At 68.0% G+C, this 114,492-nt stretch carries 106 protein-coding genes, 2 tRNA genes and 14 pseudogenes (1 of these 122 only partly in view); 78 read left to right on the forward strand and 44 right to left on the reverse strand.

Annotated features, from left to right (window positions below; genetic code table 11):
• The first annotated feature begins 869 nt into the window (after positions 1-869).
• From OG254_RS00005 to OG254_RS00105, 21 genes are all read left to right on the forward strand, one after another.
• A complete protein-coding gene (locus OG254_RS00005) occupies positions 870-1,241 on the forward strand; it encodes a hypothetical protein (RefSeq protein ID WP_405576085.1) in 372 nt (123 codons plus the stop codon).
• A 67-nt stretch (positions 1,242-1,308) separates the two neighbouring features.
• Positions 1,309-1,860, forward strand: a complete 552-nt coding sequence (locus OG254_RS00010; protein ID WP_405576088.1) for a hypothetical protein — start codon at positions 1,309-1,311, stop codon at positions 1,858-1,860.
• Between the two features lie 123 nt (positions 1,861-1,983).
• A complete protein-coding gene (locus OG254_RS00015; RefSeq protein ID WP_405576090.1) occupies positions 1,984-3,162 on the forward strand; it encodes a DUF932 domain-containing protein in 1,179 nt (392 codons plus the stop codon).
• 252 nt (positions 3,163-3,414) lie between these two features.
• On the forward strand, positions 3,415-3,903 hold the full coding sequence (locus OG254_RS00020; RefSeq protein WP_405576093.1) for a hypothetical protein: 489 nt from the start codon (positions 3,415-3,417) through the stop codon (positions 3,901-3,903).
• Positions 3,896-4,342 (forward strand): hypothetical protein, encoded by a 447-nt coding sequence (locus tag OG254_RS00025; RefSeq protein WP_405576096.1) that lies wholly within the window; start codon positions 3,896-3,898, stop codon positions 4,340-4,342. Before OG254_RS00020 ends, OG254_RS00025 begins: the two co-directional genes overlap by 8 nt.
• Positions 4,339-4,548, forward strand: coding sequence for a hypothetical protein (locus OG254_RS00030; protein ID WP_405576099.1), 210 nt, complete (start codon positions 4,339-4,341; stop codon positions 4,546-4,548). Before OG254_RS00025 ends, OG254_RS00030 begins: the two co-directional genes overlap by 4 nt.
• Positions 4,549-4,588: 40 nt before the next feature.
• On the forward strand, positions 4,589-5,542 hold the full coding sequence (locus OG254_RS00035) for a hypothetical protein (RefSeq protein WP_405576102.1): 954 nt from the start codon (positions 4,589-4,591) through the stop codon (positions 5,540-5,542).
• A 218-nt stretch (positions 5,543-5,760) separates the two neighbouring features.
• Complete coding sequence (locus OG254_RS00040; RefSeq protein ID WP_405576105.1) at positions 5,761-6,135, forward strand: hypothetical protein; 375 nt, start codon at positions 5,761-5,763, stop codon at positions 6,133-6,135.
• 88 nt (positions 6,136-6,223) lie between these two features.
• On the forward strand, positions 6,224-6,424 hold the full coding sequence (locus OG254_RS00045) for a hypothetical protein (protein ID WP_405576108.1): 201 nt from the start codon (positions 6,224-6,226) through the stop codon (positions 6,422-6,424).
• A gap of 10 nt (positions 6,425-6,434) precedes the next feature.
• Positions 6,435-7,106 carry a hypothetical protein gene (locus tag OG254_RS00050; protein WP_405576111.1) on the forward strand — a complete coding sequence of 224 codons (672 nt, stop codon included), beginning with the start codon at positions 6,435-6,437 and terminating at the stop codon, positions 7,104-7,106.
• Between the two features lie 113 nt (positions 7,107-7,219).
• Positions 7,220-7,294, forward strand: a tRNA-Ile gene (locus OG254_RS00055).
• A gap of 32 nt (positions 7,295-7,326) precedes the next feature.
• A complete protein-coding gene (locus tag OG254_RS00060; RefSeq protein WP_405576114.1) occupies positions 7,327-7,758 on the forward strand; it encodes a hypothetical protein in 432 nt (143 codons plus the stop codon).
• A 37-nt stretch (positions 7,759-7,795) separates the two neighbouring features.
• Positions 7,796-7,864, forward strand: a tRNA-OTHER gene (locus tag OG254_RS00065).
• A 91-nt stretch (positions 7,865-7,955) separates the two neighbouring features.
• Entirely contained in the window at positions 7,956-8,255 is a 300-nt protein-coding gene (locus OG254_RS00070; protein ID WP_405576117.1) for a hypothetical protein, read from the forward strand.
• Between the two features lie 235 nt (positions 8,256-8,490).
• Positions 8,491-9,324: a hypothetical protein gene (locus tag OG254_RS00075; protein WP_405594749.1), complete on the forward strand. Its 834-nt coding sequence runs from the start codon at positions 8,491-8,493 to the stop codon at positions 9,322-9,324.
• 163 nt (positions 9,325-9,487) lie between these two features.
• Positions 9,488-10,204 carry a hypothetical protein gene (locus tag OG254_RS00080; protein ID WP_405576120.1) on the forward strand — a complete coding sequence of 239 codons (717 nt, stop codon included), beginning with the start codon at positions 9,488-9,490 and terminating at the stop codon, positions 10,202-10,204.
• 564 nt (positions 10,205-10,768) lie between these two features.
• Positions 10,769-11,008, forward strand: a complete 240-nt coding sequence (locus OG254_RS00085; RefSeq protein ID WP_405576123.1) for a hypothetical protein — start codon at positions 10,769-10,771, stop codon at positions 11,006-11,008.
• Between the two features lie 46 nt (positions 11,009-11,054).
• Entirely contained in the window at positions 11,055-11,765 is a 711-nt protein-coding gene (locus OG254_RS00090; RefSeq protein ID WP_405576126.1) for a hypothetical protein, read from the forward strand.
• Between the two features lie 143 nt (positions 11,766-11,908).
• The gene (locus OG254_RS00095; protein ID WP_405576129.1) at positions 11,909-12,400 is read left to right on the forward strand and encodes a hypothetical protein; all 492 of its coding nucleotides are present in this window, start codon (positions 11,909-11,911) and stop codon (positions 12,398-12,400) included.
• Between the two features lie 53 nt (positions 12,401-12,453).
• Complete coding sequence (locus OG254_RS00100; RefSeq protein WP_405576132.1) at positions 12,454-12,948, forward strand: hypothetical protein; 495 nt, start codon at positions 12,454-12,456, stop codon at positions 12,946-12,948.
• 220 nt (positions 12,949-13,168) lie between these two features.
• Positions 13,169-13,369 (forward strand): hypothetical protein, encoded by a 201-nt coding sequence (locus tag OG254_RS00105; RefSeq protein ID WP_405576135.1) that lies wholly within the window; start codon positions 13,169-13,171, stop codon positions 13,367-13,369.
• 243 nt (positions 13,370-13,612) lie between these two features.
• Here the strand turns inward: OG254_RS00105 and OG254_RS00110 are convergent, their stop codons facing one another.
• Positions 13,613-13,942 (reverse strand): Mu transposase domain-containing protein, encoded by a 330-nt coding sequence (locus OG254_RS00110; RefSeq protein WP_405594751.1) that lies wholly within the window; start codon positions 13,940-13,942, stop codon positions 13,613-13,615.
• Between the two features lie 182 nt (positions 13,943-14,124).
• Here OG254_RS00110 and istB (OG254_RS00115) point away from each other — a divergent pair.
• Positions 14,125-14,872, forward strand: a pseudogene (istB, locus tag OG254_RS00115) (IS21-like element helper ATPase IstB).
• A 15-nt stretch (positions 14,873-14,887) separates the two neighbouring features.
• Here the strand turns inward: istB (OG254_RS00115) and OG254_RS00120 are convergent.
• The 13 genes from OG254_RS00120 to OG254_RS00180 all read right to left on the reverse strand — a co-directional run bounded on the left by OG254_RS00120 (position 14,888) and on the right by OG254_RS00180 (position 25,313).
• On the reverse strand, positions 14,888-15,361 hold the full coding sequence (locus OG254_RS00120) for a hypothetical protein (RefSeq protein WP_405576138.1): 474 nt from the start codon (positions 15,359-15,361) through the stop codon (positions 14,888-14,890).
• Between the two features lie 518 nt (positions 15,362-15,879).
• Positions 15,880-16,461: a transposase gene (locus tag OG254_RS00125; RefSeq protein WP_405576141.1), complete on the reverse strand. Its 582-nt coding sequence runs from the start codon at positions 16,459-16,461 to the stop codon at positions 15,880-15,882.
• A gap of 335 nt (positions 16,462-16,796) precedes the next feature.
• Positions 16,797-17,603 carry a class I SAM-dependent methyltransferase gene (locus tag OG254_RS00130; RefSeq protein ID WP_405576143.1) on the reverse strand — a complete coding sequence of 269 codons (807 nt, stop codon included), beginning with the start codon at positions 17,601-17,603 and terminating at the stop codon, positions 16,797-16,799.
• A gap of 82 nt (positions 17,604-17,685) precedes the next feature.
• A complete protein-coding gene (locus tag OG254_RS00135) occupies positions 17,686-18,519 on the reverse strand; it encodes a class II aldolase/adducin family protein (RefSeq protein WP_405576146.1) in 834 nt (277 codons plus the stop codon).
• Between the two features lie 29 nt (positions 18,520-18,548).
• Positions 18,549-19,664 (reverse strand): aromatic prenyltransferase, encoded by a 1,116-nt coding sequence (locus tag OG254_RS00140; RefSeq protein WP_405576149.1) that lies wholly within the window; start codon positions 19,662-19,664, stop codon positions 18,549-18,551.
• Between the two features lie 555 nt (positions 19,665-20,219).
• A complete protein-coding gene (locus tag OG254_RS00145; RefSeq protein WP_405594753.1) occupies positions 20,220-20,756 on the reverse strand; it encodes a transposase family protein in 537 nt (178 codons plus the stop codon).
• Entirely contained in the window at positions 20,654-20,920 is a 267-nt protein-coding gene (locus OG254_RS00150; protein WP_405576152.1) for a transposase family protein, read from the reverse strand. The genes OG254_RS00145 and OG254_RS00150 overlap by 103 nt, the downstream gene beginning before the upstream one ends.
• A 924-nt stretch (positions 20,921-21,844) precedes the next feature.
• A complete protein-coding gene (locus tag OG254_RS00155; protein ID WP_405576154.1) occupies positions 21,845-21,991 on the reverse strand; it encodes a hypothetical protein in 147 nt (48 codons plus the stop codon).
• A 42-nt stretch (positions 21,992-22,033) separates the two neighbouring features.
• Positions 22,034-22,882, reverse strand: a complete 849-nt coding sequence (locus tag OG254_RS00160) for a hypothetical protein (protein WP_405576156.1) — start codon at positions 22,880-22,882, stop codon at positions 22,034-22,036.
• Positions 22,870-23,343 (reverse strand): LuxR C-terminal-related transcriptional regulator, encoded by a 474-nt coding sequence (locus OG254_RS00165; RefSeq protein ID WP_405576158.1) that lies wholly within the window; start codon positions 23,341-23,343, stop codon positions 22,870-22,872. The genes OG254_RS00160 and OG254_RS00165 overlap by 13 nt, the downstream gene beginning before the upstream one ends.
• Positions 23,344-23,644: 301 nt before the next feature.
• Complete coding sequence (locus OG254_RS00170; protein ID WP_405576160.1) at positions 23,645-24,043, reverse strand: DUF6415 family natural product biosynthesis protein; 399 nt, start codon at positions 24,041-24,043, stop codon at positions 23,645-23,647.
• A complete protein-coding gene (locus tag OG254_RS00175) occupies positions 24,043-24,372 on the reverse strand; it encodes an ATP-binding protein (protein ID WP_405576162.1) in 330 nt (109 codons plus the stop codon). Before OG254_RS00175 ends, OG254_RS00170 begins: the two co-directional genes overlap by 1 nt.
• 140 nt (positions 24,373-24,512) lie before the next feature.
• Positions 24,513-25,313, reverse strand: a complete 801-nt coding sequence (locus tag OG254_RS00180) for a TauD/TfdA family dioxygenase (protein WP_405576164.1) — start codon at positions 25,311-25,313, stop codon at positions 24,513-24,515.
• 174 nt (positions 25,314-25,487) lie between these two features.
• On the opposite strand from OG254_RS00180, the gene OG254_RS00185 reads away from it, so the two are divergent.
• From OG254_RS00185 to OG254_RS00195, 3 genes are all read left to right on the forward strand, one after another.
• The gene (locus OG254_RS00185; RefSeq protein WP_405576166.1) at positions 25,488-25,907 is read left to right on the forward strand and encodes an NUDIX domain-containing protein; all 420 of its coding nucleotides are present in this window, start codon (positions 25,488-25,490) and stop codon (positions 25,905-25,907) included.
• Between the two features lie 6 nt (positions 25,908-25,913).
• The gene (locus OG254_RS00190; protein ID WP_405576168.1) at positions 25,914-27,077 is read left to right on the forward strand and encodes a helix-turn-helix domain-containing protein; all 1,164 of its coding nucleotides are present in this window, start codon (positions 25,914-25,916) and stop codon (positions 27,075-27,077) included.
• A 191-nt stretch (positions 27,078-27,268) separates the two neighbouring features.
• Positions 27,269-28,510, forward strand: a complete 1,242-nt coding sequence (locus tag OG254_RS00195) for a helix-turn-helix transcriptional regulator (protein ID WP_405576170.1) — start codon at positions 27,269-27,271, stop codon at positions 28,508-28,510.
• Between the two features lie 74 nt (positions 28,511-28,584).
• On the opposite strand, the gene cutA is transcribed toward OG254_RS00195, so the two are convergent.
• Complete coding sequence (gene cutA / locus OG254_RS00200) at positions 28,585-28,911, reverse strand: divalent-cation tolerance protein CutA (protein WP_405576172.1); 327 nt, start codon at positions 28,909-28,911, stop codon at positions 28,585-28,587.
• A gap of 218 nt (positions 28,912-29,129) precedes the next feature.
• Between cutA and OG254_RS00205 the strand changes: the two genes are divergently transcribed.
• From OG254_RS00205 to OG254_RS00220, 4 genes are all read left to right on the forward strand, one after another.
• A complete protein-coding gene (locus tag OG254_RS00205) occupies positions 29,130-29,252 on the forward strand; it encodes a hypothetical protein (protein ID WP_405576174.1) in 123 nt (40 codons plus the stop codon).
• 123 nt (positions 29,253-29,375) lie between these two features.
• The gene (locus tag OG254_RS00210; protein ID WP_405576176.1) at positions 29,376-30,092 is read left to right on the forward strand and encodes a hypothetical protein; all 717 of its coding nucleotides are present in this window, start codon (positions 29,376-29,378) and stop codon (positions 30,090-30,092) included.
• Between the two features lie 350 nt (positions 30,093-30,442).
• Positions 30,443-31,357 carry a replication-relaxation family protein gene (locus OG254_RS00215; RefSeq protein ID WP_405576178.1) on the forward strand — a complete coding sequence of 305 codons (915 nt, stop codon included), beginning with the start codon at positions 30,443-30,445 and terminating at the stop codon, positions 31,355-31,357.
• Between the two features lie 325 nt (positions 31,358-31,682).
• On the forward strand, positions 31,683-32,462 hold the full coding sequence (locus OG254_RS00220) for a hypothetical protein (RefSeq protein WP_405576180.1): 780 nt from the start codon (positions 31,683-31,685) through the stop codon (positions 32,460-32,462).
• A gap of 65 nt (positions 32,463-32,527) precedes the next feature.
• On the opposite strand, the gene OG254_RS00225 is transcribed toward OG254_RS00220, so the two are convergent.
• From OG254_RS00225 to OG254_RS00235, 3 genes are all read right to left on the reverse strand, one after another.
• Positions 32,528-32,884 carry a hypothetical protein gene (locus tag OG254_RS00225; protein WP_405576182.1) on the reverse strand — a complete coding sequence of 119 codons (357 nt, stop codon included), beginning with the start codon at positions 32,882-32,884 and terminating at the stop codon, positions 32,528-32,530.
• 181 nt (positions 32,885-33,065) lie between these two features.
• On the reverse strand, positions 33,066-34,517 hold the full coding sequence (locus tag OG254_RS00230; RefSeq protein WP_405576184.1) for a hypothetical protein: 1,452 nt from the start codon (positions 34,515-34,517) through the stop codon (positions 33,066-33,068).
• Positions 34,514-35,953 (reverse strand): hypothetical protein, encoded by a 1,440-nt coding sequence (locus OG254_RS00235; protein WP_405576186.1) that lies wholly within the window; start codon positions 35,951-35,953, stop codon positions 34,514-34,516. The genes OG254_RS00230 and OG254_RS00235 overlap by 4 nt, the downstream gene beginning before the upstream one ends.
• A gap of 476 nt (positions 35,954-36,429) precedes the next feature.
• Here OG254_RS00235 and OG254_RS00240 point away from each other — a divergent pair, with 476 nt between their 5' ends.
• The 11 genes and pseudogenes from OG254_RS00240 to OG254_RS00290 all read left to right on the forward strand — a co-directional run bounded on the left by OG254_RS00240 (position 36,430) and on the right by OG254_RS00290 (position 50,459).
• Positions 36,430-36,651, forward strand: a complete 222-nt coding sequence (locus tag OG254_RS00240) for a hypothetical protein (RefSeq protein ID WP_405576188.1) — start codon at positions 36,430-36,432, stop codon at positions 36,649-36,651.
• 520 nt (positions 36,652-37,171) lie between these two features.
• Complete coding sequence (locus tag OG254_RS00245; protein ID WP_405576190.1) at positions 37,172-38,098, forward strand: conjugal transfer protein; 927 nt, start codon at positions 37,172-37,174, stop codon at positions 38,096-38,098.
• 5 nt (positions 38,099-38,103) lie between these two features.
• Positions 38,104-38,436, forward strand: coding sequence for a hypothetical protein (locus OG254_RS00250; protein WP_405576192.1), 333 nt, complete (start codon positions 38,104-38,106; stop codon positions 38,434-38,436).
• The gene (locus OG254_RS00255; protein WP_405576194.1) at positions 38,433-39,017 is read left to right on the forward strand and encodes a hypothetical protein; all 585 of its coding nucleotides are present in this window, start codon (positions 38,433-38,435) and stop codon (positions 39,015-39,017) included. Before OG254_RS00250 ends, OG254_RS00255 begins: the two co-directional genes overlap by 4 nt.
• Positions 39,014-41,704: an ATP-binding protein gene (locus OG254_RS00260; protein WP_405576196.1), complete on the forward strand. Its 2,691-nt coding sequence runs from the start codon at positions 39,014-39,016 to the stop codon at positions 41,702-41,704. Before OG254_RS00255 ends, OG254_RS00260 begins: the two co-directional genes overlap by 4 nt.
• Positions 41,704-42,057 (forward strand): hypothetical protein, encoded by a 354-nt coding sequence (locus OG254_RS00265; protein WP_405576198.1) that lies wholly within the window; start codon positions 41,704-41,706, stop codon positions 42,055-42,057. The genes OG254_RS00260 and OG254_RS00265 overlap by 1 nt, the downstream gene beginning before the upstream one ends.
• Before the next feature lies 1 nt (position 42,058).
• Positions 42,059-44,797 (forward strand): hypothetical protein, encoded by a 2,739-nt coding sequence (locus tag OG254_RS00270; RefSeq protein ID WP_405576200.1) that lies wholly within the window; start codon positions 42,059-42,061, stop codon positions 44,795-44,797.
• Between the two features lie 38 nt (positions 44,798-44,835).
• A complete protein-coding gene (locus OG254_RS00275; protein ID WP_405576202.1) occupies positions 44,836-45,945 on the forward strand; it encodes a C40 family peptidase in 1,110 nt (369 codons plus the stop codon).
• Positions 45,946-46,337: 392 nt separating this feature from the next.
• Complete coding sequence (locus tag OG254_RS00280; RefSeq protein ID WP_405576204.1) at positions 46,338-46,940, forward strand: hypothetical protein; 603 nt, start codon at positions 46,338-46,340, stop codon at positions 46,938-46,940.
• On the forward strand, positions 46,916-49,555 hold the full coding sequence (locus tag OG254_RS00285; RefSeq protein ID WP_405576207.1) for an ATP/GTP-binding protein: 2,640 nt from the start codon (positions 46,916-46,918) through the stop codon (positions 49,553-49,555). The genes OG254_RS00280 and OG254_RS00285 overlap by 25 nt, the downstream gene beginning before the upstream one ends.
• A pseudogene (locus tag OG254_RS00290) lies at positions 49,555-50,459 on the forward strand (replication-relaxation family protein). Before OG254_RS00285 ends, OG254_RS00290 begins: the two are co-directional and overlap by 1 nt.
• A 35-nt stretch (positions 50,460-50,494) precedes the next feature.
• On the opposite strand, the gene OG254_RS00295 reads toward OG254_RS00290, so the two are convergent.
• Complete coding sequence (locus tag OG254_RS00295) at positions 50,495-51,841, reverse strand: hypothetical protein (RefSeq protein WP_405576209.1); 1,347 nt, start codon at positions 51,839-51,841, stop codon at positions 50,495-50,497.
• 204 nt (positions 51,842-52,045) lie between these two features.
• Between OG254_RS00295 and OG254_RS00300 the strand changes: the two genes are divergently transcribed.
• The 5 genes from OG254_RS00300 (at position 52,046) to OG254_RS00320 (ending at position 55,993) form a co-directional block, all read left to right on the forward strand.
• Positions 52,046-52,483, forward strand: coding sequence for an ATP-binding protein (locus OG254_RS00300; protein ID WP_405576211.1), 438 nt, complete (start codon positions 52,046-52,048; stop codon positions 52,481-52,483).
• Complete coding sequence (locus OG254_RS00305) at positions 52,480-52,647, forward strand: hypothetical protein (RefSeq protein ID WP_405576213.1); 168 nt, start codon at positions 52,480-52,482, stop codon at positions 52,645-52,647. The genes OG254_RS00300 and OG254_RS00305 overlap by 4 nt, the downstream gene beginning before the upstream one ends.
• Before the next feature lie 138 nt (positions 52,648-52,785).
• Positions 52,786-53,970, forward strand: coding sequence for a phosphotransferase (locus OG254_RS00310; RefSeq protein WP_405576215.1), 1,185 nt, complete (start codon positions 52,786-52,788; stop codon positions 53,968-53,970).
• Positions 53,967-54,872, forward strand: coding sequence for a lactate/malate family dehydrogenase (locus tag OG254_RS00315; protein ID WP_405576217.1), 906 nt, complete (start codon positions 53,967-53,969; stop codon positions 54,870-54,872). The genes OG254_RS00310 and OG254_RS00315 overlap by 4 nt, the downstream gene beginning before the upstream one ends.
• A complete protein-coding gene (locus OG254_RS00320) occupies positions 54,863-55,993 on the forward strand; it encodes a hypothetical protein (RefSeq protein WP_405576219.1) in 1,131 nt (376 codons plus the stop codon). Before OG254_RS00315 ends, OG254_RS00320 begins: the two co-directional genes overlap by 10 nt.
• A 659-nt stretch (positions 55,994-56,652) precedes the next feature.
• On the opposite strand, the gene OG254_RS00325 is transcribed toward OG254_RS00320, so the two are convergent.
• The gene (locus tag OG254_RS00325; protein WP_069934205.1) at positions 56,653-56,856 is read right to left on the reverse strand and encodes a cold-shock protein; all 204 of its coding nucleotides are present in this window, start codon (positions 56,854-56,856) and stop codon (positions 56,653-56,655) included.
• 612 nt (positions 56,857-57,468) lie between these two features.
• Here OG254_RS00325 and OG254_RS00330 point away from each other — a divergent pair.
• The 9 genes from OG254_RS00330 (at position 57,469) to OG254_RS00370 (ending at position 64,638) form a co-directional block, all read left to right on the forward strand.
• Positions 57,469-58,182, forward strand: coding sequence for a hypothetical protein (locus OG254_RS00330; RefSeq protein WP_405576221.1), 714 nt, complete (start codon positions 57,469-57,471; stop codon positions 58,180-58,182).
• Between the two features lie 311 nt (positions 58,183-58,493).
• Positions 58,494-59,057: an ATP/GTP-binding protein gene (locus tag OG254_RS00335; RefSeq protein ID WP_405576223.1), complete on the forward strand. Its 564-nt coding sequence runs from the start codon at positions 58,494-58,496 to the stop codon at positions 59,055-59,057.
• Positions 59,058-59,159: 102 nt separating this feature from the next.
• A complete protein-coding gene (locus OG254_RS00340) occupies positions 59,160-59,777 on the forward strand; it encodes an SAF domain-containing protein (protein WP_405576225.1) in 618 nt (205 codons plus the stop codon).
• A complete protein-coding gene (locus OG254_RS00345) occupies positions 59,777-60,574 on the forward strand; it encodes a hypothetical protein (RefSeq protein ID WP_405576227.1) in 798 nt (265 codons plus the stop codon). Before OG254_RS00340 ends, OG254_RS00345 begins: the two co-directional genes overlap by 1 nt.
• 3 nt (positions 60,575-60,577) lie before the next feature.
• Positions 60,578-62,083 carry a CpaF family protein gene (locus tag OG254_RS00350; protein ID WP_405576229.1) on the forward strand — a complete coding sequence of 502 codons (1,506 nt, stop codon included), beginning with the start codon at positions 60,578-60,580 and terminating at the stop codon, positions 62,081-62,083.
• A complete protein-coding gene (locus tag OG254_RS00355; RefSeq protein WP_405576231.1) occupies positions 62,080-63,021 on the forward strand; it encodes a type II secretion system F family protein in 942 nt (313 codons plus the stop codon). The genes OG254_RS00350 and OG254_RS00355 overlap by 4 nt, the downstream gene beginning before the upstream one ends.
• On the forward strand, positions 63,018-63,902 hold the full coding sequence (locus OG254_RS00360; protein WP_405576233.1) for a type II secretion system F family protein: 885 nt from the start codon (positions 63,018-63,020) through the stop codon (positions 63,900-63,902). The genes OG254_RS00355 and OG254_RS00360 overlap by 4 nt, the downstream gene beginning before the upstream one ends.
• A gap of 41 nt (positions 63,903-63,943) precedes the next feature.
• Positions 63,944-64,159 carry a hypothetical protein gene (locus OG254_RS00365; protein WP_405576235.1) on the forward strand — a complete coding sequence of 72 codons (216 nt, stop codon included), beginning with the start codon at positions 63,944-63,946 and terminating at the stop codon, positions 64,157-64,159.
• The gene (locus OG254_RS00370; protein WP_405576237.1) at positions 64,159-64,638 is read left to right on the forward strand and encodes a TadE/TadG family type IV pilus assembly protein; all 480 of its coding nucleotides are present in this window, start codon (positions 64,159-64,161) and stop codon (positions 64,636-64,638) included. Before OG254_RS00365 ends, OG254_RS00370 begins: the two co-directional genes overlap by 1 nt.
• Before the next feature lie 50 nt (positions 64,639-64,688).
• Here OG254_RS00370 and OG254_RS00375 read toward each other — a convergent pair whose 3' ends face one another.
• Genes OG254_RS00375 through OG254_RS00385 form a run of 3 tightly spaced genes read right to left on the reverse strand, consistent with a single transcriptional unit; the run spans position 64,689 to position 67,784 of the window.
• Positions 64,689-66,389, reverse strand: coding sequence for a hypothetical protein (locus OG254_RS00375; RefSeq protein ID WP_405576239.1), 1,701 nt, complete (start codon positions 66,387-66,389; stop codon positions 64,689-64,691).
• Entirely contained in the window at positions 66,386-66,694 is a 309-nt protein-coding gene (locus tag OG254_RS00380; RefSeq protein WP_405576241.1) for a helix-turn-helix domain-containing protein, read from the reverse strand. The genes OG254_RS00375 and OG254_RS00380 overlap by 4 nt, the downstream gene beginning before the upstream one ends.
• Positions 66,695-66,698: 4 nt before the next feature.
• Positions 66,699-67,784 carry a tyrosine-type recombinase/integrase gene (locus OG254_RS00385; protein WP_405576243.1) on the reverse strand — a complete coding sequence of 362 codons (1,086 nt, stop codon included), beginning with the start codon at positions 67,782-67,784 and terminating at the stop codon, positions 66,699-66,701.
• A gap of 224 nt (positions 67,785-68,008) precedes the next feature.
• Here OG254_RS00385 and OG254_RS00390 point away from each other — a divergent pair, with 224 nt between their 5' ends.
• From OG254_RS00390 to OG254_RS00410, 5 genes are all read left to right on the forward strand, one after another.
• Positions 68,009-68,410, forward strand: a complete 402-nt coding sequence (locus tag OG254_RS00390; protein ID WP_405576245.1) for a TadE/TadG family type IV pilus assembly protein — start codon at positions 68,009-68,011, stop codon at positions 68,408-68,410.
• On the forward strand, positions 68,410-68,862 hold the full coding sequence (locus OG254_RS00395) for a pilus assembly protein TadG-related protein (protein ID WP_405576247.1): 453 nt from the start codon (positions 68,410-68,412) through the stop codon (positions 68,860-68,862). Before OG254_RS00390 ends, OG254_RS00395 begins: the two co-directional genes overlap by 1 nt.
• Positions 68,862-72,299, forward strand: coding sequence for a hypothetical protein (locus OG254_RS00400; RefSeq protein WP_405576249.1), 3,438 nt, complete (start codon positions 68,862-68,864; stop codon positions 72,297-72,299). Before OG254_RS00395 ends, OG254_RS00400 begins: the two co-directional genes overlap by 1 nt.
• A gap of 158 nt (positions 72,300-72,457) precedes the next feature.
• Entirely contained in the window at positions 72,458-73,210 is a 753-nt protein-coding gene (locus tag OG254_RS00405) for a TnsA-like heteromeric transposase endonuclease subunit (protein WP_405576251.1), read from the forward strand.
• Complete coding sequence (locus tag OG254_RS00410; protein ID WP_405576253.1) at positions 73,207-73,836, forward strand: hypothetical protein; 630 nt, start codon at positions 73,207-73,209, stop codon at positions 73,834-73,836. The genes OG254_RS00405 and OG254_RS00410 overlap by 4 nt, the downstream gene beginning before the upstream one ends.
• Before the next feature lie 733 nt (positions 73,837-74,569).
• Here the strand turns inward: OG254_RS00410 and OG254_RS00415 are convergent.
• A complete protein-coding gene (locus tag OG254_RS00415) occupies positions 74,570-74,863 on the reverse strand; it encodes a hypothetical protein (protein WP_405576255.1) in 294 nt (97 codons plus the stop codon).
• Between OG254_RS00415 and OG254_RS00420 the strand changes: the two genes are divergently transcribed.
• The gene (locus OG254_RS00420; protein WP_405576257.1) at positions 74,862-75,293 is read left to right on the forward strand and encodes a transposase family protein; all 432 of its coding nucleotides are present in this window, start codon (positions 74,862-74,864) and stop codon (positions 75,291-75,293) included. The genes OG254_RS00415 and OG254_RS00420 overlap by 2 nt on opposite strands.
• 281 nt (positions 75,294-75,574) lie before the next feature.
• Here the strand turns inward: OG254_RS00420 and OG254_RS00425 are convergent, their stop codons facing one another.
• The 6 genes from OG254_RS00425 to OG254_RS00450 form a co-directional block, all read right to left on the reverse strand.
• A complete protein-coding gene (locus OG254_RS00425) occupies positions 75,575-75,910 on the reverse strand; it encodes a hypothetical protein (RefSeq protein WP_405576259.1) in 336 nt (111 codons plus the stop codon).
• Positions 75,907-76,188, reverse strand: a complete 282-nt coding sequence (locus OG254_RS00430; RefSeq protein ID WP_405576261.1) for a hypothetical protein — start codon at positions 76,186-76,188, stop codon at positions 75,907-75,909. The genes OG254_RS00425 and OG254_RS00430 overlap by 4 nt, the downstream gene beginning before the upstream one ends.
• 26 nt (positions 76,189-76,214) lie before the next feature.
• The gene (locus tag OG254_RS00435) at positions 76,215-76,472 is read right to left on the reverse strand and encodes a hypothetical protein (RefSeq protein WP_405576263.1); all 258 of its coding nucleotides are present in this window, start codon (positions 76,470-76,472) and stop codon (positions 76,215-76,217) included.
• Between the two features lie 691 nt (positions 76,473-77,163).
• Positions 77,164-80,163, reverse strand: a complete 3,000-nt coding sequence (locus OG254_RS00440) for a DUF499 domain-containing protein (RefSeq protein WP_405576265.1) — start codon at positions 80,161-80,163, stop codon at positions 77,164-77,166.
• Between the two features lie 55 nt (positions 80,164-80,218).
• Positions 80,219-82,969: a DUF1156 domain-containing protein gene (locus tag OG254_RS00445; RefSeq protein WP_405576267.1), complete on the reverse strand. Its 2,751-nt coding sequence runs from the start codon at positions 82,967-82,969 to the stop codon at positions 80,219-80,221.
• Positions 82,966-86,007: a helicase-related protein gene (locus OG254_RS00450; protein ID WP_405576269.1), complete on the reverse strand. Its 3,042-nt coding sequence runs from the start codon at positions 86,005-86,007 to the stop codon at positions 82,966-82,968. Before OG254_RS00450 ends, OG254_RS00445 begins: the two co-directional genes overlap by 4 nt.
• 947 nt (positions 86,008-86,954) lie before the next feature.
• Here OG254_RS00450 and OG254_RS00455 point away from each other — a divergent pair.
• The 5 genes and pseudogenes from OG254_RS00455 to OG254_RS00475 all read left to right on the forward strand — a co-directional run.
• Positions 86,955-87,266 carry a hypothetical protein gene (locus OG254_RS00455; RefSeq protein ID WP_405576271.1) on the forward strand — a complete coding sequence of 104 codons (312 nt, stop codon included), beginning with the start codon at positions 86,955-86,957 and terminating at the stop codon, positions 87,264-87,266.
• The gene (locus OG254_RS00460; RefSeq protein ID WP_405576273.1) at positions 87,226-87,630 is read left to right on the forward strand and encodes a transposase family protein; all 405 of its coding nucleotides are present in this window, start codon (positions 87,226-87,228) and stop codon (positions 87,628-87,630) included. The genes OG254_RS00455 and OG254_RS00460 overlap by 41 nt, the downstream gene beginning before the upstream one ends.
• Positions 87,631-87,731: 101 nt before the next feature.
• Positions 87,732-88,412 (forward strand): annotated as a pseudogene (locus OG254_RS00465) (transposase); the annotation flags it as partial.
• 232 nt (positions 88,413-88,644) lie between these two features.
• Positions 88,645-89,886: an IS110 family transposase gene (locus OG254_RS00470; protein ID WP_405576275.1), complete on the forward strand. Its 1,242-nt coding sequence runs from the start codon at positions 88,645-88,647 to the stop codon at positions 89,884-89,886.
• A gap of 66 nt (positions 89,887-89,952) precedes the next feature.
• Positions 89,953-90,042, forward strand: a pseudogene (locus OG254_RS00475) (IS5/IS1182 family transposase); the annotation flags it as partial.
• A gap of 89 nt (positions 90,043-90,131) precedes the next feature.
• Here OG254_RS00475 and OG254_RS00480 read toward each other — a convergent pair.
• Positions 90,132-90,902 carry a transposase family protein gene (locus OG254_RS00480; protein ID WP_405576277.1) on the reverse strand — a complete coding sequence of 257 codons (771 nt, stop codon included), beginning with the start codon at positions 90,900-90,902 and terminating at the stop codon, positions 90,132-90,134.
• A gap of 79 nt (positions 90,903-90,981) precedes the next feature.
• Here OG254_RS00480 and OG254_RS00485 point away from each other — a divergent pair, with 79 nt between their 5' ends.
• From OG254_RS00485 to OG254_RS00495, 3 genes and pseudogenes are all read left to right on the forward strand, one after another.
• Complete coding sequence (locus OG254_RS00485) at positions 90,982-91,176, forward strand: winged helix-turn-helix domain-containing protein (protein WP_405594756.1); 195 nt, start codon at positions 90,982-90,984, stop codon at positions 91,174-91,176.
• Complete coding sequence (locus OG254_RS00490; RefSeq protein ID WP_405595660.1) at positions 91,086-91,361, forward strand: hypothetical protein; 276 nt, start codon at positions 91,086-91,088, stop codon at positions 91,359-91,361. Before OG254_RS00485 ends, OG254_RS00490 begins: the two co-directional genes overlap by 91 nt.
• Positions 91,362-91,418: 57 nt before the next feature.
• Positions 91,419-91,517 (forward strand): annotated as a pseudogene (locus OG254_RS00495) (DDE endonuclease); the annotation flags it as partial.
• Positions 91,518-92,054: 537 nt separating this feature from the next.
• On the opposite strand, the gene istB (OG254_RS00500) reads toward OG254_RS00495, so the two are convergent.
• Together istB (OG254_RS00500) and istA are read right to left on the reverse strand one after the other, a co-directional pair.
• The gene (gene istB, locus OG254_RS00500) at positions 92,055-92,828 is read right to left on the reverse strand and encodes an IS21-like element helper ATPase IstB (RefSeq protein ID WP_405576279.1); all 774 of its coding nucleotides are present in this window, start codon (positions 92,826-92,828) and stop codon (positions 92,055-92,057) included.
• The gene (gene istA / locus OG254_RS00505; RefSeq protein ID WP_405576281.1) at positions 92,825-94,246 is read right to left on the reverse strand and encodes an IS21 family transposase; all 1,422 of its coding nucleotides are present in this window, start codon (positions 94,244-94,246) and stop codon (positions 92,825-92,827) included. The genes istB (OG254_RS00500) and istA overlap by 4 nt, the downstream gene beginning before the upstream one ends.
• 139 nt (positions 94,247-94,385) lie before the next feature.
• On the opposite strand from istA, the gene OG254_RS00510 reads away from it, so the two are divergent.
• Positions 94,386-94,613, forward strand: coding sequence for a hypothetical protein (locus OG254_RS00510; protein ID WP_405576283.1), 228 nt, complete (start codon positions 94,386-94,388; stop codon positions 94,611-94,613).
• A 79-nt stretch (positions 94,614-94,692) separates the two neighbouring features.
• On the opposite strand, the pseudogene OG254_RS00515 reads toward OG254_RS00510, so the two are convergent.
• A pseudogene (locus OG254_RS00515) lies at positions 94,693-95,509 on the reverse strand (IS5 family transposase).
• 749 nt (positions 95,510-96,258) lie between these two features.
• Between OG254_RS00515 and OG254_RS00520 the strand changes: the two are divergent.
• The 6 genes and pseudogenes from OG254_RS00520 to OG254_RS00545 all read left to right on the forward strand — a co-directional run.
• Positions 96,259-97,872 (forward strand): 2-isopropylmalate synthase, encoded by a 1,614-nt coding sequence (locus OG254_RS00520; protein WP_405594758.1) that lies wholly within the window; start codon positions 96,259-96,261, stop codon positions 97,870-97,872.
• Complete coding sequence (gene leuC / locus OG254_RS00525) at positions 97,869-99,326, forward strand: 3-isopropylmalate dehydratase large subunit (RefSeq protein ID WP_405576285.1); 1,458 nt, start codon at positions 97,869-97,871, stop codon at positions 99,324-99,326. Before OG254_RS00520 ends, leuC begins: the two co-directional genes overlap by 4 nt.
• A 7-nt stretch (positions 99,327-99,333) precedes the next feature.
• Positions 99,334-100,065, forward strand: a complete 732-nt coding sequence (gene leuD / locus OG254_RS00530) for a 3-isopropylmalate dehydratase small subunit (RefSeq protein ID WP_405576287.1) — start codon at positions 99,334-99,336, stop codon at positions 100,063-100,065.
• A gap of 646 nt (positions 100,066-100,711) precedes the next feature.
• Positions 100,712-100,969 (forward strand): annotated as a pseudogene (locus OG254_RS00535) (hypothetical protein); the annotation flags it as partial.
• Positions 100,970-101,038: 69 nt separating this feature from the next.
• Entirely contained in the window at positions 101,039-102,511 is a 1,473-nt protein-coding gene (locus tag OG254_RS00540) for an acyl-CoA synthetase (protein WP_405576289.1), read from the forward strand.
• Positions 102,508-102,687 (forward strand): annotated as a pseudogene (locus tag OG254_RS00545) (acetyl-CoA carboxylase); the annotation flags it as partial. The gene OG254_RS00540 and the pseudogene OG254_RS00545, both read left to right, overlap by 4 nt.
• 2 nt (positions 102,688-102,689) lie before the next feature.
• Here the strand turns inward: OG254_RS00545 and OG254_RS00550 are convergent.
• The 8 genes and pseudogenes from OG254_RS00550 to OG254_RS00585 all read right to left on the reverse strand — a co-directional run.
• Positions 102,690-103,006 (reverse strand): annotated as a pseudogene (locus OG254_RS00550) (transposase); the annotation flags it as partial.
• A gap of 28 nt (positions 103,007-103,034) precedes the next feature.
• Positions 103,035-104,018, reverse strand: a complete 984-nt coding sequence (locus tag OG254_RS00555; RefSeq protein ID WP_405576291.1) for an acyl-CoA desaturase — start codon at positions 104,016-104,018, stop codon at positions 103,035-103,037.
• Positions 104,019-105,559: 1,541 nt separating this feature from the next.
• Positions 105,560-106,192, reverse strand: a complete 633-nt coding sequence (locus tag OG254_RS00560; RefSeq protein WP_405576293.1) for a hypothetical protein — start codon at positions 106,190-106,192, stop codon at positions 105,560-105,562.
• The gene (locus tag OG254_RS00565; RefSeq protein WP_405576295.1) at positions 106,189-106,977 is read right to left on the reverse strand and encodes an SAM-dependent methyltransferase; all 789 of its coding nucleotides are present in this window, start codon (positions 106,975-106,977) and stop codon (positions 106,189-106,191) included. Before OG254_RS00565 ends, OG254_RS00560 begins: the two co-directional genes overlap by 4 nt.
• A complete protein-coding gene (locus OG254_RS00570; protein WP_405576297.1) occupies positions 106,964-107,905 on the reverse strand; it encodes a hypothetical protein in 942 nt (313 codons plus the stop codon). The genes OG254_RS00565 and OG254_RS00570 overlap by 14 nt, the downstream gene beginning before the upstream one ends.
• A complete protein-coding gene (locus tag OG254_RS00575) occupies positions 107,898-109,205 on the reverse strand; it encodes an FAD-dependent oxidoreductase (RefSeq protein WP_405576299.1) in 1,308 nt (435 codons plus the stop codon). Before OG254_RS00575 ends, OG254_RS00570 begins: the two co-directional genes overlap by 8 nt.
• Positions 109,206-109,470: 265 nt before the next feature.
• Positions 109,471-109,926, reverse strand: a pseudogene (locus OG254_RS00580) (transposase); the annotation flags it as partial.
• 412 nt (positions 109,927-110,338) lie between these two features.
• Positions 110,339-110,515 (reverse strand): annotated as a pseudogene (locus tag OG254_RS00585) (transposase); the annotation flags it as partial.
• Positions 110,516-110,649: 134 nt separating this feature from the next.
• On the opposite strand from OG254_RS00585, the pseudogene OG254_RS00590 reads away from it, so the two are divergent.
• Positions 110,650-110,964 (forward strand): annotated as a pseudogene (locus tag OG254_RS00590) (transposase); the annotation flags it as partial.
• 965 nt (positions 110,965-111,929) lie between these two features.
• Positions 111,930-112,139 (forward strand): transposase, encoded by a 210-nt coding sequence (locus OG254_RS00595; protein ID WP_405576301.1) that lies wholly within the window; start codon positions 111,930-111,932, stop codon positions 112,137-112,139.
• On the opposite strand, the pseudogene OG254_RS00600 reads toward OG254_RS00595, so the two are convergent.
• Positions 112,099-113,354 (reverse strand): annotated as a pseudogene (locus tag OG254_RS00600) (transposase). The gene OG254_RS00595 and the pseudogene OG254_RS00600 overlap by 41 nt on opposite strands.
• A gap of 238 nt (positions 113,355-113,592) precedes the next feature.
• Between OG254_RS00600 and OG254_RS00605 the strand changes: the two are divergent.
• Positions 113,593-113,723 (forward strand): annotated as a pseudogene (locus tag OG254_RS00605) (cold-shock protein); the annotation flags it as partial.
• Between the two features lie 399 nt (positions 113,724-114,122).
• Here the strand turns inward: OG254_RS00605 and OG254_RS00610 are convergent.
• A protein-coding gene (locus OG254_RS00610; protein WP_405576303.1) for a GNAT family N-acetyltransferase crosses the window boundary here: on the reverse strand, positions 114,123-114,492 show its end. The gene runs 467 nt beyond the window's last position; the window shows 370 of its 837 coding nt (coding positions 468-837); the start codon falls outside the window, past its right edge — the gene reads right to left on this strand; it ends in the stop codon at positions 114,123-114,125.

The following is a 114,492-nucleotide window of genomic DNA, read 5'->3' on the forward strand; positions in this document are numbered from 1 at the left end:
CCGGCAGCCGAATACTCGCTTCGCTCGTTTCGCGCGTCCCCGCGCGAATTGCCCGCCTCCGGCGGGGCGTTGGGAAATTGGCCTCCGGCCATTTCCCAACGTGCGTGCCTCCGGCACGGAAAAGATGGGTATGGGGCGTGCCTCCGGCACGGAAAGAAGGGTGGGGTGTTTTGTTGTGGGGTTGGGGTGTTGGGGTTTGAGTTGAGGGATCGTCATATCCCTTTGTGTAGGGCTGGTTTTAGGAGGAATCTCCGATTCCCTTAAAACCGGGGGTATTTGATTGGTATTTGGTAGAAGAAAGTAAAGCATGGAATAGCGGGGGTACCCAACCAAGGCCCCTCCGGGGCCAGGTTGCCTGTGTGGAGGGGTGGAGGGTTGGGGCTGCCTCCGGCAGAAGGAGATGGACGAGGTACCGGCTCGACCCCACTACCCCGGACACCCCGCGTCCGGCCCCACCCGGCCCCACCCGGCCCCACCCGGCCCCACCCGGCCCCGTCCGGCCACCAAGGCGCGCGGAGGCCCCAGGCCGACGCGCAAGACAGGGACAACCCCGCCCCGATCCCCGACGCCGCCGCACCGACCACACCCACACCCTCCCTCTTCTTCTACTTGGGCAGGGAGCAGCGGCCGCAGAGGGGATGTCAGCAGGCGTACCAGGCTTGATTGTTGGGGTGACCAGCGGCGACACCGAGCACCGGAATCGAGCCCCGCAACACCCAGCGGAACCTCTACCGCAACACCATGGCGCAACATCCAGCGCAACCCGTAGCGCAACAGGGGTTCCAATCGACCGGGTTAGACACTATTATTTGAAGTCCTGAGGGAGGCGACCCTCAGGAACCGCAAGGGACCAACCAAAGGGGAAAGACATGGAACTCCAGATCTCGGACGGGATCGTGCGCCAAGTACGCGGTGCGGACGCGCCCATGACCGCTCTTGCAATCCAAGCCCGCACGATCGCAAACTTCCTGCCCCTACTGTGCAGGCGAGCAGGTGCCAGGATCGTGCACAACTCCGACCGGAGTTACACCGGAATTCGGTTCGAGACCAAGGCCGTCGGACCGGTCGTCCTGGAAATGCCGATGGGTGAGGAGCCTTACCGTCTGGTTCAAGAATTCATCGACCCGGACAAGGCGGGGCGCATGGAGGTTGAATTGCGGCGATTCCCTCAGACCTACCAGCCCCAAGGAATCGCGCACATCACAGCCGATTTCCTCCGGGCGAGCGGCTTCCTGAAGTAGTCCGCACGGGGGCACCCGTGCAGGGTGCCCCCGTCTCACCCGGAATTCCCCGAGAGAGAGGAAGGTCATGGAGAACACACGGATTGCCGAGCAGGACGAGAGGGCCGGAGCCCCGCTCACGGACTCCGAGCAGGAGCAGGCCGAGCACGCGCTACGGGAGTTGGCGTGCAGCGAGAGGGACCCGGGCGCGCTGCGGGTGTCGCCCGATCAGCTGGCTAGGGTCCGTCCGTTCTTCGAGCTGGGTTGGGCTGTAGGTGTGCGGACCGGTCACACCGGCCCGGCCATGGCCGACGTGCCGGTTGACCCGGAGACGGTCGACGCCGCGTTCGCCGCCGTGCTGTCCGAGCGCGTGGCGGACCAACTCGCGGTCCAGGTGGCGCGGACGTTGGTTCCGTGGCAGTCCGGCCCGGTCCTGTGGCAAAAGGTCCTGTATCACGGCAGCCTGACGCAGGCTCACGGCCGCTACTGGGTGCAGGCGATCCACGCGCACGCCGAACCGTTCGGTTCAGCCCCCACGCTGCGCTACGACCTGTGCAAGATGCGCGGGGGTGTGCCCGAGACGGTGGTCAGGAACGTGCGGCGACAGAGCCTGACACCGGTACGCGAGTACCGCGCCTAAGGCTAAGTGTGCAGGTCAGGGGTGGGTTCACTCATTCCTAAGAAACACTAGTATTGGAGTTGTTCGGGGGTGGTGGCTCCGCCCCCGAACCCGCAGAGACCAACAGCGAAGGGGAAACACCGCATGACTCAGCAGTTCACCGAGCGCGCTACGAACGTAGCCCCCACCGGTGCCCGCAACGCCGACCTGTCCGACCTGGTCCGCATCCTGGAGGACGGACAGCGCCGCAAGCTGGACGTCATCGCCCCCGCGTCCGCGCTGCGGATGCGTGAGGGAAACGTTCACGTCGAAGGCGTCGAGTCGCAGATCACGGAAGACGGTGTGACGGACGTCGACGGCATCTATCGGCCGACCGCCGTTGCCGACGAGGGGATCTCGGACAAGCTCCGCATCCCGCTGGCCTACCTGCGCCGTATGCGCGCGGAAAACGTCCCGCTGCTGGACGAGAACGTCAACGCGTGGCTGCGTGAGGAGCCGGGGCGCCGGTTCATGCTCCGCGCGTTCCGGGGCGAGAACGCGCCCGGCACGACGCCCGGCGAGGGCGTGGCCCGCGCGTGGCTGTCCGACAGCTACAAGCTGATGGACAACCTTGACATGCTGCTGGCCGCCCTGGACGGAGTGCAGCAGTCCGGCCACCCGACCCGCGTCACGGGGTGCGACCTCACCGACCGGCGCATGTATGTGCGCGTCGAGTCCGAAGCGGTCGCGATCCAGGCCCGCAGCCTGCTGCGCGGCTACCGCTCCCCGTTCGACGGCCGCAGCGGTGACGAACTCCCGATGATCTCCGCCGGTTTCGTCATCAGCAACAGCGAAGTCGGTTGCGGGGCGTACACCATCACCCCGCGCGCGGTCATCCAGGTCTGCCGCAACGGTCTGACCATGACCAAGGACGTCATGCGCGCCGTTCACCTCGGGGGCAAGCAGGACGAGGGTGTTGTGTCCTGGTCCGGCCAGACCCAGCGCAAGACGCTGGAGCTGATCACCTCCAAGACCAGCGACGCCGTGCGCACCTTCCTGTCACAGGAGTACGTCGAGGCGAAGGTGTACGAGATGGAGGCCGCCGCCGGGAAGACGCTGGAGGAGCCGACGAAGGCGATCGAGCACGTCACCAAGTCGCTCAGCATCGGCACCGAGGCGAAGGACATGATCCTTGCCCACTTCATCCGGGGTGGCCAGATGACCGCCGGGGGCGTGATGCAGGCCGTTACGTCCACCGCGCAGACGCTCACCGACGCCGACCAGGCCGCCGCCCTCGAAGCGCTCGCGGTTCCCGCCCTCACGGCCGCCGCCGCGCACGGCTGACAGACCCCCGTGCGGGCTGGGCAACTCCCCCAGCCCGCACGGGCCCGACCCTCCCAGCGCGGAGCGCGCGCCCCAGCCCCTCAGGGAGCGCGGAGCGCGGAGCGCGCCCGCCCCGCCCTTGCCGCGTAGCGGCAGCGCGACGCGTCGGCGGAGCAGACCGCGCGCCCAGAAGACACCCACTGCGCCCAGGAGGGCAGTGCGGCCGGCCTCCGGCGCCCACCGCCCACCGCCCCCTTCCCGCAAGGAGCCCTCATGTCTGCACGCCCGGAGCTCACCCACCCCGGAGACGACGCCATCGCAGCCGCCATGAGCCGCACCCTGACCGCCCTCACCGCCGTGTTCCAGGCACTCGGAGACGGCGAACACACGCTCAACCTCGTGGCCGAGCGGACCGACGACGCGTTCCTCACGGGTCGAACCGATCTCTCCATCGGCACCGAGCCGATCCGCCTCGCCGTACTGGACGAAGACGAGTTCTGCGCCCTGCGCGCCCTGCTGGTGTTCGCACTGGAGGGCAGCACCATGCGCAGCGCCGTCCTGGTCGCCACCACGGCCGCCGAGCCCAACCCCCGCGCGTGCGGCTGGACCGTGCACGACGGGTGGCTTCACCCCATGGACGCAGCCGACCTCCAGCTCGCCGTCATCCCACGCCGGGACGTCCCCGCCGTCCTGCGCAAGGTCTACCCCGCCCCCGTACTCCCCCAGCTCCCCGACACCGACGAGGAGAACCCGCATGCCTGAGCCCGAGCTTCCACGGCCCGATGCCACGGCGTACGCCATGGGCCGCGCCCTGCACGCGCTGAACGCATTGCTCCCGTCCCTCGGCGAGGGGAACCACGAGCTCAACATCACGGCCGACCACACGAACGGCGCGGAACTGACCGCCGACCTCACCGTGTCCGCCGAACCGGGTTCGTTGCGCGTGACCGACTCCGACAAGGAGTACGCGAAGTTCTTCGTGCTGCTGACGTTCGCCCTGGAGCACAGCACCGTCCATGACGCCGTCCTGATCGCCACGACCGCCGACGATCCACCGCGCGCGTGCGGCTGGGAGGTCCGGGCCGGATGGCTGCACCCCATGGACACGGCCGTACTCCAGGACGCCGCCGCCGATGACGCCGCGCCCCACCGGGTCCACGCCGCCCCCGTCCTGCATCGCCCCCTGGGAGAGCACTCATGAGCGTCAAGCCCGCCACTACGCCGGATGGCTACTGCACCAACACCGCCCCGGTCCCCGGCACCATCCGCGCCGTCAACGCCAAGAACACCGGACCGAAGTACTTCCACCTGCACGGCCGCAGCTACGCCGGATGCCCGTGCGGCCGCACCTCGATCGGTGTCACCGAACGGGACAACCTTCGCCGCCACAAGCCGCCCCAGGAGTAGCCCCCACAGACGCCGTCCACGCCCCTCCCCGGTACGGGGCGTGGACGGCCGCCCGGCCAGCGCGCCACTGGCCGACTGCCGCCCCGACGCCCGCACCCTCCCCTTCGGCGAGCGCGGCGCGGCAGGCCCCCAGCCCACCCAGTCGAGCACCGAGGAGCCCCAGCCCATGACCAGCCCGAGCCTGACCATCGACACGCCCGCCGGCCCCGTGCGCGCCACCGCCGGCCCCCGCGACGCCGACGCCGTCGTGTTCGAGCTGGGCGGGGCGATGCACGGCAGCGTGCACGTCACCGGCACCACCCACCCCCACCACTGGGACCAGTTCACCGGCGTCCGCGCCTGTCTCGGCCCCGTGAACGCCTTCGAGACCACCGCCCCCGACGATGCCCTCCCGCGGCTCGCCCGCAGCCGCACCGGCTACCGCGGCAGCCTGACCCTCTACCGCGACAACACCGACCGCCCCGAGGTCTCGGTGCACCCGATCCTGTCCGCCGCGGATCACCCGCCGTCGGAGAAGACGGAAGCCGTACTCACCGCCGTCCTGCGCGGGTGTGCCGAGCACGTCGAACAGCGCGCCGACCTGCCCGCGATCCTGGAGACCTCCCGGCAGCGCGACACCCCCGGCCTGCTGCGCTTCCTCACCTGGTCTGCCTCCCACCACCAGGCCGAAGCCGCCCGCTACGAGCGGGAGGCCCACGACGCCCACCCCGCGCGGCGAACCGCCGTATCCGCCTGGTGGACCATCGCACGGTGGTACACCACGTGCCCGCACCCGGTCCTGTTGCTGATGCTGGCCGATCTCCCCTACTCGGTGTTGCCCAACTCCCTGGCCCGCACCGTCGACGTCAAGCAGTGGTGGGCCCCCTACTGCGTCGATGCGGCCGCCGAAGAGCGCGAGCGCGCCAGCCGCGCCCAGAGTGAGGCCGACTCCCTGCGTGCTCAGCAGCGCAGGCGCCCGCGCGGCCTCCGTCCGGCCCTGGTCGGCGCCTCCTGACGCTCGGACGAATGCGCAGGTCAGGGGAGGGGTTCACACCACCCCAGTAGACACTATTATCAGTAGTGCGAGAGGGGGCGACACAGACCGTCCCGCCCCCTCTCGCACCCCGGGCCACGCGCTTCCTGTACCGCTACCGCAGGCCCGAAGCGTCCGGGTACTCCTGACGCACCGCCCCTCACCCACCGCCCCGCCCGCCCGACGAGGGAGTTGATCTGATGATGCGTTGGCTGATGAGCCTCGGTGAGCGCACCCGCCCCGACGCGCCGACCTATGCCGAGGACCCCGCCCCCGACCAGGCGCGCGCCCTGGCCCTGGTCGACGACTTCGCCCACCTCTTCACCGTCCTGAAGGAGTGGCGGCACGAGTACGGCGAGGAGCTGACCGCCTGGGCCGTGCAGGTGGAGGCCGACGACGTCGAGAACCTCCCCGCAGAACTCATCGAGCAGTGGAAATGGGAGGGCGCCCCGGTCCGCATCGACATCGAGCGGGGCGGCTACGTGCGGGTGTCCGACTACCGCGACGTTTCAGTGCGCCCGGGCATCAGTGCCCGCACCGCCGCCGGCCTCCCGCTGTGGACCACCGCCCCCTGACCCCACAGGCCGCGTGCACCGCCCCGCGCCACCAGAGCCCCGACATGTCCGCCCGGGCCCCGGCCGACCGCATCCGAGAGCTCCCCGCGTGAGCGGCCAGCTGCGCCCTTGGCGTCCGGAGGACTTCGACGACCGGTGCGAGACGTGCGGCGCACCCGCAGGCCAGCTGTGCCGGACGTGGTGCGACACCGGCTACACCGCCGACGACGCACGCCGTGACGCCGAGCTCCGCGACCAGAGCGCGAGGAACCCCGCGCCGAGCACACCCAGCAGCCAGCCGAAGGAGTGAACAGACCGCCATGACACGCGAGTTGACCACACAGGAGCAGGTGGACGCGTTCGCCGCCGAGGTGGCACGGGAGTTGGGTACGCACTGCCGGACAGCCGAACTCACCGGCTACGGGCTCGGTTTGGGACGGCTCATCATCGACGGCGACGGCCGCGCCCTGCGCTTGCGCCAACCCGACGACCGCCGCCCGGACCGTCTGAAGATCTACGCCACACCGCCGGACGAGACCAGGATCACCGCACCGTCGATCGGGGTCACGGCCAGCACCGCGCGTCACGTGGCACGCGAGATCACCCGGCGGCTGCTTCCGATGCACGCCGAGGCCGCGCGGGCCGCCGAACTCGCCGCCCGTCAGCAGGCGGAGGAGAGCGGCCGCCGCGCCGTCGCCGAGGCCGTGGCCGGCGCACTGCCCGGCGCCCGCATCGAGGAGCAGTACCGGCACACCCGGATCATCTGGCAGCACGACACCCGGCCGCCCGGGGAGCGCGGCTCCGTCCCGGTCGACAGTGTGTGCGCAGTTGTCGGAGCTTCCGGGAAGTCTGTGCAGGTCGAAGCATCCGGCCGCCCCAGCACTGTGATCTCTATGCTGGCCGCACTCGCCCAGGCGTCACAGGAGCGAAAAGAGCAGGTCAGGGGTGGGTTCCCACACCCTCCTCGCACTACTAATAATAGTGTCTTTTAGGGCGCCTGCACGCACTGACCAACAGACGGCGACTGGGGCAACTCCTCGGGCCCGGCCGCCAACCAGCGCCGCGCCCGCTCGGCCGGGGCGCGGCCCACACAACCGAATACCGAGGTGCTGTAGCTCAGCTGGCCAGAGCGCGGATCTTATAAGTCCTGAGGCCGTGGGTTCGAATCCCACCAGCACCACGCCAACACCGTTGCCCACAATTGGAGTTGCAATGACCGACGCCATGGCCACCCCACACCCCGCGACCCCCGCCGAGGTGGCATCTGCCGTGCTGGACGCGATCGAGACCCGGCCCGACGCCTTCAACATGGACCACTGGGCACTTCTGCCCGACATGATCAGCCTGGCCCCCAAGAAGGCTCCCGCGTGCGGCTCCCAGTTGTGCGCGGCCGGATGGACGGCGCACCTGACCGGCTGGACGCTCGTCGAGTTGCCGTACGACCAGCAGACAGAGGTCATCGCCCTGGACGAAGACGGCGACGAGTACGACACGCTCGTCAGCGTCTACGCGGAGCGAGGCAACGAGCGCCGCATGATCGGTGACGTTGCCGCCCAAGCCCTCGGCCTGAGGCACAGCGAGACGTTCTGGTACGCCGAGGCACCCATCGCGTTGAAGCGGCTTCGCGAGATTGCCGGGCGCTGACCCACCATCATCCGGCCGCCGTTCCGGCGGCCCCCAAGCCTGCGTAGCTCAGCGGTAGAGCGGCCCCACTTGAGGGTGGACAGGGGTTCAAATCCCCTCGCAGGCACGGCACCTGCCCGACGGCCGGACGCGCGACCCGCACCATTGCGCACCACTCGCTCTCCGCCGCTGGTCCCGACCGCCCACCGGAGGCCAAGATGGACGACACCGTCAGCATCCCGGCCGACGTCACCCGCGCGTTCACCGACGCCTGGGGCACCACCGTCATCACGTCCGACGTCGCCACCAGCCTCGGCTGCACCGAAGTCAACACTCTCGCCGACCTGCTCCGTGCCTTCAATGCCGAGCAGGCCGCCGACGAATGGATCGACGCCCACGCCGAAGAGGACGAGCCGAACGACGCCCACTTTCAGGGGACCGTGCCCGCAGACGCCTCGCTCGCCGCCGACGGGATGCGCTGGAGCCCCGCCCCCGCCGACACCCAGGACGAACGATGACCTGGACGGACCGCCCAGCGAAATCGCAGGTCAGGGGAGGGTTCCCACTCACACTACAGACACGAGCAGTTCCCTTCAGCCCGCCCACGAGGAAGGCGCGCACGTGACCCACACCCCTCAGCCCTCCAAGTGCAGCCAGGGCGAGCCCCACGCTGCTCGATCGTGCGCGGGAGACACGGCGCGCACCGACCACCAGACCGCGCACCACGTCCCGCGCCTCGAAGTCGCCGGCACCATCGGCCTGCTCACCGACGAGCACGACTTCCGCGCCATGCGGCACTACCGCACCTTCGCCTTCGCCGACTTCGCGACCTACCTGGCAGCGGTCGAAGACCTCCTCAGGAGCCGCGCGTCCCAGGGTGCCCACACCACGGTCACCCTCTTCGACCCCGAGGAGTACGCCGACTTCTGCACCGAAACCGGTCTCGCCGCGGACAGCCCGTCCAGCCGCGCCCGCTTCACCGCCGAACTCACCACCACGGGCCCGACCCTCCCGTACGACGGCCAGCCCCTGGCCGACCTGATCCCGACCCTGGTCGACGAAGCCGTCCGCCAGGCCACTTGGGAGTACGCCTCCACACTTCTGGCCCGGCTCGGCGCCTGCACCTGCTGCGGCCAGGACATCGGCCAAACAGCCTTCACCCGGGCCTCGGGTCTGCTGGCCCGCATCCTCGACACGGCCCGACCTGGCCACCGACACCTCGTCTGCAGTGTCTCGACCGCACCCGAAACCCTGGTCGCCGTCCTGCACGCAGATACGGACCCGGACGGCGCGAGCCAGCTCGACGAGGCCGAGGCCCTCGAATTCACCACGGTCCTGGCCCTCGGCCTGGCAACCCAGCGCCCCGGCGGACTCGTCATACGGACCACCACCCCGAGCACCCCAGACCAGGTCTACGGCTGGCGGCTGCGAGCGGGAGACCCCGAACCCCTCACCGCCGGAGAGGTCTTCGACGCCTACTGCACCGACACCGACTCCGGCGACCCGATCCCCCCAGAGTCGGGAGTCGAATACTGCGTGCCGCCGAACCTCGGGCCGAACGCCACGCCGTCGGCCCACCAGCACTGAAAGGCCCCAGGCACACCATAAACCAGCAGGTCAGGTGGGGGTTCACGCAAACCCATCTGACACTATTATTGATAGTGAACCCGGGCCGGCACCGTACCGGCATCCCGCCCGCCGGGGCGACGGCCCGCCCCCTTCCCTCGAATCCACTTCTCAGGAGCTTGCCGTGCAAGGGACCCCGACGCCGGTCATCGACTGGTGCAGCAACAAGGCCTACCAGTGCCCGCGTTGCCGCCACGACACGGTCGCGAGCCCCTCCCGCTGGGAGGTATACACCTGCTGCAACTGCGCGACCCGTTTCACCCGCTTCCCCCGCCTACAGCGCTTCCTGCGTCACGTCGGCGTCACCTGCGAGTTCTGCACCGAGCGCCACCCTGTCCTCGTCGACGGCGAGCCCTTCGGGTTCCTGCGCCGCCGCGACAACGGCGTCGGGACGTACACGGAGCATCAGTTCGAGGCGTGGCTGTACGACACGGACGAGTTCACCGACCACCGCGACCGTGTGCGCTACCTCAGCACGCGCGCGAGCCGTGCGGAGGCCATGGCCGACCTCGCCCGCTGGCGCAGCATGTTCGGCCCCGTCGAGGACGACCTCAGCCCCGTCATCGCCGTGGTCGCCGTGGTCGCCGTGGTCGCCGACGAGCAGTTCAACAAGTACGGACCGGACGTAACCGGGGATCAGCGCGACGCGTTGCTCGACGGCACTCTTGAGGTCTACGGCGTCGGCACCCTGCGCGCCTTTGCCCCGCCGCATCCGCGGCGCGGGCAGTTCTACGCCGACACCGCCTCCTTCACCTGGGGCCTGATCGCCCCGTCCGGCCTGGAGGGCATCTACACCAGCGCGGCACCGAAGTCCCTGGCCGTGCACGCCCCGCAGATCTGACCTGCCGGGCGCGGACTCGCCCGACTCCCCGTTTGCACAGGTCAGGGGTGGGTTCACCCACTCGCATTTAACACTATTATTGATAGTGAACGGGGACCGTTCCCCATTCATCACATAGCGGCCCCTTCCCTTCCTCCCTTCCAGCCCCAGGAGTTGCCATGCTTCGAACGCTGCGCCGCGCCCTGCGACCGGCACGCATTCGTATCCCCGCCCGCCGGTTCCCCGCCGGGATCGCGGCGCTGCCGCCCACCGCGCGCGAAGCACTCGGCACCGACGTCACTGCCGGAGAGGCCATCGCCTACAACCGCGTCCGTGTCGCCACCGCGACCGCAGTCGCGCTCTACCGCAGCGGATACACGCTGCCGATGTCTGACGACGACCTGGACGACGCCGTGCTCGCCCTGGACTTCCGCTACTCGGTCCCGAGCGCGCAGACCCGCGCGTCCATCCGCGCCTCCTCGCCGTCCTGGAAGCCGACTACACCGTCTCCGTCACCCGCTGACCCCCCGTCCGCCCTGTCCGTGGGCCGCCCCGACCAGGGCGGCCCACACGGAAGGAGGCCCGGTGTTCCTCGTCGTACCCGACCCAGCTCACGGACTCGTTGCCGCCCCGCAGTCCTCCGACGACCTCACACCCCTCACCAAAGAGTCCCTTGCCGCCCAGGGGTTCGCCTGGAACAGCGAGATCGAGGCGTACACCCGCCAGGCCGACCACGGCCCCGCAGCCGTGGACGCCACCGCCGGCATGCTGCGCGAGCTGGGCCACTACGTCTTCTCCGCCCACAAGCCGCTGCCCAGGAGCTGACCGCCACGCAGCCGGCCGCCGCCCCACAACCCTGCCCCTTGCGCAGATGGAGTTCCGTCATGCCTCGACGCGCACCCAGCCGCAGCGGCACGCCCGGTACGCCGCCGCCGAGCACGAGGGACGCCACCAGGTCGTGGACCAGCTCCACGGATACGCGCTCAGCAGCCACCCCACCGCCACGGCCGCCGAGGACTCGGTACGCGAGCTGACCGCCAACCCGACTGCCGCGATCGAAGCCATCGAGGAACTCGACGACGCCCAGAGGGGCACGGCCGCCACCGAGCGCCGGATCCTGCGCCGGTACGGGTACAGCTGGGGCCTGCGCCAGGACGAAATGCATTCCCTGCGCGGGGAGTTCGGCCACGGCCGTCTGGAGACACTGATCTCCGGCGGCCATCTGGCCATGGTATTCAGCCCGGCAGGTCAGCCGTACTACACCACGCCCGAGCAGTACGCCCAGCTGTCGCCCCGCTGGATACGCGACGGCGACGAGTCGTTCCCGGCCGCCGACGTCGCCCGCCTCGAACGCTCCCGCCCCGCTCTGGAGTTGCTGCCCGCGCGCAGGCGCTACGAGCCGTGCGAGCTGCACGGGATCACGCTGTGGCGGTGCCTGATCTGCGGGCCGCGTGAGCGCTTCGAGTGCCAGTGGGGCGAGTGCACCGCCAACCGCGTCACGGCCTACTGCGAGCGCTGCGTGCGCATGGACCCCCGGCTCACCTTCCCGCTACCGCCCCGCCGAGAGCACGACTGGCCCTAAAACCGCAGGTCAGGGGGCGGGTTCACTTCATCTCAAGCGACACTATTATTGATGTTGTTGGTCCTGCGGAACACCCCGTACGGCGGGGCCGCCGCCCCGCCGTACGGGCCCCCTCACTGCCACGCCACGGAAGGACACCGGCGATGAAACACGAGGAACTGGCCGCGCTGCTGGCCGAGCCGACCACGCCCCTGATGCACGCCGCGCTCCGCGGCCTTCCGCCCGAAACCCTGGAGACTCTGGCCACCGTCGCCGACCAGGCCGCAGAACATGGATGGCGACAGGTGATCGTCGACCGGGTCCGGGCCTTCGTCGACGAGCAGCCGGGCGACGGACCGCAGGCCGTGGCCGCGTACTTCACGACGACGGAGCAGCGGACGGGCGGCGGGATGTCCGTGGGCTGGAGCCCGTTCATCGCGGCTCTTGCGCCCTCCGAGGAGATGCCAGACCTCAGGCACACCGAGACCACGGCGCGCATGGTTCCGGTCGGCGAAGCGGCCATGGCCGAGGAGGACTTCGCGGACCCAAGGCTGACCGAGGCGCTCCAGCGGCTCGCGGCACTTGACCCGCCCGCACACGCGGACCTCCTGCGCGTCCACCTGCCGACCTCCCGCGTCACCCGCGTGAAGCCCTGACCGCCCAGGCCTGTGGGCGCCCCGGCACAGGGGCGCCCGCTCGGAGGTGCACCGTGCCCGTTCCGATCCTCTGCCACGTCTGCCACAGCGGCCGCTACAAGCCCGAGAGCCCGGGCGCCTACCGCTGCCGTTCCTGCGGCAGCCCGGCGACGGAGTCGACGTTCCCCGTCCAGAGCGACGAACGGCTCGTCGTGCTCGCGGGCGTACTCCAGATCCTCACCGTTCCGGACGGCCACCAGGTGATCACCCCCGACCGGCGCTGCCACGCCCCGCACCTGGGAGCCAGCCTGAGCCTCACGCTGCGGGTCAACCGGACACACCCGGTGTTCCGGCAGGCCGAGGACGTCGGCACCGCCGAGGACCTGCTGTCGGTCCTGGACGCCGACGAGCGGGGCCCCTGGGTGCTGTCTCCCGCTCAACTGGGGGTCCTCACCCGGGCCATGGACGTCCGCAACGCGCTGCTGCCGTCGACGGCCCGGCAGTACCCGGACTTCGACGCCGAGATCCGGGCCGCCCACACGCGCAGCCGGCGCCCGCGCTCCACGTGAGCGCCGCGCCTCCCCGACCGCCTCCACCGCACCCGTCGGGCCGGGCCGGCACGCGCCGCCCGCGCTCCGAACCGGCCCCTGGGCCAGGGAGGTTGAACCATGTCCGTGTCCCATTCCGTGTACGCCGTTTTACGGCGTTGTGGTCTCGCCGCAAGAGTTGGTAGAAGCGCTGGACACCCAGGGCCACCGCCCTGCCAGCGGGAACCCTGCCGACGTACGCGTGGAACTGTTCACGGTCGGCGACGACGAGCACGCCATTCTCGGAACAGGCTACGAGGAGTTCGGACCCAACACGTACCGGGCAGCGCCCTCCCTTCCGGTCAACGCCCAGTGGGACGGCGCCTTGCTTGAGTACGTGAGGGCTCTGGGGCTGACGATCCTGTCCGGTCCGTGCTGGCTCGTCGTGCACGACCTGAGCTGAGGCCGGGGGCTGTCGGCCGCGTACCGCCGCACGGAGCACCACAGCCCTTTATGAGCCGCATTTGTGCAGGTCAGATGGCATCTAGCCCTCACCCCAGAACACACTATTATTACATGTGAAGGAGAGGGCGACACCCACCAGCGCGACCGCGTCCGCTGTCAGCGCCCCGGCCCGCATGCGCGACCGCGAGGCCGGCGACCACATGCTCGTGGCTCAAGTGCCGGGCCAGCAGCAGCACCTGGATCAGGGCCTTTGTGCCTTCCTTGCCCCGCCGTGGGCCGTGCGGGCCGCATCCCACCAGTCGTCATGGACCGGCGTGAACCGGCCGGCCGCGCGAGCCTGTTCCAGAGCTGTTGCCCCGGGGAAGGCGCCCGGCTTGCGGACCAGGGCCTCCAGATAGTGATCGAGGACCAGGCGAGAGCCGCCCTGAGTGCTCAGTCTTTCGTGCCGGGCCACCTCCCGGCCGTCGTCGAAGACCACCAGTTCGGAGGCGTGCAGCAGCACTCGGAGAGTCTTGCCGATCAGCCGGACCGGCACCGAGTAGCGGTTGCCGACGGCGACGTGCCGGACCAGCCGATGCCCTCACCACCGCCAGAGCCCGGAGCGGTCGGGCCGCCACGGGCCACCGTCACCTTTCTCGCCGACTGGCGGCTGTCCCACCTGCCGCCCGACACCCGGCCGCTGCCGTCGGTTGCCGCCTATGACCAGCTGCTGCGGCGGCGCGGCGGGAGTGTTCCGAGTGAGGGAGAAGCGACATGAACGCCAAACGCAACCGCGGGCTGACCGAGGAAGCCGCGACCACCGCCATCGACCAGGCATGCCGGATGCTCCGGCTGCCCACCATCCGCGGCCAGTTCCCCGATCTCGCCGAGGCGGCGTCCCAGGAACAGATGTCCTACCGGGGCTTCCTGGCGGAGCTGCTGCTGGCCGAGTGCGACGACCGGGCCGCCGACGCTCGGAGCGGCGCATCAAGGCCGCCGGGTTCCCGCGCGAGAAGTCACTGCGGGCCTTCGACTACGACGCGAATCCCAACATCGACGCTGCGACCATCAACACCCTCGCCACCTGCGAATGGATCCGCAAGGGCCACCCGCTCTGCCTGATCGGCGACTCGGGCACGGGCAAGTCCCATCTGCTCATCGCGCTGGGGACCGAGGCGGCGATGAAGGGATACCAGGTGAAGTACGTCCTGGCGACCAAGCTGGTCAACGAGCTGGTCGAGGCCGCCGACGAGAAGCAGCTTGCCAAGACCATCGCCCGCTACGGACGCGTCGATCTTTTATGCATTGATGAACTCGGCTACATGGAACTCGACCGCCGGGGCCTGAACTCCTCTTCCAGGTTCTGACGGAGCGTGAGGAAAAGAATTCTGTGGCCACCGATCCCAGGCTCTGCGCAGCCATCGTCGACCGCATCACCTTCGGCGGCAACATCATCGAGACCGGCACCGACTCCTACCGCCTCGCCCAGACCAAAGCCCAGGCCGGACGATCCATCGGGTGACCACGTCCACTCGAACTACCGGAGTGGTCCGCGCTCATCAATGAACACGGTGGGTGCGGACAAGAACACATCGGCATTCACCGGGCCGTATGCGATGTTGAACGTGTCCAGCCAGTACGTCCAGCCCCGAATCCCCAGTGCACTGCTGAATCGATAGTTGAGCTGCCAGCGGACCCATTGGCCAGGGACGAGCCGGACACCCGGTGGCCGCCGCTTCCGAGGCTGCAGGGCAAACAGCGGCTGCACTCGGGGAAATACCCGCAGCCGCTCATCTGCTTCACGGAGCTGGACATCGACCTCGCTCAGGGCTTCCCGGCTGTCATACGGCTCGAAGCCGTCGCGCTCATGCATCCGGATCACATGCGCGAGAGGAGCCGCCTCATGCGGGAGTGCGAAGCCGACCGGGGCCGCGTTCCTTCGAGCCGCAGCGTCCCCGCCCCGCGATTCCTTCGTCCAGGTCGTCCGGATCCACTGGACGGTGATCTCCACAGCCGTTGCCCCTACCGCCTTGTCGAGGAGTCCACTCTACGGCCCTGCCTCCTCCATGCCGGCACGAGCACTCGCACGCGTGAACGACTTCAGTTCCCGCCGATATCGATCTTCTCCAACGGTGATGTGACTCCCGAAGACGGCGATAAACGCCTCCCGGAGAAGGTGACACAGCCACACCCACAACACGCGCTCCGTCGTGGACGGTCGGCGACCCACGACGGAGCGGGCCATTATTGTCTCTCCGAGGGCAAGAGCAATGATGTCTGATGCCGTCACCCGCCCCAATCGGACACGCTGACGCGTCGCCTGGTGTCGCAGTTTTGAAGGCATCTGACCTAGGCAGACGGGGCTGCTCATGTGGACCACTGGTGTTGGGTCGTTGCTCGGTGGGTGCTGATCGAGCCGATCTTTGCCGCTAGTGATCCGCCACCGTCGACTTCAGACCATCGCTGTCCTGCGTGTTTACGGCCGAAGCGCTGGCGGCCAGGGACAGTCTGTTCGCGTGAAAATACTGGTCACAGCCACTCGTTGATGGCTGCGACCAGCACGGTTGCTTCGTAGCGGACAGCGAGCTTGTCGTACCTCGTGGCCACAGATTTGTGGCGTTTCAGCCGGTTGATCCCGCACTCCACGGCTTGGCGTTCCTTATAGTCGTCCTTGTCGAACTTCGGTGGACGTCCACCGTGGGAACCGAGTCTCCTGCGGTTGCTGACCTGGTCTGCCTTCTCCGGGATGGTGCACCGGATCCCCCGTCTACGGAGGTAGGCCCGGTTCGAACGGGAGCCGTAGGCCTTGTCGGCGCGGACCCGGTCCGGCTTGCTACGTGGCCGGCCCGGACCCGTGCACGGCACACGGATGCGTTCGAGAACCGGTTGGAACTGCGGACTGTCATGCCAGTGACCAGCGGTGATCACCAGCGAGAGAGGCTTTGCCCCTGCTCGACCGCCAAGTGCAGCTTGGTGGTCAGCCCACCGCGCGACCGCCCGAGGCCGTGGTCGTCCGACTCGATGGAGACACCACCGGGAGGCTCCTTCTGTAGAGCCCATTTTACGGGCTCCGGCAGCGTGCTGGTGGGCGCGGGCGACGGTGGCGTCCACGCTGACATCCCAGGTGAGCAGGCCTTTCGCGTCAGCTTCGGCTTGCTATTGCACGAAGATGCGCTGCCAGGTGCCGTCGCGCTGCCAGCGCCGGAACAGGTCGTAGGACCGGCCCCACGGCGCCCGTACCGCGACGGAACATCCCGCCAGGGGCCCCAGTCCGGGTCCGCCACCGTATGCCGTCAATCAACTGCCGCCTTTCCACGTCCGCGGACGCCCCGGCTTCTTGCCCACCGGCCGCAACGGCTCCAGACGGGCCCACTGGCCGTTCGTCAGATCACCACGTCCCACAAAGCATGACGGTTCACGACCAAGATCCACTTTCACAACAGACCCTAGTGGGCGGTGGTGGATCGTCGGCCCCAGCAGGAGATAAAGAGCCAGGCGATGTCCCGGAAGCCTGGTCGCTGCATCAGATGGAGACCACCGTCGACCTCTGATTCGGTCAGAAGGCCCTGATCGATCAGAGCGGGGGCAGCCTGGTTGAAGCAAGAACGCCAGAAGTCGTCCTCGGGATCTCCGTTCCCGCACACTGCCGTCCGTACAGTCATACGCACCTCTGTGAGGCCGCAGTCGATCATGGTGGCGGCGATCCGGTTGGCCCATGTGTGATCAGTCCCCTGGGTGCGAGCGAGAAGGCGCTCACACCCGTGGAGCAGGGAGGCGAACTCCGGATGTGGGGAGGCGCCGAGGGGCAGGTAGGTGGGGTCCTCGATGACCAGCCAGCCGCCGGGGGTCAGCCATGTACACAGCCTGGCGGTGATCTGCTCGGGCTGAGGCAAGTGTGTGAGGAGGGCCCGGGCATGTACGAGGTCGTAGGCGGCGCGCGGAAAGCCTTCCCGGACCAGGTCGTGTTGGTACACCGTCACAGGTGACGGCCACGTGCGTGTAGTGAGGAAGCCGGTGTCAATATCGGTGGCCACGATGTGTCCGCCCGGCCGGTGCTGGGTGAGCCAGGCGGCGATCGAACCGTCGCCTGCCCCTAGTTCGAGGCAGCGAGCCCGTTTCGGCAGTGTGAGATGTTCGATGATGTGCTGGGTGGTGGGGTCGCAAACTTCCGCAAGCAGGCGCAGACGCTCTCGTTCCCCCACTCGCCGGTGGCTGAGGAGACCGTGTGCGTAGCCTGGCTTTTCCGTGTTCACCCGCGCCTTCTCCTTCTTGTTCGGGTGCGGCCCGCCGAACCGGAGGCCTGTGCCCGGCCCGGCTGACATCCTGTTGACCGCCCTACCCGGAGAGGGCGGGCGATTGCACTCGCATTGCAGGGGACCCGGGCGCGAGGTCCGGATTGCGGGCCAAAGCGACATCGTGCAAGGGCTGGTAGGAATTCCAGCCCAATAGGTGCGAACCGAGTTGCTTGCCTGTGAGGCGTGCCACGTCCGCGGGGATCGGTTCGGGCTTGCCTGCCGCGTCCGCCAGGAGTTGGACGTGGCAGCAGGTGTCCAGCAGCGTGAACCACCAGGCCGCTGCATCAAGGGTTTCACCGACGGTGACCAGGCCATGGTTCTTCAGCAGTATCGCCTTGTGTCCACCGAGTTGCTTGGCGATCCGCCGACCGTCGTCCTTGGCGAGCACCAACCCGGTGTAGTCGTCGAAGACTTCGTGGTCCTCGAAGAACGGGCACGCATCTTGCGTCAGCGGTGGCAGTCTTCGCGCAAAGGCGGAGAAGGCGCGCCCGTACACCGTGTGCAGATGGATCACTGCCTGTACGTCGGGGCGGGCTTTGTGGATCTCGGCGTGAATGTTGAACGCTGCGACGTTCACACGACGGTCGCCCTCCACTGTCTCGGCGCTGTCGCCGTCCACACGGATCAGGTCAGCAGGCGTGACCAAGGAGAAGGCTCTGGCCAGGGGGTTGGCCCAGTAGGTGCCGGAGTGTTCGGGGTCGGCCACGGTGATCAGTCCGGCCAGGCCGTCCTGGTCGAAACCAAGGCGGGCGAAGTGGCGCAGCGCGACAGCCTGGCGATGCTTGAGGTAGGTGCGGTGGTCGGAGTGATTGTCGAAGACTGGAGGACGGCGGAAATAGCCGTCGCCGGGCATGTTTGCCAGAGCCTGACTCATCGGGAGCCTCCTGAGGTCGATGCCGCGTGCTAGTGGACGGCACGCAGGTCGTGGTCACGGCCTTCGTCACCGTGGAAGAAGCAGTTCCACTGGCCCAAGACTTGGGCCATGTTTCCGGTGTAGCTGCGCTCGGCCTTGATGTAGTCGCCGCTGCGGCCAAACGACCAGCCGATGACGTTGCACTCGTCCTCGTCGTAACTGGGCGCGGACTTGAAGAACGTCGCGATGCGATCTGGGATTCGCGGCATCGCGTTCTTGGGGATCTTCAGTGCATAGAAGCAGACGCGCTCGACAGCGCCGGTCCGAAGATCGAGGGAAACGGCGACGCAGTAGTCCTCGGGCACGTACGAGAGGACCTCGGACACCAGATCGCCGGTGGGCGGCACGCCTCCAGCCAGGGCGTGGATGTGAGCGAACTGAGAGGTGTCTAGGGGCCCTTTACCTCGAAAATATATGTTTGCGCTGTGATGGCGCCAGTCGACTGCGGCGAACCGGATGTGCTTCAGGTTCAGAGCGAGGAAGTCCTTCAACCGTCCCTGCACAGCGGCGGTGAGGGAAGGGACGGTGAGAATGTCCTCGGCCGGCCGCAGGCCGCCGAAGTATAGCCAGGTCTTGGCCAGCCCCGAACCGGCGTCAAAGTCACCAGACTGCACCGGCGTTCCACCATACAGATTGCTCCAGGCGCCCACGACGGTCACCATCGGGTTTGCAGCGTCCAGCAATCCTGCGTCGATGGCGTGGCGCACAGTATCCGTCTTAACGCGGGAAAAGAACCGATACGCCAAATCGTCGCCGGGCCTACTGGTAGTCTTCCACAATGTGGCGCCCTGGGAGAACTCGTCACGGAAGGTATCGAGAACGGTGTCGGTGATTTGGGGGGCGACCGGCGCACCGATCGCCGCGGCGGTGGTGCGCACATCGGCGCGGAATCGTTCGCGGTCAAATGATTGCCGGGCAGGATAAAGGGGCATAATGTCTCCTGCTTCAAGAGCAGATAGCTCCAGAGCGGATCCTGGTGGGGTGGACATATGGGCATGTTTCGCGGTTGCTGCGCGGGCGAAGAATTGACTCGCGAAACTTGCGTCAACGTCGAGGGAATTGATGCTGATTCCCCTCGATTGGGAACCGCACGTCGAGAACATCATCAGGAAATCCCAGTCGTTCGATCAGTAATCAACGATCAGAACCGCCTCCAAAGCGTCCAGGAGGTGAGCGCGTCCCGAACGAGACCAGAAAGACGGTGACTCAAGTGCGCTCGGTGCCGTGCGGTGCACTTTGTTCGTGTTGGGCTCCGGATTGTCGAGCCGTCAGGCGGTGAGTCGACGCGCCACCCCCAGCCCACCGGAGGATCTGGACCGACAGCGGCACCAGTGCGTCCAGCACGCGCTGAGATCATGCCCACAGGGCTCCTGTGGAGAGTCGTTCCATCGGGAAGGTGCCAGCAGCCGATCCCGATCGTCGCGACGGAGAGCGGCTCGGTGATTCGGTTGGCAGTACTCATAGATCAATTCAGTCACTAAACGGAGCCAAGCGCCCGGACGGGAACCCTATGGGGGACCCTCCTCGGAACGTCTGCATACCTCAACTCAACCACACGTATCTGGACATTTTAGGCGCAGATCCTTGCCTATATTTACCGTCGGCACCGTCGGAATGGCGCACACGGTGACGCACACATGGAGGCCTATTCACGAGGGTGATCACCAGCCCTTTTTGTAGAAGCTGAGGGCGGTGACGGCCTCGATGATGAGGGGGAAGCGGTTGAGGGGCCCGCGGTAGCGGGTGGCGAGGATCTTCCAGTCCTTGAGGTGAGCGATGGCGCGTTCGACGGCGGCGCGGAGCTTGCCAATGCTCTTGTTGAACACCTTGTCCGCGGCGGGTCGTTCCTGGCCGGGCGGTTTGCGGCGGGCGGTCAGCAGGCCGGAGCCGACGTAGCCCAGGTCACCCATGCCCTCCCGGTCGGCGAAGCGGGACTGACGCCAGGCGTACATGTCATGCCGGGAGCCTGGAACCGGAGTGGAGACCGCGAGCAGGTCCCCGGCAAGGGTGGCGGCGACCTGCAGGTTGAAGCCGATGTCACGGTGCTTGCCGGAGTACATTGTGGTACCCTCGCTCGCCCAGTCCCACGTCGGTATCAGCGTGCCATCGACCAGTACGATCGGCCGGCCGACGCCTTGGCCGGATCGGGGACGTGGGCTGCGAGGGTCTTCTTTACCACGGGCAGCAGCGTGGTCCAGCGGCGGGAAACGGTGGACTGGCTGATACCGAACAACTCCGCGGCCGCTTGCTGGATCGGGTTCTGCCGCAGTAGATACAGCACCAGGACGACCGACTTGTACAGGCCCAGCGCCCGCAACTGCTCCGTCCGCGGTCCCGCGTGCGCCCGGAACTCTATGTGCACGCGGGCCACCAGCCCGGTCAGTTGCTCCCCATCGAGCCCTGTCGTAACGTTCCAGCCTAACGGCCCTGCCCCGGTAGAGATCTGACGTCATCGCAAACGCCAGGATACCGAGCAGGGCCGCCCTGCTGATCAAGAAAATCGGACCGTGAATAACCCTCATGGATAATTATTTGAATACTTCGAGCCTCTCGGGCTGTTGAATTCAGACAGTTCATGGGGCTATGGACGTGTCACCAACGGATGCACAGGAAAAGAATCGTGAAACGGAGTGGTTTATGCATTCCCGTTGCACCAAAATGTCGTGGCCGCGATAGGCTGCGCAGAATTCGCGTGATATCGGCGATGAGAGTCCATCTCGGAAGCGGAGTCGATCCGATCGCATTGAGAGTGGAGGGCAGCGAGCGGATTCCCGAAATCAGTGCGCGCACCCGGATAGCTTTGGCAGGTTGGTGCTTTACACCTGCTGAAGGTGCACCCGACCCTCGCTCGGCGGCAGTCTGGAGGCGCCCGAGTTCCTCTAGAGTTCGCGTCTCCCGTTATGTTCGTCGCGGTTCCGCAACGGGACCGCTGGCCTCCGGGCCCGGCATGGCTGTTCCCCCTGTCGAAGGCATGACCTGGGGAGTGGTGCCACCGGGCCCGAGAGGCGCCGTTGGAGACGCTGTTGAGAGGTCCGACTACCGACTGGCCTGGCGCAATGCCCGGCCGCTTGGGGGCGGCAGGTCTGCATAACGTGGATGCGCGCATACAACGCCGACGCCCTGGCCAGCACCTCGTTCGGCTGAGTGTGGGGAGGAGCCAGTGGGAGGGGGCTCCTCCCCACACGTTGGGTCCGGCACCGGCCCCTGTTTCAGGCGCGGTTGCCGGGTGGTGCACCCGCCCGCCGACCGGGACCGTCACGCACCGGTCGGCGGGCGGGCGATCACATCAGCCCGCGCACAGCGCGTACTGAGCCTGGGTGAGCACGCGCTCCAGGCGAGTGCGGTGGAAGCGGTAGATCAGCAGCGCGTGGTCGGAGGCTTCTCGCGTGTCCTCGTTGTCGACGACCTCGACGTGTTCGAGCGCGGAGGCCACGCCGCCAGTGCCGTACCCGCGGTCGATGCGCTGAGGCCCGCCCTAGTGCGGCTTGTTGAACCCCGCCGTGGCGGCGAGCGCTTCCTTGCCGACTCCGTCGAGGTGGTCGGCGGCGTGGCGGGCAAGGTCGACGTATCCGGCATCGATCAGCACTCCGTCGGGACGGGTGTCGCTCCGGCGGGTGCCGTCCGCGTCCAGGTAGGTGCGCTGGACCATGTGCGCGCGGTCGGTGACCTTCTCCCATATCGGCAGTGCGATCGGTTCGGAGCGCCGCGGATAGCTGTTCGTGTCCCCGGCCGCGATGGTGACCATCCCGAGTTCGGCCATGGTGGTCATCCAGCGGGCTTCGGTGAGCCGCTGTTCCCCCACGGAGCGCGGCCGGGGCGCGGGGTCTCGGCGCCATCTCCTGCATCGAAGGCGTGCTCTCGGGACCTCCCGTGCACGGGCACGATGGTCAGCACGACCGGGAGGAGATCCCAGTTCTGGGTCATCTCCGCAGCAGCTTCCGTGCGGAGCGGAAACGGCTTCCTCCTCGCTGACCTGATCCATCGCACGGTTCAGGGCCTGGACGAGGCGGGCGAGGTTCTGCGCGCGGTGCGCGGCCGACCGCGGGGCGGCGCTCCGTGCCAAAGGTTTCAGGTTGAGGCGCCTGGCTGCTTCGCCGAGCGTGGCCTGTGCAGCGAGACCAGCGTCAGAATCGGCCGGGATGCTGAGGCAGCGAGTACGCAGTTCGTCGGCGACCATCCGGCCGTAGCGGGTGAACTGCTCGGCCATGTCGAGAGCGACGTCGACGGGAGGGAGATCGGTGCTGTTCAGGTCCCATTGGAGCGTCGCCTCGACGACCGGCAGGATCGCGGCCTTGTCGGGGACGGTGGGGCTCAACGCAGCCATGTGATCACCTGGTCCGCGGTCAGGATCTGGTACTGCCACGCCCGCGTGATGGTGTGGGCACGGTTCTTGGCCCCGAGATTCGTCATGAGTTCACGGCCGTCCCTGCGGATGATGTCGATCGTCCGCCTCGGCTTCAGTTCGGTGAGCATTTGCGCGGCCGTCAGTCCCCGTGCAATGCGCGGTACGAGGTCGCGCTGTTCACGGGGCAGGAACAGCCCTTCGGGGTCCAGCAGGTCCGGACGGGTGATGGCCTCGATGGCGTAGCCGACGGCGAGCGCGGCGGCGTTCTCGCCCACGCCGTGCAGCTTGCGCTTGGCGAGCTTGAGGTATCCCGCGGCCGTGCCCTCGCGGATCTTGAGGTCCAACGCGACCGCGGCGAGCGTGCTGCCGTCGGCGAGGCCCTTGAGGACCTGCCGCTCCCTCGGGGTCAGGACGATCCTGGCGACAGTGGTCGTGGTCACTTTTCTCCTCCTTGGCGGGCATGGGTGGTCTGCCAGCACAGCGCGGCGAATGGCAGCACCTCGGTTGCCGCGAGCCGATGTATGGCGGGTGCCGGCCGACGACGGCCCCGCGATTCGATCCGCTGGCGTACTACGGCGATGGCGGGAGTGCCGAGCAGAGCAAAGGCGAGGCGGTGGGGGGTCCGCCCGGCGCTGGGCGCTGCGTCTCCCCCGTGGGGGACGTAGAGAGCCGTGGCCCAGCGCCGGGCGGCGAGTCGGGCAGACAGGGGATGCCGCCCGACGTCTGCGAGGGGAGTGCGCATCATGGGGCGGCTTCTCCCATCAGGTCGAGAACCGAGAGGATTGCCAGGGCGAGCCGTCGGAGGTGGCCCGATGCGTCATCGGGGTGGGGGTGCTCGGCGCTCACGTAGATCAGGCGCCGCATCTCGTCGACCGGGTACGGGCGCACGAGGTACGGAACGATCTCCACGAACGTGGTGGTCGCCTTGCGGAACCGCGCCGCGATAGCCGTGACCAGATGCGGGGCAGGATGGGCGTACTCGCCGAGTACGGCCTTCAGGTCGTCGTACAGCTGCTCGTCAATCGCCTCGCTGGCGAGGGAGCGGCGAAGGCCGTACAGGACCACACCCATCGTCTCGTGATCGTTGGAGGCTCGCGGGCTCAGCAACGGCACGGCGACGTCAGCCGTCACTGCGACCATCACGATCTCCCATCGGGGATCGCCAGGGAGCACCACGTCATCGTGCCGTCGGGGCTCACGCCCCACTCCTTTGCGACGGCCGCGACGAGTAACAGGCCGCGGCCGTTCTCGTCGGCCAGGTGGGCAGAACGCAGCTGTGCCGGGGTCGGGGTGCCGTCGGTCACTTCGATGCGCAGTTCGCAGGCGGAGCGCCGCACCCTGAGTCCGACCGGTCTCCCCTTGCCATGCTTGATGGCGTTGGTGACCAACTCGGAGACGACGAGCGTGGCGTCGTCGGTGAGCATCGTCAGGTCCCATTGGCTCAGCTGGGTCCTAGTGATTTGTCTCATCTGGCCAGTGCGGATCTCAGCCGGGAGGAAGTCGACTTCGAAGCCGCTCTCAACTGCCTGGTCCCCGGCTGAGGCACTAAGGGCGACAGGCCCGGTGGACGTCATCGCACCCCACGCGAGCGTGATGCTTCCCTCCGTCATCATCCCGCCTCCAAGAGCACGGGTGTGCGGCAGGAGGTGGTGGCGGGCGTGAACCCTCGCGGCATGGGAAAGAGGGGCTGACCAAGGGCACGCCAGAAGAGCCGATCGCCGGTGAAGGCACGTCGTGCGTGCAGCCAGCGTTCGTTGTCCAGCAGGTAGCCCTGGCCAGGAGCCAGGCCGAGACGCACCTGATGTCGTACGGCTGCAGCCCGCAGTTGCGGGAGGTAGGGCTGCACCATCGGGTTCCAGCGCGCCAGCCCGTCGAACCGCAGGCGAACGGACACCCTCAGGTCGTGGTGGACGGTGAACACCTGTGTGGCGTGACCGTCTCCGGCGCCGAAGAACGCGGTGCGGGGTTGCACCAGCGCAACCCCGGCCTGCCGATCACCAGTGAAGAGGTCGGAGTGCACGGCCTGCCCATCGGTGAGCAGGCATTCCCCACCGGTTACGCCAGCTTGCCCGCACACAAGGAGCATCAGACGGGGCGGATTGGGTGTGCCGGAGCGTTCGGTGTGCGGATCGAGGGGGCCGTTGCCGAACCCAGCAAAGCCTGCCCGATGCGCGTCGCGTCGGGTGTCGCAGATCGTGGTGAGGCCGTCTGGGTCACTGTCGCGGTGCGGCACCAGATTCATGATCCGGGTGGCAAAGGCGAGCACGACAGTGCGCGAGGCAAGACCGTCGACAGTGACCAAACCCGTTTCCCGCAACCGCCCCGCGATCGTCTCTTCCGCCCCCGGCACGGTGAGGTCGATACGATTGCGCACGAAGATGTCGGCGTACGGCTGATCAACTCGGCGCATCCTGGATTTCCTTAGCGGGGATGGGGATGTGGTGCTTCCACTGTTCGCCGCTGCTGAGTCGGGGGTAAAGCGACAGATTGTCGACTCGGGCAATTCACCCATGCCCAACTCGCGCCACGGGGCACGTGCTACGTTCCGAATACCCCCGGCCGTACGTGCAATCCGAGGAGAGCGATGGCGTACACGCCCCCCACATGGCCCGTCTCCGTCAAGGGCGTGGCTGTGGACAGCCGCCGACGCGTACTGCTGCTGAAGAACGAACGCGAGGAGTGGGAACTGCCCGGAGGCCGACTCGAACCCACCGATGGCACGACTGAGTTGGCAGTGGAGAGGGAGATCGAGGAGGAGACCGGCTGGGCGGTCAAGGCCGGTCCTCTCCTGGACGTGTGGATCTACCAGCCCCTGCCCGTGACCATGCCCGACCGGCGAGTCGTGATCGTCACTTACGGATGCACCGTCCTCACCCCGGACAAGACCCCCGTGCTGAGTCACGAGCACAAACAGCTCGGCATGTTCACCGCCGACGAAGTGCCCGGCCTGACCATGCCGGACGGATACAAGCAGTCCATCGGCGCCTGGTACGCACGGATGTGACCGACCATGGACAGCGCGATGGTCGCACGGCTCTCGCAACACGCCCTGTGGCACTGGGCAACCCCGCAGGCCGAGGCAATCCTCGCCACTCGCGACCTCGGGGCCATCCTGCGCTTCCACCGCGCTGTACACGGCATGAACCAGTCCGAACTCGGACAGCTCCTCGGCTATGACAAGACGTACATCTCGCTCCTCGAACTCGGCAAACGGACTCTTGAAGACATCGGCTCTCGCCAGCACATCGCCGAGGTCCTGCGTCTGCCTCCGCACGTCGTCGGCGTCACCGATCCCGCGGACACCGACCACCGCGCCATGCTCCAGTTCGGCGAGTCCACGGTCCGCCTCGCCGAGATCGCTCGACAGTCCGGGCACGCCTCCGAAGCCGTCGCGGAGCTGTGGCCCCTGGTCGCCCGGCTCGAAGCACGAATGGAGGATGGGCACACGGAGCGGGACGTCTTGCACCTCCTGGCCCGAGCCCGTGTCGGCCTCGGCGTGGCCCTGGGCAACGTCCTGCCGGAGGAACGACTGAGCACCGCCGCCCGCTGGACCGCGAAGAGCATCGATATCGCCCGCTACTTCGGAGACCCGGCCTTCAACTCCTACGTGTTGCGCATGCATGGCAACGAACTGCGCAAGGCCCGCCTCCACGGAGCCGCCGTCGACCGCCTGCAGCACGCGGCTGCCATCGCACCGCACCACGAGGCGAAAGCAGCCGTCTTTCCGCTGCTCGCTCGTGCGGCCGGCACCCTCCGCAACCAGCCACTGTTCGACGAGGCGATGCGGGAGACGAACCGGCTCCTCGACGAGACCGAACACACGTCGTTGTTCAACCCCTACGCCCTGCACGAGATTCGACTTCGAGGGCTGATGGCCACTGGCAGGACGGACATCGCCATACAACTGGTCGAGCAGGGAAGTCCTGTACCAACGACCACCGTCGCACCGCAGTGGCGCGTGATCGAGCTCGTTACCGTGGCCCAAGTGCGGCTGGCCGCCGACGACTGCGGCGGCGCCGCGCAGTCCCTGCACACCGCCGTCGACGAGGCTGTTCGCCAGCGCCTTCCGCACCAGTTGCAGCGCATTGTGCGTGCGGCGCACCCCCTGCTGCCGGAGATCAGGGAAGTCGCAGACCATGCCCTGGACCGGATTCGGCAAGAGATGGCCGCGTAACTTGATCTCGTCCCAGAGCAGCACCGGCTGGCCTCGGTCGCCTGACTTGAGGTACGTGGTCATGGGCCTATCGCACCGCGCTACGAGGCCGTCTACCAGGGGAATCCAGAGGGGAAAAATCTGTCAAGGGGGGAAAGTCAAGGGGGAATTGGGGTCATGATTGGATTCCGCCCACGACAGAGGTCACACTCATGCCAGATCCGTTCGCCGAACTGTTGCTCCGGCTCCGGAAGGACGCAGGCCGGACGCAAGAGCAGCAGGCAGACGCGATCAACGCTGTCTCCGGCCGGGACACCATGACCCGCCGGGAAATCAGCCGCTATGAGAAGTTCGAGAACGTCCCTTCGAACCACACACTCACCCACATCGCAGCAGCCTCCGGCGTCCCCTTCGAAGAACTACTGCAGGAGGCCAAGGCCGCCCGCGCCCGACGGAGGAGAGGGAACGTCCGTGACGAGGAGGACCAGGACGACGTGAAGCGCCGCAAACTGCTGGGCAGCGCCGCCATCGGCGTAAGCGCGGCTGCCGAGCCCTGGGGGCGACTCGCCTTCGCTCTCAGCAAGGGCTCCCGCATCGACACGCCCGCTGCGATCGCGCTCATCAACCGAGCTGCTGACCTGCACGTCCAGGAACTCAATCTCAGTGCCCGCCGCCTGCAAAACACGGTTGAGTCGCACCTTGACGCGATCACCGCAGCCCTGCCTCACGCCGGCGCGCACGAACGGGCTCTCACCATCGCAGCCGGCGAAACCGCTGCCCTTGCCGGATGGGTGGCCTGGGACCTGGGCGAATACGACAAGGCTGGCGCCTACTACGACGTCACGACTGAGTGCGCGGCGAAGGCCGGGCATCCTCCCCTCAGAGCCTTGGCCCTCACCTACGCCAGCTACGGGGCTCCGACACCGAAGAGGAAGCTAGCACTCCTGTCCTGGGCCTCCCAGGATGTGCGCGGCCACGGCAACGCCACGGCCGCAGCCTGGGTCCTCGGAAGGCACGCGGAGGAAGCCGCCGCGGCCGGCGACGAGACAGGGGCGCTGCGTGCGCTTGACCGAGCACGCTTCGCTTACGACTTTGCGGATCACACCAGCGAACAGGCATGGGTCCGCTTCGTGACGCCGTACCGGATGGATTCGTTGGCCCTTTCCGTGTACGGGCAGTTGGGGCGATCCGAACTCACCGCCACGGCCGACACCGCGGTCGACCGCCTCGGGGACGAACTACCGGATGGCGGCGTCGTCGTCCTCGGTGATCTCGCCTCGGCCCTGCTGCACGGAGGCGACGTCGAACAAGGCGTCTACGTATCACGCCAGTTCACGGCCGCGTCACAAGCCAAGCCCAACACGATGGGCAAGGAACGCGCCGCGAAAATCGCCGCATGGCTCCCCGACAGTGAGCGGGAACTCGCCCACCACTTGCGGCAGTTCGCGTCCTGACTTGATCGCCCCGTTTGGTACACGGGCAAGCTCAGAACACGACCGCAGCCGCCCACCGCACGGCACGTCGCTCGTCAGTCCCCCGTTGACTCCTCAACAACCCACGACAGATACGCCTCCGACCCACCGGTCACAGGCAGCGTGATCCACTGGGGGACGTCATAGGGGTGCTTCTCGGACAGCCATGCCTCCAGCTGCGGGAGTCGGTCTGTCGTCGTCATGTACGAGATACGCCACTCCCGCGCCGTCTCGATCTCGTTCTTCCACCAGTAGACGGCGGTGATCGGCGCGTCGATGTGAACGCCCGCTGCCAACTTGCTCTCAACCGCACCCCGTGCCAGCACCCTTGCCTGGTCCTCGTTATCGATGGTCGTCTGCGCGATCACAATCTCGTTGGCCATGCAACTACCTCTCCAGCTCGGTGTTCCACGACCCTACCCAGCCGCCTCCGGTACTCGCCCGCCTCTTCCGAGGCGTCGGGTGCGGGGGCCCGGCACCTTGGGCAGGGCTTGGGCTGGCCTGATTCGCTGCATGGTTGAGGGTGGGGAAGCTGGAACCGAACCAGCGCCACGGTCGCTCACAAAGACCCCGTAGAAGGGCTGGCGACGCTGGGCACAGCATGGCCGGCACGCACCCATTGCTGGCCCTGGTCGAGTGGAAGATGACGCCGGCCGCCATGGCGTACGCGGAGATGGCCGAGGCCGCCGCGCGCCGCGGTATCTGTTTGATCCCCGAGGAGTAGGAGGGGGGCGGCCTGCGGGGAAAACCTTGAGCCGCGGGCTGGACCTCCAACCAAACTCCTGCCATTATTTGCTTTGCGGGTCGGGCAGGCCGGCTCGCTGCTGACAGGACGGACGGTTCTGCCATGACCTCGCGCCGTGAGCCTCGCCTGGCCGACGCTGCCGAGATCGCGGCTGAACAGGGGCTGACACCCGCACGGATCACCGGCCTCTACACCGGGCGCGCGGAAAACGCGGCCGGCGAGGCATTCCCCGAGCCTGTCGACAAGCGCGGCCGCGCCCGCCTGTGGGACCACGCGGAGGTCACCGAGTGGTTCGCCCACCGGGCGCCGGCACGGCTTGCCGACCACACACCGCCCTCGCGCGACCCGGGGGAGTTGCTGAACGCCGCGGACGCCTCGAGGTACCTCGGCTACAAGAACTCCAACCAGGTCACCACCTTCGTGCGCGACCACCCCGGCTACTTCCCCGACCCGGACGTCGTCGAAGAGAAGGGCACGGCCGAGAACCCCTACCGCCGGCAGCTCTGGAAGGTGCAGACCCTGCAGGAGTGGATGGCCACCCGGCCCGGCCGCGGACGACGAGCCGGAGCCACGGAGGCGCCGCCCTTGCCCGACGTTTCCGTCGACGGCGATCCCGACGAGCTCCTGGGGGCGAGCCAGGCGGCCGCCCTGCTGGGGTACAAGAGCGTCGGCTCCTTCTCCAGCAGCCTGTCCCAGGGCAACCTTCCGCTGCTGAAAACCACGGACGGGGTCGCTGAGAATGCCGGGCGCCAGAACGGGCGCCGGCGGTGGACGCGCCGGCGCATCCTCCAGCAGGCCGCCCAACGGTCCAAGAAGTAGTACCCGGCGGTGAGCGGCTCCTCCGCGCACCGCCCCATGAACGCGACAACCGGCTTTGGGAGTTGGTCCCTTGCGGGCCGGATGTCGCACGATGGCCGGCATGGCGTGGCTCGCCACCACGCCCCGCAGCAGCATCCGCTGCTGCGGACCGGCCATCGCCAATCTTCCAGAACGCCTCTGTGGGCTGAGCGCATCATGCTCGCGGTGTCCTTGAGCCTTCGCGCAGTCTCGTGGTCGCGGGTACGGAACCCCGACCATTGCCCCGACCACGAGATCGTTCTTGGGTCGTGACCGTGGTCGGGGTCTCGTGGTCGGGGGTCGGGTCGGGGTGCACGGCTTGTCTGCTGCCCATGACCCGTTCCCCATCCGGTGCTCCGGCGGCCGAGTTGGCCCCCAGCCCTTCCGAACCGCTGCGCTTGCAGGTCCTGACCGCGCTCGCCCTGCACCGCATGGCCACGACCAGCCAGCTGCGCCAGATGCTGCGGCCCGACAGCTCCCGCCAACTACTCTCCCGCGTGCTGAACAAGCTACGTTCCACGGGCTTCGTCGACCTGACCCCACTGCCGGACGCGGACCGGTCTCGTACGCACGCCTGGTACCTAACTCCGGAAGGGGCGCGCCTGACCCGCGATCTCCCTGTCCTGCGAGGCCGCCCGCCGTACCCCATCACCTCGACCACCGCAGCGTCGCTGAAGACGCCGCACACCTTGTCCGTCGTTCGCGCTCATCTGCCTTTCGCGGCAGATGCCCGCAGGCTCGGACACGAGCACGGCCCGTGGGACTGGACCCCGGAGGTGGCTCACCCCATCGGTGAGGGGGAGCGGCTCGTTGCCGACGCAGTGATGCACTACACCGTCGTCGATGGCGAGCACCGGCTGAAGCTGCGAGCGTTCGTGGAGGTCGATCGCACCACCATGAGCAGTGAACGCCTGGCCGTGAAGCTGATCGAGTACGCCCGCCTGTTCCGGTACGAAGCCCAGCCCGTCGGCCGCCGCAGGCCGGCCTCTGCCGGCCCGGCGTGGCTGCGGTGGTACCCGCTCTACCCTCGCGTACTTTTCGTACTCACCGGCGCCTCCGGGGCCAGGCTGAGGAATCGGATCAGCGATCTGCAGGCGATGGTCGCTCAGCACCCGCTCGTCGCGGGCCTCTCCCGCGAGGTCCCCCTCGGAGCCGTCGTTCTGGAAGACATCGAGCAACACGGTCCATCGGGGGAGGTGTGGGTGCCGTTGACTGGGGGCCAGCCTCGCCCTTGGACCGACTTGTGATCACAAGGCCCGCCGTTGAGAAGGTCGTCGACGGTATCGGATGAACCGGATACCGCCGTCCCGGTCGAGGAACGGACGCCGCGTCCTGCTCGACGGCGTCGCCGATCCGCTGCTGACGCTGTAACCGACGGAGCTTGCCCATGACCCGCGAGGTACCGCCCGGGAAACCGGCGCCCCGCTCCCCCACCCTGCGCCACGCCGCTTCGCGGCTCCGGCGGGCGCCCTCCGCCCGCCGTCAGGACGACGGCCGCGCCGAGCTCAGCGCGGGTTCGGCCACGGAACAACTTTGGGGCGGTACCACTCACGCGTCTTCTCGTGCGAGCAGATGAAGAGGACCGAGACGGTCACCGCGCGCATCCCGATCGCCGCGGACCCAATGCTCGGTGCTGCCCTGGTTCGCGAGCTCACCCAGCCCTTCTTCTCCCTGTCGACCGGCGCGTTCCCGTGGGATGCCGAGCCACCTGGGCGGGGCAAGAAGGTGGGAAACTGGTTCCACCGCCACTACATCCTGGGCCAGCAGGACGTCTACGCCCGGTTGCACCGCCGCTACGTGCTGTTCGACGATCTCGACGAGGACACCTGGCAGCTGGTCGGCACGGCCAGGGCCCTACACGCGGCCCTGAGGAGGGTCGACGTGGTGAAGGCCGGACACCTCGACGAACCCGCCTTGCTGGCCACGGCCAACGCCACTCTGTGGGACGTGGCCCAGCGCTGCGCCCGGCTGACCAGCCTGCGTCGGGCCCGTGAGCACGCAGGCTCCTACGACGTTGGAGGCGTCCTTCCGGCACAGGCGATCAAGCAGACGAGCCAGGTACTCGCCAACGCCCGGGCCGCTCTCGACCGCCCTATGGACAACCTGGAGGAACTCGCCGGGCACGTGCTTGAAGCGGACGACCACTACCGGGCCTGGAGAGCTCTGCAGGAACTCGTTGGACGCTGCGACAACTTCGCCGACCTGGCCGTGGCCTACGCCGCCGACGCTCACCATGGAGCCGCATGGTGTGGCCACTACGCGCAGGCCCGCGCCACCGCTGCAACACTCGCAGCCTCCATCAGCGCCACCGGCTCCTTCCTCGCTGAACACGGGCTCGCTACCGACGGCTGAACGGCGGCCGTCGGTAGCGGTCTCAGCGGGGCCACCCCCTCAAAGAAGAGCGGATGAAATGCCTTTCAGTGGCGTCCGGTCAGGAACACCGAACGCAACGTGAGCCGGTCCGTGGTGGGATTCCCGTGCGGGCGCAGCGTCCAGGAGTCGCCCGTGCAGTCCGGCTCGGTGAACACCATCACCCACTCGTCGGTGTCGTTGTGCGGGGCGAACGCGGGCTCGGAGGAGCCCGGGTCCGCTACTTCCGGCAGGACCATGCAGCCGGGGCTCTCCGGGTCGTGCAGAGTGACCGCCTGCGGATAGCCGTCGAGGCCGACGAACTTGTAGGAGAAGTTGCCTGTGGCGGCGCTCGCTGAGGTCGGCAAGGAGACGATGAGCGCGAGCGCGCCGAGGGTGGCACTGAGGGTATGACGAAGACGCATGGGATCCCTTCACTGGGCGGACATCAGCCGAGAGCATGCCCCGGCGGCTGCCTCCGCTCAGGAATCGTGCTGGCGCGCATGGGGGATCTTGAGAGCGCACGGAGGTGCCATCTGCAAAGACCGTGCGCGTCTGCACGCTCGGCTATTCGAGTCCCAACCACGATGTAAGTAGAGGATTCGTTCACGCCTGCTGGAAGTACGGGGGCAGTAGTCCGTCTCCCGGCCAGAGGTCCTGTTCGGCGACGAGGCAGGCAAGGTAGGTGTCGATCTTCGCCAGGACGGCGGCGCGTTCCTTCGGACCGTAGGTGAGGCTCTGGCCGGCTGCGGTGTCGAGGGTGCGCACGTGGTTGTTCGGGCCGGTGCAGATGAGGGCGCGGGCGATCTCGGGCAGGCCGAGGCTGAGGGCGTCACACCCTGCGGTACGCACGAGCTGCACGAGATCGGTGGTGACCTTCTCCCAGTCTCCGACGTACGGCCAGTCGGCACCGCCCCCCAGCTCGTGGGTGAGCGTAGCCAGCGGGATGATCTCGCCCGGCTTGCGTCCCCGGGTGAGGCGGTCATGGATCCGCACGCCGTCAGGCTGTCGCACCTGGGGGTGGAGCAGGCAGGCGGCGGCCACCACGGTCGCGTTGACCTCCTGCGCGCCGCCGCCGGGGTAGTACGGCGCGTGGGCGAAGAGTAGATAGACGTCCGTGGTGCGGACTGCGTCGTCGGACTGGGCCTGAGCCATCGATTGGGATCCCTTCAGCGGTGAAGTGACGGGTTCGGGCGCTGCTGTCGGCGGCGACGTCGCCGGCTCGAAGCCGGGTGGAAGCGGCCCCAATGGGCTCTCGCCGCCCTGGGGTTGGACCGCCTCGCCGGATGCTGGCTCGGCACGGGCGTGCTCCAGGACCTGGGCGACCTGGTGGGCGACCTGGACCATCAGCCGCTCCCGGCCAATGAGGCGCGCCGAGACCAGGCGGGACTCCTCGCCCTGGAGCAGGTCGGCGGCGTCCCACAACAGGTGGTGGCCGACCTCGGCCGAGCGCCGTAGTTCGTAGCGGTCGCTGTCGGCGGCCGCCTCGAGGAGGTAGGTGTGCAGGGCGGCCAGGCGCTGGAGGTACTGGCAGGCAGCGTCGCCTTCTGCCCAGCGGACGTACTCGACCGCCCGGGCGTCGAGCCAGTCGGGCAGGTGCTCGGCGAGCAGTGGGGTGAGCAGCATCGCCGGCAGCACAACGCCGCCGGGGATGCCGCGGCTCAATGCGTACAGGGCAGCGAAGAGGCCGATGACCCCCACGATGACCGCGGAGAACCGCAAAGATGCGGGGCTGCTGGCGGCCAGAGTGATGCGGTGTGCGGGGCGCCTGATTAGCCAGCGCACCGCCGGCCGCTGCATCATCGTCGCGCCCGGGGTGAGCACACCGATCTGTGCAGGCTGTTCGGGCAGTGTGTCGTCGCCGGGCACGTTCCAGGCCAGCCATCCCCACCCGGTGCGCTCGTACACGAGAGCAACCTCGCACGTGCCGGTGCACGCGGTATCGCGGCAGACGTGTCCGCTCCGCAGCGCGCGGGATCGTTCCTTCTCCCAGCGTCGCGGGTCGCGGGCGAAGGGGCGCAGAGCCCGTGGGGGTGGTGTGGGCAGGGTGTCCGTCATGAGGTGCTCGCTTCCAGAGGGTCGGTCAGCGCTGAGGTGCAGGTGGCGCAGCGGCCGTCGCCGTCGGGGTGTGCGCGGCGGGGAGTCGGGCCGGGGCAGGTGCGGCACCGCGGCCAGTTGAGGCAGGCCGGGCAGAGGTCCTCTCCGGGCGCGGTGCCGGGATGGCCGCAGCTGGCGCATTCGGCTAGGGCCCGGTAGGTCAGGGCCTGGCTCACCGTGCGTGCGGACCCGGCTGAGTGGGTGGTCGGCAACGGCATCGAGTCGTCCGGCACGGGCTCGTTGCGGTGGGCGGCCGCGACGGCGGGCGGCGGGTAGGCCTGGGCGGCGCGCAGGCGGGCGGCGACGATCGCGCCGACCGTGGTCCGCACCGGATGCGGCAGGGGCCGGCCGGCGATGACCTGCCGCAGCTGCTCCGGGCTCCAGCCGGTTTCCAGCATCACGGTCACGACACGGCCCTGATTGGTCAGCGCCTGTCCGGTGAGCAGGAGTTCGGGACGGGCCGCTCCGATCGACAGCAGCAGCCGGATCCCGGGGTGCATCTCATCCGCCACGGGCGCAGGCGTTGGAGTCGGTGAATCCGGCCGGCCGGCCCGTCCAGGGGTTCGCGGCGATTCGCTGCGGCCGCACGGACGGAGGGATCTGGTGTCCTGCTGTGTGGTCTTCTTAACGATGGTGTTCTTAGTGCCGGGATCAGCCAACGTAGGCTCAGCCAATGTTGGAAAACCCGACTCTGGCTGCGACCTGGGGTTTTGCAGGGCGGGCAGGTCGGTGATGAAGTAGGCGGCTGCCCCGAGCGTGCCGTCAGAATTCCGGTCACGGATGCGGTAGAGGAACCCGTGCCGCTCCAGCTGCTTGAGACCCGTGGTGATGGCGTCGATGCCTTCGCGGCCGCGGCGTGCCAGCTCTGCGACCGTGACCTGCCAGCCGTCCCGGTGCGTGGAGACGTACCCGAAGATCCCCTTCGCCTTGAAGGACAACCGCGCGTCCCGGAACAGCCCGTTGGCGATCTGAGTGAACTGATCGCCGGCCATCACCCCCCGGCGGACCCCCGCCCCGAAACCGGCATCCTGCCCGTCGCCGTCGACCAAGGTGGCGGGGACATCGAGGAAGGTGTTGTCGATGGTGGCGGGGCGGTCGGTGATCGAGTAGACCACCTTGCTGAGCGTTCCGTCCGGGCGCCGAAGCCGTTCACGGATGAGGTAGCCGTACGTCTCCAGCTCCTTCAAGCCGGAACGCACTGCCTCCCGTCCGTCGGCGCCCACGCACACCAGGTGGGCGAGAGTGACCTGCCAGCCGTCCCGGTGCGTGGAGACGTACCCGAAGATCCCCTTCGCCTTGAAGGACAACCGCGCGTCCCGGAACAGCCCGTTGGCGATCTGGGTGAACTGATCGCCGGCCATGACCCCCCGGCGGACCCCCGTCCCGAAGCCGTTCATCGACGTATCCCCGAGGCCGACCGCGCGCGGCGGTCAGCGCGCCGCACCAGTGCCACCCGGGAGGGGCGGTTGGCGGGCCGGGAGACGTGGACGTACATGTGTTCCATGCCGCCAGCTCATCCGGTGCCCCCGACCACACCGTCGGCCACAACCCCCGACCATCGGTCACGATCCGGCAACATGCGCCTTGGACCGCCATGGTCGGGTGTGTGGTCGGGCCCGACCAGCTGCCGCCTGCCCTGACCACCGTCGAAGTCGGACCGCTTGGTCTCAACGCGAGCCCGGCCCTGGGGCTCCAAGGGGGATCTCCGCCCTCCACGGAAGCCGACACCGACGAGTAGTGGACAGAGCTCCCTGCTGACGCGGATCTGCCGAACGGGCACGCTCGAACGTCGAGTTGCGCGGCTAAACCCTGGGCTCTCCATCGTCCTGGTCCGGTACAGCGCACCATCCCGATACATCTCTTGGAGGAACCAGTGAGTGACAAGCAGGGCACCGCCGGCCCCGATCCGTCCGGCCCGACGGCCGGTGGGCGCCCGGCGCAGCCCCGGCAAGTGGCCGAGGACAAGGCCTCGAAGCGGACGGACTTCGCGAAGAAGGCCGGCCTGGCGGCGATCGGCGGAGCGTTCTCCGGAACGTTCCGTGTCGTGGCTTCCTCGATCCGCGACGCGTTCCTTGGAAGCTCCACGACGGACTGAGGCCGACCGATTCCACGGACCGGCCGCCACCCAGCGCCCCCGCGGCCTCCCGTGGAACGACTGCCTGATCCCGGCTGCGCAATCGGTGCCCACCATCGACTGCGCAACCCCAGGCGGGGCATTGCGCGCGCTGCGCACCGGATCGCGGGGTCGTGCGCAATCGACATGCGCGGATGAATGCGCAGCCGCCTTCGCCAGACGGCGCTCGCCGGGAACCGGCTGCGCATCCGGTGAGCAGTCCCCGGAGCAGGAGGCCGGACCACTACTCACCGGCAGGCAACCGTCCCGCGCGGGGCTGCACACCGCCGCCCCGACCGCCATGCAGTCCCCGGGCGGGAGGCGGCTTCGTGGGGTGCGAAATGTCGTGGTCGGCTCTGTGGTCGGGGCGACCACAAACCCGACCACGGCTTTGTGGCCTATTCGTGATCGTGGTCGGGCCTTCATGGTCGCTGGTCAGGTCGGGGTCGACGGATTGCCTCGGGTCAGACGCAACAACGCGCTCTGACCTGGGAGGTCGACCATGTCTCCTGCCAAGCAGGCAGCGGAAGAACACGCTGCTCCTCCGACCGCTGCGGGGGCCCGGCTGCAGCAGATGCGGCGACGGGTCCGCCTGGGCCACCTGGGCGTGTGGGGTGCGGTAGCGGCCGGCCCCATCGCGCTGGCCTTCGCCGTGGCCACACCGGCCACCGTCGTCCGTGCCGCACCCGCGACTCAACCGACCACTGTTGAAACGACCGTGCCGGCCAGCCCAGCCGGCTACGCCACCCTCTTCCTCGACGCGTGGCTGCGCAGCCGCGCGGGCGGCGAGAGCACTGCGCAGGCCCGGCTTGCGCAGTCGATGGGCCCGGACGTCGATCTGCCCGAGACGTCGGATGCGCAGCCCGCCCCGGAGTCGGTGACAGCGGTGCGCAGTGCGCAGCGGACCGACGAGGCGTGGTCGGTGACGCTGGCTGCGCAGTACGCCGACGGACGGTTGCGCTACTTCGCGGTGCCGGTGGCCGCCGACCGTGCGGGGGCCTCGTTCACCGTGACTGGCGCGCCGGGCGCAGTGACCGGCCCAGCTCCGGCCAAGGCGCCGAAGTCGGCGTACAGCGTGAGCGTCCCGGAGGGCGATCTGACGTCGGCGGTCGCGGAGTTCCTCGCCGCGTATGTGACCGGTGCCGGCGAGGTCGACCGCTACCTCGCCCCCGGCGTAACGCTGGCGCCGGTCTCCCCCGCCCCGTACACGTCCGTCGAGACGCAGCAGGTGTCCGCTGTCGAGGAACCGGCGGCCGCCCAGAAGGTCCCGACCGACGGAACGAAGGTCCGCATCCTCGCGCAGGTGGAAGCCCAAGACGCTGGTGGGCGGTGGCCGTTGGCATACGAGCTCGCGCTCAGGGCCCGCTCGGGCCGGTGGGAAGTCACGGCGCTTGAGTCCGGCGTCGGCACGGTCGGGGGTGCCCGGTGAACACCATGAACAGTGTCGTCCTCGCCGGGCGGCTGGACGACTCTGGTGACGCGTGGATCGCCATGCTCGGGGACTGGGCGGCCAAAGGCCTCCAGGTGGGGCTGGTCGGGCTCGTGGTCTGCATCATGATCCAGAAGTTCTCGCTGAAGGCCGGGATCGGCGCGCTGATCCTGATGGTGGTCGCGCTGGGTCTGTACAACTCACGCAACGACCTCGCGAGCATGTTCGAGGACGAGGTGAAGAACCCGGCCAAGGGCGCACCCGCCGTACCGGGCATGGTTCAGTCCGAACTGCCAACGTCGCGCGAGCATTCGCCGGGTGTGGGGGGCTGGCTGTGAGCGCGGCAGCCGCGGCCCGGGTGAGCCGCTTCTACACCGCCGCCCGCCGCCACCCCTGGGTGCTGGGGAAGGTCGCGGACTGGAAGATCCCCCTCGGCCCCTACACGCCCGCGCAGATCGCCCTCGCGGTCGGCGGCGGCTTCCTCCTGGTGAAGACGGTCAGCTGGTGGTCGTGGATGGGCCCGGTCCCCGTCGTCGCATGGGTGCTGGCCGTGTGGACGGTGCGTCGTCCGAGGATCGCCGGCCGTGCCCCGATACAGGCTGCGTGGGGCTGGCTGCTCCTCGGCTGGCAGCCGCGCGGTGGCCGGATCGGCGGCAGGGCCGCCCACGACCGGGCTCCCCGGCCGCTGCTCGGAGGGTTCACCATCGAGGACGCGCCCTCTCCCGCCTCGTCAGAGGCACCAGGTCGGGCGTCTCGGCAGTCCGCGTCCCGCGCCCGCGCTCCACGCCGTCCCGCACCGTCCCGCTCGTCCCTGCTCCGTCCGGCAACAGCGCAGGCGGTTGCTCCGGCGTCGGCTGGACCGCTGTCAGGCGTCCAGCAGTTGCTTGCTCTCGCTGAGCAAGGGGGTGCGTCGCGGTGAGGATTCCGATCCGTCACATCGCCGGGCATCTGGCGTGGTCGACGCACGGCAGCGTGTGGGCGATCTACCGGCTTCATCCCGAGCCTGATGCCCGCGGCCGCCGCGAGGAGACGATCCAGGGCACCTACGTGCCCGCCGCGGTCCGTGACGAACAGCTCGCCCAGGTCACGCATTTGGTGCGCTCGTTGTCCGGGGCACCAAGGTTGTTCGGGCTGTGCGCGCAGGTCGACCCGGGCGAGATCGCCCTGAAGATGGTCGAGGGCATCGAGCCCACGGACCGGGCTGAGGGCAGCGGTGTGCATCCGTGGGTGGAGAACGTCGAAGCCACCCTGGACCTGCTGAGCGAGCAGGAGATGCACCGGCGCACCCTGTGGTTGGCCGTTCCCCTGCACAGTGACGCCGCGGGCGGGCAGGTCACCGCGTCGCTGGGAGCGGTATGGGCCGACGTCGCGCCGCTGCTGGGGATGCGGGCTGCGCCCGTGGCTCGGCGGGAGGTGGCCGGCTACCGCGAGCAGGCCTCCCGGGTGGAGTCCGCGCTCGCCGGAGCAACCGCGTTCCGCCCCGCCCGGCCGGCGGAGATCGTGTGGATGATCCAGCACGCCCTGCACCGCGGCCTGGCCGAGCCGCTGCTCGCCGAGGCCGAGACCAGCGAGCTGTACGGCGGGCAGATCCGTGACGGGGTCCTGCGCTCCCCCAGCTACGCCGACCTCGGCCAGGTACGCCTGCACGAGGGCGGCATCGATGCTGCCCTCGACGACGTCGACGAGCTCAAGGGCTCGGGCCGGATCACGCGGTCGGGCCGCACGTCCTGGTGGCGGGTGAACACCGGCTCCCCGCTCGGCCGTCGCTGGCTGCAAGTCGAGTCCGACTCCGGGGTGGGCTACCAGGCCCACCTTGCGCTGGCTGAGTGCCCGCCCGCGGTCAGTCAGCAGGCGGCCGATCTGTTCGCCCAGCTGGAGACCCTGGACTTCCCGGTCGACTACACCGTCGACCTCACCCTCGTGCCGGCGGAGAAGGCCCGCGACCAGGTGCGGCGCAAGAAGAACGAACTCATCGACCAGGCCGACCAGTACGACGCCCGCCCCACCGGCATGCCCGCCTCCCTGACCGACGCCGCCCGCGACCTGGGCGAGCTGGACGCGCGGCTGTCCCGCACGAGCGTGGAGGTCGAGGTCCAGTCGGTGACCGGGTTGACGGTCTGGGGGCCGACCGCCGCGGTCTGCGACGCCAGGGCCCGCGCCCTGGCCGCCCTGCTCGGCGGCGCCGACTACCGGGCCGTGCGCCCGGCCGGACTCCAGGAGGCCCTGTTCACCCTCGGGCTGCCCGGCACCGTACGGCCGGGCGTCGTAAGGGAGTTCACCCAGCACCAGGTCTCCGAGGACTGGGCGCTGGGCGGGGCCTTCACCGCCTCAGAGGTCGGCGACCCGAACGGAATGTTCCTCGGGATCGACCTGGACTGCGGCACCACCCGCCCGGTGATGATCAACGTGGCGGACGCGCCGAAACAGGACGCCTCGGCGTCCATGGGCATCGTCGGCGACCTCGGCGCGGGCAAGAGCGTCCTGGAGAAGCTGATCTCCGAGGCGGTCTGGGCGCGCGGGGGATGCGCGATCTGCATCGACCGGACCCTCGTACGCGAGTGGGCCACTTTCGCCCGCGGCGCGGCCGCCGGCCGCTGCCAGATCATCGACGCCGCCCAGGCCGAGGTGTCCATCGACCCGCTGCGCATGTTCGACGGCCCCGAAGGCCGCCACTACGCCCTGTCCTACCTCACCCTGCAACTCGGCATCGGCCCGATGAGCACAGGCGGCGAGGTCCTGCACCACGCCGTCGAACAGGCCGCTGCCGGCGAGGCCCCGTCCATGCACCGCGTGCTGGAAATCCTGGAGGAGATGGCCGGCCAGAAAGCGGGCAAGCGGCAGGACGCAGCCGCCACCCTCGCTGGCCTCATCCGCGTGGTCGCCACCAACCCGCTCGCGGCGATGGTGTTCGACCCAGGGCTCCCACCGGTGCGGCTGGACGCCTCCAGCACCTCCGACATGATCGTGATCACGACGACCGGGCTGAAACTGCCTCCGAAGGCGGCTTTCGCGAGCCCCGAAGTCCTGCACCAGCAGCCCCTGGAGGCCCTGATCGGCCGGGCGGTGCTCTATCTGATCGCCGCGATCGCCCGGCAGACCGCATTCGAAGACCCCTGCCGGTTCACCGCGGTGGTGCTGGACGAGCTGTACTGGCTCACCTCATCCGCCGAGGGCACCGCGCTCGTCCACGAGATCCTCCACGACGGCCGCAAGCACGGCGCCGGCCTCATCGCCGGGTCCCACGACGCCAACGAACTCGGCCCCGACCGCGGCCTGATGGCCTACCGCGCGCTCGCCCGCACCGCCGACCGTGAACGCGCCCGCCGCGGGCTGGAGTTCCTCGGCCTCGACCCAGCCGACGACGCGCTGGTGCGGCTCGTGACCACCGGCCTGTCCCCCGTCGGCCGCAAGGGCCGCGAAGGCGAGTTCCTGCTGGCCTGCCCGCGGCAGAACACCGGCCGCATCAAGGTCACCATCCCCCGCATCCGGCGCATCACCACCTCCATCACCACCACGCCGGGACGCCCCACGAGCACAGCCCCGCCCGCCCAGCGTGCGGAGCCCGCCGATGAGACCGCAGGAACCCGTCCAAAGGAACACGTCTGATGATCTCTTCGCCCTGCGACCGCTCCCGGCGCATTGCCGCCGCATGTGTCCTCGCTGTGGCCGCCGTCGTGGTCGGCGTGCTCGCCCTGACCGTCGGGGTGGGTGTCCCGCACGCATGGTGGCCGGACACGGGGCGCGCCTTCGCCGCTGACACCCGTCCCACGAACGACAATCCGTGCGCCCCGATCGCGGGACCGGCCAAGGACTACTGCGAGCGCGGCACCAGGACGACCGCCTCCGTCGAGAAGCCGGGCGGTGCCGGTGCGGCGTGGAGGCTGGTGCCGGCCGGTGCCGGCGTGGCCGCCCTCGTGGTGTGGCGGCGGCGAAGCAGCGCAGGGCGAAGGCGGCGCTGACGTGTTCCGTCCAGACCGCGCAACCCTACGCTCGGCGGCCACGGTCGTGTTGCTGTCTGCCGTGTTCGTTCTGGTGAACAGCCAGGTCGTGTACGCGGCCAGTAGCAACAGCGAGACCGGTGACCTCCTCGCCCCGTTGAACATCTACTCGTCCGAGGGCGTGCCGATCAACGGCTATGAGCTGAACGCCCAGGGCGGCTCCATCTTCAGCTTCAAAACCCAGTCCCTGGCCTTCGCCCTGTCCGGCCTGTTCGCCATGATCCGGCTGCTGGTCGGACTGGCGGGCTGGGCCATCGAGATGGCGTTTAGGTTCCCGCTGCTGAAGATCCTCCTTGCGCCGGCGCAGAAGGTCTCCGACGCCTACAACCACGTGGTCGTCGACGCCCTGGGACTCAAAGGGCTGCTGCTGGCCTGGGCGTTCGTCTTTACCGGTTTCATGATCGTCCGCGGCAAGGTGGGGCGCGGTCTGGGTGAGATGTTCCTGACTTTGTTGATCGCGGCGTTCGCCGCGTCCGCGTTCGTCCGCCCCGACTACCTGCTCACCCAGGACGGCCCGCTGGGACAGACCCAGGAAGTAGCCGCCGCGGTCGCCCAGGAGAGCGTCAATGCCTATAACTGGGGCGGCAAGCTCGCCAGCCGCGGCCCGTGCGACGGCATGGCCGGCAACGCCGAGATCAAGTGCCTGGAGCATGAGGCCGAGCGGCCGGTCTCCTCCACCGACGTCGCCCGCCCGCTCCAGGACTCGATCACCAACGCGCTCATCGTCAAGCCGTACATGCTGCTGCAGTACGGGCGCATCCTCGACCCCGCCAAGAAGTCCGACAGCAAGGCCTACGCCGTCCATATGAAGTGGCTCATCGGCGGCTACCAGGCCGACGGGGAAGTGTCACAGGACGCCAGGGAAGCCTGCAGCGATATCTGGGGGCCGGCCAAGGAATACTGCATGGCCGGCCACGACCCCGATAGTCGTGTTGATGACGGCCCGGACACCGGGGGGCTGCCGTCCCTGACTCCGGGCGGGGAACTGCTGAACGCCGCCCGCCCCGTGATCACCGAGGAGGACCAGGAGTTCGCGGTATTCCTCGCGGACATGAAGAGGGCCGGCCCTGTCGGCAAGGCGTGTGCCGCGTACGCGGAGAAGCCGACCTGGTGGCGGGTCGGCGGCGCCTTCCTGCTGCTGATCGCCACGCTGTTCATCTGCGGCATGCTGCTGTCGTCCACGATCGTCCTGCTCGGCACCCAGGGCATCTGCGCCGCGGCCGCGGCGGCCGGCGGCGTGACGTTCATCGCCGGCATGCTGCCCGGGCCCGCCCGCCAGTCGGTGTGGAAATGGCTCTCGGTGTGGGGGATCTCGATCCTCGCCGTCGTCGGCATCTGCGCGTTCATCCCGTTCTTCGGGATCGCCGTCGACGCCACCCTCACCAACGGCCCCGACCTGATGGCCGAGCGGATCCTGCTGATCGACGTCCTCGCCATCGCGGGCGCGGCCGGGCACCGCCGGATGCTGACCGGCATCTCCTCGTTCGGCAGGCGCATGGCCATGCGGATGCGCTACGCCAAGGTCGGCGGCACCCACATGCCCGGCGACACATCCGAGCTCGGCGCCGCCCTCGCCATGAACTCCCCCGCCGGGCTCGGCGGATACGGCGGCGGGCTGCGCGCCCTCACCGGCAGTGGGGGCGGCCGGTACGGGATCCTCGGCACCCGCCAACGGCTGATGGGCGCGCTCGGCTCGCTGGTCGACGGGGCGGGTATGCCGGCCGACACCGGCCGTGTCCTGGCCGATGCCACCGCCGAAGCCGGACGCGGTCTGGCCCCGCTCACCGCGGCCGCCGCCGTGGGTGGGCTCGGTCTGCGGCTCGGCGGGAAGGGCGCGCACTGGCTGCTGATCGGCCGCCGGCCGGACAAGGAACACCTGGCCAGGTGGCGCAAGGCCCTCGCCGACGGAGACCCGAACGCGGACGATCCGGGGGACGGTGGCGACGGATCGGGCGGTGGGGGTCCGCGTCGGCCCGGAGGCCCGCCGGACCGGTACCGCGACGAGGACGGCCAGGTCGTCGACACGCGCACCGGCGAGGTCCTGCACGACCAGCACGCCGACCGCACACTGCTGTCGACCCGGGCGCACAACCGGCTGGTCCGCTACCGCGGCTACCGCCTCCTCAATCGCGGGGGCCGGGTTGCGTACGGGACCACCATGGGCCTGCCCGCGAATGCCAGCCGGGCCCGGGCGGCAGGCTCGCGCTACGCCCACGAAGCCCGCCAGCAGGTGCGGGTCTGGGGCAACACCCTCCGCGAGGACCGCCGGGCCTGGAGACCCACGGGCCGCCAGACATCCGCCGCCGCGGGTGAACACACGGATGACAGTGGCAGGACCGGCCCGGTCGGCAGCCGACGCCTGCCGACCCGTCCAACACCGGCTCCTGAGCCGACTGGAGCCTCCGGCACGGGTGGCGCGAGGTCAGCAGCTGCGCCACCCAGTGCCCCACCGGTTTCCGGCAGCACAGCACCGAGCGCACCGACGCCATCGCCGACGCGGCTCGCAGGCGGTGCGCCCCGGCAGCCAGCCGGATCACCGTCCGACAGGTCCAGCTCACGCCTTCCCGGAAGCGGAGCCTCGAGCAGCAGCCGCGCCGAGGCACAAGCCCGGTGGCAGGAGCTGATGCGCAGGACCGCGCCCGACGCCGAGCGCAGGCGCCCGGAGCGGCCCCCGATGCCGTGGGACGAGGATCCCCAGTGAGGCCGGCCCGGCGCCGCATGGCGCGGTGGGGGTGTGTGGTGGCGCTGCTCTTGTTCGCCGCCGTGTGCTGTGCCGCCCCGGTAGGCAACGCGATCAGTGCGTACGTCGCGCTGAAGTCGGGTGCCGAGGACGATGGCGGGATCGCCGAGGGCGGCAGTGCCGCGGATATCCCGCCGCGGATGCTGACCGCGTACAAGAAGGCCGTCCAGCAGGCCGGCACGCATGCCCCGAAGTGCCAGGGCATGCGCTGGCCGATCCTCGCCGGGATCGCCAAGGTCGAGTCCAACCACGCCGTGGGCAGGAACATCGCCGCAGGCGGCGACATCCGCCCGAAGATCTACGGAGTACTCCTCAATGCGTCCGGGGCCGGTGGCAACACGAGCGTCTTCCCGGACACCGACGGCGGTAAGTGGGACGGCACCGCTCAGGCCGAACGCGCCGTCGGACCCTTCCAGTTCCTGCCCTCCACCTGGGACGGCGTCGGCAGGGACGCGAACGGCGACAAGAGGGCTGACCCGCACAACGCGGACGACGCCGCGCTCGGCGCCTCGCTCTACCTGTGCGGCAACGGCCGCGATCTGACGAAGCGGGCACAGCTGAAAGCGGCCATCTTCTCGTACAACCGCTCGAACGCGTACGTGTCGAACGTGCTGGGGTGGATCGACCAGTACACGGCGGCCGCCAAGGACCCGGACCTGAAGAACGTGTCCGCCAAGGTCCGCACCGTCATCGAGGCGGCACTGTCGCAGCGGGGAGTGCCGTACTCGTGGGGCGGCGGAAACACGTCCGGGAAGTCGTACGGGATCTGCTGCTCCCCCGGCGGGAAGAGCGGAACGGCCATCAAGGGCTTCGACTGCTCCGGGCTGACGCAGTACGCGTACGCGAAGGGCGGCATCAGCCTGCCGCGTGTCGCGGCCTCCCAGGCCGGTGTCGGCAAGCGGATCCCGGCCAGCCTCGGCACGAGCGCGCTCAAGGCCGGTGACCTCGTCTTCTACGCCACCACGCCCGGACGTGACTCCACGATCTACCACGTCGCGATCTACCTAGGCGGCGGACAGATGGTCAACGCTCCCCGACCAGGCACGGTCGTGCGCCTGGACGCCGTCAATGCGATGCCCGGCTATGCGGGAGGGGCCCGTCTACTGTGACCACCACATCGCGTGTAGGTTCCGATTCAAGTTGTCACTGTCCGAGCATTCTGTCGGCAACTTGTCGGTTTGGAGCCGCTGTTGGAGGCTCCTGTCTCCGGTCACCGGCCCTGTCCCAGCCTGGGCGCCATGCCTCTTCGGCAGGTTACCCCTGGCCGGAGGACGACACACCGGCACCCGCCAGCGCGCCCCTCGTCCGTGGCCGCGACAACAAGTGGTCGGACGGTCAGCCGGTCGAACTCCCCCGACCGGGCGTTGGCACGCAGGAAGCGACAGATCGGCCGGACAGAACCGCCGACAAACCGTCTGGACGCCGGATCGAATCCGCTGGTCACAGCGTCGGCCACCGACAAATCAAATCGGAACCTACATCGCGCTCACCGCGTCTGCTGTTGCTGAGCACCGTCCTGCTCGCCGTCGTCGGCGTCGCCCTGCTGAGCCTGCCGCAGGAACAGGAGTCACCTGCCCCAGCGGCGCCGTCGATTGCGACTGCGGATCCGTCAGCTGCGGTCCGTGCATCTGAGGCTGGCAGGGCCACCATCGGCCCGACTATGCCGTCGGCGGCCGCCGAGACGCCGTCCGGCTTTCCCTCCGTACTGCCGCCGCACGGCGACGGGGCGGCTGGCGACCAGGCCGTCCAGCGGTCGCTGGAGGCGGCCTGGCCCGCCGACCTACCCACCGGCGACGAACGGGAGTTACTCAGTGCCGGCCGCGCGCTGCTACGCGCAGACGCCACAGGCATCGGCCGGGCGAAGTGGCCGAACGCCTTCCCCAACTCGGGCCAGGTGATGGCACCGGCTTTCGCCCCCGCCCGCTTCCGCATCCAGGCCGCCATCGCCCGCCGGGACGGAAGCCCGAACCAGGCGGTGGTCCATCTGGTGTGGGCCGGCCAGGACCGCGGCGGCACCTACACCGACCTCCGCATCACCGACCTGTCCTTCACCCGCGTCATCAAGAAGGGAACAGCTACGTGGACTCCGCAGCCCCGTACCTGACCGATCAGGCCTCAGCGTCGGTGCCAGGCCAGGTGGTCGACCTCGTCCTGGGCATCGTTCACGCCGCCGGCTGGGTGATCACCTACTGGTGGGTGGTTGCCTTGGCTGTCGTCGCCGTCTGGGCTGCGGGCGAGGCGCTGGTGCGTCGTCTGGCCCAGAAGGCCTCGGCCGAGCGCATGGCGCTGGAGCTGGCCCCGACGGCGCATTTCGACCCATCCCTGGAGGAGATCTTCCGGCGCGGTGTGCAGCTGGCGCGCGCGTCCACGGCCATGCCCTGGTGGGCACCCCGCCGGGCCAAAGCCGTGCAGATCCGGCTCCGCTGCGACGGCAGCACACCCCTGCGCTACCGCATCGAGGGCCCGGCCGGCGCCCAACGCCTCCTGGCCATCACCCCGTTCGGTCCCGACGTCACCGTCAGCAAGGCCCGACCGATCCTCGACAAGCCGCGCGAGCATGTGGTGCGGGCCGAATTCATCCTGCGGGGCAAACTGACCGCGCCGCTGCGCGAGGTGCCCCTCATCCCCGACCCGCTGCAACCGCTCGTCGACGCCGTAGCCGACCTGCGCGCCGAACTCGGCGACCTCGCCGAGATACGCCTCGACATCCAACGCGCCCCAAAGTGGGCACTGCGGGCACGCCGCCTGCAGCTGATGAGCGCGGCCCGCCGCTCCGAGCGGCGCGAGGCGCAGCGGGCTGCCCGCTGGCTCCGTCAGGACGCCGGCGGCGTCGAGGACTCGCTGTCCTGGCAGTTGCAGCAGCTGCTCGGCAAGCAGTCCGGACCGGCCGCAGGACGGCGGCTGGTCATGCCACCGGTCCCCCGCCGTGTGGAACCGGCCGAGGCGCTGGGCAAGCTCGCCAACGACGACCAACTCGTCCGTGTCCAGCTGCTGGTGATGTGCGCCTCCAACATCGAGGGCCGTGCCCAGGCCCGGCTCGCCCAGCTCCAGGCCGCCTTCGACGTGTTCGGCGGCCGCTCCCGGTGGGCGATGCGAGGCTGGAGGCTGGGCCCCTGGCGCATCGGCGCCGACCACTGGCCCACCCGCGGCGCCTTCGAACGGCGCTGGGCGCTCGGACAGTGCCAGGCGCCGAGGTCCAACTGGCTGCGACTGGAAGAACTCGCGGGGCTGCTCAAGCCGCCCACCGTGCACTGCCGGGTCCCGCTGTTCGCCCACGACCTGCCCACCTTCGAGCACCAGAACCCGGAGCTGCTCCTGCAGGGCATCTACCGCACCCCGGACGGGCGTCGGCGTCTGGTCGCCACCCATGCCGCCGAGACGCTGTTCGAAGTCGGGGTGGGCAAGGCGGGCGGCGGCAAGACCGAACGCGCCCTGGCCCAGGCGATCGGCTGGGCGCACGCCGGCGGCGGGCTGCTGTTCGTCGACCCGCACGGCGACTCCTGGCCGCGCGCCCTGCCCTTCCTCGCCCATGACCACCTCATGCAGCGCATTGCGCTGATCGACCTCAATGTCCACGAACCCAACACGCCGGTCAGTTCGTGGAATCCGATCGGCATGCACCAGGGCCAGGTCGCCCACGAGGTCGTGGAGGCCACCGTGGACGCCTGCGCGGCAGCGCTCGGCTGGGACGACACCACCGCCCCGCGCGCGATCACCATCCTCACCGCCGCTCTCACGGTCCTGGTCGCCGTCAACGAAACCGCGTGCCGGGCGGGCCGGGCGCGGGACCAGGCGACCCTCTTCCAGGTGCGGGCCCTGCTCACCGACGGCACCTTCCGTGCCACGGCGCTCGCGGCGGTGCAGGACAGGCTCGATGCCGAGACCCGCGCCTGGTGGGACACCGTGTTCCCGGCCCTGCCCGCGGACGCCCTACCCGTCGTCCTCAACCCGCTCGCCCGGCTGGCCGCCAACCCCGTCACCCGCGCCTTCCTCGGCCAGCCAAACAGCGCCTACAACATCCGCGCCGCCATGGACACCCGGATGATCGTGTGGGTGTGCCCGGGCGGCAACGGACCCACCGACCGCCTGCTGACCGCCCTGCTCGCCCGGGACCTGCTGCGCGCCGTGCGCTCGAGGAGAGACACCCCGGAAGGCCGGCGCGTCCCGTTCCGCCCGTACTTCGATGAGCTGATCACTCTCACCGGCGCCGCGCCGGAGACCATCGCGTCGATGTTCGAGGACTTCCGTAAGTACAAGTGCCACGTCCACGGCATGACGCAGTTGCTGTCCCGCCTTCCCGGACCAGTGCGGCAGTCCCTGCTGCAGAACGCCTCCACGCTGGCCTGCACTGCGGGCTCCCGCTCGGCGATCGCGCCCGTCACCGCCGAGTGGAGTGACACGCCCGGTCCGGACATCGTCGCCGCGCTCAACCGCTTCGAGCACTACATGTCCCTGACCGTGAACGGCAGACGGATCGGACCCGCCCAGATCACCGGCCCCCACCTCGACGACGTCTTCGCCGACTACGCCCGACCCGGCCAGGTACCGGCCCTTCACCGTGCCGCCCACGCAACAGCCGAGGCGGCACCACTGGGCCAGCTCATCGCTCGGGCCGCCGGCCAGCACAGTCGGCTCCTCGCCTTCCTCACCGAACTCGCGCCTTCCCCCGGCCAAGCCCGCTCCACCCTTGTGGACGTGCAGAACAAGGAATTCCACTGATGACTGCCAGAAGCCTCCAGCCCACCTCTTCGGGCCTGGCCCCGAGTCCGACAGAGCCGCTGCGCCACCAGATCCTGGCCGCACTCGCCCAGCACCGCATGGCCACCACCAGCCAGCTCCTGCACCTGCTGCGGCCCGACCGCTCCCGCCAGTCGGTCTCGGAGCGGCTGAACGAGCTGCTCGGCAAGCACCTGGTCGACTTCGTGATTCTGCCGCAGTCAAACCGCACCCGGGTCTGGTACCTCACGCCGAAGGGCGCCCGCCTGACGAGGGACTGGCCCGCGCTGCGTGGCCGCCCGCCGTACCCGATCACCTCATCCACCGCCGCTTCCCTGCGCACCCCGCACACCCTCACCGTCCTGCGCACCCACCTCGCCTTCGCCGCCGACGCCCGCCGCCAGGACGACGAGCACGGCCCGTGGGACTGGACACCAGAGGTCTCCCACGCCATCGGGGAGGGCGAACGCGTGGTCGCCGACGCCGTCCTGCACTACACCGCCATCGAGGGCGAAGAACGTCGCAAACTACGGGCGTTCGTCGAAGTCGACCGCGCCACCATGAGCAGCGAGCGACTGGCGGCCAAGCTGATCGAGTACGCAAGATTGTGGACCTACGATCCGCAGCCGGCCGGTCGGCGTCGGCATCCGACCGGGCAGGGATGGCTCCGCTGGTACCCGGTGTTTCCCCGGGTCCTCTTCGTGCTGACCGGCGCTAGGCGCCAGGCGATGGACAACCGAATCAGCGACCTCCAGGCCATGGTCGCCCACCATCCGCTCGTGGCTGACCTCGCCCGCGACGTGCCGCTGGGAGCGGTCGTCCTGGAAGACCTGGAAGACCACGGCCCCACCTCTGATGTGTGGTCCCACTGACTGGCGGCAAGCCCCGCTCGTGGACCGAGCTGTGACAGCACAATAGGCCGATTCCGTTCCCCTGTCGGGGTCAGGTTGCCTTGAGCCTGGCGACCTCGCGCGCCCGTTCGCCGAGGGTGCGGGCGAGAGGCAATGAGGCGTACGGTTTGAGCTGCGCGCGCAGGTTCCGTAGGTGCTCGTCCCCGCGCGCGGAACTGATCATCTGGTGTTCGTCGAGGAACTCAGCCCATGTGGCACAGGCTGCCTCCACGTGCCGCATGGCCATCTGCCGCTCGGCGATCACCCCGAGGCAGTGCACCCGGCCCTGCCGTTCCTGGGGGCTGCGGGCAGCGTTCGAGCGGCGCAGGGCCTTGATGCTGCCCGGCCCGTCCTTGAGTGACCACCTGACGTGTGCCTCATGGAAGTGGTAGGCGGCCTCGTCGTACCCGCCCACAGCGTCTCTCCTGTTGTCGGCTTGGGCCAGCGCGGTCTCCGTCTCGCGGAGCCGGGAGAGGGCGGTGTTCCGGTCGCCGGTCATCGCCGCGGCGGCGGCCTGCTGGCCGCGCAGGAACGCCACGAGACGCGGGCCGGACGCCGGGGCGGCCTCCGCTGCGGAATCCGCGAGCTTCAAGGCCGCTTCTCCGTAGCCGAGGTGCGATGCCTGCAAGGACATGCCGCGCAGGGTCCGGCAGTAGGTGATGTGGTCTCCGCCTTCCGCCGCGAGATCGAGGGCAGAGCGGTAGTACTTCTGGCCCAGCCCTTGCTTCGTCTCGTACATCGCCATCCACCCCGTGAGGTAGACGAAGTCAGCGACGGCCGCGAGCATCGCGTTGCGCACCGCCTCCGAGGCATCGGCGCGCAGGTACGTCCCAACCGTGTTGGTGATGAACGCCGCTGCCATCGGTCGTGCGTGACCTGCGCCAATCTCGTCCAAGATCTCAGCGACCTTGTCCGTCATCTTGGTGACAGTCTCAACATCGCTCATCCCGATCCGCAGCGTGCGCCCCGCGCTGGTCTCCTTCACGCGCTGGTCAAGTTCATCGGTCAGCTCGTCATACGTGGGGACCACCAGCGTGGCCGCGTACATGCCCGCGGTCAGCACGTTGCGGCGGGACGGGTCCATGTCTGCTCGGCTCAGCGCCACCACTCCTGATACAACGTCGCGCTCTTCGGCCGGGTCGTCCCCCCAACCGACTTCAGCGGACGTTACGGGTCGTCCGGCAAGCCGCGAGAGCGCCTCAAGGATCGCGGGCCGGGCCTGCGGCTTCGGCCTGCTGCCGGCGAGCCACTGCGACACGCTCGACTTGTCGTAGTGCAGCGTGACCCCGAGTTCCTTCCCGACGGCGTTCACACGCCGCGCGAGCTGCGCGTTTCCGATCGTCTCCGTCTGCATCAGGTCCGCGAGGGCCGTATTGGGCGTGCGCGGTCGTCGTCCCATTCCAACCCCCGGGCTGTGTTCAACCAGTTCAACCGTGGCTCCACTCTGCTCCCTTACCCCGCTGCGCGCACCGGAGTTGAGTGATTACAGGCCGTTCGGTGATGCCCATTGGGCGGCCAGTTGACGGCCGCGCCGGCCCCTCCACCCCAATCCCCCGAGAGGGGCTGGCGCGGCTTCCCCCGCCCCCGGACCAAGGCGTGATCCATGACGATGACGGCGAGCCGCCCCCGCGCGAAGGGGTATCCCGGCTACAGCGAAATCCGCCCCCGTACCGAGGAGACGGCGCCCCTGGCCCGCAGTCTGGCCCGCACGGCGTGCGCGACATGGGGCCTTCCCGACGAGGTGACGGAGTCGGCGGCGCTCGTGATGGCGGAGCTGTTCGCCAACGCGGTGCGGCATGCGTGCGGTCGTTCCGTCCGGGTCATCGTCGACCGGCCCAGCGATACGCGCGTCTATCTCGCGGTCGTCGACCGCGCACCCGCGCGCCTTCCGCACCTGCGCACCCCCGAGGGCGAGGAACAAAGTGGGCGCGGGCTGGTCATCGTCGAATCCCTGAGCGAGCGCTGGGGTTACGACCGGCTCGGCCCTGCCGCTCGCCCGTGGGGTAAGCGCTGCTGGGCAGAGCTGAAGGTGACCCCGTGATGCCGCTCAACGGCTTAGACAGGGCGCTGAAAGAGGCGGCTCCGCCGCGTCGGCAGCGGAAAACCGGGATCGGCTGGCGGCAGGTCGCCGCGCAACTCCTCTTCGTCGTGACGGTCACAGCCTTCGTGCTCGCGCTGCTCGCCTACGGCAGCGCCGACTTGTGATCTCCGGTGGCCGGACGGTGCTTCCCCTTCCCGCCCGGCCACCGGTCCAGCTCCGTCCATCCGCGTCCACGCCTGTCCCCCTCGCATGAGGCGGGGCGGCGCACGGCTTCTGTCCCTCTCCCTCGTTGGAGGCTCCACATGCCGCACGTCCTGCCCGAACCGGGAGCCCTGTTCGAGCTTTCCGCCGACCGGATACGCCGCGCGGCGGCCGAGGAGTGGCCCGGCGAGCCCATGACGCTCGGCGCTCATGTCCCGTCGGTCACCGGCTACGTGCGCCGGGTGCACCTCGCCGGCCGTGAGCTGTTCGCAAAGGACTCCGTCCTTGGCCTCTCCCTCGTCTCCGTGCTGCGGGGCGTCGCGGGGGACGGGGGGCGGGTCCGGGCGGCGCAGGCTGCCTACGCGACGTCGCCCACGTCGTTGCTGGCGCGGGAGGCTGCTCAGCTCCGTGCCCTGGACGCGGCCGGAATCCGGGTCGGTCGCTGCGCTGGTTACCGGCGCGGGGTGCTGTTCACTGAGGCCGTGACCGGCCCGAGCCTGCTCGACCTGATCACCAAGGAACCTGCTCGGACCGCCGACTTGATGACCGGGGCCGTGCGTGGCCTCGCTGCGCTCCAGTCGCCGGCAGTGGTGGCCGCGGTCGATGCGGCACCGATCGCCGAGCGCGGTATCGACACGACGTTCCGCCGGAAGTTCAACGGCATCTCCGGTCGTGCTTACGTCGCCTGGCTCGGATTCGAACAGCTCGACGAACGCACCCGCCGCGGTGTGGTGGCCGTGCTCGGGGCTGTGGTGGCCCGGCTGCTGAAACTCCGCCTCACTCCGGCCCCGGGTCCCCGCCTGGTTGTGTACGGCGACCTGAAGCCCGAACACGTCCTCTTCCCGGACGGTCCCGACGAGCAAAACCCGGTGTTCATCGACCCGGGTCTGTCCCGTGGGGGTGCCCACCAGGACAACGCGAAACTCGTCTCCCGCGCGCTGCTCGCCGTGCTCACGGCGACGCCGGTGCATCGCGCTGCCCTCGTGGTGGAGGGCATCGACGCCTTCACCCAGGATCAGGCCCGGCTCATCGGGCGGGGCGAGCGCAGGATGTGGCTGCGCCGGTTGATGATCACGTGGCTGATGGACAGCGTCAACATCCTCTCTACGTACCTGGCCGCCCCGGCCTCGCTGCCGCTGCCGGAGCACGCGCGCGCGGTCGTCGACGCCGCTCCGGCCCTGTGCACGGTCCTGGACTCCGTCAGTGCCAACCTGACCGCGGGGACCGATCCTGACGTGGTGTGGCGCCTGGCGCTTGCCTCGGTGACCCGGGCGGCGGTTCGATGACCCGCCGTTACACGGTCGGCGTCATCGGTGCCGGCGCTGTCGGCCAGGCCGTCGCCGCGCTCCTGGCTGCCGAGCCCTGGTGTACCCGTCTGCTGGTCACGTCCCGCGCGCCCGAAGCCGCGTGCGGCCTGGTGACGGACCTGGAAGAGGCCCGGCAACTCGTCGGAGGCCCTGACGTATTCACCGCCACACGGGCCGACATGGGCGACGCTGACGCACTGGTCATCTGCCCTCGTGCCAACTTCACCAACACCCGCACCGCGGATGTGCGCATGGCCGGACTGGCCGCGAACGCCCCGGTCATCGCCGAATGGGCCCACACCCTTACCGGCTATCCGGGCATCGCCGTCATGGTCACCAACCCGGTCGACGTGCTGGCCCGCTACTTCGCCGACCTGTCCCGCGCACGCCAGGTGGTCGGAATCGGCTCCGCCACGGACACCGCCCGCTACCGGCTCGCCCTTGCCCAGCATCACCGCGTTCCGGTCGAGACCGTAGACGGCTACGTGATCGGCGAACACGGCGACAGCGCAGTCATCTGCGCGTCGTCGACCACCATCAACGGACGGCCCGCCATGGTGCCGCTCGACGTCGTGACGGCCGAGCTCCGCGACCGGCCGCGCCGGATCAACTCCGGGATCGGCCGTGTCCGCAACGGCCCGGCCGCAGCCACCGTGTCCGCCCTGCGCAAGCTCCTGGCCATCGAGGACGGCACGGACGTGCTGTCCGTCAACCGCGGCGGTGTGTGGCTCGGAATCCGGGTGCAGATCACCTCCGGTCAGCCCACCGTCACCCCCCTGACCCTGAACGAGCGGGAAACCGCCCAGTTCATCGCCGCCCGCGCCAAGTTGGGCGCCGCCTATCGCAAGATCAACCGTGAAGGAGCAACGTCATGCCGTTGACCGCTACCCGCATCACCGCCGATACCGCCACCGTGACCGTCGCCTCCCAGATGGAGGAGGTCACCGACTGGTCCCGCCGCTACTTCGGCCCCTGGTGGAACGCCACCACCGCCAAGGCCCCCTCGGGCGACAGGATCGCCGAGGACGGCGGCGGCCTGGTCCTGGCCGACGTCGACACCGACCGGATGGAGGACATCCACACCCTCATCTGCGACTACGGATTCGCCGAGACCAACTACGCGAACACCCGCACGCTCGTGTCACGCCAGGACGGCATCACCTACGCCGTACAGCCGGACGAACGCCTTGCCTACCACGCCGACCGGCGTCACCTCGTCATCGTCGGCGAACACCCCGAACCCGTCGCCGTCGCCGTCGCACGCCTCGCGCGCGAGCTCGTACGCGCCCAACTCCTCGCCGACGGCTGGACCGTCCTTCACGCCTCCGCCGCCGTCAAGGACGGCCGAACCGTGCTCACCCTCGGCGACAAGGGCGCCGGCAAGACCACCACGGCTCTCCTACTCGCCCGCCAGGGATGGGGGCTGCTTGCCAACGACCGCGTCTTCGCCCGCACCGAGCCGTCCGGAACGGTCAAGGTTCTGCCGTGGCCGTCGGCTGCTGCCATCGGACTCGGCCTGCTCGACGCGACTGGCCTCTACGACCAGGTACGCGAAAGGTTGCTCGCTGGCGAACAGCTCCACCCCACTCAACACCCGAGTGTGACCCAAGCCCTGCGCGACGGCCGCCGCAAGCCCCTGTGGAAGCCCTCCGGCAAGGAACTCAAGCCGCAGTTCTTCCCTGACCAGCTCTCCACCTGGCTCGGCCTCACCTTGGCCACCGGAGCCACCGCGGCCGGACTGCTGTTCCCCACAGTGAACGCCACAGCGTCCCCGGCCCTTCTCGGCGACGACCGCGCTCTGACCGAATCGGACGTCTTCACCCGCACGACCGAGGACCGCTACCCCGACATCTTCGGACTGACCCCGGCCGCCACCCCCGCAGCGGCCGAGTTGGTCGAACAACTCGGCCGACTCCCCCACCGGTCACTCATGCTCAGCCACGACACCGACGCGAACGCCGCACTCCTGGCCAAGACCGCCGACGACATCACGGCCGGCTAATCCGCGGCCGCCCACGACTCCCGCCGCCAGAACGGCGAGACTGGCCCGGAAAGGCCCCCGTCACCACCGAGCCGACACGGCTCCGCCCTCGGGACACCTCACAGCAAGACCGCCGGAGGCGGAGCCGTTCGCGGTGACAAAACCCCTTACACACGACGACGCCGACCACATGGCCGATACCCCGTTGGGTTTGCCAACATCGACAAGTGGATCTTCTTCGACCGGCTCTGGCCGCCTCACTCACGGCCAGGACGGTCACTGGCGGCGTCAGGTCGCCCGCGCCTGCGAGGACCTCGCCCATGGCCGCTACGCCCTCACTCAGGATCGCCGACCCTGCGCACCACGGCGGCGTGCCACACCTCAGCACGGCCCCTCCCGGAAGAGCTCCTCGTTGACAGCGACTTCCTCGTCGAGGGGCGTCGACGCACCCAATGACGCCAACCACCTCTGGTTCGTCGCTTCCGTGCACATCGCCACATTCGGGCCGTCTCAGTCATCGGCAGCCGGGCTCCGTCAGGGCGTGCGCCTGTCGTGTGGCTAGCGAGAGTCGTGCAGCATGCACCACACCTTTATTGGGTTGGTGAGCTGCATTCTGATGGCTTCATCCGTACAGATATGGGCCCGGAGCAGCTGCTCCGGGCCCATATGACATCCGAGGGTCAGGCAGGCGTGATGTTCTCCGCCTGCGGGCCCTTCTGCCCCTGGGTGATGTCAAACGTGACCGCCTGACCTTCCTGCAACTCACGGAAGCCGGAGGCGTTGATGTTGGAGTAGTGCGCGAAGACGTCCGGCCCGCCGCCGTCCTGCTGGATGAATCCGAAGCCCTTTTCGGCGTTGAACCACTTGACGGTTCCGCTGGCCATTCTGATGCCTTCCGCTTGATATCCGGATCCGCACTGCGCGGTCCCGGCGATGTCCTGCCCCGCTCCGCACAGCAAGGCGCCCACGCCGGAGCGCGGGCGGGTACTGCGAGTCACGACATCTGAAGTGACGTTACACGGCAAAGCCAGCCCTCACCAGAGAGTAATGGCGCGATGCGCATGTCCGGTGAGCTGGACGCGGGTTGGGGGTCCAGGAGCAGGGTGCGCCGGTCCTGCAGACCGCAGGCGGGCGGACCCAGTCCGCTCGCCGCGCAGAGCGGACTGGGCTTCTTCCGCCGGGAAGCCGACGTCGACATTCCGCGCGTGGCACGGGCCGTTGGCTCCACCCGGGCGCCTTCTGCAAGGCCATGGTCACTCACCATTCCTTCGTGGCCGACCCGGCCCGCGAAAGTGCCGCTGGGAATGTAGGCGCGATCAACGCATGGTCGCCCGACCGGCAACTGCGACTCGCTAAAAACCGGACGCCCGCCCTAATTCGCGGAAGAAACTTGCGAATTCAGCGACTACAAATCGACATCTGGTTCTGAAAGTGACCGGATACGCCCCAAGTTGTACGAGTGAACCCAAATATCAGCATGGGAAGTTGACTGGTATTTGCGTAACCTGACCGTCACTCAAACGCGTCACCGCAGCTGGACCAAGCTGCGGAGCTGGTGCCGCCCGCTCGGCGGCTCACCCAGCGGTCAGGCCATAGCCGTACGGGAAGGCATCGTGAAACGTCGCGCCCATCAGAATTCCGCTGTTCACTTCCGCAAGGTCGCCGCCGTCACACTGTGCACTGCGCTCGCCCTGGCAGCGTGCAGCTCCTCCGACAGAAAGAAGGATGAGGCGTCAGACGAGTCCCCGAGCGTCTCGCAGTCCCCGACATCGTCTGCCCCCGCCGACCCGAAGGAGACCGCGAAGAAGGAAGCGATTGCCGCGTACGAGGCCTACTGGCAGGCGATGGAAAAGCTCTATGCCGAGCCCACCGGCAAGAGCGTGCGCTTGGATCATTACGCAGCATCCGCCGCGCTGAAGAACGCCGAGGCAGACGTCAAGCGCACTCACGATCGCGGCCACATCGTCACCGGCAGCGTCACCCTCGCCGACGAGAATGTCACCAAGGTCGACGCCTCCGGCAGGATCCCCTACGCGACCGTCTCCAGCTGCCTGGACATCTCAAAGTGGCAGAAGGTCGATGCCAAGACCAAGGAGCCAGTGTCCCTCCCGGACAACCGGTTGACGAAGTACGTGATCCTCAGCACCGTCGAGAAGTACCCGGAAGGGTGGCGCGTCACCAGCGATGAGCCCCAGGGCAAGTCGTGCTGACGCGCCGCATGGCCGTCACCGCAGCAAGCGTCCTTGCCACGCTCTCTGTCCCGTTCGCCAGCTACGCCGCGGATGGCCCCCAGGGTGGTGACATCGAGTGCGGCCTGTACGACTGCGAGGTCGGAGTAGAGGTCCCCGGGCAGGGCGGGGGCCAGGCGGGCGGCAGCGACAGCGTCGGCGGAGCCGGTGGAAGCGGTTCATCTGACGGTGGAGACCCCACCAACAAGAAGGTCTGCAAGTACAAGCTTGCAGATCCGCAGCCACCCGCGGGCAGCAGGGACTGGGAAGGCCACGAACCCGGTGACGGGGCCGTGTACGAACAGACCTGTGGTTGGCGTGACCTCGACGGAGACACGATCACTCGGTTGGTCTGGCTGGCTGAGCCCCCGGCGCAAGAGACGGTTGACCCGGCTGTCCTGGCGCAGCGGGCAGTCGACTCGATGACGCTGCTTGGCCCAGATGTCGCCAGTCCGCGCACGGCTGGGAAGTACACGGTCGGTGTTCCGATGTGGATGTGGGTCGACCAGGGCGCCACGACCTACGGTCCCAACACCGCTTCGGCGTCCGCGGGCGGAATCACGGTCACCGCGACAGCGAAGGTGTCGAAGATCGTGTGGAGGATGGGCGATGGCGTCAGCGTGACGTGCAACGGTCCTGGCACGCCCTACCAGGCCTCCGAGGACATGGCCCAGTCGCCGACCTGCGGACACGTCTACTCCAAGACCTCAGCCGGCGCCAAGAACGGCAAGCTCCCGGTCACCGCGACCTCGACCTGGACGATCGACTGGCAGGGCGGCGGACAGGGTGGCCAACTCACCGAGATCCGGCAAACCAACGTGCAGGTGGCGATCGGCGAGTTGCAGGTCGTCAGGTAACGCCGCCGGAAGGACTGAACGTTGAGCAAGACAGAGGAACGGGTTCCTGTAAATGGCGTGCCGCCGCACGGGCAGGTTGCTGGCCCGGTGACACCTCCGCGGGTGTCGGCGCGCAGGCGCCGCCCGGGCGTGATCGCTTTGTCGCTGGCGTTGATTGCTGCCGGTGGTGCCGGGGTCGCGGTCCTGCTGCTGCAGGTCGGCCACCGCACCGAGGTGGTGACCGTGGTCCGCGGCGTGCAGGTCGGGCAGGTGCTCACCGAGCAGGATCTGGGCAAGGCGTCGATCGCGCTGGATCCGGCTCTGAAGGCGGTCGAAGCCGACGACTTGGAGTCGGTGGTGGGCAAGCGGGCGGCAGTCGAGCTCAAGCCTGGCTCGCTGCTTTCGCCCGCGCAGGTGACGAAGGATTCTCTGGTCAAGCCGGGCGAGCAGTTGGTGCCGATCGGCCTGAAGCCGGAGCAGGTGCCGGCCACGGCCCTGGTGCCGGGGCAGAAGGTTCAGCTGGTCCATGTTCCGGCTCAGGGCGCGACGGCCTCGGACTCGGACAGTGAGAGGCCGCCCGGCACGATCGCGGGCCGGGTCGTGAAGGCGTCCAACGCCGCCCCGGGGAGCGGTGTGGTGGTCGTCGACGTGGCCACTGCCGAGGCCGACGGCCCGACTGCCGCGGGCTGGGTGTCGGCCGGCGCGCTGCGCCTGGTCCTCGACGCTCCGGACGGCAGCTGATGAGTGTGATCGCGCTGGCTGGCTGCAGTGGCGCTCCGGGGGTGACCACTAGTGCGCTGGCCCTGCTGCTGAACTGGCCGCTTCAGCCGGGCCGGAGGATGATCCTTGCCGAGTGCGACCCGGACGGCGGGTCCGTGCTGCACGGCTTGCTGCAAGGCACTCTGGGCGATCGGTACGGGCTGAGGAACCTGTCGGTTGCTATGCGCAAGGGTGAGTTCAGTGACGCGTTCTGGCGGCAGCTGATCGATCTGAGCAGTGAGGAGGGCAAGCAGGCCTCGCCGCGTGACCGGCTGCTGCTGCCCGGGATCACTGACCCGGCGCAGGCTGCGAGCCTGGGGCCGGTCTGGAAAGTCCTGGCACAGATGTTCCGCGGTATCGACGCCGAGACCGAACACGATGTGCTGATCGACCTCGGTCGCTCGGGAGCATTCGGGCCTTCTGGTGTCCTGGCCGAGCAGGCCGACACCGTGCTGGTGGTGGTGCGCAATACGCTGCGCTGTCTGCAGGCCGCTCAGGCGCGGGTGAGCGCCTTAGAGGAACGTGTCGGCAACGTCGGCCTGCTGATCATCGATGAGGGCCCCTATCCGGCCGGCGAGGTGCAGCGGGTACTGCAGGTCCCAGTGGTGGCGACCCTGCCATACGCCCCGGACGCCGCCAGAGTGTTGTCCGACGGCGCCGAGCAGCCCCGCCGCTTTGAGAAGTCGGCGTTGATGAGGGCGGCCCGCATCGGCACCACGCCGCTGGCACAGCGCGCGGCCATGCGCCGGGCTCATCTCGTGCCGGGTGGGGGGAGGTGAGCCATGCGCGGTAGGCCTCTGCACTCCGATCCCACCGTGGCTCCGCCGCCCTCGGGCGGTCCGGTGTGGCCTCGCCAGGGTGATGCGCCCGTGGGTGCTGCCGCGAGCACACAGCATCTCGGTGCGGCAGTCCCCCAGGTCGCCGTCGACTACCAGGTGGCGCGGCACATCGCCGGTCAGGTCGCCCGGCAGCGGGAGGAGTTACTCAAGACCAGCCCGAACGTTGATCGGGCCACCGAAGAGCAGCAGTGCCTGAACTGGATCAACGAGGCGGTTGCGCTGTGGGCGGATGCCCACGCCACCGAGCGCGGGGTGGGGACCACCGCCCAGGAGGAACACGCGCTGCGGCGTTCCGTCTACGACCTGCTGTACCGGGCCGGCCGGTTGCAGCCGTACCTGGACGATGAACGGGTCGAGGACATCATCATCCAGGGCCCGCACGAGGTGTGGCTCGACTACGGGGACGGAGAGCGCCGCAGGGTCGGGCCGATCGCAGACTCGGAAGACGAACTACTGGAGCTGCTGCGCGAGCTGGCCCGGGACTCCGGGCACAGTGAGCGCACCATTTCCACTGCGAGCCCGACGCTGGCGCTGTCGCTGCAGGACGGCTCGCGTCTGCAGGCGATCACCGGTCTGGGCCCGATGACGTATGCGGTCATCCGCCGGCACCGCGTCTCGCATGCCGACCTGGACGACCTGGTGCGGCTGGGCACGATCGACCCAGTCCTGCGGCAGTTCCTCGGCGTGTGCGTCCGCGCCGAGAAGAACATCATGATCGCGGGGAAGCAGAAGGCGGGTAAGACGACGCTGCTGCGGGCGATGCTCAAGGAGTTCGACCCGGAGTGCCGGTTTGCCACCATTCAGACCGAGGACGAGCTGTTCGCTCACAGCAACGGCTACCACCGCCAGGTCGTCTCCCTGGTGGGGCGCGAGTCCAATGGTGAGAAGGACATCACCGGACGGGGCGCTGGCGAGATCACGCTGCTGGATCTGATGCATCCGGCGCTTCGGATGTCGCTGGAGCGGATCGTGGTCGGCGAGGTCCGCGGCCCTGAAGTCGTCGCCATGATGCAGGCGCTGACGAATGGATCCGGCGGCAACCTGTGCACGATTCACGCGCGTCGCCCGGACATCATTTTCGACCGGATCGCCGAACTGTATGCGCTCGCCCAGGAGAACTTGTCCGAGCAGCTGGCCTACCGGCAGACCGCCAACGGCTTGGACTTCATCGTGTACGTCGACATGACGGACGAGACACAGATCGGTGGCCGCCGCCACCGCTACGTCTCCCACGTCCTGGAGCTCACCGGGATCGGCGAGTCCGGCCGCCCCGCCACCAACGAAGTCTTCTCCCCCGGCACCGAGTTCGGCGAGCTCCGGGCAGTGCCGCGGATGGATCCCGGGTGCATCGACGATCTGCGCCGGGTGGGTTTCGACTCCTCGCTGCTGCAGCAGCCGTACGGAGCCTGGACGGCTCCGTTGCCCTTGAAAGTGGGGGTGAGCCGGTGACCTTGCTTCTGGGGTTGCTGTCCGGCATGGCCGTGGTCGGCGGACTGATCGGCGTCGTCGTCGGGCTGGCCGGGACCACGGCGCCCCGGCGGGCGCCGCTTCGACAGCGGTGGCGTTCAGGACGGGACCAGGCCGAGGACGTTCGGCTGCGCAGGCGCTCACTGGCGATTGCGGCGCTCGTGGTGTTTGTGACCGTGTGGCTGATCTCGGGGAACTTCGTGGCCGGCGCGCTGATCGGCGCAGCCGTGGTCGGTGTCCCTTGGCTGATCACACCGGCGCAGATCGCGCAGGAACGTATCGGCCAGCTGGAGGCTCTGAGTGAGTGGACTCAGCGTCTGGCCGGCCTCCTCCGATTGGGCATGGGCCTGGAACAGGCAATGATCACCAGCCGGAGGGGGGCTCCGGGATCCCTCGCTCCGCAGATCGTCGCCCTGTCCGACCGGCTGCGGTTGGGCTGGCAGCCCGAGGAGGCGTTGCAGGCCTTCGCCGACGAACTGGACGACGTCACCGCGGACAAAGTGACCGCAGCGCTGATCCTCTCCGTCAGTGACCGCGGCCCGGGCCTGGCCCAGGCGCTGGAAGACCTGGCAGGCACCGTGCGCGACGAAGTCGCCCGGAAACGTTCCATCGAGGCCGACCGGGCGAAGCCGCGCACCACAGTGCGGTGGATGACGTTCATCTCCCTGGGCGTGGTCGTCGCTGGGTTCTTCGTGACGTCCTACACCCGTCCGTACTCCACCCTGCTGGGCCAGTTGGTACTGGCCTTCCTCACGACCGGCTTCGTCGGCGTGCTGGCGATGATGCGGCAGCTGGGCACCTTCCGCCGCATCCCGCGGTTTTTGATCGCCGACCCGCGCAGCACGGTGCGCCTGCCAGTTCCGGCCGCGGAGCCTGTCGCGCCAAGGCGCGAGGCCGAGCTGAAAGGAGCGCGGCAGTGAACCTGCTTCCCATGGTGCTCACCGGTGGCACGGTGGGCGCCGGCGTCGCCTTGCTGGTGCGGGAGCTCCTGCGACCGCAGCCCGCGCTGGCGGCCGCCTTGGCGCGCAGCGCGCCCGGCAGCCTGTCCATGCCGGAGCGGGACCTGGACCGCGATGAGGTCTGGGGCCTGTGGCTGCTGGCCCGCCTCGAGCGTCTTCCCGGCGTGCGGATCCCGGTCATGAACCTGGCTCTGCTTGGGCGGGGGCGGGGGCAGTTCATGCTGAAGAAGGTCGCTCTCGCCGCTCTCGGCTTGCTCTGCCCGGTGCTGGTGACCATCCCCTGGATCATCGCGGGCGTCGGCCTGCCGTTCTACGTGCCAGCCGTGGTGGGGCTCGCGGTGGCGGGTCTGCTCTTTGTGACACCTGATCTCGCGGTGCGGGACCAGGCCAAGCGGGCGCGGGAGGAGTTCGCGCACGCTCTGTCCGCCTACCTGGACTTGGTCGCGTTGAAGCGGGCTGCGGACGCCGGGCCGACGGAGGCGCTGGAGAAAGCCGCCGCAGTCGGCCGGGGCTGGCCTTTCCTTTATCTGCAAGGTGCACTGCGGCGGGCCCGGCTGGAGAAGATCCCGCCCTACCAGGCATTGACCGACCTCGCCGATGAGTACGACCTGCCGGGCCTTAGCGACGTCGCCGACATCATGCAGGGCTCTGCCACCGACGGCGCCGCTGTCTACAAGGCTCTGCGGGCGCGGACCGCCGCACTCAACACGGAGCTGCTCGCAGCGCAGGCCGCAGAGGCGAACGCCGCCAGCGAGAAGATGACCGCCCCCGGTGCTCTCCTCGCGGTGCTGGTCATGTTGCTGATGGCGTTCCCTGCAGTGATCCGCATGCTCACCGTCTAAGACCATCCCAACTCGCTCAACGCTCCTGAGAGGTACAGAAGATGAAATACACCGCAGTCAGAATCCGACGTGCTGTGCTCGGGCTGACAACGCGTCTGGAAGAGGGGCTGGAGGAGGCCGCGCGTCGGCCGGACCGAGGCGATATCAGCATCACCACCGTCATTATCTGGGTCGCCGCCGTCACCGGCGCCCTGGTGGTCGCTGGCACGATCGCCGTGGTGATCGCCAAGTACAACACCAGCCTGTCCAACACCTGATGCTGGACAGTGACCGGCTCCGTGACTGGTGGCGGGGACGAAGATGGCGTGACGACCGCGGGGATGCCTCGATTCAGATGGCGATCGTCTTCCCGTTCGTGCTACTCGCCACGGTGGCCGTCGTCCAGGCCTCAATGTGGTACTACGCACGACAGATCGCCCTGACGGCTGCCCGGGAGGGCATAAGCGCGGCCCGCGCCTACGAGTCGAGCCCGGCCGAGGGTGCGGCCCAGGCGCGGGACGTGCTGGGCCGCACCGCGGGTGACAGCCTGCGCGGCTACAGCGTCTCCGCGGTCAGCGATGGGCAGCGTGTGCGGGTTGAGGTGTCCGGCACGGCCCTGTCGATGATCCCGGGCGTTGCAGGCCTGCAGATCACCCAGTCGGCATCCGGCCCGCGGGAGCGCTGGACCGTCGTCTCCGGTGAGTTCGTGAATTCTGAAGGGCCCATGGGCGGGAACCCAGGGGGTGATGGGCCTTGAGGCTGCTGTTGGCGGGGGCGGGTTGCCGAACCGAAGACACGGTACTGCTTTCAAGGGCTGTGCTGGCCGGTGGACCGGTCCGGCGTCCCGACGGTTGCGGTGTAGCGGAGGGCTGCTGGGACGGACAGTCCGAACAAGTCGCAGATGCGCCGCAGGTCGCCGCCGGTGGTCCGGACTTCATGGAGGATGCGGTCGGTGCGGATAACGCGTGCCGGGGTGCCGAGCACGAGCCCAAGCCAGCGGCCTCCGACGGGCTGGGTGCCCAGTGCGGTCCGGTAGTGGATGAACAGGTGGGGGTTGGCCGTGCCGGGCCATCTCTGGTGTCGGAAGTCGAGATAGGCGTTCAGTCGGAGGCGAGCGGGTTCGGCGAGCAGGATGACCTGGTCGCCCAGGTGCGGCCGTCCGTCGTGGACGTCGGTGAGCTTGAGGGCGCGGATCTGCCCCGCTCGCAGGGCATGGAAGGCCAAAAGGGCAGTGAGCGCGGCTCTGGTCGGGTCTGGCGACAGGAGTCCCTCGCGCAGCATGGCAAGGTCAGCGGGCAGCGGGGTGCGCTGCTCGGGGGCTCCTACGCGGATGTGCACCCTGGGGTCTCGGAAGATCACGCGGTGGGCTTTCAATGTTCGGAAGATCGCTCGGAGTCCGGCGATGGTGTGGTGGCGTTTGTTGCCGGCCTCGGGCAGCGAGGCCAGGACCTCGGCGCGGGTGATCTCGCGCAAGGACTGTGTTCCTTGAGCGGCCCAGGATCGCAGGACTGGGATGGAAAAGCGCAGGTCGATTCGGATGGTGTTCTGGGACCGGGCCGTACTGCGTGGGGCGCGCCCGTGGCCGTGCCAACGGATGTCGAACCAGAGTTGGAGTTCGTCGCGCATCGGGTCGGGCAGTCCCTCCACCTGCCGCCGGAACCAGCCCTCGATCGCAGGGGTGCGGTCGTCTTCGACCAGACGGCAGGTGTCGAGGAATTCGTGAAGCACGCGGGCCGGAAGATCCAGTGTGGGCAGCTGATAGATCAAACTCGCGAGGATGGGTGCACCGGAGGTGTCCTGCAGCGCCAGCAGAATCTGCAGGCCACGGCGGGCCTTCTTGCTGGTGCGCGCACTCCAGCCGTGGTGGGCGGCGTAGTCGGTGAGCTCAGCGGTGAGCCGTTCGGCAAGAACGGGGTCCGGCGGGGGAGGAAAGCCGTGCCGCTGACCGGCACGCAGATCGCGGGGCGGGGCGAACAGCGTCAGCTGGCGGTGGGTGAGCGGGTGGAGCGCCACGCCGACAGGGGTGTGCAAAGGCTCCGCGCGGCGCGACCGGCGGGCGTGGTGGAGGTTGGCGATGAACAGTTGCTGGCCGCCTCGGTTGGCTTCCGCGATGCTGGTGCGCTTGTGGACCCGGCGCGCCATCACAGCCTGTCGCCAGCACAGACGGCAGGCGCCCTCTTCGTTCAAGGGCATCTGCCGTGCGCAGCCGGTGCACCGGCCAGGAGGAAACCTGGTGCGCCAGGTGCGGCATCCCCAGCAGCGCCATCGGTGCTTGCGCACCACCCCCCAGGCGAAACAGTCACGGCAGGAGTCGGGCCGCTGCGGCGCCGCTGGATGGCAGACATCGCACATTCCTGCCGAGTAGTAGTGGCCAGTGACGCCGCAACGAATGCAAGGCGGCGGCGTGAAGGGGCCTCCGGGCAGGCAGGCGTAGCACACGTCGATCCGTGGGCTGCTGAAGGCAACCGGAACAGTCCGGCACATCGCACAAAGGCGGGGGGTCTTCATGCTGGTGGCACCGACCGATGGCGGCCGAACCGTGGGGTGATCACAGCCTCGGCGGAGTCGGTGGGGGCGGGCTTGCGGGCTGCTACCTTCTCCGGTTCGTGGATGAGGAGGTCAGCCGCGGTGCACTGGAGCACCGCGCAGATGACGTCCAGGTCGTCCAGTCGGATCGTTGTCGGGGTACCCGTCCACAGAGCCGACATTTTCCCGGCACTGATCTCCAGGCCCGCTTCGGCGAGCCGTCGGCGCATCTCGGTCGATTTCCAGATGCCGCCTTCGGCGGCCTTCATCCGCAGGTTCCAGCGCATCCTGTCAGCTCCCCTCGTCAAGGAGCCGGGAGGCCACACGTTCGTTGGCTGCTGCCCAGGCGTATTCGATGTGGTTGTCGTGGACGTGGATGTAGCTGGTGGTCGTGGAGAGCCACTCATGGCCCAGCAGTTCCTGCAACGCCTTGAGATCCATTCCCTGCGCGTACAAGTGCGAGGCGCAGTAGTGTCTCAACCGATGCGGGGTCAGCTGTCCTTGCCAAGTGGGCAGCCACGCGCCGACAGCCTGGGACAGGCCCGATCGCAGGGCATCCGGACCAGCGCGCAGGCAGCGGCGGGTATCGCGGTCGCGCCGTTCGCTGGGCAGCAGCGGGGCATCCGGATCGCACCAGTCATCGCCGAACTGGTGCCGGACGTCGGTCAGCCACCAATCCATGAGCGCGTCAACTGCGTTGATGGCCGGGACCAGCCGCGGCTTCGGCCCCCGGCCCCGGCTGCCCTTGCCGAAGCGCACGTGCAGCTTGCCCTGCTCGCCCAGATCGGGGCGCCAGTCACGGATGTCGAGCATCACCGTCTCGTTGATCCGCAAGCCCACCCGGCGCCACAGCGACGCTGCCAGATAGTCCCGCGCCGCCGGCAGGAACTTCCGTGTCTCCGGCAGGGCCAGACGCCAGGCGGTGAACAAACGCTCGGTCTCCTCCCGCGACGGAGGCACGCGCATGGCCCCGTAATCTGCGCTGGAGGGCCGGTTGAACTCGTCAATCGGCTGCACCAGCACGTGCCCGGTCATGGCATGGATCTCGCCCTGGTATCTCGCGGCCAAGAACGCGTAGAAGCGAGCCAGAGAACCGGCCTTATCCACCACTGTGCTCTTGGCCTGCCGTCGTTCCTTGCGCAGGTACAGCAGGAAGCGGTCCGCATCCTCCGGACCGGCCGTCCACAGCGGACGGCCGAGGATACGCAGGAACTCGAACACCGCCGCGCGTTCCGCCGCCACGTACCCGTCGCTGCTGCCCACCGCGGCCCCGGCAAGGCAGAACTGATCCACCAATTCCTGCTCGAAGTCCTCGAGTTCTTGCTCCGTCTTGGGGCCACGGACCGAACTGAGCGGACGCACCACAGCGAGACTCATGACCACCTCGGTTCACCCTCAGCGCCTCAACCCCCGGTATATCGACAGACCTTCAGGAATCTCGACGAATGACCGGAATCTTCAGGAGAACGAGCGAACTCGGAGCTACCTGGTACGTCGCCCTGCCAGGGGCTGTCCGCTCTTGCAGGACTCGCGGCACTTCCGACACCAGGGGGGTGAATCCGTTGAGCAGGGCTCGTTGGGCGCGCGGCGACGACGGCAGTGTGGCGATCGAGGCCGCCATCATCGTCCCGCCGTTGATCATGTTCCTGTGTATGGCGATCGCGGGGGGCCGGCTCGTCATGTCCGGCGCGAAGATCGATTCGGCGGCCGAGGACGCCGCACGTGAGGCGTCCATCCACCGCACGGTAGCCTCAGCCCAGGACGCCGCCCGCGCTGCAGCGACCGAGTCGCTGGACGATCAGGGCATCACGTGCGCGAGCGCCGACGTCACCATCAACACGAGCGGGCTGAACGTTGCGGTGGGCCAGGTGGGCACCGTGACCGTGACCGTGAACTGCACGGTCAACCTGTCGGACCTGCTGCTGCCGGGCGTCCCGGGAGCTCGCACGCTCACCTCGACAGCGACCTCGGTCGTGGATCAGTTCCGGCAGCGGGAGGGCTGATGATCATCTCTCATCGGCTGGGCGACCGCATGCGGTTCGACGACCGCGGCGGTGTCACGGTGTTCGTCGCGGTGTGCGTGGTCGCGCTGATCGGCATCATCGGCGTCGCGGTCGACGGCGGCAGCAAGATGCGCGCGGTGGAACGCGCCGACTTCGTCGCCGGGGAAGCCGCCCGGGCAGGCGGACAGGCCATCGATCCCGCCAAGGCGATCAGCGGTGAAGCCGTGGTCGTGAATCCGCAGGACGCGGCTGCCGCCGCGCGCTCCTACCTCAGCTCGGTCGGCGCCACGGGCACCGTCAGCGTCTCCGGGGACGGCAAGACGCTCACCGTGACCGTCAACGACGCCTACGACACCAAGTTCCTGTCCGTCGTCGGGATCGGCTCGCTCACGGTGACCGGCCACGGCGAGGCCACCCTCCTGTACGGCGTCACCGCTCCAGAAGGAAGCTGATGCGCACCACCCACTCCCCCGCCGCCACAGCCAGCCGCGCCCTCAGGGCCGGCTTGAGCCTGCTCGTCCTGGCCGGCGCGATCGCCGGGCTCCCGCTGCTGCTGGCGTGGGCCACCCCGGTCATCTGGGCATCCAGCCACGACGACCTCACGCACCTGCTGGACCGCCAGGACACCGGGGCTGCGTTCCTGCTGCTGCTCGCGGCGGTGGGCTGGATCGGGTGGGCACAGTTCACGTTCTGCGCCGTACGCGAACTGGTCGCACAGCTGCACGGCCGGGCCTGGCACGCCCCGCGCGGACTGGGCAGCTCACAGCGCGCCGCTGCGCTCCTGATCGGCAGCATCCTAATCATGCTGCCCACGAGTTCGGCCCTCGCCTCCGACGCCCAGGCAGCACCCGCCACCACCGCGGCCCGCCTGCCCGGCCCGGGCCACCCCCCGCAGACTGACGAGGCTGGCCAAGACGCGACGTCCGCCGCGAGCGCGACGCACCGTGCGTACACGGTGCGCGAGACGCGGCCGTCGGAGAGCCTGTGGGCCATCGCCGAGCGGCAGTTGGGGGACTGCGAGCGATGGCGGGAGATCGCCGCCCTCAATGAGGGCCGGACCATGGTCGACGGCCAGGTCTTCCGCGCGAACAGCCTTCTTCAGCCCGGCTGGCAGCTGCAGATGCCCGATACCGCCGATGCCGTGGTAGGCGCCCGTACGCAGCTGGGCGCCGGCGCCCCGGCCACCGACGAGAAGAGCGAGCACACCGTCACGGTCCACTCCGGCGACTACCTGTCAAAGATCGCCAAGGACGAGCTCGGCGACGGCGACGCGTGGCCGCAGCTGTTCGACGCCAGCCGGGGCAAGCCTCAGCCGGACGGCCTGCCCGCCATCTCCGACCCGGACGTCATCTACGCGGGGCAGCAGATCACTGTGCCCGGCGCCCAGCCCGGCCAGCCGCCCCACGACGAAGTCCAAGGTGATGAGTCGGGCAGCCAGGTGAGCCCTCCTCCGGCCACCCAGAACCCAGACGGCCAGCCGACAGGCGGGGGTGCTGGGGGCGGGCAGGCGCCCGACCCCAGAGACACCGCAGCGCCCGCACCCCAGTCGCCGGCCCCGAGCACGCCAGCGAGCCGCCCCGCCGAGCAGCACGGGCAGCACGGGCAGCACGGGCAGGAGCAGCCTTCACCGTCCGCATCGGCCTCCGCGACGCCCCGGCCGAGCACCAGTGCCCCACCCTCTGCCGCCTCGCCGTCGGAGCCGGCTGAATCGCCCGGCTCCGGTGCCGCCTCCCCGGCCACCACAGCGTCCGAGACGCCAGAGCCGGCTCGGTCCAGCCCGCTGAACCTGCGCACCGTTCTCGGCGCCGGCGCACTCCTGGCCGCCGCCGTCACCGGTGCCCTCGCGCTGCGCAGGACACTGCAACGCCGCCGCCGCAAACCCGGCGAGACAATCGCCATCGCGCCGGAGACATCCACGGCGGAGGCCCAGTTGGCGGCGGCCGCCGAGCCCGGCGGAGCCGCCCGCTTGGACATTGCGCTGCGGACACTCGCCCACCAGGCGAGCATCGGCGGTCTGCCGCCGCTGCGGGCCGCACGGATCGGGACCCGCACGATGGAGGTGCTGCCCGAGGATCTATCCCAGGAGCCGCAGGCGCCGTTCGTTTCCGGAACGGAGGGCTGGTGGGTCCTGCCCTCTGATGCCGTGCTCTTGGACGAGGCGTCCGCCCACGAGGTGCCGGCACCGTATCCAGGCCTGGTCACGATCGGCAGCACCGAGGCTGGTGACCTTCTGCTGCTCAACCTCGCACAGGTACCCGCGCTGCTGCTGGACGGCAACCCGGTGCACATCACCGAGGTGTGCACCTCACTCGCCCTGGAACTCGGAATGAGCCCGTGGGCGAACGAGGTCGAGATCGTCGCGATCGGATTCGGTGCGGACCTGCCGCAGCTGCTGCCCACCGCGCGGATCGCCCACATGCGGCAGGCCACGCACGCACTGCGCGATCTGTCCGAGCGGCTGCTGGAAACGCACCAAATGCCCGAGACCCAGCATCAGCCGTACCTGCTACTGTGCGCGGCCTCGCTGGACGCCGACACGGCCTGGCAGTTCGCGGATGTCATCAGCAGCTCCGGCACGGTGCCCGTCACTCTGGTCGCCCCGGCGAGCTCCGCGGCTGCACGCTTCCCCGAGGCGGAACTCCTCAACGCCTCCGTCAGCGAGCCGCAGCACCTCGACCACGCCGGCATCGACATCACCGTGCAGCGCCTGGAGCACGCCGCCTACATGCAGATCACCACCGCACTGAAGGTGTCCGGGCAGCCACCCCACCCGGCCGAGGGCCCCTGGCAGGACGTCCCGGCCGAGCCCGACACGACGCCGCAGCCGCAATCGCCCGCATCGGAGGACCCCATCGCGCCGACGCCCCCGTCGGCGAGCCCCTCGTTGGCAGCGGCACCGGACGTGAGTAGCGAGGTGTTCCCGGCTCTGGTCGCCGCCACCACGGATCCGTCCAGCCTTCGTTTCCTGACCAGCGCCACCGTGCCGGCGCAGGGCCACGACGAGCCCGGCCCAGACATCGAAGCAGCAATCTCGGCGGCCCCGGAGCTCACGGCCAGGGAAGAGGCCGCGGAGGCGGACGACAGCAGGGGTTCCGTCGAGGACGATGAGGTGCCGCAGGCGGAGGAGCCCGAGGCACATGCCCTGCACGCGCCGGAGATCCGGGTCCTGGGTCCGGTCGAGGTGACCGGCGTGGACAGCACCGGCCACGGCCCGCGGATGGCACAGCTCGCCGCGCTGCTGCTGTTCCGGCCCGGACGGAGCGCAGACGTGTTGTGCTCCGATATGGATCCCGTCAATCCCTGGTCGGCGAGCACCCTCAATGCCCGGGTAGGGGGCCTGCGCCGCTCCCTGGGCAACGACCCCACCGGCAGCCCTTACGTGCCTCGCCGCAGCTCCGGCGACGACCCCTACCGGCTCTCCCCCACAGTGCGCTGCGACTGGACCCGCTTCCTGCAACTCGTCGAAGGTGCCTTACCGCTGGGCCCCACCGGCCTACCCGACCTGGAAAAAGCGCTCGGACTCGTACACGGCCGGCCGTTCGGCGGCAGACCCCTGCCCTGGGCCGAACCCCACCACCAGGAAATGACCACACGCATCATCGACGTCGCACACACCGTCGCCACCCACCGGACCGCCACAGGCCGCCACCACGACCTCAGTGCCGCCCGCCAGGCCGTCGTGACCGGCCTTGAAGTCGATGACACGGCGGAGCTGTTGTACCGGGACTGGCTCCGGATCGAGCATTCGGCCGGGAACCGGCAGGGACTGCATACCGCCATCACGCGCGTGCAGCAGGTCAACCACGCGCTGGACTGCTCCCTGGAAACAGAAACCTTCCAACTCATCAACGAACTCCTCAACACCCCCGCACCAGAAGCACGTGTGTAGGGTCCGGAAAAGCGTGAGCAATTCCAGGTGACCATGAGCACCGTCCGAGCAATTCCAGGCGATCATGAGCACTGACTACGGTCAGGCAGTTGCCGCTCATCGGGCTCTTGTGATCTTTCGCAGCGGTTGCGCATCAGTGCTCTGTACCGTCCGGTGTCATGGCCGAACGCAGCATGAGCGGGGTCGGTGATGTGGGTGCGGTGCCCTCTGCGTCGATCCGGTACGTCGACGGTTCGGTGCGCACGGTGCCGCTCTCCAGATTGCGGCTGGCTGACTTCGCGGAGTCGGTGCCGTGGCGGCAGTTCCGCTCGGTGCGCGGCCAGCGGCACTACTCCGGCACGTACATGTCGGCCACGGCGGGCGGGCCGGTCGTGCATGAGAGCCGACTGGAGCTGGCCCGTTTGTTGTCGGCCGACTTCGATCCTGTGGTGCGGGAAATCTATGGCCAGCCGTGCTGTCTGGTGGCCCAGATCGGCGGCCGCGTGCGTCGGTATGTTCCGGACTTCTTGCTGGTGACGCGGTCGGGGACGGCGCGGGTGGTGAACGTCAAGCCGGCGGACCGGCTGGCCGATCCGAAGGTCGCGGAGGTGTTGGCCTGGCCGGGTGGGCTGGTCGAGCGTCGTGGCTGGGAGTACGAGGTCTGGTCGGGCGCGGATCCAGTAGTGCTGGCGAACGTGCGGTTCTTGGCGGCCTATCGGCGGCCTGGCGTGGTGGCGGAGCGCGATGTCCACGCTGCTTGGCGGAGCGTGCGGGATGGGGATGAGCTTGCGGTGGCCGAGCGACGGCTGGCGGGCGGACGCCCGGCCCATGAGGTGCGTCCTGCCCTGAAGGCGCTGTTGTGGTCCGGGCGGCTGGTCACCGACCTGTCCCGTCCGATCTCAGGCGATTCGGTGCTGCGGAGGTGCACATGAGCGCGTGGACGGCGACGTTGCGGCCGGGTCTGCCGCTAAGTTTCGACGGTGAGCGGTTCACTGTCGCCGAGGTCGCAGGGCGCCGGGTGTTGCTGCAGCGGGCCTCGGACGGAAGGGCCCCGGTTTGGCGGCAAGTCGATGTCTCGGTGCTGTTGTCTCATCCCTCGACGCAGATCCTGATGGAGGTCCCCGCGGAGGAGCCGGCGGCCGCCGCGCGGCTGGGTTGGCTGAGCGATGAAAAGGACGATGAGCTGACGGTCCGGGTCCGCCATGTCCAGGAGGTCCTCACGGGCTACCACCTCGGATCGTCGGAGTTGGCGCTGGAGGGTGAGCCGCGGCCGGACTACGCTCCGGGAGTTCCGATGCAGCACCGGTACACGGCCAAGGCGGCAGAACTCGGGGTGGGTGAAAATACGGTCCGCCGCTGGGTGGCGGCGGTGCAGAAAGTCCGGGCCGGCCGGTCTGGTGAGCGAGCGCCCAGTGCGCAATGTGTTGGACCGGGCGGATCCACGCTGGGTGGAGATGGCCCGCTCGGTGCTGGCAGGGCATGTGAAATCCAGCCGACCGGTGCGCAAGCTGGTCCTGCTGGAGATCGAGGAGCGGCTGGCCAAGGAGCATGGCCGTGACGCGGCGCCGATCCCGGCGAAGACGACTGGATCCCAGCTGCTGCGCGAGCTGGATCGCCCACCAGTTGTCCACCGCATTGAGCGAGACCCGGAAGACCGCCGCGACATCCTCACGAGGCCGGCCCGCCACCAGCGCCGCCACCGCCCGCAGCCGAATGGCCACCTGCGCCGACGGCGACAACTGCCGTGCGTCCCACACCAGTTCGCTCACACAGGGATCAACGACCCAGAACACCTACCGTTCGGATCAATACATGGCGAGAAGATCGTGGCGGCGACTTCGGCATGCAGAAGTGCGGCAACCGCACTAGCCATTAGCACTCGAAACTGGCGATGTAGACAATGATGACAAATGCCCCCACATCGGGCAGGGTTTGCGTCCCGATGCTGCGATGTCAAACGTGAGGGCGAATAGCGAAGTGGACGGGCGGACTTGTTGAGGTGTGTTCGGGCATTAAACCCTTCCCTTTCGCCCTTGTCCCCGCGGCGACCACTATCCATGCAGGCACCCCCGGAAGGAACCTGGTGTGTCGCAGCGCAAGGACAAACTGTGCTCCCTGCCGTGCTTGCCCCGGGATCACCGGCTTTTCCACCGATCTCGAGAGCGGACGACTGGCCCCACGAGAGGAATGCGCAATGAGTTGATCGTGGCGGAGTACCGGGTCACCGGGCTGTCGCCGGATGTGATTGCTGAACTCGTTGCTGAGGTGGGGCCGTTGTGGCACGAGCAGCATCAGGCTCGGCTGACGGCGCGGTCGCGGCGGCGGGCTGTGGGAGCCGGGGCGAAGCACAGGTTCGTCTTCGTCGACCGGCTGCTGGCCACGCTGGTGAGTCTGCGCCATGGCACCACGCATGACGTGCTGGCTGCTGGTTCGGCGTGGACCGCTCCACCATCACCCGCGCCATCGGCGAGGTGCGGCCCCTGCTCGCGCAGCGGGGCTGCACTGTCGCGCCGGGCATCCGCTTGTGCACTCTCGCCGAGGTCATCGAGCACCTTGGCGCCAGCGGCCAGACCGGGATCATCCATGGTCCTCACGGACGCCGAAGGGCGGCTGCTGTACTGCAGCCCGGTCCGGCCGGGCAGTTGCGCCGACATCACCCAGGCCCGGCAGCTCGGACTGGCCCAGCTCCTGGCCGACAGTCCGTTCGTGGAGATCCTCGCGGACGCCGGCTATCAGGGCATGGGCGCCCAGACCGGCGGACGGGTGGTCACACCACCGCACCGCAAGTTCAAGAAGAACGCTCCCGCCTGGTACGAGGAACGGCACGAACTCCAGCGCAAAGCGCACTCATCACGGCGTATCCGCGTCGAGCACGGCATCGCACACCTGAAGAACTGGCGGGTACTCGCCCGCCACCACGGCCGCCGCGAGCACATGAGCGACATCATCCAAGCCGTCGCCGGACTGCTCTCACACCAGCAGAGCGCCGCTCTATCCCGCGGCGTTCAGGCGTGACCACTGTCAGGACCGCAACTCTCGACGAGCCACGGCCAACCGTGCACGAGGTCGTTAGACGTGAAGCCCTCTAACCCGCATCGGATACCCACCCTGAGCCCTCGACCAGGTCTCCTCGCTCGGGGATCTCACGCCCGTGTGGTCCTCAACCCCGCCGAGCGCTGCACCGACTGGCACGCCATTGTCACGGAGCCCACTGCCGTTCCTGGCCCAGCCGGACCGTCGAGGACGAGATCGCCGCAGCGCCGACGCCGTCAGGGACACCGCCCCACAAGGTGGGATCAGAAGTCGTTCAGGAAGTCGTCGTGGCTGACGATGCGCGCGAGGTAGTACGCCGGTCGCCCCTTGGGGGTCTGGGTGTCGTGGTATTCGATCATGCCGAAGTCGTTCGGCACAGGGTAGAGATAGGCCCCAGAAACGCCGGGAATGGGCATCGCGTCGGGCGGCATGATGCCGAGTTCCAGCGCCTCGATCAGTGCGGCCATGACGACGCTCACGGCGTTGAAGAGGTCAACCGGGGTCTTGGGGCCGATGGCCTGCTGCACGGCCGGAGAAAGGATGAGCGGGTCTTCGTCGTCGGGGCCGGTGTAGTCGTACTCAGGGCCGTCGTAGGTCAACGGTTCTCCTGCCGCTCACGCAGGACGGCGGCGGCGCTGCGTCCGGGCACGGTTCCCGCCTTGACGGCAGCGGCGGTGCGGGCGGTGGCAGGGTCGGCGGCGACCTGGACGAGGGTCCACCATCGACGCAGGACGGTACCGATAGTGTCGTCTGTGGCTTCGCCCATCTGCCGGTAGAACTCCATGCGCTGTGCAGGCGGGAGGGCAGCGGCGACGGCGTCTTGCGTGCGGGGGATGCGGCCGGGGTCGGGTGTGCGGTGTACGGACTGAGCGGTCATGAGGGGCGTTCCCTTCGCGGTGCGAGTCAGGCTGCTGCCGTGTCAGGTGCGGCGTAGGCGCTGCGTACGGGTTCGGGGATGCCCTTGAGGACGCGGAGCTGACCGCCGGAGGGGTCGAACCGGTAGACAACTAGGGGAACTCCGGAGGAGTTGGCGAGGGCGGCGTACCGTGTGCCGGAGGGCCCGGTGACCACGCGTGACCGAGTGAGGTCGGGTTCGGTCGAGCCGATGCTTCGCAGGTGGGCAAGTGTGGCCCGCGCGATGAGTTCGGTGTCTGTGGCCATACCCCCAACCATACTCCACTGAGCACTCCTCACGACAGTTACCTTTCACTACTCAAATGAGTAGCCATTACAGATGCTCGGGATCACCTGATCCCTCAGACGGTCGAGATATCCGCCGCTACGTGCCAGGTCGCTCACCAGCACGCATCCCGCCGACCCCGACCACTTCGCCGACGCAAGGCGACCACTGCGGGTTCCTGTACGCCCGGGCCGGACAGGACACCGCGCGCGGCCAGCCCCCATACAGGCCACACACACGACACTGCCGGACCCCACCTCACCTCCGGCCGCAGCCAGCCTCGCCCGTATCGAAGACTCCCGGCGCGACGGTGCCCGCGCCGACCAGCCCCGCGGTAGTTGTTACCACCAAGTCGCCATCGAGGGCCGTCTCGTCACTGTGCGACTTGCCTGTCCTTCCCGTCCGTGCAACTCCGACAGCCCTTTCACTCGCTTTAATGCCCGAGGACGGCACGCACAGCGTTGCTGGAGTGGCCCGAGAGCAGTGCGATGCGGACCTTCGTCAGGCCGGCAGTCTTGGCTTTATGAATCAGATCGTCCAGCGACTTCATGATCGCCTGTAAGCCACCTGCATATTCGTCTCTATGACGAACTCGTCGGCGTCGGAGCAGTCGGAGTAGGCCGACGTGACCGCACACCGAAGCATCCCGTCACTGGCATGCGGGCGAACCCGTCAGATCTCCTTGAACGTTCCGCTTATGCCGAGTTCTTCCAGGCGCTGCTGGATCTGCTCGGCCTCATCGGCCTGTATGACCAACTGGAGAGTGCCCTGTAGATAGCTGATCTGCCTTTCGTCTAGGGCCATGTAGAACGCTCGGAAGAGTGCGGCGAAACCGTCGGCGCTGTCGCTGTTGGCCAGGAGATTCTTCGTGAACGAGAAGGCGACCTGCCGGTCCTTGGCCTGCTCCCTCTCTGAGGATTGGTCCGGACTCGGCCCATCGGTCTCCCGCTGCCGGGGCACGCTCGGTGTGTCGACAGCTGGACTGCCAGGCTTGCGCGTCGAGCTGTTATCGACGGCGTCGTCGGCACTCAAGGAGCATTGACCTTCGTGAACCGGCTGGTGGCAGTCGGCGCACGTCTTGGGTTGTGGTTTGGCGAGGCGCAGGCCCGTACTCGCGAGGTTGACCTGTCCTGGTGCTGTGACCTCCACCTCGGTGCCTGCTCCGTCAACGATGCTCAGCAGGCCCTGGCTGACAGCGTCGTAGATCGCCTGCTGAAGGTCGCGGTCACCGCCGTAAAGCAGCGGCAATCGCGGGGCGCTGTAGAAGGCGGCTCGGATGTCGGAGAGGGTCTTGCCGTAGTCGTGGTCGCGAAGGTTGTGCAGGAGAGCCTTGGCGCTGAACTGGCCAGTGTCGAAAACCTTGTCCCGAGCGGCGAGGCCCTTCCAGACGAGCATGCCGTCGAGCGCGGTGATGTTGTCCTTGTCGAATGTGAGTTGGTCGAGGTACCGCTCCCCGTCCGGGTCGGGCTGGGCCAGGTAGGCGACATGCTGGTACGCCCGCTTGAGTGCCCTCTCCAGCTGAGTCTTGGCCTCGGCGAGCTCCTTGGCGCCGATCGTCTTAAGTTCGTCGTCGTTCTGAATCTCGGGCGCCTGCAGAGCCTTCTGCCTCGCCAGGTACTCCACCGCCAAGTTCCGCGCAAGAGCACGCTGCTGGGTGTTCACCACGGCGTACACCGCGCTGCTGGCCCACTGGACGGGGAGCTGCTGCGCACCTTGCCCGAGCCCCATGGCGACGGTGAGTGCCTCAAGGGTCGGCTTCTCCATGCCGTTGCGCAGGCTGTACTGCGCCGGGTCGAGGACGATGAGCCGTGTGGTGTAGGCGGTGTCTAGGCCAGCCGTGGCGAGGACGTCGGCGGGACTGCGCTGGGAGTCCGCCGCGACGAACTGCAGATCGCGGAATGGGCCGCTGCTGGCCAGCCTCTTCGCGATGTCGGCGATGACCTGGTCGCGTTCGGCCTCCGTGATGGTGCGCCGGATGTTCTTCACCAGCATGCGGTGAGTGAGCCGGGTGGAGAGGAAGTAACGGGCCGGCTTGTTGTTGCCCTGACCGGGAGTGATGTCGAGCGCGCTCATCCCTTGGTTCGGATTTACCAGCTCATCGACGACGCCGTCGGCGTCGGTGACGGTATAGGTGGCTTCCGGCACGCTGGTGGCCGCCTTGACCTCAGGAGCACTGGCTCCACGGCCCCGCCCCGGGCGCAGGGTGCCGACAACACTCGCCAGGAAGATGAAGGTGGCCGCCCGTTCAGCCGCGCGTGGATTGTTCGCGCCCCAAGTGCTGGACTGCCGTTCGAGGTCCTGGCGGCGCGCTGCACCTGACGAGCCGTCGTAGTTGATGACCTCGATCTCGGCCAGGCTCCGATAGTTCGCGATGGTGCGGTCGTCCTCCACCAGGCCGCTGCCCAGGAGCGCCTCCCGGACGGTGCTGTCCGACAACGGCAGGTCTCCGGGCCCTATGAGCGCCGGCACCCACTCGCCCGCCTTGCCACGCTGCTGCAGGGCATAGACCGTGGCAGCGAAGATGCGGATCGTGGACCGAACCCGTTGAAATCCGGTGACCTTGCTCCACTCCGACTGCGCCAGGCTCATCAGCATGGGGTGGAAGGGGTAGCAAGCGGTCATCTCTGCACGCCAGTTGCGGCGCCACGCAGCTCCGATCGGGTCCCAGACCTGCTTGCTCCAGGTCTTGTCCGTCAGCACTTCCTCGTAGAGCGCAGCAGTCGCAGCGAGCACCTCACCGGCGGGTTCGGCATCGAACAGCCGTCGGCGGAGGATGTCGGCGAAGTCGCCCACGCCGGTCACGGTAGTCGGCAGGCCGTTGCGGTCGAGCTGGCTGTTCAGGTCGTCGCGGCGGGCCTGAGCAGCGGGCGAGAGCGCGGTCTTGTCGACGTCGGAGGCGATCATCACGACCAGCATCGCGACACGAGGGACGTCATTGACGACATCGAGTAGAGCCCGTAAGAACGCCATGTCCTGGGCCGCCAGCTCGGTCTGGTTCGCGCCGTCAAGTCCGTTGCCGATGTAGTCGAGCACCTCGTCGACGATGATCAGTACGGGTCGGTTTACCGCGCTGATGGCCTCGGCAATCTTGTGCTTGTCGCTCCAGAACCGCCGATAGCGTTCGAAGAGGGTGTAGTCCTTGGAGAAAAGACGCCACAGGAAGCGTTCGTAGAGATTGACCGCGGGCCCGTCGAACTCCTCCACCCCGGCTCCTGGGGTCATGTTGTCGCAGGGCAGCACAACGACGAGCGGACGTCCGAGGCCGCCAACAAGCGGGTGGCCGATTCTTCCCCTCGCGCGCTCGGTCACCTTCTGGCCGAGTTCGGTTCCCAACAGCGCCCTTGGGTTGGCGGCCAGATGGTAGGCGCCGATGCACGCGTGCGACTTACCGCCGCCCATTCCCTGGTCGAGTCGGGTGACTGCTCGGGCTTTCAAGTAGTCATCGCCACCACCGATGCGGACTGCGATTTCGGTGAGCAGGTCAATAAGCCGTTCGGTCGGGTGCGTGATGTCACCGTAGTAGTCGGCATCGGCATAGGGCGGCCGGTCGGCTCCCGTGGCGTGAACGGCTCGGAACAGCGACATCTGTACGTCATCGATCTGCCCGGAGGCGCTCCGGATCTCCTGGCGGAGCTTGAGTGCCTTCCACCACGGCGTCACGCTGGTCGTCATGGCTTCTCTCCTGGGCTGATGGACACGAGGATCACGGGGGTGGGATTGGTCGTCATCACGTGAGCCGCAACTGGACATCAGCGATCAGTCGGAGCTGGGATTCTTCGTAGTTGTTCGCAGCGGCTGCCTCGGCGGCACTGACCACGCCGGCCCGGTTGCGCAGCACGCGGGTGAAGCGGACCGAGTCTGGGTCGTTGTCGGGAAGCCGGTCCGCGAGGAACTGAACTGCGGCCCACAGGAAGGTGTCGTCGGCCGCGTGCTCTGCGTCCACCAGTACCTGACCCATGGCCTGCAGGCCCTCCTCCGAGGCGCCTGCGAGCGCGAGGGCGATGTCGATGACGGTCGAATCCTCGTCGATCTTGACCTTGTAGTCGCGGGCAGCGATGAACTGCACACCCTTGTCGGCATCAGGGACCAGGTCGCGTATCGCTGCCAGGTCGAGCGAGGAAGCCAGAGCCTGCCAGCGCAGTTCGGACTTCGCACGGATCTGGCGGTTATAGAGCGTGATCCACCACAACGCGAACCGCGTTCGAGCGTCAAAGGTCTCCAGCGGCTGGTGGTTGATCTCGACTGCCATGGCTTCTTGGACTGCAGCTCGCGCCAGCGGAAGAAACGTATAGATGTCGACGGGTTCGCCCTTGGCGTCGAGGACTTCGCTGTAACGACCGACGACCTCCATGGCCGGTCCAGCAGCGGCCATCAGCATGTCCGCCGGGGCCAAGCCCCACCGCTCCCAGTCGGGGTAGCGCCGCTTGATCTCTGCCTTGATCTCGGCCTCGACCGCACCCTTGCGCCCGGGGGATCGTCCGGGTGCCATGGGGCGGCACGTCATGGTCAGGGTGGTCTCGATGTTCGCCTTGCCCTGATGGTTGCTGGCCTCAGTGTTCGCAGGCCAGGACCCGGTCATCACCAGGCCGGCCTTCTCGATGGCCGTGAGTAGGCGCTGCCAGACCTCCGGGTCTCCGGATCCGAACACTATGGTCACCAGTCCGTCGTCGCGGACCACGCGACGCATCTCGCCGAACGCCTGGGCGATCTTCGTGTCGTAGTGCTCCCGAGTTCGGTGCTCGTTGGGTGCCTCTCCCCGGACCCGCTTGACGATGATCTCTTCCGATTTCTCCTGGCAGCCGTGTTCGTCGGAAGTGATGACGAGCTCGGGCCAGGTGCCGTGCAGGGCTCGCTTCAGCCATGCGTAGATCAGATCGGAGGAGTCGGCATACGCGATCATCTCGTCGTACGGCGGGTCGGTGACCACAGCAGTGATGGACCTGTCCCGCAGGTTCATCGCGGCAGCGGACCCCCGCGTCACGCTGACAGGCGTCCCCTGGATATCCGCCATCAGGTTCGAGAGCGTCGCCATGCTGCTTTTGCACAGTGACGACCATGATCCCGCACCTGTGCCGATTCCTACTTCGAAGAAGTCCTGTGAAAAGGTGATTGATCCTTGATTTGCGTATATGTCGTGAACGCCCGCGCGACTGATGTCGATCGTGCATCCACGGGTAGCCCGTCGAAGCTTCCGAGCGACGACCGACCCGGCGTAACCGCTCAGTGCTCGGGCGTAGTCAGGACTCACCCCCGCCTTGTACATGAGCTCATCGGCCACCTCGGCGATGGACCGGGTGAGCATGACGAAGGCCAGGGTCTGCCGATCGCACATGAAGTCGCCGTAGGTGCGCGCCCCGTAGATGGACGGCCCGATGATGTTGTTGTTGCCCGGTGCGATCCGTTCGTCTGGTACGGCACTCAGAAACGGACTCGGGTCGGACAGCTCACGTAGTGCCGCGGGCGTTGCGGCGACAGCCGAGAGCTCTGCCTGAGTGGGCTCCCGGTACTCCTTGCCGGAGTCGTCCGAGTGGTCGGCCACCACCAGGAGCATGTCTGTGGCGCGCCTCTCGTCGGTGAGTCGTCGATGCACATCGAGTGGGTGCACATGACTGCAGAAGGGGCAGATCGCAGACTTCCCCGGCAGCGTGCGACCCTCAGCCGTACGAGCGCGCGTAAGTGTTGGAGTACGCCTTGGAGGGCCCTCGTGCACCACCGCTGCCCAGGTACCGGCAGCCGGGTCGGCCTCGATGTAGAACGACTGGCCGGGATCCATGACAGGCGGAGCGCCCTTGCGACCGCGCTTCTGACTCGGCCTTCGAAGCTCGTACGAGCCGACCAGAGGGAACCGGTTGCCACACTCCTGGCACGGTATAGCGATGGCCCACAGATACCCCCACGGTTGTTTGCCGTTGACCTCGGGGTAGTAGTCCGCCATGGCTGCCGTCCACCGGCGTCCGACCTCGTCGAGAGTTGCGCGAACGTCAATAAGCAGCCGGGGCCGGTCATCGTAGAGGGCGTCGCTTTCCTCGGCGAACGGCAGGCTTGGCTCCTGGGACCAGTCCCGGAGGGGGAAATCGGTGAGGAGTGTGCTGGCCAGTACCGCGACCGGACTGTAGTCGACGCCGTGGGCCTCAAGTCCGAGCCGCCCCGCCTCTAGCGGGATCATTCCGCGCCCGCTGAACGGGTCCAGGACGGATGCGCCCTCAGGGTTGGCCTTGAGGATCTCGTCGTGGAGCATCTGCCAGGCGGAGTAGCGCCCGGACATAGCCCCGTGTACCAGCTCTTGAAGACGCTGCTGCTCGGACTGATCCTCCGGCCAGGGCAGCAGCGAGCAGACCACCGCAGCCTTGGCCTGTGCTACTGGACGCTTCGCGAACCATGGGAACAGCCCGATCTCGGTCGCACCGCTTCCCCATCCTGCTGAACTGTTCGCCGAGACCTCGGCGCAGGGGAACCAGCGTTCAATCATTCGGGTCATGCGTTGCTCCCGGGGGCGTTCTTGAGGCTGCTGCCCGGGACACGGAACACCGCGTTCCCGGTCATGACGTTCGCGAAGAGGGTGGCTGGGTCCTGGTAGGCGCCGAAGAATCGGCCCTTGCCGTCGGCGCACTGGTCGATGACGTAGAGCCAGTACTCCTTGCGGTGCTGGGTCGCGATGAGGACTTCGTTGCCTGTCATCCGGATGCCGTCGCTGGCCGCGCTGCCCAGCACGCCCTTGACTTCGACATGGCGGACCTGGCTGTGGCGGCGGGCCTCCAAGTCGTAACCACGGCCCTCGGTGTGGACATCGGCCACGGTCCAGCCGTCGTCCTCAAGGAGCTGCTGCACGCGCCGCATGGAGACCAGCTCAGCGTCGATCTCGGCCCGGACGCTGATGTCGGCGGTGGCGAGGACACGGATTCGACCTACCTGCTTCGGCTCGGTCAGATGCACGTCCGCGAGCCGCTCGAGCTCTTCGAGTCGCTGAGCGGTCTGAGTCTGAAGCCGGTGCCGCAGCTCAAGACGGGCGGCGCGGTCATCGATGCGATCGGTCAGGCTCAGCGGCAGGTTGGTCAGGTCGCGGCGGGCCTGGGCGAACCAGTCGGCGCGCACCTTCCGGTGCTCCGCGACGGTCACGGCGGCTACTTCGCGGGCCGCTGTGAGCGCGTGGCCCTCCCGAGCCGGATGCGGTGAGCCGCCGTACTGGTCGGTGGGCACGAGGTTGGCCAGGGACTCCCATCGCACCGGGCGGGCATTGCCGCTGTCGTCCACCTTGATCAAGGTGGCCCATACGCTGGCGCGCTTGCCGTTGCTCTCGGTCATCGTCGCCTCGTACGCGTACAGGTCGTACGGGGTGAGGCTGGTGGGGTCGGATGCGGCGCCGGACTGGTACAGGTCCTCGGCCAGGGTGTGCTCTGCTGTGTTGATCAGGTCGCTGAAGCCGGGCTCACCGGGGCCGAGGGTGACGGTGTCACCGACGTCGATGCTCTCCGAGGCTTCGCGCACCACGTCTCCGCTGGTGGCGACATGAACCTCGTTCCGTCCGCCCAGAGTGGCCGGAAAGATGGCCTTGCCGCTTAGGGAGAGCCGCCGGAACCCGGGCCCGGCCGCGGTCGGAGCGGACTTCAGCACGCCGGCCGCCGCGAGCCGGTCGAGGTATGCCTCGACGATGGCCGGGTTGATGCGTGCGAACAGGTCACGCTGAAGCAGGGTCAGTGCGGCCACCGCGTCCACCTGGCTGGCCAGGCGTCGTTCGTTGTCCCGTACCTTCCGAGCTGCCCGGCTGAGTTCCTGCGCTTGGACCGCCTGGGCGGCCTCGATGGCCTGCTGCTTCTTCAACTCATCGTTGCCGTAGAGGTCCGACAGCCACTTGTCGTAGTCGACGCCGGTGATTTCGGCGACCGCGGAGAGGCTGTCGAACATCTGGCCGCGCAGCTCGTTCGCGGCCGTAACGAAGTTGTCCAGGAGGCGGAGCAGGGTCTTGCCTTCCCGAGTGTCGGTGGCGACCAGGTTGTAGAAGTAGACGTCGCGCTGCTGACCGACGCGGTGGATGCGTCCCATCCGCTGTTCGAGGCGGACCAAAGACCACGGGATGTCGTAGTTCACGAGCACGTGCGCGGCCTGCAGGTCGATACCCTCGTTGCCAGCGTCAGTCGTGACGATGATCTGGAATTCGCCGCGCATGAATGCCTTGCGCGCCTCGTCGCGTTCGGTCCTTCCCTGGCGGCCGGAGTAGAGCTGGGCGGTGTATCCCTGGGCCTGGAGTCGCCGGGCGATCCACTCGGCCGAATCTGCGTACTCAGTGAAGACAACGGCCTGTTCACCGTTCCCAGGGTGGATTCCGTGGGCGGCCAGGCAGTCGTCGGTGAGTCGCTTCCACTTCGACGGCTGCCAGCCAGAGTCACTGACTGTTGCCTCGATCTGCTGCACGAGGCTGTTGATCGCGGCCCGCTCAGCCCTGGTCGAGGCAGAGACCGTATGAATCACCTTGGCCTCATCGACCTCGGCCTCGTCACCGTGATCCTCGCGGTCGGCGATGAGCGCTGCCTCCGCCTCGCTCATCGCCCCCATGTGCTCGTGCCGCCGGCGCAGCGTCTCGGCCAGCGCGTAGAGACTGGAGGCTGCCCGCTTGCCGTAGACCATGCGGGCAAGCGGCTGCGCCACCAGAGGGAAGAACCGGTCGACCATATCTAGGGCGGCCCTGTAGAAGCCGTACTCAGTCTGCGAGAGCGGGACGCTGTGGTTGTGCGCGGTGCGCCCCTTGAACAGCCGGGTCGTGCCGTCGTAGTCGACTAAGTCCTCTTTCATCCGCCGCAGGAAGTGGATGGGGCCGGGACGCAGTGCACTGAGCTCGATGTTGGGGTCGTTGCCCGGATCCGGGTAGATCTCTGGGTCGACCAGATGCAGCAGGTGTCGGAAGAGCCACTCCTTGCCCCGGTGCGGCGTTGCCGTCATCAGCAGGGTCCGCGGGGTGTTCTTGGCCAGCAGCCGTCCGACCTGGTGGTATCCGGCGGCAGTCGGAGTCAGTCGGTGCGCCTCGTCGAAGACGACCAGATCCCAGCCGGCCTTGTCCGGCCGAATGGCGTCCTGCACGGCGGGATTCACGGCTGCTAACTCCAGCGACACCACCCACAGGTCGTTGGAGTTCAGAGCGTCCTCACGCACCGTGGCCGAGGTCAACTGACGCAGCCCGCCGCCCAGCAACCGCTGGAAGTCGTCCACCCACTTGGTGGCCAGGTTCGCCGGGCACACGATAATCGCCCGCTTGATCAGGCCGAGCCTCTGCATCTCACGCAGGTATAAGCCAGCCATGATCGTTTTGCCGGTACCTGGCTCGTCACAGAGGAGGAAACGCAACAGGGGCTGAGGGAGCATCGCTCCGTAGACGGCCGTGGTCTGGTGCGCGTACGGCTTCAGTGGCGTGGCGGCCATAGCGCTGGACTCGGCGTTGGTCGCCGCGGCATTCATCCACTGGGTCCACATCGCGGCCAGCACACGAGCCGAGTCAGCCTGCCCGTCGCTGACGAGAGGTCGCACGGTCTCGGTGTCTCCGGCTGCCAGATTCACTTCATGACGACGGTCTTCGTCGTCGACCAGGATGAGATCCCATGCCCCCGACTGGTCTCCGGCCAGGGCGAATCTGACTGTGGCGAACTCTGGTACGCCAGCAGCCTGGACCCTTACTCTCTGGCCGCGCTCAAACGTGCCTTGATGCTGCATGCTTATGCGTCAGCCGCAAGGCTCTCCGGAATCCAGTCGTTGAGACTGGCCAGAAGCCAACCCGCTGGATGTGGACAAGCCATGTCCCAATCCCTCCCCTCGGCCAGCCGCGGTCCCCCAACCTCAGACTGGCTAACGGAGAGTCAAATTACTGTAACCACTTGCTACTTCCAACACGAGGAACACGAAGAGGGAGGTGTAAGTGACGGTTTCCGGCCACCCCGTGGGCACAGGGATCGGTTGGAGGCCGACCTCCTCTTCGCGGTGCTCCGCAACGGGAGCGGACGACCAGGCCCGATCTAGGTGTGGGCTGTCAGCGCTTGCGGTGACGCCCTCTGCCGGGCCCGAGGCCAGGGCGGGCGGCCGGTCGTCCGGCCCGATTGCGGGCTCAGGGGCTGGCATTTGGCCGAGGAACTCCCGGGCAGCGTCCGCGTTCTGCAACGGCTAACGACCTCGTGCACGGTTGGCCGTGGCTTGGCGCTCGGGTGGCTCGTTGAACTGTGCATGATGGGGGCTGGGGCGCGTGAGTTGATCGTGGCGGAGTACCGGGTTACTGGGTTGTCGCCGGATGTGATCGGGGAACTCATCGCGGAGGTGGGGCCGTTGTGGCACGAACAGCATCAGGCACGCCTCACGGTTCGGCCGCGGCGACGGGCTGTAGGGGCCGGGGCGAAGCACAAGTTCGTCTTCGTCGACAGGCTGCTGGCCACGCTGGTGAGTCTGCGTCATGGCACCACTCATGACGTGCTGGCTGCTGGTTCGGTGTGGACCGCTCCACCATCACCCGCGCCATCGGCGAGGTGCGGCCCCTGCTGGCGCAGCGAGGCTGCACGGTCGCGCCGGGCATCCGGCTGTGCACGCTCGCCGAGGTCATCGAGCACCTGGGCGCGGACGGGCGGACCGGGATCATCGACGGCACGGAGATCCGTGTCCGGCGCCCGGCCGCAGGCCGCAAGGACCGGGACAGGTTCGTCTCCGGCAAGACCAAGCAGAACGCCGTGAAGTCCATGGTTCTTTACGGATGCCGAGGGGCGGGTGCTGTTCTGCAGCCCGGTCCGGCCAGGCAGCTGTGCTGATATCACCCAGGCCAGGCAGGTTGGGTTGGTCCAGCTCCTGGCCGAGGGCCCCTTCACAGAGGTCCTTGCGGATGCCGGCTATCAGGGCATGGGCGCGCAGACCGGCGGACGCGTCGTGACACCGCCCCACCGCAAGTTCAAGAAGAACGCTCCCGCCTGGTACGAGGAACGGCACGAACTGCAGCGCAAGGCGCACTCCTCACGCCGTATCCGCGTCGAGCACGGCATCGCACACCTGAAGAACTGGCAGGCCCTGGCCCGCCACCACGGCCGCCGCGAGCACATGAGCGACATCGTCCAAGCCGTCGCCGGACTGCTCTCACACCAGCAGACCGCCAACCTCTACCGCAGCCTTCGAGTGTGAACACGGTCAGCACAGCGGCCCTCGACGTGCCACGGCCAACCGTGCACGAGGTCGTAAAGGTTGTCCCGTAGCCGGTGTGGCGGGTGGTGCGTTGACTGGGCATGGGTGGGGTGATTTCAGCTGGTGATCCGAAGTGGATCGAGCCGTTCTCCGGGTTGAGCGAGGTGCAGTTCGCCAGGCTGGTGGCGTTGGTGCGGCGTCGCGGTGGTGACGTTCAGCGGGGCCGTCCCTGGCGGCTGCCGTTGGAGGACCGGGTGTTGCTGGTGGCGACGTACTGGCGCACGAACCTGACGTTGCGGCAGGTAACGCCGTTGTTCGGGGTCTCGAAGTCGGCGGCCGACCGCATCCTCGATCACCTGGCGCCGTTGCTGGCCATCTCGCCGGCCCGACGTCCGCGCAAGGACACCGTCTACATCGTCGACGGCACCCTGGTGCCCACCCGGGACCGCAGCGTGGCCGCGTCCAGCAAGAACTATCGGTACTCGACGAACCTGCAGGTCGTGATCGACGCCAACAGCCGCCTGGTGGTGGCGATCGGCTTGCCGTTGCCCGGCAGCCGCAACGACTGCCGGGCGTTCACCGAGTCCGGTGTGGACCGGGTCTGCCGCGGTGCCCCGACCATCGCCGACGGCGGCTACCAGGGCACTGGCCTGCTCATCCCGCACCGCAGGCGACGAGGCCAGAGACACCTCAGCCCGCAGCAGGAAGCAGAGAACGCCGTCCACCGCCGGGCACGGGCACGAGTGGAACACGCCCTGTCCCGGCTGAAGACCTGGAAGCTGTTCGGGCCGCTTTGCGGCGTCCTTGACTGGGGAAAATTCTGACGGCGGTCCCGGCTTGGGTGACGTCGAAGGATCTTGGTGCGGTTGAGTCCGTGTGGAAGCTTGACGCGAGGGCTGGGGCAGGCGCCCTGGACTGTTGCCTCTGAGCACGCGAGTCAGATTCTTAAGTTGGCTGTGCCCTCACCAAGCCGGGGTCGTTTGGCGACATCGGTCTCCGAGGTGGTGGTTCGCGATGGATGTGCTGGTCGAGAGAGTCGCTGGACTCGACGTTTCCAAAGGTGATGTGAAGGTCTGCGTCCGTGGGCCCGTCTCGCAGGGGTCACGTCGCTACCGGGATGAGGTCCGCACCTTCTCCACGATGACCAGGTCAGTGCTGCTGTTATCTGACTGGCTGGCCGAAGAGGGCGTCGAACTGGTGGTCATGGAGGCGACGGCGGACTACTGGAAACCGGTGTTCTACCTGCTCGAGGAGCAGTTCGAGGTGTGGCTGGTCAACGCCCGGGACATCAAGCGGGTGCCGGGCCGCAAGACCGACGTTTCCGACGCCCGGTGGATCGCCCAAGTGGCCCAGCACGGGCTGGTCTCTCCGTCCTTCGTGCCACCCCCGCGCATTCGTCGACTCCGCGACCTCACCCGGCAGCGCACCAGCCTGGTACGGGAACGTTCCCGCGCGCTGAACCGGCTGGAGAAGGTGCTTGAGGACGCGGGCATCAAGACCTCACTCGTGCTCACCAAGACACTGAGCATGTCTTCCCGCGCCATGATCGAAGCCCTTGTCGCCGGTGAACGCGACCCGGTGGTGCTGGCCGACCTCGCCATCGGCAAAGCCCGCTCGAAGATGACGGACCTCCGTGAGGCTCTGACCGGTCGTTTCGAGGACCACCACGCCTTCCTGGCGTCCCAGGCCCTGGCCCACATCGATTCCATCGACGCACAGACCGCGGCGTTCGACCGGCGTATCGAGACCGAAACCGCGCCCATGCGCCGGCAGCACAATCTCCTGACCACCATCCCCGGCATCTCAACCCGCCTGGCGGAGGTCGTGATCGCAGAGACGGGCGTCGACATGACTCGATTCCCCACTGCGGCCGCCCTGGCAAGCTGGAGCGGCGTGGCTCCGGGGAACAACCAGTCAGCAGGCCGGAGTTACTCAGGCGCCACGACCCACGGCAACGTCTGGCTCAAGGGCGGTCTCGGCGATGCGGCAGCCGCCGCAGCACGCACCAAGGGCACCTATCTCAATGCTCACTACCGACGGCTGATCAGACGCATGGGCAAGAAACGTGCACTCGTCGCGGTCATGCACAAGATCGTCATCGCCATGTGGCACATGCTCACCAACGACGCTCGCTACCAGGACCTCGGACCCAACCACTGGCAACAGCATCCCCACCAGGCCAAACGACGGCAGCAACGCCTCATCGCCGAGCTGAGCGCACTCGGAGTCGACACATCCGGCCTCGAACCTGCCTGAACTTCCCCACTCCCCAGTTCTCCTATCGGGGCAATCGCCCCTGCCCTCACTCGGCTGTTTTCGAGTCAGATCCTGCGGGACTGCCGGCTCAAGGGCAACGGCGTTCACCAGGCCATGCTGGGCATCGCCCGGCTCCACAACCTGGCCCTCACCGGACAACTCACACCCCATACGGGACAAGCTCTAAAGGGTGTTGCACAAGGCCGTGTTCGGGCAGGTCAGAGCCTGTGATCGCGGTCTTCTGGTCATGATGCGAAGGCGAGGTTGTGCATGTGGGCAACGGCCTGGACGGCGTGGTGGAGGCCGTCGCCGCGTTGCCGGCAGTCGCGGAGGATCTTGTAGTTCTTCATGCGGCCGATCACATGCTCCACCCGTGCACGCACCTTGCGGTGGGCGGCGTTGTCGTCCTCCTCGCCCGGCAGCAGGGGCCGGTGAGGGCGTTTGCGGTGCGGCACGACCATCCCGCAGTTGAGGTAGGCGCCGTCTGCCAGGACGGTCACGCCCCGGCAGTGTTCGCTCAGCCCGGAGGCCCGCCAGGCGTGCGCGTCCGCGGTGGTGCCCGGCACCGGATGGGCGGCGGCGATCACAAGACGGGTGTCGGCATCGACGATGACCTGCACGTTCGCGGAGAACCGGTAGTTGCGTGACGATGAGCCGACGTTCCGGTCGCGGACCGGGACCAGGGTGCCGTCCACGATCCACAACCGGTCCTCCGCATCCGCCGGGCGGGAGACGGGCTCGAGCGACAGCAGCGGACCAAGCCGCTGGATGACCCGGCACACCGTGGAGGAGGAGACGCCGAACAGCGGACTCAACTGCCGCATCGTCAGATTCGTGCGGTAGTACACCGCCACCATCAGCACCCGCTCAGCCAACGGCAACGACCATGGCCGGCCCCGCAAGGTGCCGTTGCCGCCCCGCTCCCGCACCACCTTCAACAAGCCCGCAAACTGCGTCACCCGTAGCCCGGTGAACGTCTCCACCCACACCCGCTCGGCCCTCAACACCCCAGTCATACACCGGAGATGCCCAGCTCAGCGCCTTGCGCAACACCCTTTAGCCCGTGTGAAGACGCTGATCGGCCGGCTGTTCCACGTGTCGTACACGGTGGAGGGGACGCGGCGGCTACTGAAGCGGCACGGCTGGTCGTGGCAACCGGCCCGCCGCGCAATCGAGCGTGACGACGCTGCGGTGGACCTGTGGAAGAAAGAGGTCTGGCCGCGGGTAAGAGCATCGCGGCGGCCTGTGACGGCTGGATCGTCTTCGAGGACGAGGCCGGTCAGTCGCTGACGCCGCCGCGAGCCAGGTCCTGGGGCCGCAGGGGCTGCATCCCAGTTGTCCGCGTGCGCGGCCGGGGTTCGGGCCGTGTATCGATGGCAGGCATGACCTGCTACAAGCCTGGCGAGCGGTCCCGGCTCTTCTACTCCGTCCGCGAGTACACCGAACACAAGGACCAGCCCAAGGGCTTCGGCTGACGCGACTGGCGCGAACTGCTGATCCGCGCCCGCATCCAGCTCGGCGGCCCGATCGTCCTGGTCTGGGACAACGTCCGCCTCCACCTGACCAAGTCCTTGCGGGCGTTCATCGAAGCGAACGCGGACTGGCTCACGGTCTTCCAGTTGCCCACCTACGCGCCAGACCTGAACCCGCAAGAAGGCATCTGGTCGTTGGTCAAGCGTGACATCGGCAACCTCGCCGCAGGTGACCTCCGGCCCGATCACCCGTGCCGTGAAGCGCAAGCTCAAGATGCTGCAGTACCGACCGGAGGTCATCAATGGCTGCCTCGCTGGCACCGGCCTGGTGCTGGAAGCGTGAAAGGCTGGCCGATCGGCGATAGGCAGTCTGCCCGGTCGGAGTCTAAAGTAGCTGGTCAGATACGGTCACGAGAGGAACGAGAGCCTGCCTGCTGACGTAGCCGACGTGCTTGCGGCAGTCCTGAACGGGGACACCCCGGTTCATATCGCGCTCCAAAGGCAGGTTCCCCACCTCAGCGTGCGAGCGCGCTGCACATGTGGGTGTGGCACCGCATACTTCGAGCTCGACACCTGTCGGCGTACTGGCTCATCTGCAGAACCCAGTACGGGCTCAAGTGCAGAGGTGCGTACGAAGTTTTGGCCGGGTCGAGGGCGTCAGCCCTCGACCCGGCCGTGTGGGGTGAAGCTGCAGGTTCAGGCGGTCGCTGCGTTGCCGCCTTCGATCGCGAAGAGCTTGTTGCGGAGCCGGTAGCTGTTGCCGTTGATCGAGACGACTTCGCAGTGATGCAGTAGCCGGTCGAGGATCGCGGTGGCGAGGACCTCGTCGCCGAAGACCTGGCCCCACTCGCCGAAGGTCTTGTTCGAGGTCAGAATGACCGAGCCCTTTTCGTAGCGCCTCGAGATCAACTGGAAGACGAGGTTGGCCTCGTCCCGGTCGAGCGGGAGGTAGCCGACCTCGTCGACCACGAGGACGTCGGGCCGCTGGGAGAGCCGCATCTTGGCAGGCAACCGACCGATGGAGTCGGCCTCTTTGAGCTGGCGGACCATGTCGTCGAGGCTGGTGAAGTAGACGGTGAAACCGGCCCGGCAGGCTGCGACGGCCAGACCGACGGCGATATGGGTCTTGCCGACGCCGGGCGGTCCCAGCAAGGCGACGTTGGTCTTCGTCTCGACGAACGACAGCGTGGCCAGGTCCCGAATCTTGCGGGGATCAAGGTCTGGCTGGAAGGAGAAGTCGTACTCGTCCAGGGTCTTATGGTGCGGCAGCCGGGAGAGCCGCAGCCCGGTGTGGAATCGGCGGTCGTCACGGATGGCGAGCTCTTCGGAGAGTGCCAGGTCGAGGAAGTCGAGGTAGCCCATCTTGCTGGCATCCGCCCGCTGGATCAGATGCTCAAGGCTGGTGGCGGTATGGGGCAGTCCGAGCTTGGTGGCGGTGGACCGCAGTCGGGCGGTGACCAGTTCACTCACGCGGTGTCCTTCGATTCCGGGACGCTATGGGGACGGGGCTTCGGCCGGGTGCCGGCGATGCTGTCGTAGAACGACAACGGCCTCTTCCCGACCGGGATTTGGGCCGCGGCAGACCGGTTGAGCAGGTTCTGCAGTGGGCTGTCCGAGTCGGCGACCTGCCGGGGACGAACGGCGAAGTCGGGAACCTGGGTAGTGGTGCGGCGGCCCGTGCCATCGGGCAGGCCGTCCCAGTGGGACTCGTCCACGACCCAAGTCCCGCGGGTATGCGCCCGCGGATGGACGGCCAGTAGCGTGGACCCGCTGAGGTCCGGAGCCAGCAGATGCAGAGAGACGGTGTCACCACCGACCCTGACCTCGACCAGCTGCCGGGGGCGGACCCTGCGGGCCGGCACCGAATACAGGCTGGCCTCGAAGGCGACCAAACAGTCCTTGCCGACGTGCCGCAGGTGCCGGTCGGCGACGAGATAGGGCCGCTTCGGCAGCGGTCGCAGGGCAGCGTGATCCCGCTCGGCCCGCAGACCGATGACCTCCAGATGCGTGCGGTGAACGCGGGCCCGCCGCAACGGCACCCAGTTGACGAAGGCCGCGTCCAGCTCGATGACCGAGCCGAAAGACCGCCCGGCCAGGACATGGTCGCGGACGATGGTGACCTGCCGCTCAACCCGCCCTTTGCCCTGGGGCCGGTAGGCGGCCAGGACGTCGATGTCGAAGTTGTAGTGCCCGGCGAACGCGACCGCCTCCGGGTGCAACGGGACGGCCTCGCCCGGCGCGACGTGCCGGCGCACGACGGTCTTGGTCCGGTCGTAGACGATCGTCTTCGGAGCCCCGCCGAAGTGGGCGAACGCCCGCCGGTGGCAGTCCCAGAACGTCGACAGGTCCATCGACGTGGTGAAGCAGCAGAACGGATCCCGCGAGTAGGACAGGACCATGTGGAAGGAGTACACCTTCTTGATCCCGACGTGAGCGAGGATGTCTCCCTCGTCGCCCCAGTCGACCTGGGCCTGGGCCCCCGGGATCACCTCGAACCGGCGGTGCAGACCGGCGAGTTCGTCGGGACTGATCCCGAGTTCGTCCATCACCTGCGGCCGGGCCTGTTGCAGATAGAGCTTCACCCGCTGGTAGTTGCCGGTGAATCCGTACTGGTCGACGAGCCGTTCGTGGATCACCGTCCCCTTCAACGTGATATCGGCCCGCAGCCAGGCATCGATCACCGGCTTGAACGGCTCGATCACCTGCCCATGGCAGCCCTTGCGGGACGGGCCCTTCGGAGGCACCACCGGCGGCGGAGCCTCGATGTACTTCTTCACGGTCCGCCAGTTCAGCCCGGTCTCCCGGGCGATGGCGGAGATGCTCAGCCCTGCCTCATGCAGAGCGCGGAAACGGCGCAGATCCATCCAACGCTCCGAGTGCAGGATCATCGAGACGGGACACCCTTCGCCTCCTCTCACCTCGCGCGATGGCTGTCCCGCCGACAGTCCGTGTACTCACAACTCGCGTACGACACGCGCAAGATCAACCCGATCGAGTGTGTACGTGAGCCCGTACCCGCCTATGTGCATGACCTTGTACGCGGACAACACCAGCAAGGTGGTTCCTGCACCCACCGGCCCCAGCACGGTGGTAGCGGCCGAAGCGCAGCTCGTCACCGAAGCTGGCGAGTGCCCAGGTGAGGTCCTGGTCTTCACCCAGGGCGGCTACCTGTCCTGGCTGGAAGTCTGTTCATGGAGCGACGACATCGAAGTGACACTGGCCGCCGCCCGTCACTGGTTGCAGACACACTCTTGATCCCGAACGATCGGCGCCCAACACGCTCCGCGACGCCGCCGACATCACGAATTCAAGTTCAGATAGCGACTTACTGGCCCTAACAAAGCCTCTGGACGTGTCTGTGGGTGATCAGGCAGACGGCGGGTCCGAGGAAGGCCTCATGGATGTCGTCGCGGCGTTCCCAGCGGATCCGTAGGCGGCGGAAGCCGTGTAGCCAGGAGATCGTCCGCTCGACGACCCAGCGGAAGGTGCCCAGGCCGGTGCCGTGCGGTTGTCCCCGCTCGGCGATCGCGGGCCTGATCCCGCGCTGGCGCAGCAGCCGACGGTACTTGTCATGGTCGTAGCCGCGGTCCGCGAAGAGCATGTCGGGCCGTCGGCGCGGTCGGCCGACCACTCCCGCCACTGCTGGGATCTTGTCCAGCAATGGCAGCAGTTGGGTGACGTCGTTGCGGTTGCCACCGGTCAAAGACACCGCGAGCGGGATGCCCTGCCCGTCGGTGATGATGTGGTGTTTGCTGCCCGGGCGTGCGCGGTCGACCGGGCTGGGCCCGCTTTTGGGCCTCGCCGTACGGCCCGGACGCGGGAGGAGTCGATCACCGCCCGCGACCAGTCCAGCTGGTTCTTCGACCGCAGCTTGTTCAGCAGCAGCTGGTGCAGCTGGTCCCAGACACCTGCCTCGTTCCAGGCCGCCAGGCGACGCCAGCAGGTCATGCCCGAGCCGAAGCCGAGCTCCTGGGGCAGGTACTCCCACTGGATGCCGGTGTGCAGCACGAACAGGATGCCGCACAAGGCCTGACGGTCGGGCACTCGCGGCCGTCCCTCCACCAGCTCGGCGCCGGCTCAGGCAGCAACGGCTCGATAAGCGACCACAGTTCGTCCGACACGATCCACGGCCGCGACTGACGCTTCCCCATGCCCCCTCAACGAGCGACAAAGCAGACAGTCACATGATCAACCCGTTTTTGTTAGAGCCAGTAAGCCTCGAAATTTCTGGCGCATCACACTAGTCCCCTGACATGCGCTCCTGCACCGGCCACTGAATGGGCCGGCGAGGTGATCCTGAGCCTGCCCTTCCATCAGCATCTACTGTAACCAAGCGGTGACGGCAAGCCGGTCGCAGGCCAGTTCCCGACACACCTCGAACTCGGCGCATTTTGCCCCGAGTTGGTGTCCATCTGTGCATACCGAGGGCGCCCGAGTTGGCGGTCGCGCTATCGGGTCATCAGAATCGACGCCAACGGAACAGCGCTCCCAGCGTGTTGAGGCGACGACAGCAATTAAGGGAAGCTCTGATCATCCAGGGATGGTATCCGAGCCAGGACCTCGATCACGCCTGGTGGATGGTCAAAGGGCCGAAGTCGCCAACGGCATGCGCGATGAATTGGGGCGTGACGATCGGTGAATTGACCGCATTGGCTGCACGATGTCGACTGTGCTGGCCTGCTCCCACGGAGCCTCGAACGGCTGGCGCTGCACCACGATGCTTGCCGGTGTTCTTCGGCTCCGCCAATCAGGTCGGCGCGGACTACAACGAGGTCGGTTCGACGAGAATGCGGCCTCGTTCGGTGGTGGCGGTCATCAAGCGCGTGGCGGGAGGACAGCCATGACAGTCTGTTCGGCGACGGTGGCCGGGCCTGAGCGTGGAGTGCAGGTACCGGGGCCGATGAACACATCTAAGTACGCACCGTACGAACCGGTCGGACTACCTGACCGGACCTGGCCGGGCAAACAGATTACCGAGGCGCCCCTGTGGGCGAGCGTGGACCTGCGGGACGGCAATCAGGCGCTCATCAACCCGATGGATCTGGAGCGCAAGCGCACCATGTTCGACTTGCTGGTGTCGCTCGGGTTCAAGGAGATCGAGATCGGCTATCCGACCGCGTCCCGGGACGACTACGACTTCGTCCGGCACCTGGTGGAGACCGACGCGATCCCCCACGACGTGGTGATCCAGGTGATGACACCCATCATCGGTGACTTGATCGAGCGTACCGTCGCCTCGCTGGCGGGAGCGCGGCGCGCGGTCCTCCAGGTGTTCAACCCGACCTCGGAGGCCCAGCGGCGCCTGGTGTTCCGCAAGACCCGCAGCGAGGTAAAGGCGCTGGCGCTGGCCGGGGCCGAGCAGGCACTGCGGCTCCAGGACGCGCTGCCGGGTACCGAAATCTTCCTGCAGTACGCGCCGGAGTCCTTCACCCAGACCGAGCCGGACTACGCTTTGGAGGTCTGCAATGCGGTGCTGGAGTTCTGGGCGCGCCGGGCTGAGCACACCCTCGCGGTGAACCTGCCGGCGACGGTGGAGGTTTATCCACCGCAGGAGTTCGCCGACCGCATCGAGTACGTGAGCCGTTATCTGGCGCACCGGGAACGGGTGCTGCTCTCCGTACACCCGCACAACGACCGGGGTAGCGGGGTCGCGGCGGCGGAGATGGCCGTGCTGGCGGGTGCCGACCGAGTGGAGGGCACGCTCTTCGGTAACGGCGAGCGGACCGGCAATGTCTGCCTGATCACCTTGGCGATGAACCTGTTTTCGCAGGGCGTCGACCCGATGCTGGACCTGCGTGACCTGGACCGGGTGCGCCGCACTGTCGAGCAGAGCAACCGGATGCCGATCTCGCACCGGCATCCGTGGGCGGGCGACTTCGTGTATACCTCCTTCGCGGGCACCCATCAGGACGCCATCGCCAAGGGCCTCAAGGCGCGCGGCGACGCGCTGGACGCGCCATGGGACGTCCCCTACCTGCCGATCGACCCGCGCGACATTGGCCGCGATTACCAGTCCCTGATCCGCATCAACAGCCAGTCCGGCAAAGGCGGAATCGCTCATCTGCTGCACGCTGAATACGGGGTGGAACTACCCCGACGGCTCCAGATCGACTTCGCGGCCGCGATGCAGCAGATGTGCGAGACCCACGAGAGCGAACTCACCACGACGGAACTGTGGCAGCACTTCCGCCAGCGCTATATCGACCCGAGCACCGAGATCGACACAGATCCACCTGCGACTCACGACGACATGGAGAACGGGCCTGCGGGTTTGGCCGAGCGGCTGCTGGCGCTGTACGGCGTCGAGGGCACCGTGCAGGAACTGGTGCTCGGACGGACGGGAGCGGGCCACCAGGCGGACAGCGCGGCCTGCGAGATCCTCGTGGACGCGCGGTCGTTCTGGGGCGTGGGACTCGCCCCGTCCGAGGACGCTGCGGTGCGGGCGGCGGTGCGTTCGGCCGTCAGCCAGATCCGCAAGGACACCGCACCGACGGTCAGGGAGGTGGCCCGATGACGGAAACGAAACCGAGCACGCTCGCCGACAAGTTGTGGGACAGCCATGTGGTAGTGCCCGCATCCGATGACGACCCGGACCTGCTCTACGTCGACCTCCACCTCATCCATGAGGCCACTTCTCCGCAGGCCTTCGACGGACTGCGACTGGCCTCGCGCCGGGTGCGTCGGCCGGAGTCGACCCTGGCCCTCGAGGACCACAACGTCCCGACCGACTCCCTGGTGCTGACCGACCCGGTAGGGCGCAATCAGATCGAGGCACTGCGGCGCAACTGCGCCGAGTTCGGGGTGGAGCTGTACTCGATCGGAGACAGCCGCCAGGGCATCGTGCACGTCGTGGCACCACAGCTGGGCCTGGTACTGCCGGGCATGTCCGTGATGTGCGGAGACAGCCACACGTCCACGCACGGCGCGTTCGGTGCGCTCGCCTTCGGCGTCGGGACCAGTGACATGGAGCACGTGCTGGCCACCCAGTGCCTGGAGGTGCGGCGACCGCGGGTGATGTCCGTGGAGTTCACCGGCGCCCTCCCCCCCACCGGAGTGGGCGCCAAGGACATGGCGCTGGCGCTGATCTCCCAGATCGGGGTCAACGGGGCGCAGGGGCATGTGATCGAATACCGCGGCGAGGCCGTCCGGTTGCTCTCCATGGAAGCTCGGATGACCCTGTGCAACATGAGCATCGAGGCGGGCGCACGGGCCGGACTGATCGCCCCGGACGAGACGACCTTCGCCTATCTCGCCGGGCTGCCGCATGCCCCACAGGCCGAGAGGTGGGACGAGGCCATGGTGTACTGGGGCACGCTGCGCACCGATGAGGGCGCGGAGTTCGACCGGACCGTGACGGTCGGCGTCGCGGCGCTGAGCCCACTGGTGACCTGGGGCACCAACCCTGCGCAGGCAGTGCCAGTCAGCGGGGTGGTGCCGAGCCCCGAGGAGTTCAACGACCCGCTACAGCGGGCAGCAGCCGAACGCGCGCTCGCCTATATGCACCTGACCCCTGGCACCCCCCTCCGGGAGATCCCGGTGGACGTGGTCTTTCTTGGGTCCTGCACCAACGGACGGATCGAGGATCTGCGGGTCGCCGCTGAGGTGCTGTGTGGTCGGCGGGTCAACGAAGGCACCCGGCTGCTGGTCGTGCCTGGATCCATGGCGGTTCGGGACCAGGCCGAGCACGAGGGCCTGGACCGGTTGTTCACCGCCGCTGGCGGGGAGTGGCGCCTGCCCGGTTGCTCGATCTGCCTGGGTATGAACGCCGACCGGTTGACCGGCACGCAGCGCTGCGCTTCGACCTCCAACCGCAACTTCGAGGGGCGGCAGGGCGCGACGGCCCGCACTCATCTGGTGTCTCCCGCCGTTGCCGCCGCCACCGCGCTGGTCGGGCGGCTGGCCGGCCCGGCGGATCTCCGCACCATGGAAGCGCCCCTTCCCGCCCCGGCTGTCACCGAACTGCGATGAGGGTCCGATGGAACCATTGATCAGCCATACCGGAAAAGCGGTGGCGCTGCGCCGTGACAATGTGGACACCGATCAGATCGTCCCGGGCGAGTTTTGCAAGCGGGTCGTCAAGTCAGGTTATGCAGATGCCCTGTTCGCCCGCTGGCGGACGCAGCCAGGCTTCGTGCTGAATCGACTTGCGAGCAAGGATGCCTCCGTGCTCCTGGCCGGTGCGAACTTCGGGGTTGGCAGCTCTCGTGAGCACGCTGTCTGGGCGCTGCGGGACGGCGGATTCACCGCAGTGGCCGCCGCCGGCTTTGGTGACACTTTCCGCCGGAACGCCTGGAACAACGCCCTGATCCCAGTCGATCTGCCCGGACCGGTGATACGCGAGCTGATGGATCTCGCCGAGTCCCCCAATGGATTGACCGTCGTGGTCGACATCCGGGGGCGCGAACTGCGGGCCGACGGACGCTCCTGGACGTTCCCCGTGGACAACCGCTCGCGGCGACTGCTCCTTGAAGGACTGGACGTGATCGAGGCAACGCTGCGGCGCATGGATCGTATCGACGAGTACGAGCGCGGACGTCCCGCCTGGCTGCCCCGCGTCCGCCAGGGTGAGCTCCAGGCTCGGGCGGCAGCGAGCGCGGCAAGCACCACAAACCGGTCTGACGGGCCTGGGGCGCCCGGTAGTCCTGCCGCGATGCGTGCACGCATCGCGGCAGGACTACCGGCTTGGTGTACTGGCGGCTGCGACTGATGGCCGCATCCGCGACTGACCGCTCTGGACAGTCCGATCTTCGCCAAGGAGTTGGCCACGGAGCGGGAATCCTGATGGCGCCGGCAACGGCCTTCTCCGACGACCGCAAAGAGGCACCGCGCATGTGCGGGTGGCTTTCAACCGGACGTGCGCAAGCCTGGATGCGGCCCGGGAGCGGCTCCTGTCCGCGTCACCTCCCAGATGGAAAGAAGTTAGGAAGTGAGTCATTGCCCGGAGGTGTTGTTCTTGCCGGACGGTGCCGGGGCGGCACCGTGCCCCAGGCAGGCTGCGGATGCCGTCGAGCACTGTGCCTCCCTCGCCCAGGCGCTGCCCGTCGGTCAGCGGACCGTGCTGGTGCTGCGCTACTTCGACGACCTGAGCGCCCCCGGACATCGCCGTGGCTCTGAACTGCTCGCTCGCACCGTCAAGGCCCCATACCCGGCGAGCGCTCACGGTCCGGCGCGCCCATCCCGCGTTCCCCACCGACCCATCCTCCCCTTCCGGAGCCCACCGATGACGCCCCAATCCGACACCGAGCGGCTGCGTTAAGTGCTTGCCGAAGCCGCCTGCGACATCACGTCCTCCCCCGTCCCGCTGGCCGCAATCAAGGCGGCAGATAGAGCACACCGGCGCCGCCGCACCGCCGGGCGCGCTCATCCCGCTCGCCGTGCCGTTCCTGGCGCAGGGCGAGATCGGGGCGGTCGGCATGGTGGCCGCGCTCGCGGTGTCGGCGACCGTCGTGGACGTGAGCCCCTTCTCGACGAACGGCGCGCTGGTGCTGGCCGCGGCACCGGACGTGGACCGCGAGCGTTTCTTCCGGCAGCTGATGGTGTACGGAGGGATCGTGGTGGCGGTCGTGCCCGCGGTGGTGTGGCTGGTGCTGGTCGTGCCGGGCTGGGGGTAGGCCGGTGGACGACAACACTCGGTGGACGACAACACTCGGTGTCCGTTGAACAGTTAAGGAGTACGACGCGTGTCCTCTCTCTTCCCGGCCCTGACGGGCGCCCCGGCTCAGCGAGCCGCCCTGCGGTTCGGCGACCGTTCCCTGACGTACGGCGAACTCGGCGCCGCCGCCGGTGCGCTCGCGGCGCGGATCGGCGGGGCGGGCCGGGTGGCCGTCTGGGCGACCCCGGCGCTGGAGACCGCCGTGGCGGTGGTGGCGGCGCTGGAGGCCGGTGTCGCCGCCGTACCGCTCAACCCGAAGTCCGGGGAGAAGGAGCTCGGGCACATCCTGTCCGACTGTGCGCCGACGGTGGTGCTGGCCGCCGCGGGGGACGAACTGCCCGCCGCTCTGGGCGACTTGGAGCGCGTCGACGTCGACGTGCGGGGCGTGGGCCCGCTCCCCGACCGGCAGGCGTCCGGCGAGGATCCCGCCCTGATCGTCTACACGTCCGGCACCACCGGCCCGCCCAAGGGCGCCGTCATCCCCCGCCGGGCCGTCGCCCACACACTGGACGCGCTCCCCGACGCCTGGCAGTGGACCGCCGACGACGTACTGGTCCACGGCCTGCCCCTGTTCCATGTGCACGGCCTGGTCCTCGGCATCCTCGGCCCACTGCGCCGCGGCGGCTCGGTGCGCCACCTGGGCCGCTTCAGCACGCAGGGCGTGACCCGCGAGCTGAACGACGGCGCGACCATGATGTTCGGCGTGCCGACGATGTACCACCGCGTCGCCCAGGCCCTGCCCGAGGACCCGGGCCTTGCGCAGGCGCTGGGCAAGGCCCGCCTGCTCGTCTCGGGTTCTGCGGCGCTCCCCGTGCACGACCATCAGCGGATCACGGCCGCGACCGGGCAGCGGGTCGTCGAGCGGTACGGCATGACGGAGACGCTGATGAACACCAGCGTCCGCGCGGACGGCGAGGCCAGGGCCGGGACGGTCGGCGTGCCGCTGCCGGGCGTGGAGCTGCGGCTGGTGGAGGAGGACGGGACCCCTCTCACGTCGTACGACGAGGAAGGGGCGCCGATCACGCCGTACGACGGCGAGACGGTCGGCGAGATCCAGGTGCGCGGCCCGAACCTCTTCACGGAGTACCTCAACCGGCCCGACGCCACGGAGGCCGCGTTCACAGCGGACGGCTGGTTCCGTACCGGCGACATGGCGGTGCGCGAGCCCGACGGGTACGTCCGTATCGTCGGCCGCAAGGCCACCGACCTGATCAAGAGCGGGGGTTACAAGATCGGGGCGGGCGAGATCGAGAACGCGCTCCTCGAACACCCGGGGGTGCGGGAGGCGGCAGTGACCGGGGAGCCGGACGCGGACCTGGGCGAGCGGATCGTGGCGTGGATCGTCCCGGCGGACCCCCAGTCCCCACCCTCCGCGGCCGAGTTGGCGGACCACGTCGCCGCCCGCCTGGCACCGCACAAACGCCCGCGCAGGGTCCACTACCTGGACGCCCTCCCCCGCAACGACATGGGGAAGATCATGAAGCGGGCACTGACCTCATGACGGAACGGCTCGCGGCACGGCAGGTCGTCGCCCTGATCACCGACGCCTCCTCCTTCACCGAACTCCCCTACCCGGAACGGGACTCCGGGCCGGACGGCCCCCTCGGCTGGCACGGCTACGACGCCTCGCGCGCCCGCGCCGTCGAGCGCACCGGCGAGCAGGAGTCGGTGGTGTGTGTGGCCGGTCGAGCTCGGCCGCGAAGAATGCGCCGCGGCCTTGAGGATGTCGTTGGCCCGTTTCAGCTCGGCGTTCTCCTTCTTCAGCCGCTTCAGCTGGGCCGACTCCTCGCTCGTCGTGCCCGCACGGGTCCCGGCGTCGATCTGGTCCTGCCGGACCCACTTGCGCAGCGTCTCGGTCGTGCCGATGCCCAGTTTCTGGGCGACCGCTTTCATCGCGGCCCACTCGGTGCCGTACTCCGGCCGCACCTCGGCAACCATGGGCACCGCGCACCGCACGACGGCGCAGCTCAAGCGGGTACTGGGAAGGACGTGCCATAACTCGATGCTCTCAAACGATCGAGTCCCTACCGAACCCGGAACGGTTCACTCCGAGGTCTTGCCTTGAGACGTTTGGGGGCGATGCGGAGTTCGTCGGGCCAACGGACGTCGTAGGCCCAGCCAGCCTTTTCGAACAGAGCGATCAATCGGGCGGTGGGGTCCGGTTGCCCCTTCAAAGCACCGTGCCGGGCACTGTTGGGGTCGACGTGGTGAAGGTTGTGCCATCCCTCACCCAAAGTGAGCAGGGCGACCCAGCGGACGTCGCGCGACTGATCGCGGCTGGTGTAGTTCTGGGATCCGAAGGCGTGGGCGATGGAGTTCACGGACCAGGTCACGTGGTGGACGACGGCGTAACGGACCAGGCTCGCCCAGAAGAAGGTCGTTGCCGTCGCGTGCCAGTCGTGGGTCCAGGCGAGGATGACGGCCGGAGGCAGGAGCAGGGAGAAGGCGACGGTGGCCGGGTACCACCGGTCCAGGCGCCCGACGTCGGTATCTGCCAGCAAGTCGGGTGCGTAGCGCGGGTAGTTGGAACGCACGGGTGATGAAGAGAACCAGCCGACCTGGGCATGCCAGAGGCCCCTGATGAGCGCGCGCCGGGTGGTGCCGTACTTCCACGGCGAGTGAGGGTCTCCCTCGCGGTCAGAGTGTTGGTGGTGGCGCCGGTGTTCGGCCACCCACATGGTGACGGGGCCCTCCATGGCCAGGCCGCCGGCGATTACTAGTGCGATCCTCAGGGGCCGCTTCGCCTTGAACGACAGATGGGTGAAGTGACGGTGGTAACCCGCTGTAATGCCCGCGATGGAGAGCACGTACATCAAGAGGCCCAGAACCACGTCGTACCAATGGGGTCCCCAGCCATGGAACAGGGCGGTGGGCAGGGCGACGGCCAGGGTGGCCAGAGGGCCGACGACGAGGGCGAGCAGATAGCCCGTGCGCAGGGGGAGGCTGACCGGGATGGTGTCGGGGAGCGGAGCGCGCAGGCCGCCGGGAGGGGTGGCCCGGGCGCTCACGTAGTCCTACCCGCGGGAGTGGGGCCGGTGCCGCATCGCAGGTCCGGGGAGTACGCGTCGATGAGAGCAGAGGAACTCGCGTGACGGGGATGTGCGGGTTGGGATGTACGCTGGCTCATGAAAGCTGATTATCCGGGCGTGATAGGGCACAAACGCATAGGATGAATGAACGCGGGCGGATCGGGCAGAGTCTCTACCTATGCACCACACATTGGTGTCATGGGTGTCGGCTGCGGACTCTGTTCACGGCGCCGCTGCTTCGCCCGCGGGCGACGTTTCCTTCCATGATCGGAGGTGATGACCCCTTGCACACCATCACCTTTAGCAGCCCGACCTCTCACCACTATTGGGTGCAAGATCTGGTGTCGATCGGCCCCGTTCTCGCAGGGCTCCGGTACTCCTGGTGAAGTCCGTCGTTGCTGCCGGTTGCATGTGACTGTCCCTTTGCCTCCCTCCCGGCCTGCACCGTGCACCGTCTGTTGCGCAACCAGCTGCTCCTGGCGGTGAACGGTGCAAGGCCGGTTGCTGCTCGGGGCCGGGCCGTGGGCCGTGGGCGCAGTATTTGCACAACCCGGGCGGCACAAGGGTGCTGCACGAGCAGCAGGCCGTCATCGGCCGAGCAACAACGAGTCCCGGCGGGTCCCTGCCTATGCGCTGCAACGAGGCTGCCGACCGGCGCGTAACGGTATGGTGCGCTCTGCTTTGCTGTAAACACCTGCTGCCGGTTGCTGCTCTCGCTCCACGGCCCGCCGACCGTACAGCGGGCCATTCGTACCTTCGGTTCGCGTGGGCGGTATTCGGGGTAGGGCGGCCAGATGGTGCGGTCCCGGCCCGTTCCGTGGCAGTGCCAGCAATGCCCGGCTCACCGTCCAGGCCACACTATTTCGTGGCCGTGTGTCTGGCCAGGGCGGTCAGCCCGCGCACGAGCCGTGTGTCGCGTGGCATGGTGCCGGCATCCCGGCATCCACACCGTCAGGTAACTGGGCACCGGTCCGTACCCCGCGAGCTCCGCTCGATCAGGGGGAGCTCCGCGGCGATCAGTTGCAAGAGCCGGGTCTCGGAGAGCCAGCGCCAGTCGAGCGGGACGCGGGTGCTGTACCCGAGGTCGTCGGCATCCACGACGGAGAGGCAAACCGTCGCGGCGTCCTCCCACACCGCCTGAGTGCAAGCGGGTGGGTGGCCACCACCATGCTCAGCGCCTTCCACAGCGCGTACGCGTCGGAGTCCGTCTCGATCAGCACCTCGGGGTCCGGCGCAGTCTCGCATCCGGCATAGTGACAGCTGGATTGATCAGAGTCGTGCCGTCGCAAACGCTTCGGTCCGGGGCGCCTGCACCGAGGCCCGCATGCGCCGACCAGGTTCATCGCTTCGGCATCTCCATGTCGATCCGACTCATGCCTGCATACAGCAGCGACCAAGCTGTGTCCTGGACAGGAACCCCTATCGAGACAGCTCTTGTTTCGTTCTTCCGCAATAATTGAAGCTCACCACAGCGTTCGCTCAGAAGTGGCGATATTAGCGTCGATCCTTCTCCCCAGAAATTACCCAAATGTCCCTGCTGCGGACTTCCTCAGTACGGTTGTACGTACCTCAGCTCGTTCGTACTGTCGCCAGATCTGCGCCGGGCTCAGCAGCGTGAACCGACCCTGCGCATTGACCACCACGGTGTCTTCGCCGGGATCGGGGAACGGACTGTGGAGTGCCCCATCCACGGCCCGATACGGGCCGTGGCGGAACCATGGCGCGAACGAGCACAAGATCGGTATGTGCATAGATGCGTGGCACATCCGGATAGCCTCCGCCTGATCGTTCCACGCCGGGCGAAGCGTTATCGATTGTCCAGTGGGCAGCCGAGTCGCGATGACCTCCAGTTGCCGCTGCTGGCTAGCGCCGGAGAGCAGGTGGCTGAGCAGCTCGTCGATGAAGCTGTGGACCCGTCCAAGGTATGACCAAGGTCTTCCGAAAAGATCCCATTCCTGAGCCAGATCGACCGCTGCGGCCACACAGGATCGACCGGACAACCCATAGGCTGCCACGAGTGCTGTCAAAGACCCGGATGAACTCCCCCGGAAGCAGGAGTAGTCGGCGAGACGTTCGGATTCGCGCTCGTGATCAAGGTATCCCAGCTGACTGTAGATGCCGTACGCGCTGCCGTGGAAGTGGAGGATAGTCATGGCTTCTTCTCCGCGCTCAGCAAGACATAGTGCAATTGCCGGGTTTTGGTAGCTGAGCCGCAGAGCCGAGCCGTGGCACTGATTTTCCGCCAGCCGGGGGCCTTCCGCCCATCGGCGTCGACCGGCATCGGTCGACGCCGGATAAACTCGGAGAAGCCGACCATGACAGGTTCGTCAAGGATCTTGACCCTGCAATCACACAACCCGGCTGAGTCCGCCACTGTAAAGAGCTGATCGAGGCGGACGACAGCGGCCTCGGGTATGGCTGCAAGCGCGAGACCACGCCGCCACAACCAACGCGATGACCTGCTATCAACGGCTGGCCAGGCGAGTGTCGTCAGCGCGATCCGTCCAGACGGGACCAGCCGGGGCGCGACGCGGCTGAGCAACTGCGAAAGAGAGCCAAAATGATATGCGGCATCAACGGACACCACCGAGTCGTAGCTTTCTTCAAGCGAGGACAGGACCGTAAACACGTCCCCGGTATGGAGATTGGCAGCGATCGATCGACCAGCTGAACAGACCTGGTCGGTTCGCAGCTCGACACCATCGACGCGAGCCACGTCGAACTTGTCCGCCCAGAGCGCCAGGCTTGCCCCTCCTCCGAAGCCAAGATCCAGCACCGAGCCTCCTGCTCGCATACCCGCCGCCTCCCCCACTCGGATTGCCAGCGCGCGGCATGCCTCCGCGAAGGTCGATGCGGTGGACCAGTCGCCCAGGTTGCACCAGCCACTCGGCGCTGCTTCGTCCTCGAGTAGCCGGCTCGCAATGTCAAATCTTGACATCGAAACGCCCCTCGACCGGGTCGGGTCTTCCGCCCCGGAGACGATGCTGTCCGGTCAAGGCCATCACTACCCCAGGAGAAAGCACGATCGCCGCACAGAGTGCCGATAGCCTGCGATCGCGTGGCACCGCGATCACCAGCCAGAACGCCGTCGTCAGGACCACATCAGCAAAAACGCTCGCGACACATGGACTAACAAATTCGGCAGCCATGACATCCCCCAGCGACTGGCCGGAGTGCAAGCCACCAGCGACTGAACCGACAGCGCGGACAACCGCTGAAAGCTGAACGATCAGCAAAAGAGCAGCCAGTATCAGCGGCCAACGCCCAGGGCTTCGGGCACCAGTACGGCGTGCGGAGAAGAACGGCACCATAAGGGCAAGATGTATTCCACTGAGGAGAAGCATTCTCACGTTCCCCGGCGCCCACGGCAAAGCGACAATCATGACGCAGGCCGCAACGCAGACCCCCGCTGCGAACCTGGCCGACTCAGCAGCCGCCCCACGCGGCTTCTCCATCCTGGATGCTTCGCGCAGGGAGTAGCCGAGACTCACCGCACCGGCGAACGAAGCCAGCTGGAATGGCAGCTCATTCCTCGGCGTATCGGTCTCGCTGGCCAGGAAGTAGGTGCGAACCGTGACCCAGCCCAGCAGTTGGGAGGTCACCCACCACCGGACCGGGCTCGCCAGCACCTCGCCCCAGGCCTCGAAAAAGACATTCCCTTGCGCTAGCCACAGCCGCGCCGATCCGGCATCGACGAGAGTCTGGCGAAGGTAGAGGCCAATAAACAGCCAGGTGACAGCGAACGCCAATGCAGCCGATGCCAGCAAGCTACGACGATGTATCTTGCGACGGACACACACCGTCAAGCAGCCGAAAAGAACTCCGAAGTAGGCCACGTGCGTCGCCGCGCCTGCCAGTTCATGCACTGGAACCGCCGATCAGCGCCGCACGGCGACCCCACTCGGTGCCCGCACCGAGCCGCTCGCTCACCGCAATCGCCGAGCGGGTAGCAGTTTCGAGCAAAGGAACGCCGGGCGCGGCATACGATCCACAGAAAAATACGCGGCGTCCCCGATCCCCGTGGAGGCGATGAAGCGCCGAGAGCGCGGCCGCAGTGTCTTTCGTGACAACGCTCCGCTCGAAGACAACCTTGGAGTGAACTGAATCAACGGCAGGTGGCGCCGGAGCCTGCCAGGTCTGGAGCACGGGAGCCTCCTCATGCAGTGCAGGCTCGACCCGGTTGAGCCACACGGTCCACGTGGCTTCTCCTTGACCGGCCGGCAACAGGTAATTGAGCGGCATCCAATGCTTCCTCTGTCGCGGGAGGAAACGGGTGTCACTGTGCGTGATCAATGTCCCGCGTTCGTACGGGAAACGCTTCAAGACCGCGCGTTCCTGTCGACACCCCACTGGGTCCAGAAAGGTCGTCTGGTTGGCCTGCGTGGCCACCACGACGTAGTCGAAGCGATGGTTTGTACCAGTTGCCGTTAGCACGGTGACACCATTCGCGTCTGGCGACACCAGAGTTACGCCCTCACCGGTACGCACGTCGACACGTTCAGCCAGCCGTGAAACGAGCGCCGTCGTTCCCCCTTGCAGGCGCTGCGCTCTCGGTCCGAGCAGGATTGTCCTGAGCAATTCGAGTACTTGCATTGCTGGCCAATTCCGAAGCGTCTCTTGACTGCAGGTGCAAATAGTCGACAGGATCGGGAGTACAAATCGGATATAGAAGAATGGATCGAAGTGCTTCGCGCTCATAAACTGGTCGAGGGTTGGCTCATCGATCCCCTGAACAGCAATCCCGCGGTCCAACTCACGGGATAGGCGGATTGCGCCGTACGCGACTCGCAACGCAGCGGGCCCAGGATGCCGAAGCATTCCAGAGCCGAGGCCCCATCGGGCGGACTCCTGGACACGTCCGGCCCGAAGCCAGGTATGCCCGCTCATCGTACTGAACGACAGTCCGGCGTCGACCTCGTACGTGGACACTCCGGCTTCCCGGCACAATGCAAGAAAATGGGTCCAGTGAGCCGGATTGACGATGCGCAGGGGAACATCGACGGTGGCCGACCCACCGGCAGTCGACACCTCGGCAGTGTGAGCATCCATGCCGCACCTGTCATGCGCTTCGAATACGGTCACGACGTTACCGGACCGGGCGCAGGCCCATGCTGCGGCCAAACCAGCGATTCCACTGCCTACAACTGCAATCCGGGAACCCGCCATTGCGACACCCTTCAATCCGCAAGAGTTCCCAGAGAACTACCTGCACCATTGCTAGCCTGAAACGAAGGTGAAGTATTTTCACCAGCCAAAGACAATCCGGCCGTTTAGGCCTTACGATGAAACGCGACTACCCTCGTAGCCCACCGAATGACCTCCATGCGCATCTTCACATCGCCAGGCTGCAGCAAGACCAATGCAGCTGGATATAGTTTCGATCATGGGCTGCCCTCCTGGGCATCACCGTTACCCAAAATGACCACAGCGATCACCGCGGCCCGGACGATACAGAAGCACGGCTGGCACAAGCGTGGAGCCGGTCGGCCGCTGCGCTGATCACGTCGGTCCAGGGCCAGTGCGCCGCGAGGCGTAGGTAGCGGCGGCGGCCGGTGGTGATGAGTTGTGCGGCGGCTGAGAACAGGCGGAGGCGGAGCCTCTTCGGTTCCCAGCGGCGGGTCTTGCCGGTCAGGGCGAGCATCGGCATCCAGGCCAGCAGGTCCAGGGCGAGTTGGACGATCTCCAGTCAGACCTGATTCTGCGTGAAGTTGTGCAAGGGAAGATTGCGAAGGCCGGCGGAGCGGGCGTCTCGGATGCGGTCCTCGCAGCGGGCGCGCTGGCGGTGGCGCAGTTCGAGCCCGGCGATCGCGGTGCCGGGGGTGTTGGTGGCGAAGGCCGTCAGGCGCATGCCGTCGGCGTCGGTGAAGCGCAGTTGGGCTCCGGGGTGGTTGAGTCGGCCCGCAGCGCGGTGCCGGTGTCGCCACCGGTCCGTTTCTGCGGGCCGCTCGCGGAGTGAAGTAGGCCGCCGACGAGGTGCCTCCGACTGAGGTCCTTTTCCGACGGCCCCTTCCCGAACCGGACGGGCCACAGGCAGTTCCTGGACGCGCTGCACCGCTCGCATGCCGGGGTGGAGGACCGAGTGCGCACGAACAAGGCAATGAGACTGGACAACTTGCCCTCCGCCTCCTGGGCCGTGAACTGTCGTCTTTAGCGACCGCCGACGTGTCGGGATCGTCTCTGAGCTGTTGGAATGCGTCGCGTAAGAGTCCACGACGCGGGTGGCTTGCCGGTCGTCTCACGCGAATGAACAGACAAATTAGCGGACGGCTCCAGGAGATGCCTCGCACTCAGCTTGTTATTTATCCAGTTCGCCGGGGTTTCGTGCCCACCTTGTGGTGGGCAGGACGGCTGAACGCCTCGCCAGTGGCAAGCACTCTGCCCACGTCATGACGTGTGGCTGGGTGGCGGTTCCTCGAACCGGGTGGCCGACCAGGCCCGGGGCGGGACGGTTTTCGGTGCACCGGCCGGAAAGTCTCGAGGCTGTCGCACAACTCCTGCGCGGCGGTGGTCAAGAGCGATTGAATGTTCGGTTCCGGTGGAGGCCCGGGCGTCGGAATCTTGGTCTGTGGGGCGGAACTTTCTGCTGTGTGACCGTGACCGTGAACTCAGGATGCCTCTGGATGTACGGGAGTGGCTGCCGTCCGAGCACCTGTGCTGGAAGGTGCTCGACGTGGTCGGAGAGGTCGATCTTTCGGCGTTCGAGGGCAGCTATCGGACCGACGGGCAGGGAGGGGCGGCCTACCCTCCGACGAATCTGGTCGCGCTGATCCTGTACTGCTATAGCAAGGGAATTCGGTCTTCCCGCCGCATCGAGCAAGCGTGCTGGGACGACGTGGGCTGCCGGGTCATCACGGCGAACCGCAGAGTGGATCACTCCACCATCGCGCGGTTCATCCGCCGACACGGCGATGCCCTGAAGTTGCTGTTCATCCAGGTACTGGCGTTGTGCGGCCAAAGGGGCCTGGTGGATCTCGCGGCAGTGGCCGTGGACGGCTCACCGATGGAAGCGAACGCATCACGCGACTCCAACCAGCGTCTGCACCGCCTTGAGACGATTGTCGCCCAGTGCGAAGACGCGATCAGTGCGGTGATGGATGAGGCGCTCGCCCACGCACGGAGCGTGGAAGCCGACGATGTCCTGGACGCCGACAACGCCACCGTTTCCGACGACTGGCCTCGCCTTTCCCGGCTGTGCGATCGGTTCACGCGGGCCCGCTCGGCTGTGGACAAGCTGCATGAACGAGCCCGGCCGTCGGCTGGAGAGATCAGACTCAAGGTTGAGGCCGCAGAGCGCATGGTGGCCAGGGCAGAGCAACGCCTGGCAGCAGAAACCGCAGGTCATCAGGCGAAACTGAAGAAGTACGAGGACCGGGCGAGGGACGACAAGGCGGCAGGCCGCCGCGGGGCAAACGGCCGGCCGCCGGTCCCGATGGAACACAAGACCGTCCTCGTGCGACAGAGGAATCGCCTTGTGAAGGCACGAGCGTGGTTGGAGCGAGCCCGCAACCCCCGGCCCACCCCTTCTGCGCATGCCCGTGCCTGCCTGAGCGACCCTGACTCACGGATGATGCTCAGCAAGCGCGGCGGCTACCTGCAGGGATACAACGTGCAGATCGCGTGCGCACGCCGTCAGCTCTTGCTGGCCATCGAGGTGCATGACAACCCTTCGGACATGACGGCCCTCGTCCCGATGGTGGAGAAGGCCCAAGAAGGCCACCAGGCCGCCGGCCTTCCCGGCGACATCCAGCTCTGGCTCGCCGACAGCGGATACGCCTCCTCCGCTGCCTTCGAAGCCCTTGCTGACCTCCCGCTGCTGGTCTCGGTGACCAGCGAAGCCCACCAGGCAGGTTTCCCGCGAAGCGTGAACACGCTCGCGCCGGCCAACACGAGATGGCCGCCCGCCTCGCCAACCCAATTTGTCGCGCCCAATACCGTCAACGCAGTGCCCTGGTCGAGCCGGGATTCGCCCAGCTCTTCCAGCGATTTCGGCGCCACCTCAACTACCGCGGCCACCGGTCCGTGGACACAGAGATCAAGCTCTTGGGCACGGTCCACAACCTCAACAAGCTGATTCACCACGCGCCCAGAACTTGTTCTTGACCACCGCCGCGCAGGAGTTGTGCGACAGCCTCCCGGTCTTCGCGTGCAGGTTTCTGAACCCTCTGCGGACGCGGGCGGGTGTCAGTTTGTTCGGCTCAGCCGGCTTCTCCCACGGCCTGCGGAGGTCGGTGGCCAGCGGGCGCGCGAGCCGGAGCTGGGCACACGCGGCGATCACGAGCCACGTCCACCGGTCGGCCGCTTCCTAGCTGCGAAGCCGGGGTTTGGTCCAGCCGAGTGTCTGCTTGAACAGGCGAAACGTGTGCTCGATATCGAATCGGCGGAGGAATGACTGCCAGCAGCGGTCGACGTCCGCTTCGGTGCCGCCGGTGCCCGACCACCACAGCCAGACCGGCTTGTTGACCCCGCCGCTGGGCAGCTTCTCCACGACCAGCCGGATGACGGTGCCCTCGATGACGGGCATCGGGCCGTCGTGGTCAAGCCATGCGGCCCGGCGGGTCAGCCGCGGGTGCAGCCGGTCCCATGCCTGCGCGGTCGCCTTCCCATACAGCCGGGTATCTGTGGCCGTCATGGCCTGCTCGACACCCCAGGTTGCGGGATCGCCGAAGACGAACTCGCCACCATGCTTCGGCTGCGCCCGCCCTTGGGATTGGCCAGGAAGAACTCTTCGACAGAGGGCGCCGGCCGGCGCATCACGCGGTCGGAACGGAGCCGGCCGAGGATCTCCACGGGCAGGTTGGTCAGGAGGTGGGCGATGCGCGGGGCGTCGTATCCGGCATCCAGCACGACCAGGACCTCCGGGTCACCCGGCTTCCACTGGCGGGTGCGGTCGTTGACGAGGTCGGTGCGGCGCCTGACCAAGATCTTGAGGTCGACGGCTATCTCGTCGCCGGGCCGCAGAGTGCCGAGGTCCTTGCGCATGCGGGCCTGGTCGGCGATGACGAACGCGGCCTTGGCGTCAGTCTTGCCCTGGCCTCGGTAGGCGGCCGATGCCTGGTGAACGGCGAGTCCGGTGAGGTAGACCATCGGCTGGTCGTGGCCCAGCAGCAGGCCGATGAGGAGGGCGGCACCGCCGTGGTTGACGTCCACTGCCCACAGCGCGTCCTCGGAGAGCGCGAGGACTTCGCCGATCAGCTCCAAGAGCGCGGACTCGTCGTTCATGACCCGCCGCGACAGGAGGCGTTCGCCTTGCGCGTCGATCACCACGCAGTGGTGGTGTTCCTTGCCGATGTCCACCCCGGCCCAGATCTCGGGCACGGTCACCTCCGCCAGCTCGTCGTCAAACTGCAGTCCCGCAGACGACCTCGCCGACGTTGTCCTACACAGCGATCGAGTCGCGTATCCCAATTAGCGGTCGAGTCGTCACGGGGCTCCAGGCGGCCAAGTCATTTGAGCCATCAGACGGCGACAAGCTCACAGCCATACCCAGAACCCCTGGGCCCGACGATCTTACGAATGACCGTCTCAGACCCACGCATGGAAGGTAGGACAAGCTGATCTCTTTGTGCACTTCAGGGCGATCGAAGGCGGCGGGTTCAAGTCCCTGAAGGAGGGACAGAGGGTTACCTTCGAAGCTGTCCAGGGCAGAAGGGGATGCAGGCCGACAAGGTCCACGTAGCGGGATAGCTGTCGGCTCAGCCCGGCACCTCCACGCGAGAAGCGCAGTGGTCCGTGCCGAGAGCGTTCGGCACGGACCACTGAGACGGGGTGAGGGCCCGACGCAGGTGCCGGGCCCCTAAAGGGACGCGGTTTTCCGATGTCCAGTTCCCCGGAAACGGTAATCACGGCCCAGCGCAGGCCCGGCCCGGCACTCACCGTGATGTCCATGTCGTGCTCACCTCCCCGCGGCCGGGGTGGGTCCGGTCCCCGCAGGGGCGGCGTGTCCCGGGACCGGGCCGTTGTGCCGCACGGCCGCTCAGCACATGTGCGGCAGATATCAATCCAAACCCGGGCGAGGTTTCCCTGTCCAGGGCAGAGAGCTCCCTGGACAGGGGACGGCCGAGCCGCTGGTGGGTGCTGACGCTTTCAGGGGCGCCGGTGGTAGACGGTGAGGGTGTCCACGGGGCGAAAGCCGGCCTTGGCCAGCAACTGGGCAGCGGGGATGTCGCCCTCGGGGACATCGGCGGCCAGACGGTCCGCGCCGTGGGCGTGGGCATGGTGGAGGCACTGGTCGAGCAGGTGGGTGCCGATGCCGCGTCGACGGTGCTCGGTGCGCACGACCAGCTGCCATAGGACGGCCATGCCGGCGGTGTTGGGTGCGGGGGCACGCAGGATGGCGGTGGCGATGTGGCGGCCGTTGGTGCCGGTGAGTTCCAGCTGCCAGCCAGGAGGGTCAGCGACCGGGGTGACGTCGGCCAGCGGGTATTCCGGCGCCACGGGTGGGGTGGTCAGGTCG

It is taken from the genome of Streptomyces sp. NBC_01092, from assembly GCF_045039535.1.
GTDB lineage: Bacteria > Actinomycetota > Actinomycetes > Streptomycetales > Streptomycetaceae > Streptomyces.

What these genes read in the sequence shown, in the direction of transcription:
- OG254_RS00575 (WP_405576299.1), bottom strand. Translation starts at nt 109,205, where the DNA reads ATGGCGGGTTCCCGGATTGCAGTTGTAGGCAGTGGAATCGCTGGTTTG.
- OG254_RS00300 (WP_405576211.1), top strand. Translation starts at nt 52,046, where the DNA reads ATGACGATGACGGCGAGCCGCCCCCGCGCGAAGGGGTATCCCGGCTAC.
- OG254_RS00180 (WP_405576164.1), bottom strand. Translation starts at nt 25,313, where the DNA reads ATGCGCCGAGTTGATCAGCCGTACGCCGACATCTTCGTGCGCAATCGT.
- OG254_RS00480 (WP_405576277.1), bottom strand. Translation starts at nt 90,902, where the DNA reads ATGACTGGGGTGTTGAGGGCCGAGCGGGTGTGGGTGGAGACGTTCACC.
- OG254_RS00370 (WP_405576237.1), top strand. Translation starts at nt 64,159, where the DNA reads ATGCTGGACAGTGACCGGCTCCGTGACTGGTGGCGGGGACGAAGATGG.
- OG254_RS00410 (WP_405576253.1), top strand. Translation starts at nt 73,207, where the DNA reads ATGAGCGCGTGGACGGCGACGTTGCGGCCGGGTCTGCCGCTAAGTTTC.
- OG254_RS00565 (WP_405576295.1), bottom strand. Translation starts at nt 106,977, where the DNA reads ATGTCAAGATTTGACATTGCGAGCCGGCTACTCGAGGACGAAGCAGCG.
- OG254_RS00140 (WP_405576149.1), bottom strand. Translation starts at nt 19,664, where the DNA reads ATGATGTTCTCGACGTGCGGTTCCCAATCGAGGGGAATCAGCATCAAT.
- OG254_RS00235 (WP_405576186.1), bottom strand. Translation starts at nt 35,953, where the DNA reads ATGAACGGCTTCGGGACGGGGGTCCGCCGGGGGGTCATGGCCGGCGAT.
- OG254_RS00170 (WP_405576160.1), bottom strand. Translation starts at nt 24,043, where the DNA reads ATGGTCGCAGTGACGGCTGACGTCGCCGTGCCGTTGCTGAGCCCGCGA.
- OG254_RS00020 (WP_405576093.1), top strand. Translation starts at nt 3,415, where the DNA reads ATGTCTGCACGCCCGGAGCTCACCCACCCCGGAGACGACGCCATCGCA.
- OG254_RS00365 (WP_405576235.1), top strand. Translation starts at nt 63,944, where the DNA reads ATGAAATACACCGCAGTCAGAATCCGACGTGCTGTGCTCGGGCTGACA.
- OG254_RS00560 (WP_405576293.1), bottom strand. Translation starts at nt 106,192, where the DNA reads ATGACTATCCTCCACTTCCACGGCAGCGCGTACGGCATCTACAGTCAG.
- OG254_RS00050 (WP_405576111.1), top strand. Translation starts at nt 6,435, where the DNA reads ATGACACGCGAGTTGACCACACAGGAGCAGGTGGACGCGTTCGCCGCC.
- OG254_RS00520 (WP_405594758.1), top strand. Translation starts at nt 96,259, where the DNA reads ATGAACACATCTAAGTACGCACCGTACGAACCGGTCGGACTACCTGAC.
- OG254_RS00025 (WP_405576096.1), top strand. Translation starts at nt 3,896, where the DNA reads ATGCCTGAGCCCGAGCTTCCACGGCCCGATGCCACGGCGTACGCCATG.
- OG254_RS00310 (WP_405576215.1), top strand. Translation starts at nt 52,786, where the DNA reads ATGCCGCACGTCCTGCCCGAACCGGGAGCCCTGTTCGAGCTTTCCGCC.
- cutA (WP_405576172.1), bottom strand. Translation starts at nt 28,911, where the DNA reads ATGGCCAACGAGATTGTGATCGCGCAGACGACCATCGATAACGAGGAC.
- OG254_RS00245 (WP_405576190.1), top strand. Translation starts at nt 37,172, where the DNA reads ATGTCTCCTGCCAAGCAGGCAGCGGAAGAACACGCTGCTCCTCCGACC.
- OG254_RS00205 (WP_405576174.1), top strand. Translation starts at nt 29,130, where the DNA reads ATGGCCGGCACGCACCCATTGCTGGCCCTGGTCGAGTGGAAGATGACG.
- OG254_RS00595 (WP_405576301.1), top strand. Translation starts at nt 111,930, where the DNA reads ATGGCCGCCCGCCTCGCCAACCCAATTTGTCGCGCCCAATACCGTCAA.
- OG254_RS00135 (WP_405576146.1), bottom strand. Translation starts at nt 18,519, where the DNA reads ATGAGTCAGGCTCTGGCAAACATGCCCGGCGACGGCTATTTCCGCCGT.
- OG254_RS00415 (WP_405576255.1), bottom strand. Translation starts at nt 74,863, where the DNA reads ATGGATGATCCCGGTCTGGCCGCTGGCGCCAAGGTGCTCGATGACCTC.
- OG254_RS00250 (WP_405576192.1), top strand. Translation starts at nt 38,104, where the DNA reads ATGAACAGTGTCGTCCTCGCCGGGCGGCTGGACGACTCTGGTGACGCG.
- OG254_RS00210 (WP_405576176.1), top strand. Translation starts at nt 29,376, where the DNA reads ATGACCTCGCGCCGTGAGCCTCGCCTGGCCGACGCTGCCGAGATCGCG.
- OG254_RS00295 (WP_405576209.1), bottom strand. Translation starts at nt 51,841, where the DNA reads ATGGGACGACGACCGCGCACGCCCAATACGGCCCTCGCGGACCTGATG.
- OG254_RS00435 (WP_405576263.1), bottom strand. Translation starts at nt 76,472, where the DNA reads ATGGCCACAGACACCGAACTCATCGCGCGGGCCACACTTGCCCACCTG.
- OG254_RS00095 (WP_405576129.1), top strand. Translation starts at nt 11,909, where the DNA reads ATGAAACACGAGGAACTGGCCGCGCTGCTGGCCGAGCCGACCACGCCC.
- OG254_RS00350 (WP_405576229.1), top strand. Translation starts at nt 60,578, where the DNA reads ATGCGCGGTAGGCCTCTGCACTCCGATCCCACCGTGGCTCCGCCGCCC.
- OG254_RS00315 (WP_405576217.1), top strand. Translation starts at nt 53,967, where the DNA reads ATGACCCGCCGTTACACGGTCGGCGTCATCGGTGCCGGCGCTGTCGGC.
- OG254_RS00395 (WP_405576247.1), top strand. Translation starts at nt 68,410, where the DNA reads ATGATCATCTCTCATCGGCTGGGCGACCGCATGCGGTTCGACGACCGC.
- OG254_RS00005 (WP_405576085.1), top strand. Translation starts at nt 870, where the DNA reads ATGGAACTCCAGATCTCGGACGGGATCGTGCGCCAAGTACGCGGTGCG.
- OG254_RS00030 (WP_405576099.1), top strand. Translation starts at nt 4,339, where the DNA reads ATGAGCGTCAAGCCCGCCACTACGCCGGATGGCTACTGCACCAACACC.
- OG254_RS00215 (WP_405576178.1), top strand. Translation starts at nt 30,443, where the DNA reads ATGACCCGTTCCCCATCCGGTGCTCCGGCGGCCGAGTTGGCCCCCAGC.
- OG254_RS00470 (WP_405576275.1), top strand. Translation starts at nt 88,645, where the DNA reads ATGGATGTGCTGGTCGAGAGAGTCGCTGGACTCGACGTTTCCAAAGGT.
- OG254_RS00160 (WP_405576156.1), bottom strand. Translation starts at nt 22,882, where the DNA reads ATGGCTGCGTTGAGCCCCACCGTCCCCGACAAGGCCGCGATCCTGCCG.
- OG254_RS00060 (WP_405576114.1), top strand. Translation starts at nt 7,327, where the DNA reads ATGACCGACGCCATGGCCACCCCACACCCCGCGACCCCCGCCGAGGTG.
- OG254_RS00380 (WP_405576241.1), bottom strand. Translation starts at nt 66,694, where the DNA reads ATGCGCTGGAACCTGCGGATGAAGGCCGCCGAAGGCGGCATCTGGAAA.
- OG254_RS00010 (WP_405576088.1), top strand. Translation starts at nt 1,309, where the DNA reads ATGGAGAACACACGGATTGCCGAGCAGGACGAGAGGGCCGGAGCCCCG.
- OG254_RS00190 (WP_405576168.1), top strand. Translation starts at nt 25,914, where the DNA reads ATGGACAGCGCGATGGTCGCACGGCTCTCGCAACACGCCCTGTGGCAC.
- istA (WP_405576281.1), bottom strand. Translation starts at nt 94,246, where the DNA reads ATGATCCTGCACTCGGAGCGTTGGATGGATCTGCGCCGTTTCCGCGCT.
- OG254_RS00230 (WP_405576184.1), bottom strand. Translation starts at nt 34,517, where the DNA reads ATGACGGACACCCTGCCCACACCACCCCCACGGGCTCTGCGCCCCTTC.
- OG254_RS00015 (WP_405576090.1), top strand. Translation starts at nt 1,984, where the DNA reads ATGACTCAGCAGTTCACCGAGCGCGCTACGAACGTAGCCCCCACCGGT.
- OG254_RS00265 (WP_405576198.1), top strand. Translation starts at nt 41,704, where the DNA reads ATGATCTCTTCGCCCTGCGACCGCTCCCGGCGCATTGCCGCCGCATGT.
- OG254_RS00175 (WP_405576162.1), bottom strand. Translation starts at nt 24,372, where the DNA reads ATGAGACAAATCACTAGGACCCAGCTGAGCCAATGGGACCTGACGATG.
- OG254_RS00375 (WP_405576239.1), bottom strand. Translation starts at nt 66,389, where the DNA reads ATGAAGACCCCCCGCCTTTGTGCGATGTGCCGGACTGTTCCGGTTGCC.
- OG254_RS00385 (WP_405576243.1), bottom strand. Translation starts at nt 67,784, where the DNA reads ATGAGTCTCGCTGTGGTGCGTCCGCTCAGTTCGGTCCGTGGCCCCAAG.
- OG254_RS00440 (WP_405576265.1), bottom strand. Translation starts at nt 80,163, where the DNA reads ATGACGACCAGCGTGACGCCGTGGTGGAAGGCACTCAAGCTCCGCCAG.
- OG254_RS00420 (WP_405576257.1), top strand. Translation starts at nt 74,862, where the DNA reads ATGGTCCTCACGGACGCCGAAGGGCGGCTGCTGTACTGCAGCCCGGTC.
- OG254_RS00195 (WP_405576170.1), top strand. Translation starts at nt 27,269, where the DNA reads ATGCCAGATCCGTTCGCCGAACTGTTGCTCCGGCTCCGGAAGGACGCA.
- OG254_RS00185 (WP_405576166.1), top strand. Translation starts at nt 25,488, where the DNA reads ATGGCGTACACGCCCCCCACATGGCCCGTCTCCGTCAAGGGCGTGGCT.
- OG254_RS00405 (WP_405576251.1), top strand. Translation starts at nt 72,458, where the DNA reads ATGGCCGAACGCAGCATGAGCGGGGTCGGTGATGTGGGTGCGGTGCCC.
- OG254_RS00430 (WP_405576261.1), bottom strand. Translation starts at nt 76,188, where the DNA reads ATGACCGCTCAGTCCGTACACCGCACACCCGACCCCGGCCGCATCCCC.
- leuD (WP_405576287.1), top strand. Translation starts at nt 99,334, where the DNA reads ATGGAACCATTGATCAGCCATACCGGAAAAGCGGTGGCGCTGCGCCGT.
- OG254_RS00090 (WP_405576126.1), top strand. Translation starts at nt 11,055, where the DNA reads ATGGAGTTCCGTCATGCCTCGACGCGCACCCAGCCGCAGCGGCACGCC.
- OG254_RS00445 (WP_405576267.1), bottom strand. Translation starts at nt 82,969, where the DNA reads ATGACCCGAATGATTGAACGCTGGTTCCCCTGCGCCGAGGTCTCGGCG.
- OG254_RS00345 (WP_405576227.1), top strand. Translation starts at nt 59,777, where the DNA reads ATGAGTGTGATCGCGCTGGCTGGCTGCAGTGGCGCTCCGGGGGTGACC.
- OG254_RS00320 (WP_405576219.1), top strand. Translation starts at nt 54,863, where the DNA reads ATGCCGTTGACCGCTACCCGCATCACCGCCGATACCGCCACCGTGACC.
- OG254_RS00040 (WP_405576105.1), top strand. Translation starts at nt 5,761, where the DNA reads ATGATGCGTTGGCTGATGAGCCTCGGTGAGCGCACCCGCCCCGACGCG.
- OG254_RS00510 (WP_405576283.1), top strand. Translation starts at nt 94,386, where the DNA reads ATGACCTTGTACGCGGACAACACCAGCAAGGTGGTTCCTGCACCCACC.
- OG254_RS00070 (WP_405576117.1), top strand. Translation starts at nt 7,956, where the DNA reads ATGGACGACACCGTCAGCATCCCGGCCGACGTCACCCGCGCGTTCACC.
- OG254_RS00220 (WP_405576180.1), top strand. Translation starts at nt 31,683, where the DNA reads ATGAAGAGGACCGAGACGGTCACCGCGCGCATCCCGATCGCCGCGGAC.
- OG254_RS00325 (WP_069934205.1), bottom strand. Translation starts at nt 56,856, where the DNA reads ATGGCCAGCGGAACCGTCAAGTGGTTCAACGCCGAAAAGGGCTTCGGA.
- leuC (WP_405576285.1), top strand. Translation starts at nt 97,869, where the DNA reads ATGACGGAAACGAAACCGAGCACGCTCGCCGACAAGTTGTGGGACAGC.
- OG254_RS00400 (WP_405576249.1), top strand. Translation starts at nt 68,862, where the DNA reads ATGCGCACCACCCACTCCCCCGCCGCCACAGCCAGCCGCGCCCTCAGG.
- OG254_RS00225 (WP_405576182.1), bottom strand. Translation starts at nt 32,884, where the DNA reads ATGCGTCTTCGTCATACCCTCAGTGCCACCCTCGGCGCGCTCGCGCTC.